The organism is Rhizobium sp. Leaf306, assembly GCF_001423425.1.
In the GTDB taxonomy this organism is placed as follows: domain Bacteria; phylum Pseudomonadota; class Alphaproteobacteria; order Rhizobiales; family Rhizobiaceae; genus Neorhizobium; species Neorhizobium soli.
The window spans coordinates 913,153-1,027,316 of record NZ_LMNX01000002.1 but is presented as its reverse complement, the minus strand read 5'-3'; the positions used below and the strand labels follow the sequence as shown (position 1 = coordinate 1,027,316).

The following is a 114,164-nucleotide window of genomic DNA, read 5'->3' as shown; positions in this document are numbered from 1 at the left end:
CCCGCTTTACGTGGGCGATCCGGGCGTTGGCAAAACTGCGATCGCCGAGGGACTGGCAAAGCGCATCGTCGAGGGCAAGGTGCCCGAAGCGCTGGCCGATGCGACGATCTTCTCGCTCGATATGGGCACCCTGCTTGCAGGCACCCGCTATCGCGGCGACTTCGAGGAACGTCTGAAGCAGGTCGTCAAGGAACTGGAAGATTTTCCAGGTGCTGTCCTGTTCATCGACGAAATCCACACCGTCATCGGTGCGGGTGCAACGTCGGGCGGTGCCATGGATGCGTCCAACCTGCTGAAGCCGGCTCTGTCCTCTGGCCAGATCCGCTGCATCGGTTCGACGACCTACAAGGAATACCGCCAGTTCTTCGAAAAGGACCGGGCTCTGGTTCGACGCTTCCAGAAAATCGACGTCAATGAGCCGTCGATCGATGATGCGATCGAAATCATGAAGGGCTTGAAGCCGTATTTCGAAGAGTATCACAAGCTGCGCTACACCAACGACGCGATCAAGTCGGCGGTGGAACTGTCAGCACGGTATATCTCCGACCGCAAGCTGCCGGACAAGGCGATCGACGTGATCGACGAGACCGGTGCAGCCCAGATGCTGCTGCCCGCTTCCAAGCGTCGCAAGCTGATCACGGAAAAGGAAATCGAGGCGACAATCGCCACGATGGCCCGCATCCCGGCGAAAACGGTTTCCAAGGATGACGAGATGGTTCTCGCCAACCTCGAGAAGGAACTGCGTTCCGTCGTATACGGCCAGGACGTCGCGATCGACGCGCTGTCGACGGCGATCAAGCTGGCACGTGCAGGTCTGCGCGAGCCGAACAAGCCGATCGGCTCCTATGTCTTCTCCGGTCCAACCGGCGTCGGCAAGACCGAAGTCGCAAAGCAGCTTGCCGCCTCGCTCGGCGTCGAGATGCTGCGTTTCGACATGTCGGAATATATGGAACGCCACACGGTCTCGCGACTGCTTGGCGCACCTCCCGGCTATGTCGGCTTCGACCAGGGCGGTCTCCTGACCGATGGTGTTGATCAGCACCCGCACAGCGTGGTTCTGCTCGACGAAATCGAGAAGGCGCATCCGGATATCTACAACATCCTGTTGCAGGTGATGGACCATGGATCGCTGACCGATCACAACGGCAAGAAAATCGACTTCCGCAACGTCATCTTGATCATGACGACGAATGCGGGTGCATCCGAGATGGCCAAGTCTGCGATCGGCTTTGGATCATCAAGACGCACCGGCGAAGATGAGGAGGCGATCAATCGCCTGTTCACACCGGAATTCCGCAACCGTCTCGATGCGATCATTCCGTTCGCACCGCTGCCGACCACGGTTATCCACCAGGTCGTCCAGAAGTTCGTGATGCAGCTGGAAAGCCAGCTGTCGGAGCGTAACGTGACGTTCGATCTGCATGAGGACGCGATCGCCTGGCTGGCGGAAAAGGGTTATGACGAGAAGATGGGCGCAAGACCTCTGTCTCGCGTGATCCAGGAATACATCAAGAAGCCGCTCGCCAACGAGATCCTCTTTGGCAAGCTTCGCAAGGGTGGCATCGTCCGCGTCACGGCCGGCAAAAAGGAAGATGGCACCGACGGTCTTCTTCTGGAGTCCATTTCGGAAACGGCCCGGGTAAAGCCGAAGCCTGAAGCGGAAGTGGAAGAGGCTGCCGACGAGATCAAGGCCAAGACGACAAAGTCAAAGCCTTCGAAAAAGTCTGCGCCGAAGGCCAAGGACAAGGACGGCGGTTCCGCGAAGGCAAATGTCGTCGAAGATGGCGACGTGATTGCCGAGGAAGCCCCGGCAAAGTCCGCGCCCCGCAAGGGTAGCACCGTGCCACGCGTCCCAAAGAGCAAGTAGCGCTCTTTTCCATCCGAGAAATCGATGCCGGGCTTGTCCCGGCATCGTCGTTTTTGTAGGTCCCGTAACGTCAATCATTTACGGGCATGCCAATGACCACCGAAAGCTCCGAGCGCAGCGGCCTTGCGTGGTTCCTCAAGGGCATGCGCGGCATCTTCTCCTTGCCGGCTTTGATCCTGATGACGTCCTATGTCGGTTTCAGCGCTTTTGCGGTAGAAGCCGGCCTGACACGAGGGCAGGCTGTCGCGATGACGCTCGGTATCTGGGCCCTGCCGGCCCAGATGATCCTGGTGGGTTCGATGTTGGGCGGCGCCAACATCGCCGCGTCCTTCCTCGCCGTGACGCTGTCGTCGATCCGGATGATGCCGATGGTGGCGTCGATCATGCCGGAGATGCGCACGAAGAAGACACCGCTGCCGGTTCTCCTGTTTCTCTCTCATTTCATCGCCATCACGTCCTGGGTCTTTGCGAGCCACAATCTCCGGCATGTGCCGAGAGAGCGCCGGGTTGCCTTCTTTGCAGGTTTTGGCATCACGCTGACCTGCACCAATGCGCTGATCGTCGGCGTCAGCTTTGGTGTCGTGTCTCAGTTTCCGCCGGTTGTGGCGGGTGCCTTGTTCATGCTGACCCCGGTCTATTTCATATCCTCGATCTGGGCGAGTGCAGCGCAGCCGGTCGTCCGGATCGCCTTCGTGATCGGCATCGTTCTGGGACCGGCCCTAGCGCTGGTAGCGCCGCAGTTCGACGTGCTTCTGGCTGGGATCGGCGGCGGCACGGTGGCCTATCTGATCGACCGCTATCGCCGCAAGCGCGGATCTGATCGTGGGGCCGCATGATGTTCGACGGGTACTGGACCTATATCGTCATCGCTGTCGCGGGATTTCTCGCAACCGATATCTGGCGCTGGCTCGGTGTGATCGCAGGCCACCGGCTGAAGGAGGATTCCGAAACGCTCTACTGGGTGAGGGCGGTTGCCACGGCATTGGTCATGGCGGTGACGGCAAAGCTGATCGTATTCCCGACGGGAACGCTGGCGCTCTCGCCACTCTGGCTGCGGCTTGCAGCGGCTGGTATCGGCTTTGCCGTGTTTCTCCTGACCGGCAAGCGGGTCGCGATCGGCGTGCTGACACCGATCGCCATTCTCGTCGCAGGACTGCTCCTGCTTCAACCCTGATCAGAAGCCAAGTTCGCCGATGATCTTCTCGGCATTGGCAGCGAGGACTTCCTTGTCCTCCATCTTGCCCGTATGCGGCTTCAACGGCTGGTTCTCGTAGCGCGGGATGACATGAAAGTGAAGGTGAAAGACGGTCTGTCCGGCCGGCGCTTCGTTAAACTGCGTGATGGTAATTCCATCAGCATCAAACGCATCCTTGACGGCGCGCGCGAGCTTCTGAACCACCGGAATGACCTTCGAAAGCACCGCCGCATCCGCATCGAGCAAATTGCGTGAGGGCGCTTTCGGAACCACCAGAACGTGACCCGGCGTCTGCGGCATCACATCCATGAAGGCGAGCGTGTCGTCGTCCTCGTAGACGCGGTGGCAGGGAATTCCGCCTTTGAGGATCTGGGCGAAGATGTTGTTCGGATCGTAGTCGTGACCGGTCATCGGTGGCGTCTCCCTTTCTGCTGCTCAGTCTTGTTCTTGCCGTTCACCCTTGCGGAAAGGGCTGTGCTCGGAGAGGTACTCATTCATGTATTCCACATCCTCCCGCTCTCGCTTCAGGTAGTCAGCAATCGCGCTGCGAAGGCCGGGATGGGCGATGTAATGCATCGAATGGGTGGTGACGGGCAGGTAACCGCGCGCAAGCTTGTGCTCGCCCTGTGCGCCCGCCTCGACCCGCTTCAGCCCATGGGCAAGCGCATAGTCGATCGCCTGATGGTAGCACACCTCGAAATGCAGGAAGGGATGGTCTTCGATACAGCCCCAGTGGCGACCGTAAAGCGCGTCGCCGCCAATGAAGTTGATCGCACCGGCGACGTACCGCCCCTCGCGCTTGGCCATGACCAGAAGAATGTCGTCTGCCATGCGTTCGCCGATCAGCGAATAGAAGGCCCGGGTAAGATACGGCCGGCCCCATTTGCGCCCGCCCGTATCCATGTAGAACGTGTAGAACTGGTTCCAGATGTCCTCGGTCAGGTCCTTGCCTGTCAGCCAGTCGATCGTGATGCCGTTCTCGAGCGCGGCTCGCCGTTCCTTCTTCAACGCCTTGCGCTTGCGCGAGGCGAGCGTTTCCAGAAACGCATCGTGATCGGCATAACCGTCGTTGATGAAGTGGAACTGCTTGTCGGTTCGGTGCAGATATTCAGCCTCTTCGAAAGCGATGACTTCATCATCCGGCACGAAGGTGACATGCGCGGACGATATGCCGAGCTGCCGTGTCACTTCCTGGAGACCTTCCGCGAGCGTGGTCTGCACCATCTCGCGATCAAAGCCCGAGGCAACGAGAAGGCGCGGACCGGTTGCGGGTGTAAATGGGACCGCACACTGCAGTTTGGGGTAGTAACGGCCGCCGGCGCGCTCGAAGGCGTCGGCCCAGCCATGGTCGAACACGTATTCGCCCTGGCTGTGGCTCTTGAGATAGCCGGGCACGGCGCCGATCAGTTTACCCTTGTCATCTTCCAGCAGGAGATGCTGGCCGTGCCAGCCTGTTTTTGCCGTTGCCGAACCGGATTCCTCCAGTGCGGACAGGAAGGCATGTGACAGGAACGGATTGTAGGGAACGGAAGACGTCCCTAAGGGATCGGCCTCCTTAGAGGCGCCGGAAAGCCGCGACCAGCTTTGTGGGCTGATCGCGGCAATGGATTTTTCGATGCGGATTGTCAGGTTGCCGGTCATTGGATCCAATTATGCGGCAGGGTTCTCCCGTGGGTCGAACCCTTCGAAGGTCATCTGCTCTGCATATTTATAGGTATGTTCGACGGCCTTTGCATCCCTCACCGTCCAGGTAATGATCGGAATTCCGGCATCAGCCTGCGCAGTGACGAATGAGTTGGGCAGATGCGCCCAGTGATAGGAGATGAAATCGAGGCCGAGCTGCATCGCTTCGTCGTGATTGAAGAACTCCTCCGGCTTTGAGCCTTCCGCGGTGAGGCCAAGCGGGTAGGGCGCCTCGGCCTGCTTCAGTGCACGCAGGATGTGGTAGTCGAAGCTCATCAGGGCAACCTTGCCCTCATACCCTTCCAATACGTCGAGAACGTCGTCAACGAAGCCGTCGTCCTCATCCGCTTGGCGACCCTTGATCTCGATGACAAGAGGAACGCGACCGGCGACGAGCGTGAGCATCTGCTTGAGCGTCGGTATCTTGTCCGCGGTGCCACCAATCGAAAGCATTCCGAGTTCGGCCGCGGTCCGTTCGCGAACGTCGCCCTTGATGCCGCAAAGGCGCTCCAGCTTGTTGTCGTGGAACACGACCGGGACGCTGTCTGCGGACAGCTGTATGTCGCATTCGATCGCGAAACCCGCATCAATGGCCCGGGAAAACGCTGACAGCGTATTTTCCCAGACCGTCTTGTTCATGTCGTGATAGCCGCGATGCGCCACCGGTACGTCCTTGATCCAGTCTGCAGATGTCATGCGGAGATCTCGATGATAGCCTCGATCTCGACCGCGGCGTTGAGTGGAAGTGCTGCCATGCCGACGGCAGCGCGGGCGTGCTTGCCAGCTTCCCCGAGCACGTTCGCAATGAGGTTCGAAGCGCCATTGGTGACGATGTGCTGTTCCGTGAAGCCCGGTGCAGACGCAACGAAGCTCGACAGCTTGACGACGCGCTTGATCCTGGTGAGATCTCCGCCAAGAGCAGCCTTCGCCTGCGACAGAATGTTGATGGCGCAGAGTTCTGCGGCGCGCTGCGCTGCCGGGACGTCGACATCGGCACCGACCAGGCCACTGACCGCAATCTTGCCGTTTTCGGTCGGCAACTGACCGGAGATATAGAGCATGTTGCCGCTGATCACGTAGGACACATAGTTGGCGGCAGGCGCTGCTGCCTCAGGCAGAACGATGTCCAGTTCCTGCAGGCGCGTCTCGATCGGGTTCGACATTTCGGTCTCCGGTTTTATTGTAAATTGCCCAAAAATCCTGCATCAAGGTCATAACCTCGGCTGATGGCGTTCTTACAACATCATGCATTGAGTCCAATAGGAGAATGTGAATGCTGCGCACGAGCCTTGGGATGTTCCTTGCCGGCGTGATGAGCGTGCCAGCGGCCTCCGCTGCCCCGATGAGCGCCGATACGGCGGCCCGCCTGCTCATTCCGCATCGCGCCGTCTACGACCTGAAGCTCAAGGATGCGTCCGAGCGGTCCGGAATCGAAGGGATGGTCGGACGAATGGTCTACGAGTTTACCGGCTCGGCCTGCACGGGGTTCACGACCAACTTCCGTCTCGTCACAAAGATAGATACCGGCGAGCAAACCCGCGTCAGCGACCAACAGACCAACACGTTCGAGGATGTATCGGCGCAGCAGTTTCACTTCGAGACCAAGTCGTTTACCGACGAACAGTTGGACAAGGAGGTCGCCGGTGACGCGACGACCGGCGAAACCGGCGTCAAAGTGGACCTGACCGGTCCCGAGGGGCGCGAAGTCGACCTTCCAGCCAGCGCGTTCCCTACCAATCACATGCTTGAAGTGATCAAGAATGCGAAGAATGGCAACCGGTTTTTCGAGGCACGCGTGTTCGACGGTTCTGAGGATGGCGACAAGTCGCTTCTGACCACGACAGTCATCGGAAAGCAGCAGGACCCGCAGAAGGAAGATCTTGATGCAGCCAAAGCCGGCGAGTTCTCCAAGGCCGCGTATTGGCCTGTGACCATTGCCTATTTCAACGAGGCAGCCGCGGGCGATCCGACGCCCGTCTACAACATGTCGTTCAAGCTCTATGAGAACGGCATCACGCGCGACCTGACCATGGACTACGGCGACTTCGTGCTTAGCGGAAGCCTGAGCAAGCTTGAGCTTTTGCAAAAGAGCGACTGCCAGGCAGATCAACGACCCGTTACCAGGTGACGACGGGATGAATTTGCTGCCGTCCTTCTCTATATAAGCGGTAGTTGAGTATGCACGTCCACCGAGGCGTGGAGAGGAGCGGTGTCTATGAGTTCGATTGGTACCATTCTTTCTGTCGCGATCCTGACAGGAGCCGCCGCGCTGACACTCGCGCCGACGACGGTCTCGGCGCAGGAGTGCCGTACCGATCCCTATCCGGGGATCAACTGGTCGAGTTGCGCCAAGCGCAATCTGATGCTGAGCGGATCCGATTTCTCCAAGGGTAGTCTTGCGGAGGCGGACTTAAGCTTTACCGATCTGCGCGATTCGAATTTTGCCGGTACCAATCTCACCAAGGCGAAGCTCATCCGCACCTGGATGGCAGGCAGCAACGCCGAGGGGGCGAATTTTTCAAAGGTCGAAGCGTATCGGTCCGACTTCCAGAAAGTACGCGCCAACGACGCGAATTTCACGAGCGCGGAGTTGGAGAGGTCCAATTTCTCGAAAGCGGAGTTGAACAACGCACGCTTCGAGAAAGCCGAACTCGGCAGGTCGAACTTCGACGGGGCCGTCCTGACCGGCGCAAGTTTCGCCTTCGCAAACCTGGCACGCGCCGACCTGACGAAGGCCGAATTCAAAGGTCCCCTCAATTTCCAGAGCGCCTTCTTCTTTCTGACGCGCATCGAAGGAGTGGACCTGTCGTCTTCGATCGGGCTCGATCAGCACCAGCTGAACGTGGCCTGCGGCGACCGGCGCACGAAACTGCCGGCCGGCCTGACACTGCCGGAAAGCTGGCCCTGCGGCGACCGCGAAATGGACTAGGGCTTCGGCCAGTCCCGCTCTTCCCAAAGACGGGCAGAGTCGAAAAACGCTTGCCTTTGTGGCCGATGCCTAGTATGGGCACCGGCATTCCACACGCAAGGCATGGGATGGTCCGGGAGAAATCCGGTCCGTTCCGCCCGGTGGCAGCCTCGACGAGGTTGCTGTTCGTCTTGCGGAGGTTCAACCGGAAAAGGATAACTAGGCATGGCATTGCCCGATTTCTCTATGCGCCAGCTTCTCGAAGCAGGCACCCACTTCGGCCACCAGACACACCGCTGGAACCCGAAGATGAAGCCGTACATCTTCGGCGATCGTAACAACATCCACATCATCGATCTGGCTCAGACCGTTCCGATGCTGTCGCGCGCCCTTCAGGTCGTGTCCGACACCGTCGCTCGTGGCGGCCGCGTTCTGTTCGTTGGCACCAAGCGTCAGGCTTCCGAGCTTATCGCTGACTCCGCCAAGCGTTCGGCCCAGTACTACGTCAACTCCCGCTGGCTCGGCGGCATGATGACCAACTGGAAGACCATTTCGAACTCGATCGCCCGTCTGCGCAAGCTCGACGAGATCCTGAACTCGGAAGCTTCCGGCTACTCCAAGAAAGAGCGTCTGAACCTCGAGCGCGAACGCGAAAAGCTGGACAAGGCTCTTGGCGGTATCCGTGACATGGGCGGCGTTCCGGACCTGATGTTCATCATCGACACCAACAAGGAAAAGATCGCAATCGACGAAGCGAAGCGCCTGGGCATCCCGGTCGTCGCCATCATCGACTCGAACTGCGATCCGGACCTGATCGACTTCCCGATCCCCGGCAACGACGACGCTTCGCGCGCCATCGCTCTCTACTGCGACCTGATGGCACGCGCTGCCATCGACGGCATTGCCCGTCAGCAGGGCGCTTCGGGCCGTGACCTCGGCGCGATGATGGAGGCTCCTGAAGAGCCTGCTCTCGAAGCTGAAGGCGCAGCCGAAACGGAAGCTCAGGCTTAATTGTCTGAGTCTGGAACGTTCTGAGACGCTCCGTCTTTTCGAATTCGACCAAGGCCAGAGATATGAATCCCTGGCCTTGGTCGTTTAAGACGATACGTCGCCGTCTACCGTTAGGTGGACGTGGAGACGGTCGCAACCGTGATGGCTTCATCACGATGTCATATTTCCGGGTACATTCGTCCCAATCTTTGGTATCGCCGACGGTTTTCCGGCGACACGCAACTTGAACCGACAAGAGGCACGAAAATGGCTGAAATCACCGCTGCACTGGTGAAGGAACTGCGCGAAAAGTCCGGCGCGGGCATGATGGATTGCAAGCGCGCGCTTGCCGAAAACAACGGCGACATCGAAGCTGCGATCGACTGGCTGCGCGCCAAGGGTATCGCCAAGGCTGACAAGAAGTCCGGCCGCACCGCAGCCGAAGGCCTGATCGGCGTCGCCTCCAACGGCACGTCCGCTGTCGTTGTCGAAGTGAACTCCGAAACCGACTTCGTAGCGCGCAACGATGCGTTCCAGACCATGGTTCGCGGCATTGCCGATGTTGCCCTGACCACCGACGGTACCGTCGACGGCGTCAGCGCAGCAATCTATCCGGCTACCGGCAAGACGGTCTCCGACACGATCAAGGATACGATTGCCACGATCGGCGAGAACATGAACCTGCGCCGCTCCGCGCTTCTGTCCGTCGAGGACGGCGTTGTTGCGACTTACATCCACAACGCAGCGGCTGACCGTCTCGGCAAGCTCGGCGTTCTCGTTGCCCTGAAGTCGACCGGCAACAAGGAAGCGCTGAACGCCATTGGCCGCCAGGTTGCCATGCACATCGCAGCCACCAACCCGCTCGCCATCCGTTCGGAAGAAGTCGATGCCGCTGTCGCCGAGCGCGAGCGCAACGTCTTCATCGAACAGGCCCGCGAATCCGGCAAGCCGGAAGCCATCATCGAAAAGATGGTCGACGGCCGCATGCGCAAGTTCTTCGAGGAAGTTGCTCTTCTGTCGCAGGCTTTCGTCATCAACCCTGACCTCACCGTCGGTGACGCCGTCAAGGCTGCCGAAAAGGAAGTCGGCGCGCCGATCGAAGTCACCGGCATGGCACGTCTTCTCCTCGGTGAAGGCGTCGAAAAGGATGAAAGCGATTTCGCAGCAGAAGTTGCAGCAGTCGCGAAGGGCTGATTGCTGCCTTCACGCGCATCGCAAGGCGCTGTAGTCGTTGAAAACCTGAAGGGCACCGGTGACAAGCCGGTGCCCTTCGTGTATCCGCATCCCGTTTGATCACTCCGTCCGTTTCGCTTTCAAGGAGCCACCATGTCGCAACCGATCTACAAGCGTGTTCTGCTCAAGGCCTCCGGTGAAGCACTGATGGGAAGTCAGGGCTTCGGTATCGACGTCGAAGTTGCAGACCGGATCGCATCGGATATTGCGGATGCCTGCGCCATGGGCGTCGAAGTCGGTGTCGTCGTCGGCGGCGGCAACATTTTTCGTGGCGTGGCCGTAGCTTCCAAGGGTGGCGACCGGGTGACCGGCGACCACATGGGCATGCTCGGCACCGTCATCAACGCACTGGCGCTCGCAACCTCGCTGCGCAAGCTCGACATCGAGACGGTCGTCCTGTCGGCTGTCGCCATGCCGGAGATCTGCGAAAGCTTCTCGCAGCGTCGCACGCTGCATCATATGGCGCAGGGTCGTGTGGTGATCTTTGCCGGCGGTACCGGCAACCCGTTCTTCACCACCGATTCTGCTGCGGCGCTGCGTGCTGCCGAGATCGGCGCAGAAGCGATATTCAAGGGCACGCAGGTCGACGGCATCTATTCCGCAGACCCGAAGAAGGACCCGACCGCGACCCGTTTCGAAACGCTCACCCACAGTGAAGTGCTCGACAAGGGTCTTGCCGTCATGGACGTCGCAGCCGTTGCGCTGGCGCGTGAAAATTCCATTCCGATCGTCGTCTTCTCGATCCACGAGAAGGGCGGTTTCGCACAAATCTTGACCGGCCGCGGTCGCAAGACCATCGTATCCGACAACTGACACGCGGTTCGTTGCCAAGAACCGACCGCCAAGAACAATAGGGAGTTCCTGCTGATGAGTGGAGTAGATCTCAACGACATCAAGCGCCGTATGGACGGCGCGATCACGGCCTTCAAGAGCGACATCTCATCGCTGCGCACGGGCCGTGCTTCCGCAAACATCCTCGACCCTGTCACGGTCGAAGCCTATGGTTCGCGCGTGCCGCTCAACCAGGTTGCAAACGTGACGGTTCCCGAGCCGCGCATGCTGGGCGTCTCGATCTGGGACAAGTCAATGGTGGGTGCTGTCGATCGTGCAATCCGCGAATCGAATCTCGGCCTCAACCCGATCGTCGATGGCCAGAACCTGCGTATTCCTCTGCCGGAGCTCAACGAAGAGCGCCGCAAGTCGCTGGTGAAGCTTGCCCACGAATACGGCGAAAAAGCCAAGGTTGCGGCTCGCCATGTCCGTCGTGACGGCATGGACGGGCTCAAGAAGGCCGAGAAGGACGGTTCCATCGGCCAGGACGAAAGTCGCGCCCAGTCGGAAAAAGTGCAGAAGATGACGGATGACACGATTTCCGAAGTCGACCGCTTGCTTGCCGACAAGGAAAAGGAAATCATGCAGGTATAACCTGCTCCGCGACGCCGCAACGTTGCGGCTGCGAAAGGAACGGCATCGATTATGGCGACCCCCGAACTTGCGATCATCCCTCGGCATGTCGCCATCATCATGGATGGCAACGGACGGTGGGCCAACAAGCGTGGGCTTCCCCGTACCGTTGGCCACAGCAAAGGGATGGAAGCCGTTCGCGAAACGGTGAAGGCGGCAGGCGAGGCGGGTGTGGAGTATCTCACCCTGTTCGCCTTTTCGTCGGAGAACTGGAGCCGTCCGGAAGCCGAGGTGAACGACCTGATGGGGCTTCTGCGCCGCTTCATCCGTCGCGACCTCGCCGAACTGCATCATTCCAATGTTCGCATCCGCATCATCGGCGACCGCGTCAAGCTGCGCGGCGATCTTCTTCCTCTGCTTCTGGAGGCCGAGGAGACGACGCGCAACAACACCGCGCTGACACTTGTGATCGCGTTCAATTATGGCTCGCGTGACGAGATCGTCCGTGCGACGGTGAGCCTGGCAAAGGACGTGCGCGCAGGCCTTCTCGATCCAGAGGCGATCGATGCGGCGATGATTTGCGGGCGTCTGGACACCGCCGATATTCCAGACCCGGACCTGATCATCCGCACCAGCGGCGAAGAAAGGCTTTCGAACTTCCTGCTTTGGCAGGCAGCCTATTCGGAGTTCCTGTTCATTCCCGAATACTGGCCGGATTTCGACAAGCAGCTCTTCTTCCAGGCCCTCAAGGTCTACGCCTCTCGCGACCGCCGGTTCGGCGCCGTGTCGGCCACTCCCACCGCGGTCGTCGGCTGATGTCGGGAGAATTGAAGAAGCGTCTTCTGTCGGCAATCGTGCTTGCCATCGTGGTCCTGGCCGCGACCTGGGCAGGTGGTCTCCCATTCCGGGCCGTCGCAGCCGTGATCGGCGTACTCGTCTATTACGAATGGTCCACGATCACTCGATTGAAGGACGTGGATTTCCAGGGCAACGCCTTCGGTTGGCTGATCGTCGTCCTTGTCGCTTTGAATGTTCTCGGCGGTGACGACCAGATGTCGATGCCGCTCCTTGGCGGCGGCGTGATAACAGCCATGCTGTTTGTCGTTCTGCGAAAGCGTAGCTGGTGGCTGCCATCAGGCATCCTCTACGCAGGCTTGAGTACGATCGCCATTGCCGCGATCCGGGGTGAGAACCAGATCGGCCTGATGGCGATGCTGTTTCTGTTCGCCGTCGTCTGGTCCACGGACATTCTCGCCTATTTCATCGGCCGCAAACTGAAGGGGCCGAAACTCGCGCCACGAATCTCGCCCGGCAAGACATGGTCCGGCGCGATTGGCGGTACTGTTTCCGCCGTCATCGCCGGATCTGCGCTGAGTGGTGTTGTGTTTTCGGACTTCTCGCTGTGGACGGCGTTCATGGCGCTCATTCTGTCTGTCGCGAGCCAGATCGGTGACCTCTTCGAATCCTTCATCAAGCGCCGATTCGGCGTGAAGGATTCCAGCCATCTCATCCCCGGCCACGGTGGTGTGATGGATCGCGTCGACGGTCTCGTTTTTGCCTGTTTCGCGGCGTTTCTTCTCACACTTGCGCACGCCGCCTGGACAAGCCATGTTGACGCAAGCGTCGCGGCCTATCTTTTCGGCCTCTGATAAATGTCGGTCCTTGCGACCGCTGGAAACCGGAAACTGAAATGGCCATCCTGACCTTCGTTACGGGTTACATCATCCCCTTCATCCTCGTCCTGTCGCTGCTCGTCTTCGTGCACGAAATGGGCCACTACCTTGTCGGCCGCTGGTGCGGCATCCGCTCGACTGCATTTTCCGTCGGCTTCGGACCGGAACTGATCGGGTTTACGGACAAACGCGGCACACGCTGGAAGATCTCTGCGATTCCGCTTGGTGGGTATGTGAAATTCTTTGGCGACGACGATGTCGCGAGCATGCCCGATGCCAAAAGCGTCTCGCATATGACCGAGGCGGACAAGGCTCACACGCTGGCCGGGGCCAAGCTGTGGAAACGCGCGGCGACCGTGGCTGCCGGACCGATTGCCAATTTCATTCTGGCGATCGCGATCTTCGCCGTCCTGTTCAGCGTTTACGGAAAGGTCATCGCCGATCCCGTCGTCGCCGAAGTGAGGCCTGACAGCGCCGCTGCAGAAGCCGGTGTGCAGACGGGGGACCGTCTGGTCGCGCTCGATGGCAGTCGCATCAAGACGTTCGACGACGTCCGCCGCTATGTCAGCGTGCGTCCGGAAACCCCGATCACCGTCACCGTTGAACGCAACGGGCAGGACATCGACCTGCCTATGGTGCCAAAGCGCAGTGAGATCACCGACCAGTTCGGCAACAAGGTCGAGCTCGGCCTGATCGGCATCGTCACCAACGAACAGCTGGGCAATTTCAGGACCGAAACCTTCTCGCCCCTCGAGGCAGTGGCGGAAGGGGTCAAGGAAACCGGAAATATCGTCACCGGCACATTCCGCTACATCGGCAACCTCGTGACGGGTCGCATGAAGGCTGATCAGCTGGGCGGTCCTGTCAGGGTCGCGCAGGCATCTGGCCAGATGGCGAGCCTCGGCTTTGCCGCCGTTGTTCAGCTGGCAGCCGTACTGTCAGTTTCCATTGGATTGTTGAACCTGATGCCGGTTCCTGTTCTGGACGGAGGGCATCTGGTATTTTATGCAATCGAGGCCATCAGAGGCAAGCCGCTGGGGTCTGGTGCTCAGGAGATCGCATTCCGGATCGGACTGGCCATGGTGCTCAGCCTGATGGTGTTTGCGACATTCAACGACATCAGTAATCTCATCGGTTAACCCCGTGAGATCGTTGAAATAACCCTTTATTTACCATGTTTGCATGTGGTGCGTGGCGATATGGCCACGCATCGAAAGGAAGTAAATAGAAATTAACGCGATATCTTGCTTGTAGGGCAAAAGCAGGTAAAACGACACACGTGGCCGGAGTCGGGTTCACCCGCCAAGGGACAACGGGAAAAGGTAAGAAGTGAAAATGAAGGCTGGTTCAAAGTTCTTGAACGCAGTGTCGGCGGTTGCGCTGTCTGCTAGTGTTGTTGCGTCGGGCGCCGGTGTGCTGGTGCTTGCCTCTGCTCCCGCTGCCGAGGCAGCTACCATTCGTAGCGTACAGGTCCGCGGCGCTCAGCGCGCCGGCGAAGAAGCTGTCCGTTCGAACCTTACAATCCGTCCCGGCGTTGCATTCGCCGCGAGCGACATCGACGAGTCTGTGAAGCGTCTCTATGCGACCGGATTTTTCTCCGATGTCCGCATCAGCGTTTCCGGTAGCGCGCTTGTCGTTACCGTCAGCGAAAACAAGCTGATCAACCAGGTCGTCTTCAACGGCAACCGCAAGATCAAGGACGACAAGCTCGCTGGCGCCGTTCAGACGCAGCCACTTGGCCCTTACAACCAGTCCATGATCAACGCCGACATCGAGCGCATCCGCGAATCGTATCGCGCGATTGGTCGTAGCGACGTTGAAGTCACGACGCAGACCGCCGATGTCGGCCAGGGCCGCGTCAACCTTGCCTTCGTCATCAACGAAGGTGACCGCACCAAGATTGCCAACATCACCTTTGTTGGAAACCAGGCCTATGGCGACGGTCGTCTGAAGTCGACGATCATCACCAAAGAATCCGGTCCTCTGTCTTTCCTGACCCGCAAGGATGTCTACAGCGAAGATAAGCTGCGTGCTGACGAAGACACGCTCCGCCAGTTCTACTACAACCACGGCTATCCGGATTTCCGGGTCGTGTCGTCGCAGGCGGTTCTTGATGAGTCGACTAACCAGTACAACATCACCTTCACGGTTGAGGAAGGTGCTCGCTACCAGTACGGCAACATTGCCGTTGAATCGACGGTAGAAGGCATCTCCGGTCAGGACCTGGAGGGTCTCGTCGAGACCAATTCCGGCAGCACCTACGATGCCCGTGAAATCCAGAAGACGATGGATGCGATTTCGAAGCGCGTCTCGTCTGCCGGCTATCCGTTTGCGCGTGTCACGCCACGCGGCGATCGCAACTTTGAAAACCACACGATCGGCGTCTCCTACATGGTCGACCAGGGCGAGCGCGCCTATGTCGAGCGTATCGAGGTTCGCGGCAACACCCGCACCCGCGACTATGTTATTCGCCGCGAGTTCGACTTCTCCGAAGGCGATGCGTTCAATCAGGGGATGATTGCCCGCGCTAAGAAGCGTCTTGAGGCGCTTGGCTACTTCACCACCGTCAACGTGACGACGCAGCAGGGCAGCTCTGCCGACCGTGTCGTCGTGATCGTGGACGTCGAAGATCAGCCAACCGGTTCGTTCGGTATCGGTGCAGGTTACGCTGCTGGCGGTGACGGCTTCCTTCTCGAAGCATCCATCGAAGAAAAGAACTTCCTCGGTCGTGGCCAGTACATCCGCGTTGCGGCAGGTGCCGGTACGGACGACGCTCGTAGCTACAACATCTCGTTCACCGAGCCTTATTTCCTCGGTTACCGTCTTGCTGCCGGCTTCGACATCTTCAAGAGCACGACCTCTTCGAACGATTACTACGACTATAGCGAACAGGGCATCACCCTGCGTGTGACGGCGCCGATCACCGAAGAGCTGGCGACGACGTTCCGCTACACCTACAAGACGATCGACTACGAAGAAGACGGCGCCTTTGGTGACGACGGCATACCTTACAATGCTGACGACGAAGTCTCCAAGACTTACGCCCACCTGATTGACAAGGGTGAATACACCCAGTCCTCGGTCTCGCAGTCGCTGGTCTACAACTCGCTGGACAGCCAGACGCTTCCACGTGAAGGTCTGTTTGCATCCTTCACGCATGAATATGCCGGCCTCGGTGGCGACTCCGACTTCTACAAGGTCACAGCCCGCGCCCGTTACTTCCACCTTCTTTCGACCGAAGCCGATCTGGTTGGTTCGATTGCCGTCGGTGGTGGTCATGTGTTCAAGACCGGCGACGATCTGAACGTCTTCGATCAGTTCACGATCGGCGGTCGTCAGATCCGTGGCTTCAAGAACGACGGTATCGGTCCGCGCACGGACGCCCATGGCGATGCTCTTGGTGGCACGAGCTACTTCAATGCGTCGGCTGAAATGACGATGCCGATGCCGCTTGTCCCGGAAGATGTCGGTTTCCGTGCCGCTGTCTTTGCTGACGCCGGTTCGCTGTTCGGCAATGACGCCAAGACTTTCGGTGACAAGGTCAACGGCACCGACATGTCGATCCGCGCCTCGGTTGGCGTCGGTGTCATGTGGGCTTCGCCTTTCGGCAACCTGCGCGTCGATTACGCCGAGCCGGTCGTCAAGGAAGACTTCGACGAGAAGCAGCAGTTCCGCTTCAGCATGGCGAACCAGTTCTGATCGTCTCCGGCCGCGAAAGCGGCCGGAAACCTGTTCTGGAGCTCAGGGTTCATGGACCATAACGAATTTTTCCCGCCTCATGATGGCGTGAGCCTGCGCGAGCTGGCCGCCCATCTTGGGGTTGAACTGCTTGACGAGCGTGCCGGTGACGAACTGGTACGGTCTGTCTCGCCCGTCGCGCGTGCGCGCAAAGGCGATATCTGCTACATCCTCTCCAGGAAAAGCCGCGCCGATCTCGAGACCTGCGAAGCGTCGGCTATCCTTTGCGATCCAAGCCTGAAATCCATCATTCCAGATCACATTCCGGTGCTTGCGACGAAGAAGCCGCATACGGCTTTCGCAGAGGCCGGCGCGCTTCTGCATCCCATAGCGCTTCGTCCATCTCCGGTAACATCGCAGTCCGGCATTTCTCCCGCGGCCTTTGTCGATCCGACGGCGAGACTCGAGCCTGGTGTCGAGATCGAGCCCATGGCGGTGATCGGTGCGCGTGTCGAAATCGGCAGCGGCACACGGATTGCTGCCGGCGCCGTGATCGGTGCTGACGTGAAGATCGGCCGCGACTGCACGATCGCCTCTGGCGCCAGCGTGCTGTCGGCACTGATCGGCAACAACGTCATCATCCACAATGGCGCCCGCATCGGTCAGGACGGCTTCGGTTATGCGCCCGGTCCGAAAGGCATGCTAAAGATCGTGCAGGTTGGGCGCGTCATCATCCAGGATCATGTCGAGATCGGCGCCAATACGACGATCGACCGCGGCACGATGGATGACACTGTGATCGGCGAGGGCACCAAGATCGACAATCAGGTTCAGGTCGGCCATAACGTCCGCATCGGTCGCCATTGCGGTATCGTGTCGGGCGTCGGCATTGCCGGATCGACCCGTATCGGCAATGGCGTGATGATCGGTGGTGCGAGCGGCGTTAACGGTCACATCTCGATCGGTGATGGCGTGCAGATCGCAGCAATGAGCGGCGTGGTCGCCGATATCCCGGCCGGGCAGACCTATGGCGGAATTCCGGCGCGGCCGATAAAAGACTTTTTGAGAGACATGGCGGAGATCATGTCGCGTTCCGATGACCGGGCGAAACGCCGAGGAGATAAGAAAAATGACGGATGAGACCAAGCCGGAGCTCGGCGCGGCCGACATTCAGGAAATCATGCGCCTTCTGCCGCATCGCTACCCGTTTCTCCTGGTCGACAAGATCATCGAGATCGATGGCGACAGCTCGGCTGTTGGCATCAAGAACGTGACGGCAAACGAGCCGCATTTCACCGGTCATTTTCCCGAGCAGCCGATTATGCCGGGCGTTCTTCTCGTCGAGGGTATGGCACAGACTGCCGGCGCGATCTGTGCGCGCAAGCAGGGTGGGGCTGGCAATCTCGTCTACTTCATGACGATCGACAACGCGCGTTTCCGCAAGCCGGTCGTGCCGGGTGACCGCGTGGAATTTCATGTCGTGAAGCAGAAGCAGCGCGGCAATATCTGGAAGTTTCATTGTGACGCCAAGGTCGATGGTCAGCTGGTTGCGGAAGCCGATATCGGCGCCATGATGCGCAAGGAAAGCGAATGAGCATGATCTCGGCCAGCGCGCGCATCCACCCTTCGGCCGTGGTCGAGGATGGCGCCGTGATTGGCGAGAACGTCGTCGTTGGACCGTTCTCCCATGTCGGCCCGCGCGTGGTGCTGAAGGACAATGTCGAGCTCATCTCGCATGCGGTCGTCAGTGGCAAAACCGAGATCGGCAAGGGATGTCGGATCTTCCCGATGGCGGTCATCGGTGGTGTGTCGCAGAGCCTTCACGAAGCCGGTGAGGATTCGAGCCTGACCATTGGCGATAACTGCACGATGCGCGAAGGCGTGACGATGAACACCGGTACGACGGGCGGTGGTGGCAAGACGGTCGTTGGTGACAATTGCCTTTTCCTTGCAAATTCGCACGTCGCGCATGATTGCCAGCTCGGCAGCCATATCATCATGTCCAACAACGTGATGCTGGCTGGTCACGTGCAGGTCGCCGATCGTGCGATCCTGGGCGGTGGCTGCGCCGTTCACCAGTTTACCCGCATCGGTCGGCAAGCCTTCATCGGTGGACTTTCCGCCGTCAACTACGACGTCATTCCGTTCGGCATGCTGAACGGCAATCCCGGTCTTCTGGGTGGCCTGAACGTCGTCGGCATGACCCGCGCCGGCATTGATCGCGCAACGATCCATATCGTTCGTCGCGCATTCAAGAAGATCTTCGAAGGCGAGGCAAATGTTCGCGCCAATGCCGCAGCGATCCGCGACGAGTTTGCAGATTGCCCGGAGGCCATGGAAATCATCGATTTCATCACAGCCGATAGTGACCGCGCGATCTCATCGCCTTTCCGCAGGAAGGGCTGATGGTCGCGGCCGGCGCCCCTGGCCAAGCGCGAGAGGGCCGGCTGGCGATTATCGCCGGTAAAGGCTTTTTGCCGGTCTACCTAGCGGATGCCGCACGTGGTGCAGGCGAAGATCCGTTCATTATCCAGCTGAAGGATGAGGCGGATCATCGCTTTGACGGGTTCGACCATGTGTCGCTGGGCGTCGGCGATCTCTCAGGGATCGAGAAGAGTTTTCGCGAAAGAAGCATCCGTCGCGTCGTGATGTCGGGCGGCGTCGCAAGGCGCCCCGAATGGCGCGACATTCATCCGACCTTCAAGACCCTGATCAAATTGCCCTCCGTCGTACGCACGCTGCTATCAGCCGGCGATGACGCAGTGCTGCAGATGGTGATCAAGTTGATCGAGGCCATGGGTTGCGAAGTTCTGGGTGCCCACGACATCGCGCCGGGCCTGCTGGCGAAGGTCGGTCCGCTTGGCCAAGTGTCTCCAAGCGGTGACGATCTGCGCGATATCGAACGCGGTGTCGAGGCTGCGAGTGCGCTCGGCAATCTCGATATTGGCCAGGGCGCTGTCAGCGTCGGCGGCCGCGTTGTGGCACTCGAAGGTGTCGAGGGAACTGACCGGATGATGCAGCGCGTTGCCGAACTGCGCGCCGAGGGACGTATTTCCACGCGCCGCAAGGGCGTGCTCGTGAAGCTCTGCAAGCTCCACCAGGATATGCGCGCGGACCTGCCTACCATCGGGCCATCCACCGTCGAACATGCCGTCGCGGCCGGGCTGGCGGGGATCGCCGTGGAAGCGGGCAGGGCGCTGGTGCTGGAAGAAGCAAAGCTGATCAAAGCTGCTGACGCCCACGGCATTTTCGTCTGCGGCATCGATCAGGCCCTTCCGTCGAGAGGATTGTGATGAACCAAGGTTTGAAGGTTGCGATCATCGCCGGCGAAGTGTCGGGCGATCTCTTAGGGGCAGACCTCATCGCAGCACTGAAGGCGTCCTACGCCGGTCCCGTCGAACTGATCGGGGTGGGCGGTGATGCACTGTCGGCCCAAGGCCTTCAGTCGCTGTTCGATTTCTCCGAATTGTCGATCATGGGCATCACCCAGGTGCTCGCGCGTCTTCCCAACCTGATCCGTCGCATCAACCAGACGGCGGCTGCGATCGTCGCCGCAAAGCCCGATGTGCTTGTCATCGTTGATAGCCCTGACTTTACCCACCGAGTGGCAAGAAAGGTGAGGGCGGCCCTGCCGGATCTGCCGATCGTTGATTATGTCTGTCCGAGTGTCTGGGCCTGGAAGGAATATCGTGCCAAGGCGATGCTCTCCTATGTCGACCTCGTTCTTGCCGTCCTTCCGTTCGAGCCGGAAGCGATGCGGAGGCTGGAGGGTCCGCAGACAGTGTTCGTCGGCCACCGGCTGACCAATGATGCGGATCTCCTGAGGGTCCGTGCTGCGCGCGCCGAGAGGCCGGTCAAGACCTCCGCCGACAAGAAGACGATCCTCTTGCTTCCGGGCTCCCGTTCAGCCGAAATCAAGGCACTCCTACCCGTGTTCGGCGAGGCTGCGCGCGAGTTTGCGGATCGCAATGGTGAGACCCGGTTCCTGCTTCCGACGGTACCGCGCCGGGAAGAACTGGTGCGTAAGATGGCCGCAGATCTGCCGGTTCATGTCGAGATTACCACTGATACAGCCGGAAAATGGGCTGCCTTCGCAGAGGCGGACGTGGCGCTGGCCGCTTCCGGCACGGTTATCCTGGAACTGGGGCTTGCGACGGTTCCCGTTGTCTCAGCCTACAAGACAGACTGGCTGATCAAGCTTCTGGCCGGCCGCATCAAGATCTGGACCGGCGCACTTCCGAACCTGATCGCCGACTACCCGGTCGTTCCCGAATATGTCAACGAGGTCGTGCGACCCGGAAGCCTCAGCCGCTGGGCGGAACGTCTGTCCGCCGACACGCCGGAGCGCCGTGCGATGCTCGACGGTTTCGCACTTGCCTGGCAGAGACTGGACGTCCCTGTTCCGCCTGGAGAGGCCGCAGCAGGTGCGGTACTCGAACTGTTAGACAACAAAAAACCCGTTCATCGCTGAACGGGTTTTTCTTTTCGCAAAGCCTAATTCAGCGCCTAGCGCTTCGAAACGGGCGTGTAGTCACGCTGCGCTTCGCCGGTATAGAGCTGGCGCGGACGACCGATACGCTGCTGCGGATCCTCGATCATTTCGGCCCACTGGGCGATCCAGCCGACGGTACGCGCAAGCGCGAACAGAACGGTGAACATCGTCGTGGGGAAGCCCATCGCCTTCAAGGTGATGCCCGAATAGAAGTCGATGTTCGGGTACAGCTTCTTTTCGATGAAGTAGGGGTCCGTCAGAGCAATCTTCTCGAGTTCCATGGCGACCTGCAGAAGCGGATCGTCCTTGTGACCGAGTTCCGCCAGCACTTCATGCGTGGTCTTCTGCATGATCTTGGCGCGCGGATCGTAGTTCTTGTAGACGCGGTGACCAAAGCCCATCAGACGGAACGGATCGTTCTTGTCCTTGGCACGGGCGATGTATTCCGGGATCTTGTCGACGGTCCCGATCTCGGTCAGCATGTTGAGCGCTGCTTCGTTGGCGCCGCCGTGAGCGGGGCCCCAGAGGCAGGCAATGCCGGCAGCGATACAGGCGAACGGGTTTGCACCCGAGGAACCTGCAAGGCGAACCGTCGAGGTCGACGCGTTCTGTTCGTGATCCGCATGCAGGATGAAGATGCGATCCATGGCGCGCGACAGGACCGGGTTGACCTTGTATTCTTCGCACGGCACGGCAAAGCACATGCGCAGGAAGTTGGAGGCGTAATCCAGGTCGTTCTGCGGATACACGAAGGGCTGGCCGATATGGTACTTGTAGGCCATGGCGGCGAGCGTCGGCATCTTGGCGATCATGCGCAGCGACGCAACCATCCGCTGGTGCGGATCGGTGATGTCGGTGGAATCGTGATAGAAGGCCGAGAGAGCGCCCACGCAACCGCACATGACGGCCATAGGATGCGCATCGCGGCGGAAGCCGGTGAAGAAGCGGCTCATCTGCTCGTGGACCATGGTGTGCATGGTTACGCGATGATCGAAGTCCTTCTTCTGGGCAGCCGTCGGCAGTTCTCCATAGAGAAGCAGATAGCAGGTTTCCAGAAAGTCACCCTGTTCAGCAAGCTGCTCGATCGGGTAGCCGCGGTGCAGGAGAACACCCTTGTCGCCGTCGATATAGGTGATCTTGGATTCACAGGATGCAGTCGACGTGAAGCCGGGGTCGTAGGTGAAGGCACCGGTTTGCTTGTACAGGGCTGCGATATCGATAACATCCGGCCCAATCGTGCCCGATCGCACCGAGAGGTCGACTGTCTTATCACCAAGTACGAGATTTGCGCTTTGTTCCGTCATTCTGATCCTCCAACCTGTTGGCGGCATGGCGCCCAGAAAGCGCCATAAGAGTTAAGCGTCGCAAGTTAGCTATATGATCCTAAAGGTGATGCCAAGCGCTCCTGCGACATTTTGTGCAGCGCGAAAATAATTTAGGCAGGCCACGTTTAAAAGATGCCCAACCTCATGGTGTAAGAGGCCGTAACGTGAAGGAAAACCGCAGCTTGGCGAATGTGTTGACGAGGAGAATATAAACGCGCAGGTTGCGTTTATCAATCACCGTCTCTGCAGCGGAGCCGGCGGGATAAACCATCATGGCGAATGGCGGAGCGATTTTTAAGGCAGCCATCAGCAAGCCGGTGATGCTTGCTTCGACACCGCACGCGATCGCACTCTGGATGCCCGAATCGGCATCGCAGACAATGCCCGCGGAAGTCCGGAATGATGGTCGAAACGACCATCATTCCGAGGATGTTTTCAGGGTATACGTGGTCAGAGACCGGCCCGTTTCCAAATGGCTGTGCACGTCGTTGAGCGAGGAGGTTTCCCACGGTCATGGGTTCCTCTTCCTGCCTGTCTTGCTGGGTGCCGGCGCTGCGATCTGGTTCGCACTTCCTTGGACGCCATCGCCATTCATTCTCGCAACCATGCTTGCGATCTCGATGGTGACCGCAGGGCTGACACGGTATCGCGCGCATCCACTGTCTCGTGCCAACCTTGTACTCTGCATGCTTCTCTCCGGTTCTGCGCTGGCAGCGCTCGAAACGTGGCGGTGTTCGACGGTCGTGCTCGATTCGCCCGCCACGACGACTATCAGCGGGATAGTCGAACGACGCGAAGCCGATGCACAGCGCCGCTGGCGCTATATCCTCAGGATCGAGCAGACATCTGAGCCCTCGCTTTCACGACCGCCACAGCGCGTCTCGGTTCTTGCCAGAAGCCAACACGAACCTGCAGACATCGGAGAGCGCGTTTCCGGCCGTGCCCGTCTGTCGCCACCCTCTGGCCCGGCGCTTCCCGGATTGAACGATTTCGCCTTCTCCTCCTACTTCGATCAAATCGGGGCCGTTGGCTTCTTTTACGGCGCGCCTAGCGTACAACCGGCGATCGATGACCAACCCGGGTTATGGTCGGACATGCAGCGAGGGCTTTTTGCGCTTCGCAGCGCAATCGGCAATCGCATCCGCGATACGGTCAAGGGGGATGCGGGCGCTTTTGCTGCCGCAATCGTGACCGACGAGCGCCGTGCAATTTCCCGTGAGACGACCGAGGCGCTTCGTCTGTCCGGACTGGCCCATATCGTCGCGATCTCAGGCCTCAACATGGCGCTGGCAGCCGGTATCTTCTTCGTCGGCGTTCGCTCCGTCCTGTCGCTGTTTCCAGGCTTTGCGCAGGCCTATCCGATCAAGAAGTTTGCCGCGTTCGGTGCGCTTGTCATGGCGACCGCCTATTACCTGATTTCCGGGTTCGGGGTTTCCGCCGAGCGGGCCTATATCATGATGGCGGTGATGCTGGTCGCCGTGCTCGTCGATCGACCCTCCATCAGCCTTCGCAACGTCGCCCTTTCGGCAATCATCATCCTCGCCATCTCGCCGTCGGAGATTCTGGGTCCGAGTTTCCAGATGTCGTTTGCGGCAACCGCGGCACTGGTGGCAGGGTTCGCCCTCTGGACGCGATATTTCGCGAAAGGAAAGGAGGAGACAAAAGGTAGCAACCGTTGGATAACGGGTATTGCGGCGACGTTGCATTTCATTGCCGGGATCGTGGTGACGTCGCTGATCGGCAGTACGTCGACGTCGATCTATTCGATCGAGCATTTCCACCATCTGACCACCTACGGCCTCGCGGCCAATCTCGCGGCCATGCCGATCATTTCCTTCGTGGTGATGCCGGCAGGTCTCGTGGCCATGCTGCTGATGCCGTTCGGGCTGGATGCTCCCGTTCTGTTCATCATGGGCGAGGGGCTGCGGATCGTCATTCGCATTGCCGAGATCGTCGCCGCATGGGGCGGCGATATTGCCATCGGCCGGCAGAACCCGCTTTTCCTGCCTCTGGCGACGGCAGGCTTTCTGCTTCTGACGCTGCTGCGCACGCCGCTGAGGTTGACAGGCGCGCTGTTCATGGCGGTGGCTTTGCTCTTTGCGGTCCGCTCAGGCTCGGCGCCGAGGCCTGATATCGTCATATCCGAAGACGGCGCATCGGTCGGCGTGATCCAGGATGACAAGATCACCCTCAATCGAACCCGACCGCCGGGATTTATCTACGATCAATGGCGGCGAGCGCTGGTGCTTGAGACCGGAGAACAACCGCTCGCCTTGCCGGTTCTTGCCTCTTCGGAACCAGCGCGAGGTGCCAGCCTTGCGAAAAGCGATGACAGACCACCTGGACCACATTCGCGACCGGATTTGACGCGCCGGGAAATCGAATATGTCAGGGGTTTTCTTCAAGCATTGAAGCCCGGACGATTCGCCTGTCTGCCGAAAATCCTGTGCGCGGCGCAGACTGCTCAGGACATCCGGATCGTCACCGTCGAAGACAACCGATACACCGGTCTTGCCTGCGATGTCGGTCGGATCATCGTCTCGCCCGGCGCACGCTTCGATACTTGCCGCTCCGGCGCCTTGCTTCTCAGCGGGCGGACGTTGCGCCGGACTGGCGCACTGGAAATCACCATTATTCCGAACGCGACAGCGCCAGACATCAAGATTACGGCGGCGATGCGAGACAGCGCACAGACCTCAAGCCGTCCGTGGACCGTCCACCGGTTCTATGACTGGCGAACGCGACAATTCGACTTTGGCATCCCGGAGGCTGTTGCTGCGCATCTCCGGGATGACAGCGTTCTCAATGGTAGCGGCGAATAAGGCCGACAAGCTTGCCCTGGACCTTCACCCGGTCGGGCGGGAAGATGCGGGTCTCGTAAGCCGGGTTTGCCGCTTCCAGTGCGATCGAGGCACCCTTGCGGCGGAACCGCTTCAGGGTCGCTTCTTCCTCATCGACCAGGGCAACGATGATATCGCCTGGACTTGCGGTGCTGGTATTCTTGATGATGACGGTATCGCCATCGAGGATGCCGGCATCGATCATCGAATCGCCCTTCACTTCGAGCGCGTAATGATCGCCGGAACCCAGCATCTCGATCGGAACGGCGATGTCATGGGTGTTGTTCTGGATCGCGGAGATCGGCACGCCGGCAGCGATTCGACCCATGACCGGAATGTTTGTCGAGAACGGATTGTCCGCCATGACCGGCGCCGGCTTCTGAGCGACGACCGGTTGCGTTTTGCCGAGGCTTCCCTCGATGACACTGGGAGAAAATCCCCGTCGCGGATGAAGGTTCGCCACATAGGCGTCAGGCAGCTTGATCACTTCGAGCGCGCGTGCTCTGTTCGGCAGACGGCGAATAAAGCCACGCTCCTCGAGCGCGGTGATCAGCCTATGGATGCCGGACTTCGATGCAAGGTCGAGAGCGTCCTTCATTTCGTCAAACGACGGCGGCACGCCTGATTCTTTCATCCGCTCGTGGATGAACAGAAGTAACTCCTGTTGCTTGCGTGTCAGCATGGACGGGACCCTCAGAATTGGAAACAAATGCAGAACGGACGCTATATGTTCTATCTGTGTTCCGCAAGCCCCAAATTTCTGCTCAAGAATAGTCTCATTTCAGCGTTCGATCACGTATTCAGTTCGTGCGCAGCACTTGCCGAGTTTCCCGCGATAGCCAATGTTCTGCGGAATAAGACTTTGGGGGTGTAAGTGGGTAACAAGTCAGTCGATCATTTGGTTCTGCCCGTTGCAGATCTGGCGTCAGCGCGGGGGAGGTTGACCGCTCTCGGCTTTACTGTGGCACCTGAAGGTGTTCACCCTTTCGGCACAGCCAATGCCTGCATATTCTTCGCGGATGGCTCGTACCTCGAGCCACTGGCCATTGTTAACCGTCGGCAAGCCTCGCTTGCGGCAAAACGAGGCAACGTGTTCACCGATCGCGACATCCGCTTTCGCGGCCAGCGGAAAAGGGAAGGTCTATCGGCGGTGGTCGTCGGGACGCAGGATGCAGCGGCCGATCATATCCGTTTTGTGGACGGGCACATGTCTGTAGGCGAGATGCTTCAATTCTCCCGCCCGATGCAGTTGCCCGATGGTAGGGAGGGCGAAGTCTCATTCCGTCTGGCGTTCGCGGCAGTTCCCGAGGTCGATGACATCTTGCTGTTTTCCTGCCAGCGAATGGCCGCATTACCGGCAGATCGCGGTGGTCTTGATGAGCACGCAAACGCCGTTACAGGCCTTCGAGAGATCGTATTTTCTGCAGATGACCCGCTGAAGTTTCTGCCGCTTTTCGAAACCGTGTTCGAGACGCAACCCGAGCAAGGGAAAGACGGTCTGCGGCTCGAAGCTGCCAATGCCAGCATCCGCATTCAATCCAACGACACGTTCAGCGACGAGTTCCGGTCTTCGATGAAGCCCTTGTTATCGTCGCGCCTCGCTGCGCGCGGGATCATCTTCAAGACCACCGATCTCGCCGTGACAGAGATCACCCTTGCTGCTAATGACGTCGCATTCATCCGCAGGGATGGCCGCGTGATCGTGTCGGCAGCCCCGGGGCAAGGTGTGGTTTTCGGTTTCGAGGAATAGTGAAATGACAGTCTCCGCCAATTCTGAAGTGTCCGTGGGCGAGGGGAGTTCGAAAGTCGTTTTTTCCAACACGGCAAAGCTCTCGCTGATTGCCGGTCCCTGTCAGATGGAAAGCCGTGATCACGCCTTCATGATCGCGGGTACGCTTGTCGAACTCTGCAAGAAGCTCGGCATCGGCCTCGTCTACAAATCCTCCTTCGACAAGGCCAACCGCACGTCGATCTCCGGCAAGCGCGGCATCGGCTTGGACAACGCGATGGCAATCTTTGCCGATCTCAAGAAGGAATACGGCTTTCCGGTTCTGACCGACATCCACACGGAAGAGCAGTGCGGCCTCGTGGCCAATACGATCGATATCCTGCAGATCCCCGCCTTCCTGTCGCGCCAGACCGACTTGCTCGTCGCGGCCGCAAAGACGGGTTGCGCCATCAACGTGAAGAAGGGCCAGTTCCTGGCGCCCTGGGACATGAAGAACGTTCAGGCGAAGTTCCTCGAAAGCGGCAATCCGAATGTGATGCTGTGCGAGCGCGGCGCCTCGTTCGGCTATAATACGCTTGTCTCCGACATGCGTTCGCTGCCGATCATGGCGTCTCTCGGAAGCCCTGTCATCTTCGATGCGACCCATTCCGTTCAGCAGCCGGGCGGCCAGGGCGGTTCTTCCGGCGGCCAGCGCGAATTTGTCGAAACGCTGGCGCGGGCAGCCGTCGCCGTCGGCGTTGCCGGCGTCTTCATCGAAACCCACGAAGATCCTGACAACGCACCGTCCGACGGTCCGAACATGGTCCACCTGAAGGACATGCCGCGCCTTCTGGAAAAGCTGCTGGCCTTCGATGCCATTGCAAAAGGCTGACGGCGTCGAAAAACCGCCGAATTGACTGGATTGTAATCCGCGTGTCATCGACGATCGCACAATGTCGATGACACGCCTGTTCGCTGAGCCTGCGAATTCAGGCTCGCACACCAACCGAGGAGAGACCCTTGACCGCCATTACCGACATCATCGCTCGCGAAATTCTGGACAGCCGTGGCAATCCGACCGTCGAGGTGGATGTTTATCTGGAAGACGGCTCGATGGGCCGCGCCGCGGTTCCGTCCGGTGCCTCCACGGGTGCGCATGAAGCCGTCGAACTTCGCGATGGCGGCAAGCGCTACGGTGGCAAGGGCGTCGAAAAGGCCGTTGAAGCCGTCAACACCGAGATCTTCGATGCGATCGGCGGCTTCGATGCCGAAAGCCAGATCCACATTGACAAGACCCTGATCGCGCTTGACGGCACCCCGAACAAGTCGCGTCTCGGCGCCAACGCCATTCTTGGCGTCTCGCTTGCTGTTGCCAAGGCCGCCGCCGAATCGTCCGGCCTGCCGCTCTATCGCTATATCGGCGGCGCCTCCGCCCATCTTCTGCCGGTCCCGATGATGAACATCATCAACGGTGGCGCTCACGCCGACAACCCGATCGATTTCCAGGAATTCATGATCATGCCTGTCGGCGCTGAGACGCTGAAGGATGCCGTGCGCATGGGTGCAGAAATCTTCCACGTCCTCAAGAAGGAACTGGCAGCGCAGGGCCACAACACCAATGTCGGCGACGAAGGCGGTTTCGCACCGGGCCTGAAGAGCGCGCCGGAAGCCCTCGACTTCATCATGAAGTCGGTCGAAAAGGCGGGCTACCGGCCGGGCGATGACGTCCACCTGGCGCTTGATTGCGCAGCCACCGAGTTCTTCAAGAACGGCAAGTATGAGCTGGAAGGCGAAGGCCGCTCGCTCGAGCCCGAAGCAATGGCGGATTACCTGGCAGAACTTGCCGGCAAGTACCCGATCATCTCGATCGAAGACGGCATGTCGGAAGACGACTGGGCCGGCTGGAAGTATCTCACCGACAAGATCGGTTCCAAGGTCCAGCTCGTCGGCGACGACCTGTTCGTGACCAACTCGGCCCGACTGCGCGACGGTATCCGCCAGGGCACAGCCAACTCGATCCTCGTCAAGGTCAACCAGATTGGCTCGCTCACCGAAACGCTCGATGCTGTCGAGACGGCACACAAGGCGAGTTACACGGCCGTCATGTCGCACCGTTCGGGCGAAACCGAAGACTCGACGATCGCCGATCTCGCAGTTGCCACGAACTGCGGACAGATCAAGACCGGTTCGCTGTCGCGCTCCGATCGTCTGGCCAAGTACAACCAGCTGATCCGTATCGAGGAAATGCTGGGTCCTCAGGCCGCCTACGCGGGCCGCTCGATCCTCAAGGCCTGATCATTCCGGTCGACTGAGGCAGACTGTCCGAGAGCCCGCGCCACCAGCGCGGGCTTTTGCGTTTTACAATTCGTGATCACACCGTACCGAAAACCGATAGGTCAGCATTGTTGACCTGTCGGAACTTATGTAAACCGAAGCCAAGAATATTGAAATAAAAGGAAACGCCCGTGCTTGATTGGGACCATATTTTCTCGACGCGCTCCAGCCGCATGAAAGCCTCCGAAATCCGCGAATTGCTGAAGCTGCTGGAGCAGCCGGACATCATTTCGTTCGCCGGCGGCATTCCGGATCCGGCATTGTTTCCGGCCGAGGAATTCCAGAAGGCCTATGCGGATATCTTCTCAGGCGCTCAAGTGAACTCGGCGCTGCAGTATTCGGTCAGCGAAGGCTACAAGCCGCTACGCGACTGGATCGTCGCCGATGTCGCCAAGATCGGCATCGACTGTACCGCCGACAACGTCTTCATCACGTCAGGCTCCCAGCAGGCGCTCGATTACCTCGGCAAACTGTTTCTGTCGCCGAATGATACGGCGCTCGTCACGTGGCCGACCTATCTCGGTGCGCTCTCCGCGTTCAATGCCTATGAGCCGACCTACGATCAGCTCTCGGTCAACGGCAACCGCACGCCGGAAGCCTATCGCGAGACGGCGTCGAAAGCCGGTGGCTCGGTGAAGTTTGCCTATCTGTCCGCCGACTTCTCCAATCCGACCGGCGAGACGATCGATCTCGCAGGCCGCGAAAAGCTTCTGGCACTGGCAGACGAACTCGATATCGCGATTCTCGAAGATGCCGCATACCAGAACCTGCGCTTCGATGGCGAACCGGTTTCGCCGATCCTTGCGCTCGACATTGCCCGCAGCGGCGGTATCGAAAAGACCCGCACGATTTACAGCGGCAGCTTTTCCAAGACGCTCGCACCCGGTCTGCGCGTCGGCTTCGTCATCGGAGCGATGCCGGTCATCCGCAAACTGGTGTTGTTGAAACAGGCGGCCGACCTGCACTCGTCGACGATCAACCAGATCGCCATCGAGCATGTCGCTTCGCGCGGTTTCGATGAACAGGTTGCCAAGATCAAGCGGGTCTATAGCAGCCGCCGCGATTCCATGCTGGCGGCACTTGCGAAATACATGCCGAAGGGAACGACCTGGACAAAGCCCGAAGGCGGCATGTTCGTGTGGCTGACGCTGCCTGAGGGCATGGACGGTGCCGAATTACTGGCAAAGTCGCTGGCAACCGAAAAGGTCGCCTTCGTGCCCGGCAAGGCGTTCTACGCCGACGGCAGCAACGCCAACACGCTGCGCATCAGCTTCTCCTGCGCCAACGACGAGATGATCGACGAAGGCATCAAGCGGCTCGGAAGACTGATCGGCAATGCCGAGACCCGCGAGCACGAAGCGCTCCCGATCATCTGAGTAGCGATGCTCTGAGAGAGGCGAGCCGGGGATGGTTCGCTTTTCTCGCATGCTGTTGGTAGCCAGATCACCAGCCGGTGACGTTGATCAGGGGTTGCGCCATCGGACGCCCTCGGGCAGTTTTGCGCCCGGTATATGAGGAGGAGTTTGCATTGGCGCGTCCCTACAGCATCTACGACGTCTTCACCGACACCAAACTTTCCGGCAATCCGCTTGCGGTCATCTTCGATGCAGACGGGCTCGACGATGGCGCCATGCAGGCGATCGCGAAGGAGATGAACCTCTCGGAGACGGTGTTCGTCCAGACGTCGACAAACACCACCCATTCGGCAAAGCTGCGAATCTTCACACCGGGCCGGGAACTTCCTTTCGCCGGCCATCCGACGGTCGGAACGGCCATTGCCCTTGCCGAGCGCACCCATGGCCGCGACAGCGATCTCGATCTGGTCTGCGTTCTCGAGGAAGCGGTCGGTCCGGTTCGGTGCGCCGTGCGTCTGCGCCAGGGGGAGGTGGGCTTCGCCGAATTCGATCTGCCGAAGAAGTCGCAGCGGATCGACCTTGCCTTGAACCGTCAGGGCATCGCGGACGCGCTCGGCGTCGAGTTGACGGATATCGGGTTCGAAAACCACGTTGCGTCGATCTGGAGCGCCGGTGTGCCTTTCCTGATGATCCCGCTGCACAATCTTGCAGCTGTCCAGGACATGGAATTCGATGCCCCGCTTTGGGAGAAGGTCGCTCCTTTCGTCGAGGGTGCGCTCGCTTCAGCCTATGTCTATTGCCGCGGCGGCGTCCATCATCAGGCGAAATTTCATGCCCGGATGTTCTCGCCGGATATGGGCATCGCTGAAGACCCAGCCACGGGTGGGGCGGTAGCGGCATTGTCCGGCGCGATCCATCATTTCGACGGCCCGCCGGATGGGCATCACCCTCTTCTCATCGAGCAAGGCGTCGAGATGGGACGGCCGTCCTTTATCCATCTCCATATCGATGTGCAGGAAGGGGCCATTGCAAAAGCCCGGATCGGCGGACAAGCGATCCGACTTGCCGAAGGCGTTATCGAAATCTAGTCGAAATTCTCAAACCTCTGATTTTGTTACTATAAGTCCGGATATCCTTGCAAAGGCAGTTCGCTCGCGCAAAAAAGAAGCTGCTGATCCAACAAATTTCGCCGGAGGTGCTGGACAAGCCCAAACTTCCCATTTATACGGCCCACACACCGGCGGAAACGACGCTTCGCCAAACCGGTTACGGGTGATTAGCTCAGTTGGTAGAGCAGCTGACTCTTAATCAGCGGGTCGTAGGTTCGAGCCCTACATCACCCACCATTCGAACCGTTGCAGACCAGCTCTTCCCAAGAATTTTAAACAAAACATTAGACATTTACGACTGCGTTACGCGTCGTATAGCATTGCGCTGGATGCCATCGTGTAACCGGCGGAAAAGCGCGTGCAGCAGCTGTTCATGGTGCCTCTGTCCAGCACTTCGCAGTGCTGACCCTTTCCACCCTGGCGGTTCCATGCGTAGATGTAGGGTAAGGTCATTTTGCACCCCCGTTCCTTGTTTCAATGGGGGTAGGGAGTTCGCCAGTTTTTGCGAAATGCTGTAGCATTGGAGGCAGTGAATGAACGTGATCTGATGTGAGGTGCATCCGTTGGCTGCCTACGATGTCCTGTCCCGGCAATGGTACATCATACCATCCGGTATAGTTGCCGGGGAACCGCTTACCTCAGCTTTGCTACACCAAGCCAGATAGCCGCCTCAATAGAGAGACTGATTCCTCCTTGGTGCCTTCGATTCCGTTTGTGTCGGTGAACGTAAGAAACCCGAAGCCTCTTGTGGTAGTCGACGCCCTAAGGAAGTGCGGATTGGGAATGGCTGGCCCTTCTCGTTGCCGCGCAAAAGTGGGTCGTAGCGATAGAAGAAGATTGTCAACTCGGTCGTCAAGAACGAGCAGACCGCTTCAAGTTAAAGTTTGAAGCTGAGTTTTGAAGCGCTTAAATAGGTGCCTCGTAAGCCTCGCGCCTAAGTTCAGCTAGCCTATGATCCAAGATGGCGGCAATAACCGCTTTTATCTCGCTGATCGTCTCAGCCAGCTCAAGCTTCTTTTTGAAGCCCTGAAGATCAGCTTCATCTTTCATGAGTGAATGAGCATCAGCCATCTTTCGTTTCTCCTTAGTAGCAAACAGGTGTGGTTAGTGCAGACCAGGCTTGCAATGAGTTCCCTATTCCGCAAGTTATCGCTTAGATGGAAGTGGGAACTTTGATGCAACCGAGTGACTTTGTCGACCGAATTTGGCGCTACTCTCACACCTTTGACCATGCGGGGAAGCTAATAAAGCTTGCCTCCAATGGTCGTATAGTTGGGTATGATCATCCGAACGAGCGTAGATGGGAGATAAGGGGCGACGTTCTATTGTTCCTTGCGGAGAGTGGTCGCGATACAGCCGCATTCAAATGGGTTCCGCATCCACTAAATCGGGTAGTGCTAGGTGGGAATTTAGTTGGAGATCCAGCGGCTGGCATCAAGACGATGTTGCAGAGCTTGCCCGAAGACAAAGAGTTCGTACGGAAGTCGGCTTACGACATGGCTGAAGCCGTCCATTCCTTCGCGGCGGAGACGCGGGTCGAAGCCCTTCCCCATATATTTGGCACCCATCACGAGAACGCTTACACCGCCAAGCAGATTGACCTCATCGAGCTGTCTGACGTCACTCTGCGCACACCTTATGCAGTCATAGAGAAAGATGGCAGGATCGCAGGTGAAAGCCTGTTCCATTTCCCATTCTATCGGGAAACATCTATGGCGGATGGCGGCGACGGACATGCTTACTGGATGCGAGACGTTGAGCCGACTCTTGAGATAGACACCGCCCTTCATGCGTTCGGCGGTGTCTCCGAAAATATCTATCACTGGCTGCACTTCTTCGTTGCGAAAATGAACAGCGGATTGCTGGATCTGTGGAAGGGCGATCGACCGGTCGTTTTACTGCCTGCATTTACAGCGCCCTATCATGCAGCCAGTGCTGAAGTGGTAGCTGAAGCGCTCGGGCTGAAAGTGGTTCGGATCTCGGGAAACGGATCTGTGAAAGTGCGGAAGCTTCTGTTCCCACATCAGCGAGGTTCGGAAGGGCTGGATATTCACCCAGTCACAGTCGAAGCATTCCGCACGCTGAAGCAGCGCTATCAGGGCCCCGGTGCGTACGCCAGCCGCGTTTACATAAGCCGATCGGACACGCAGAATCGGAGACTGGTCAATGAAGAAGGTATCGAAAGCTACCTGAAACAGCGAGGATTTGAGATTGTTTCCTTCACCGGAAAGGATCTTGCATTTCAGATCAACACAATGGCGAGCGCAGATTACATCGTTGGACCGCACGGCGCTGGCCTGACGAACGTAATCTTCTGCAAGCCGGGTGCGCGGATCCTCGAGTTCCAGAGCCCGAACCACTTCAATTGGTGCATGGGCAGAAGCGCATCATTAGCAAAGGCGTACTATGGCGCTGTTGTCGGAGAAATGCGTCCTGAAGTCTCTAGCGATGCCTATTATGTGCAGTGGGACAAGATCACTAAAGCTGTTGACGATTTGCTCAAGCCTGCGTCTTAACTCTGAGTCCACGCCGTTCTCAAAGAACTTACTATCTTTGCACCTGAAGCCTCGGCTTCTCGCGAAATCGGCAAAGGCGCCATGGCGTCTGGGGTAGCGCTTACGGTGCTTCCTTAATCTCGGATAAGGGTGCAGTTTAACCTATTAACAACGGCAACAAACAATATAACTCTTAATCAGCGGGTCGTAGGTTCGAGCCCTACATCACCCACCAAATCAATTCTTTACATTGAAATGTTCAAACGCCGGTTTCACCGGCAAATGGCGTTTCCGTTGCCGTCGACGACGCAGTTTCGCTGCGTCGCGCCGACGCTTCCGGGGCGTCGTGAGGGCCGTTCTTCGACGACATCGGGTCTGCGTCCACCCATATGTCCCGAGACGCCATCGCCTTGTGGCCTTACCTCGAAATTCTCGTTTCCATAGGTGCCGTAATATCCACCCGTCCCATCTGGCTGGATTTCGGTATTGCGAAACTGCTGTGCTTCAGCCGGCAAGGCGGCGAGCGTGACCGCCAAGGCAGCGATCAGGGTTCTCATCGGAATCTCCTCCCGTATGATAGTCTATCACAATCTGAATGGCGCAACTCTGGGGCTTCCTGCCGAGCAAATGTCGGCTTTTTTGTACCACCTTGCATTTGTCTCGGGCGAGGTTGCAATTCGTTCGGAACCCTCTGCGCGCGCATGCATTTTGTCCGCATGTTGAAAATCTGCGGAGCATCCTCGTCGTGAAAGCGATCCTTCTACTTCTGAGCGGGCTTGTCTTGGCCGTCACGGTCTTCTTGAGTGGCGTTGCCGCCACGGCTTATCTCATTGCCGAGCCGGCGCCCCATCGCTTTTCCAACGTTGACCATCCTGATCTTTGGACCTCGACACCCGTGGTCGTGAGCAGCGGCGATCAGCGTTACGAGCGGATTGCTGCTGTGACCGCAAAGATCGATCTGCCAGCGTCGGATGCGCAGGGGCAGCCCGTAGCTGCCCAGGACCAGGCGACGGATGCGGTGGACGGCGTCCAGACGGCTTCCTTGGATGAGGCGGACCAGGCGTCGGTAGATCCTGTGTCCGATGCATCGGTTAACCAGGCGCATGCCGACTGGTGCTTCGCGCGCTACCGTTCCTACAGGCTCGAGGACAACACCTACCAGCCTGACAGGGGTGGCCAGCGTCGGGCTTGCCAGTCACCGGTCGCCATGTCGCATGGTCAGGACAACATTGTTTCTGGCAACGGAGACACCGGCATCGAAGAGCAGGGGCTGGTTCAGCAGGTCAGCGCCACGAGCACGATGATCGGGCGTGGTCAAGACGGCCGTCTTGTGCGTGAAACTGACCGCTCGTCTTCGCCGCAAAACGCCTCATACGACGCAACATCCATGGGGAATTCGGCGCACGAGGAGTGGTGCCTGTCGCGATATCGTTCATACCGCGCCAACGACAACAGCTACACGTCCTACGGCGGCATGCGCCGCACGTGTCAGTCCCCCTACGGCTGAGACCTAACTCAGCCCGTTTTCAGCAATGTGACCGTCGGCTGTTCGTCTTCCTTCAAGCCTTGAACCAGTTTGGCGAGCCAATCCACGAAGACCCGGACCTTGTTGGAAAGGTGCCGGGTTTGCGGGTAGACGATGTAGAGCGGCAGCGGTTCGCACTCCCATTCGGCGAAGATCTCGATGAGTTCGCCCCTCTTCACGTGCTCCTGGACCATGAACCGCGCTGCCTGTGCGATCCCGAGACCCGCGACCGCCGCGTTGACGTAGGAGCGCGCATCATTCACCGAGACAGCGTAACGCGGCATGATCTCCAGCGTCTCATCCTCTTTGCAAAAGTCGAAGGTCATGATCCGGCCGGCCGTCGCGTTGAGGTAACCGACAGAGAAATGGTCGGTCTCCAGATCTCGCGGATGGGTCGGCATACCGAATCGCTCAAGATAGTTCGGGGATAGGTAATTGCGCATGCGGAGCTCGCCGACTTTGCGCGCGATCAGCGACTGGTCCTTGGGCGTGCCGCCTCGAAGAGCGCAGTCGACATTTTCAGCAATGTAATCGACCAGCCGGTCGCCGACCCCGATATCCAGCTGGATCTGCGGGTAGCGCTGGTAGAATTCGCACAGGTTAGGGATCACCACGAGGTCGGCGAACGCCCCTGCCATCTCGACACGCAGTCGGCCCGTGGGCTGGTTCTGCGATTTCGACATCGTGCCGTCGAGTTCTTCAAGCTCCGACAGGATCTGTACGGCGCGCTCGTAGTAGAGTGCTCCATCGGTCGTGACCATCACCCGACGTGTCGTGCGGTTGAGGAGCTTCGTGCGCAGATGCGCCTCCAGACCCTGGACCATGTTGGTGGCCGTGGTCTTGGGAATATTGAGGGTCGCGGCAGCACGCGTGAAGTTGCCCGTTTCGACGACGCGCACGAAGACGCGCATAGAGGAAAGCTGGTCCATCGTTGATTCCGTTCGAAAAGTTGTATTATTCGCCTATCCGGAACAGTGTTGCCGATTTCAGCGACTTGTGAGTTCTGTCAGGAACAATAATATCAGGGCCAAGTTATTCGGCAAGATGCCTTTCGCCAATCCGGCCTTTGGGCTGTGGCAGGAGGATTGAATGACGAAATGGAACCAAAACGCGGAGATCGAGTGGGCAGGCCTGCCTGTTTCGATCCACCGTTACGAGAGCCAGCCGACAGCCAAGGTCGCGCCGATTATACTCTACCTGCGCGGCACCGCATTCCAGCAGAATGGTGTGCGGGACCGTGAAGTGCCGATTGGCCAAGTGTTTTCGCATGCGGGGTCAATCGTTGTCGAGGCGGATTATGGTGCCGCCTCCGGCAATCTGTTTCCGCAGGCAATGGAATGCGCCTTCGCGGCGTTGGCCTATCTCAGCAGCAACCGCAAGCGCTTCGGGTCCGCCCGTTCCCCGCTTTTCGTTGCGGGCGACGAGGCCGGCGGCAACGTCGCGGCGGGCGTGGCTTTGAAGGCGCGAGATCAATTGCCGGGCGAGCTTCGGGGACAGATCCTTCTGTCGCCGATGATCGATCCGATGATGGCCTCGAAATCGTTTCGTCGAGCCGACGAGATCGGCATGCGCGAGAAATGGTCCGACGGTTGGAGCCATTATCTGCGTTCGGCCTGCGGGTTTCAGCATCCCTATGCTGCGCCCTGTCTCTGTTCGCGGCTATCCGGTCTTGCGCCGGCTCTGGTCGTCACGTCAGAAGACGATCCGCTGCATGACGAGGTTGTCAACTATGCGGACCGGCTCGAAGCCTCGGGCGTCTCGGTCAGGCAGAAAATATTCCCGAAAGGCGCAGGCTGGACGGGTGTTTACAAGGGCGGGCAGGGGAACTGGATGGCGGGTCTTTCCGCCGAGTTCAAAGGCTTCGTCGAAACGTTGAGTGAATAAGCAGACGTCGATTTCTAGCGTTTGACAACGGTTTTCTCCTCCTCCCTGGGGCAGGACCGTCAGGAGATTATGATTATGTTGAAGATCAAAAACTGGGCCCCGTGGGGCGCCGGAATAAGTGTTGCTGCGCTCATTGCAGGCGCTTCGCTCTCTATCGATACGCCGACAGGCGCCCATGCGGCCCCCGCGGAAGCGGCGGCTCAGCCGGCGGTGCCGGTCACGGTTGCCGCCGTGCAGCCGAAGAACGTCACCACCTGGCAAGAGTTTTCCGGCCGTCTGGAAGCTGTTGATCGCGTCGAGGTTCGCCCAAGGGTGGCCGGCGCAATTCTGTCCGTGCATTTCCGTGAAGGCGGTCTCGTAAAGGAAGGCGATCTTCTGGTCTCGATCGATCCCGAGCCCTACAAGGCAGCCGTCGCTCAGGCGGAGGGACAGATGGCATCCGCCCAGGCAAGGCTCGATTATGCCGAGACCGAGCTGGAACGGGGCAAGACGCTCGCCTCGCGCAACACCATTTCGCAGAGCGATCTTTCGCAGCGTCAGAGCGCCCGCGCCGAAGCGATTGCCAATGTCCAAGCAGCAAGGGCAACGCTGAAATCGGCGCAGATCAATCTGGATTATACCCAGATTCGTGCCCCGATCTCCGGGCGTGCAGGTCGCATTGAAGTCACCGTCGGCAATCTCGTGGCGGCAGGCTCTGCCTCGGCGGTGCTGACGACGCTCGTGTCGAGCAGCCCGATCTACGCAAGCTTTGATGCAGCCGAAGAACTGGTGGCCCGCACACTGGCCCAGGTCGACGTCAAGGACGGCGTGCCGGCGATTGGCGACGTTCCGGTTGAGGCCAGCACGCTCGCGTCAACGACGCCTGTCCGCGGCAAGCTGCAGCTGATCGACAACGAGGTCAACGCGGCAAGCGGCACGATCCGCGTCCGCGCCGTCTTCGACAATCCGGGCGGGCGCTTGATCCCCGGTCAGTTCGTGCGGGTCCGCATGGGTGAACCCAAGGCCGAAGATCGCCTTCTGGTCAGCGAAAAGGCGATCGGCACCGATCAGGACAAGAAGTTCGTGCTGGTTGTCGAGGCGGGCGACAAGGTCGGCTACCGGCAGGTTCAGCTCGGATCGGTGATCGATGGTCAGCGGATCGTCGAAAAGGGCCTTTCTGCCGGCGATCGTGTCGTCGTCAGCGGGCTACAGCGCATCCGCCCGGGCGCGATCGTGGCGCCGCAGGACGAAGTCGCCACCAAGTGACTTGATGCGGTCTGCTTCTCCCTAACTGGAGGGGCGGGCCGCAACCACAACTACAATTGCGAGACACGGTAAGCACTCGCGGCCTGCACAGGCCGCGAGAGGGGAGCCTGTTGTTTCTGTTCGACCCTGGAGAGAGGGCTTAGACAATGAATATTTCAAGATTTTTCATCGACAGACCGGTTTTTGCTGGCGTCCTGTCGATCCTGATCGTGGTCGCCGGCCTGCTTGGCATGCGCGCACTTCCGATTTCCGAATATCCGAACGTGGTTCCGCCTTCGGTCGTGGTGAAAGCGACCTATCCCGGCGCCAATCCGGTCGTGATTGCCGAGACAGTCGCGACGCCGCTCGAAGAGCAGATCAACGGCGTCGAAGACATGCTCTACATGTCGAGCCAGGCGACGTCGGACGGCGTGATGACGCTGACGGTCACCTTCAAGCTCGGCACCGATCCGGACAAGGCGCAGCAGCTGGTGCAGAACCGCGTCAGCCAGGCTGAACCGCGCTTGCCATCCGAGGTGAGGGCGCTTGGCATCACGACGATCAAAAGCTCGCCCGACTTCATCATGGTCGTCAATCTGGTCTCGGATAGCGATCGCTATGACCTGACCTACCTTCGCAACTACGCGACGCTGAACGTCAAGGATCGGCTGGCACGGATCGAAGGCGTCGGCCAGGTGCAGGTCTTTGGCGCCGGCGACTATTCCATGCGTGTCTGGATCGATCCGCAAAAGGCTGCCGAGCACAATCTCGCGGCAAGCGACGTGACGGACGCAATCCGCGCGCAGAACGTCCAGGCCGCAGCCGGCATAATCGGTGCCTCGCCGAACGTGCCGGGCACGGATCTGCAGCTCAACGTCAACGCGCAGGGACGTCTGCAGTCGCCGGAAGAGTTCGCCAACATCATCGTCAAGAGCGGCGCCAACGGCGAAATCACCAGGCTTCGCGACGTCGCAAGGGTCGAGATGGGCGCCGCCGACTATACGCTGCGGTCGCTTCTCGACGGACGCCCGGCAGTCGCCATCCCCGTCCTGCAGGCGCCGGGCTCGAATGCGATCGAGATCGCCGATACGGTCCGCGCCACCATGGACCAACTGCAGCTGGCCATGCCGGAGGGCGTGAAATACGAGATCGTCTACGACACCACGCAGTTCGTCCGCTCGTCGATCGAAAAGGTCGTCGATACGCTGCTCGAAGCCATTGCGCTGGTCGTCATCGTCGTCATCGTCTTCCTGCAGACCTGGCGTGCATCGATCATTCCGCTGATCGCGGTTCCGGTCTCGATCATCGGCACGTTCGCCGTGATGTATGCACTCGGCTTCTCGATCAACGCGCTGACGCTGTTCGGCCTGGTGCTGGCGATCGGTATTGTCGTGGATGACGCGATCGTCGTCGTCGAGAATGTCGAGCGCAATATCGAAAACGGTCTCAATCCGCGCGACGCCACCTACAAGGCAATGCGCGAAGTCTCCGGACCGATCATCGCGATCGCGCTCGTTCTCGTCGCCGTGTTCGTGCCGCTCGCCTTCATCTCGGGCTTGTCCGGCCAGTTCTACCGCCAGTTCGCGCTCACCATCGCCATCTCGACGGTGATCTCGGCGATCAACTCGCTGACCCTGTCGCCGGCACTGGCAGCTCTTCTGCTCAAGGGGCATCATGCCCCGAAGGACCGGCTGACGCGTGGCATGGACTGGCTGTTCGGCTGGTTCTTCCGCGGCTTCAACCGGGTCTTCGGTTCCGCTTCGAACGGTTATGGCCGCACGGTGGGCGGGCTTTTGTCGCGCAAGAGTATCGTCATGGTGATCTATCTCGCCCTGATCGGTGCAACCTACAGCGTGTTCAACGCGGTGCCGGGCGGCTTCGTACCGGCGCAGGACAAGCAGTATCTGATCGGCTTTGCACAGCTGCCGGATGGGGCAACGCTCGACCGTACCGAAGATGTGGTGAAGCGCATGAGCGACATCGCCCTGAAGCAGCCGGGCGTCGAGCATGCGATTGCATTCCCGGGCCTGTCGATCAATGGTTTCACGATCGGATCGAATTCCGGCATCGTCTTCGCGGTGCTTGACGACTTCGAGAACCGCACGACGCCGGAGCTTTCGGGCGGCGCCATCGCCATGGCACTGAACCAGAAGTTTGCCGGTATCCAGGATGCCTTCATCGCCATGTTCCCGCCGCCGCCGGTCAACGGCCTCGGCACCACGGGCGGCTTCAAGCTGCAACTCGAAGACCGTGCCGGTTACGGTTACCAGGCACTGGACGATGCAACCAAGGCCGTGATTGCCAAGGCCATGCAGGCTCCGGAACTGGCGGGCATCTTCTCCAGCTTCCAGATCAACGTCCCGCAGCTGTTTGCCGATCTCGACCGTGCCAAGGCCGAACAGCTGGGCGTATCCGTCACCGACGTGTTCGAGACGCTGCAGATCTATCTCGGCTCACTCTACGTCAATGACTTCAACGCCTTCGGCCGTACCTACAGCGTAAGGGTGCAGGCGGATGCGCAGTTCCGTGCAAAGCCCGAGGATATCGGTGCATTGAAAGTCCGCTCGCAATCGGGCCAGATGATCCCTCTATCGGCGCTCCTCAAGGTGGACGCCCAGACGGGACCGGAACGCACCACGCGCTACAACGGCTTCCTCGCCGCCGATATCAACGGAGCGCCGGCACCTGGCTTTTCCTCCGGGCAGGCGGAAGCGGCGATCACCAAGATCCTCGACGAAACACTGCCGTCAGGCGTTGCCTTCGAGTGGACCGATCTCACCTACCAGCAGATCCTGGCCGGCAATTCGAGCATCATCGTGTTTCCGCTCGCCCTGCTGCTGGTCTATCTTGTGCTGGCGGCGCAGTACGAAAGCCTGACGCTGCCGATTGCGATCATCATGATCGTGCCGATGGGCGTGCTGGCGGCACTGACGGGTGTCTGGCTGACGGGAGGCGACAACAACATCTTCACCCAGATCGGGTTGGTGGTGCTGGTCGGACTGTCGGCGAAGAACGCGATCCTGATCGTGGAATTCGCCCGCGAGCTGGAGTTCGAAGGCCGAACGCCGTTCGAGGCTGCAGTCGAATCCAGCCGCCTTCGCCTTCGCCCGATCCTGATGACGTCGATGGCCTTTATCATGGGCGTGGTGCCGCTGGTCGTGTCCACCGGTGCCGGTGCGGAAATGCGCGTCGCCATGGGTATCGCGGTATTTTCCGGCATGATCGGGGTGACCTTCTTCGGCATCTTCATGACGCCGGTCTTCTATATGCTGGCGCGCCTGATGACCGGAATGCGGCCCCTGCGGCAGCACGGTTTGGAGGCGCCGCCCGCTCTCTCTCCAGCGGAGTAGCTGGCCTCCAGGCCCTGCGGGTTCTTCCTCTGGAAGGATCCGCAGGGCATTTTCAATTGTGCCAAGCCATAATGGGCCAGGGTTAACCTTACCCCGTAACCATTGGTAAAGGCTGTGATTGCGCTGCTTACCAATCGGTGGCAATCAGTTCGCACGCCCCTCGTAGCTCAAAGCCAGAGCAGCTGCTTCGTTTGCAGCCGATCCAGGTTCAATTCCTCGGCAGGGGCACCATCTTCCTTTCCCGCTAGATCGCGCCACCATCGATCACCAAGGTCTGCGCGGTCATGGCAGCCGCGGCGCTCGACGCGAGAAACAGACACGGGCCCACGACATCCTGCGCCACCAGGCTGCGTTTGAGGCACTGGCGCCCAATCATCGCGGCGATGTCCTCATCCTTCAGCCACAGGTCCTTTTGCCGCTCGGTGACGATCATGCCGGGCAGGATGGCATTGACCCGGATATTTTCCGGCCCAAGCCTGCCGGCGAGGCTTTTGGTCAGACCGACGATACCGGCCTTGGCGGTTGTGTAGGATGGCATGCCACCCATGTTGAGCATCCAGGCGATCGATGAGAAATTGACGATCGCACCACCGCCCGCCAACCGCATATGCGGCACGGCGGCTTGCGATGTGAAGAACACCTGCTTCAAATTGATCGCCTGGCTGAGGTCCCAGTAATCTTCGGTGATATCATCGAGATCCCGGCGATCGTCCCAGGCGGCATTGTTCACGAGCACCGAGAGTGACCCGAGGCTTGCTGCCGCATCATCGACCGCATGTTTGATGGCGTCGGTATCGCGCAAGTCCGCCCTTATATATTGGACTGGATGATCGTTGATCGCGGAAAGCCGGTCCGCCAGTGCTGTGCTGGGTTCGTCGGCAATGTCGATAAACGAGACCTTCGCGCCATGGGCCGCGAATCCCTCGACAAGCGCCGCTCCAATGCCGGATCCGCCGCCCGTGATCAGCACGCCGCGGCCGCGCAGATCCGCGTGCCCCATCAAATCCTCATTCATAGGGTTTTCTCCATTCCCATTCTCAGTTCTAACGCTTCGAACCTCGCCGTCAATTGCGCCGGCTCCCTCCTATCTGTAGTCCGGATGCGTATCCGGTCCTGCAAATCCCGTCAGTCTCTCCAAAAGGAATTCCGCATTGTCAGTCTCCCAAAACGTCATCGTCCTGCCGACCAGAGGTTATCGCGGCTTTCTCTTCGACATGGACGGAACGATCCTCAATTCGATTGCTTCTGCCGAACGTGTCTGGGGACGCTGGGCGGCAGAGCAGGGGCTCGACGTGGAGAAATTCCTGCCCTTCATGCACGGCAAGCGCGGCATCGATACGATCACCAGCCTCAACCTGCCGGGTCTTGATCCGGCAGTGGAAGCGGAGAAGGTTCTGCGCGGCGAGATCGACGATGTCGAGGGTATCGTTCAGATTCCGGGCGCTGCTGAATTCTTGGCAAGCCTGCCCGCGGGGCAATGGGGTGTCGTGACGTCGTCGCCGCTGGAACTCGCAAAGGCAAGACTTGCCGCAGCTGGCCTTGCGATACCGTCCATGCTGGTCACTGCCGAGGACGTCACGATCGGCAAACCGGACCCGCAGGGCTACAGGCTCGGCGCGAAACGGCTTGGCGCAGACCCTTCCAACGTGATGGTGTTCGAGGACGTCCCTGCCGGCATCAAGGCAGGCGAGGCGGCGGGTGCCGATGTCATGGTGATCACCGCCACCCATACCCACGACGTCGAAGGCGGGCACTTCCGGATCCCGGATTACACCGGGATTTCCGTAAGCGTCGCCAACGACGGCGTCATCACCTTTCAGTCCAGAGCGTGAGAGGCTGACGCCGGTCGTCTGGTACCGGTCAGGCAGAACTGCTGGATGTTTTCATGAACTGGACGGTGGCGATCCACAGTATGACGCCGAGGCCAAGCAGGGCGGCGGCAATGGCATACTGGACCGGATCGCGACCGGCCCATGGGCCTGCAAGAAACACGCAGGAGATCACACCAAGAACCGGCAATATCGTTGGTGTCCGGAAGTGCTTGTGGTCGACCTTGTCCTTGCGCAGGACCAGCACGGCGACATTGACGATCGCAAAGACGCAAAGCAACAGTAGTGCAGTCGTCCCGCCAAGAGCGGGCACGCCGCCGGCAAAGAGAATCAGACAGACGGCGAGAAGCGATGTGAAAACGATTGCGATATACGGCGTGCGGCGCGTTGCGTGCACCTTGCCGAGCATGGCGGGCAGCACATTTTCGCGAGCCATGCCGTAGATAAGCCGGCTTGCCATCATCATATTGATCAGCGCCGAATTGGCGACGGCAAACATCGTGATGATCGCAAAGATGCTGATCGGGAACGCGGGCGCGCCGGCCTGGATGACTTTTAGAAGCGGTGTCTCGCCCTCGCCAAGCTCGTTTGCCGGCACGAGCGTGATCGCAGAGATTGCCACGAGAATGTAGATCACGCCGGTGATCGCGAGACCGGTCAGCAGCACTTTCGGGAAGAGACGGCTTGGCTCCTTGCACTCTTCGGCCATGTTGACCGAGTCCTCGAACCCGACCATCGCGAAGAAGGCAAGACCGGTTGCGGCGACTACTGGCCAGAACGTTCCGCTACCTTCCGGTGTGGCGAACGTCCAGGCACGCGACACATCGCCCTCGCCACCAGCAATTGCCCAGAGGCCGATGCCGATGATGATGAGAAGGCCGGTCAGTTCCACAACGGTCAGTACGACGTTGAGCTTTACGCTTTCACCAACACCGCGGAAATTGACTGCGGCCACCAGCGCTATGAAGCCGACAGCGATCAGTGGTACGCCCCAGACCCCAAGATCGAGCCCGAGCGACGTCGAGAAGTTGGCAGCAAACGCCCGCGATGCCGTCGCTGCAGACGTGATGCCTGATGACATCACGGCGAAGGCGACAAGGAACGTGACGAAATGGACGCCGAAGGCTTTATGCGTGTAGAGTGCGGCACCGGCTGCCTGCGGATATTTGGTGACGAGTTCGAGATAGGAGCAGGCGGTCAGCAAGGCGACGAGGAAGGCGACCAGGAATGGAAGCCAGACAACGCCTCCAACTTCAGCGGCCACTTGTCCGGTCAGCGCGTAGATCCCCGTTCCGAGAATATCGCCAACGATGAACAAAAGCAGCAGGCCGGGGCCCATCACGCGCTTAAGTTCAGGTGTTTCTTCTTTCGCGCCGAACGCCTCTGCCATGACTGCCTCCCAACATGGTCCTACATGGCAACACTAATGGGAACATCACACGATTGTTCCATGTTTGGTATGGTTTAACCGATCACGCCGAGCGTTACAGCCGCGACGACGCCATAGCGAAGCGTCTTGCCGATGAAGACCAAAACAAGAAACGTTGGCAGCGGTTCTTTCAGAACACCCGCGACCACGGTGATGGCATCGCCGCCGATCGGTAGCCAGCTCAGGAGAAGCGACCACTTTCCGTATTTGCGATACCAGGTCTTTGCCTTCTCAAGCTTGTCAGGCTTGACGGGGAACCAGCGTCGGTCGCGGAACCGCTCCACGCCCAATCCCATCAGCCAGTTGACCACCGAGCCGAGCGTGTTGCCGACGGAGGCCGTGAGGACGAGGGCCGCAAGCGCATAGCGATCCGACAGGATGAGGCCGACAAGGACCGCTTCCGACTGCATCGGAAAGATCGTGGCAGCGATGAATGCAGCAAAGAACAGGCCCGCATAGGCGGCAAGATCGACCATGGAAAACCGGGTTTAAAACGTGGAAATGAAAAAGGGCGGGAAACGACCCGCCCTTTTGTTCGGATGGTGAAACGCCTCAGACGTTGCTGATCTGCTTGGAATCGACGGCTGTGTCGTCTGCAACAGGCTTCTGAGCCTGGTGGCGGGTACGCCAGTCGCCAAGGAACAGCAGGATCGGCGCCGCGATGAACACCGACGAGAGGGCAGCGACGAGAATGCCGAACACCATCGGGATCGCGAAGCTGGAAACCGCGCTACCACCCCAGATCGCCATCGGCAGAAGCGAAAGGAACGCTGTCGCCGAGGTGTAGAGGCTTCGCGCCAGCGTCTCGTTGATCGACAGGTCGATCACGTCGCGCAACGGCATCTTCTTGTAGAGGCGCATGTTCTCGCGCATGCGGTCATAGACCACGACCTTGTCGTTGACAGAGTAACCGACCAGCGTCAGCAGCGCGGCAATCGCTGTCAGGTTGAAGTCGAGACCGGTGATCGCGAAGAAGCCGATCGTCTTTGTCACATCGAGCACGAGGGTCGCGATGGCACCGACGGCGAATGGCCATTCGAACCGCACCCAGATGTAGATCATCATGGCAATCGAGGCGAGCAGGACCGACAGGAAGCCGGCCGTTGCAAGTTCGCCCGATACCTTCGGACCGACGACTTCAGTACGCTCGACCTTGGCAGTCTGGTCGATCTTCAGGACTTCGGCCTTGAGCTTCTCGACAGCCTCCGTCTGGGCAATCTCGCCGCCCGGCTGGCGTTCGACACGGACCAGGAGCCTGTTGTGGGCACCGAATTCCTGCAGTGCCACTTCGCCGAGACCGAGCTCGTTGAGGCCCGAACGGAAGGACGCGAGATCCGCTTCGTTGGCGGTTACGACTTCCATCTGGATACCGCCGCGGAAGTCGACGCCGTAGTTGAGGCCCGGCGTTACGAACAGCACGAGCGAGGCGATCGACAGGAGAACCGACACGCCGATACCGATGAAGCGACCCTTCATGAACGGGATACGCGTACCATCTGGAACGAGATTGATCGGTAGAAGCGGCTTGATCTCGATCTTCTTCAGCTTGCGCTGAGCGGCAATGTAGATCATCGCGACGCGAACGACCGACACGGCGGTGAACATCGAGATCATGATGCCGAGGCCCATGGTGACCGCGAAGCCGCGGACAGGCCCAGAGCCGAACCAGAACAGAAGGACGGTCGCGATCAGCGCCGTGACGTTACTGTCGACGATGGTCGAGTATGCGCGGGCAAAGCCCGAGTCGATTGCCGCAAACGCGCTCTTGCCCTTGCGGGTTTCTTCCTTGATGCGCTCGTTGATCAGAACGTTCGCATCGACTGCAAGACCAATGCCGAGCACCACGCCGGCGATGCCAGGCAGGGTGAGTGTCGACCCGATCAAGGTGAGGCCCGCAAAGGTCAGAACGACGTTGATAAGAAGCGCAGCGTTGGCAAGAATGCCCCAGCTCCCGTAGAGGAAGAAGATAAAGCAGACGACGAGGACGAAGCCGATGAGGCCGGTGAAGATGCCCATCTCGATCGCATCGGAGCCAAGGTCGGCGCCGACGGTGCGTTCTTCGATGACAGTGAGCTTGGCGGGCAGGGAGCCGGCGCGCAGCAGCGCGGAAAGGGTGGTCGCGTCCTCAGGCGTGAAGCTGCCCGAAATCTGACCGGAACCGCCGGTGATCGGCGTCTGGATAACGGGTGCACTGAGCACCTTGTTGTCGAGCACGATCGCAAACGGACGGCCCACATTGGCCTGTGTGATCTGGGCAAAGCGGGCTGCACCGGCACTGTCGAAACGGAAGGTGACGATCGGCTGGCGGCTCTGCTGGTCGAACGCCGCGCGGGCATCGGTCAGGCGGTCACCGGAGAGTTCGACGCGGTCGAGCACCGGATACTGCTGACCGCTCTCGTCTGCGATCATGGTTACGCCCGGCTGGCCCTGGTCACCGAGAAGGTGGAAGCTCATCTTGGCGGTCGAGCCGAGAAGCTGGCGCAGGCGCGAAGGGTCCTGTTCGCCTGGAAGCTGGACGAGAACGCGGTCCGAACCCACACGCTGGATCGTCGGCTCGGCGACGCCGACCTGGTCAACGCGCTGGCGGATGATCTCAAGGCTTTGCTCAACGGCAGCGTTGATATGGGAGGTGATCCCCGCATCCGTCTGGGCGATGGAAATCGTGTTGTCGCCCTGGCTGGTGATGGAAAGGTCGCTGCCACCAACCGTCGTGCCAAGCCCGATCGGGTTCGCGAGCGTCTGCAACTCGGTGACGGCCTGATCGCGCTGCGCTGGATCGCGAAGCGTAACAAGCACAGCCTCGCCCGAGCGACGGATAGCCGATGTTGCGAGGTTCTTTTCGCGCAGAACGCGGCGTGCATCCTGGATCAGGCCCTGGACACGCTCGTTGATGAGATCAGCGCGGTCCACTTCCAGCACCAGATGCGAACCGCCGCGAAGGTCGAGACCGAGCGATACGCGGCTGTGAGGCAGGAAGGACGGCACGCGGTCGAGGACCGATTGCGGCAAAATGTTCGGCATCGCCACCAGGAAGCCGAACACGATGACGAGGATGTAACTCGCCACCAGCCAGGGTGAATTTCTCATGTTTTAAGATCCTGCTTCGCCCCGGTTGCGCGTTTCGCAGCAAGGGGCCGTATGCGTGTGAGGTTCGACTATCGCGCTCAGGAGACGACGGGCGGTGCGCGCGGCAGCGGAGCCGGCCAATGCGTGCCGATAGGGTTGGCATCGGTGAGTGCGGATGCAATCGCCTGAGCAAATTCCGGAATCGTCAGTGTCGAGGCGGTGAAAGCCAAAGCGCCGTCTGCGCCGCTCCACTGGCTGGGACCAGCCTCCCTGCGGTCGGCAGTTGCCAGCGTGCGAATAGGATCGCGTTTGCTGGCTTGTGGTGTCTCCGAGCTCTTCTCGCTGGAATGCGCAATGCGCAGAATTGCCTGGCTGTCGCGAAGGCCACCGGACAGAAGGGCGACGAAGGCGATCAGCAGTGCCGCGACAAAGACTGCCCATTGCGACGGGAGCTTGTCCTGCGCGCACCGGGCCGTCTCTCGTGTTCCTGCCGGAAACACCGCCATCCGTTCCAACTCCGGAATATTCGTCAGACCGAAGAGCCTGCTTCGGAAGAATGCCGCTTCTAAAGGAGAGTGCTGGTACGGTCAATCGCATCACGGCGGGGGATAACCGAAGTTTGACCCGCCTCGCGTCGGGCGCGAACCGGCCTTGACCTCAGTCAACGATTGGACGGGGCTCACCAGCACTTTCGAGCTGGGGGTCCGCGAGCCCCTGACCGGTTATTGCCGGCTGCGACCACCTAACGTTGCTAGCCAGCCTGCTTCAATGGCAGCGCTCTGATTCGACGGTCAATCTCGATTGTATGATAATGAGCGTTTAAACCGCTGTTTCAAAACGAGCCGAAACGACTAGGCAGACTGGATCAGCGGCAAGACTTCGATCATGCCGTGATAGATCATGGTGATTGCGACATAGACGATTACGGCGAGGCCGAGATAGGCGATCCAGCGGTAGCGGTTGAGCAGGTTCGCCACGAAATTGGCAGCGATACCCATCATCGCAATCGACACGACGAGACCGATGATCAGGACTGCGGAATGCTCCTGAGCAGCTCCGGCAACGGCAAGGACGTTGTCCAGTGACATGGACACATCAGCGACGACGATCTGCATTGCCGCTTGAAAAAACGTCTTTTGCGGTTGGTTGGCGGCCGCAGCGTTCAGCGCGTTGGCGTCTGCCGTATCGTGGGCACGCAGTTCGCTCCACATTTTCCAGCACACCCAGGCGAGCAACAGGCCGCCGACCAGCTGCAGCCCGACGATGCCGAGAAGGTATGAGGTGACCGCTGCAAAGATCAGACGAAGCACGGTTGCGGCCGCGATGCCGAACAGGATTGCCTTCTTGCGCATGTCCGCCGGAAGGCCGGCAGCGGCAAGACCGATAACGATCGCGTTGTCGCCGGACAGCACGAGATTGATGGCAATGACCTCGACGAGGGCAGCCAAGCCAGCAGCGGTAAATAGATCCATGATAGGGAGGCCTGAATGGGAAGGATTGGAGGTAATTTCCTCTATCCGCTTCTTCGCGGTTGCGCACAAGCAATTTACAATTGTCTTTCCGCAAACCGTGGAACGGATGGTCTGCCGGAAGATCAGCAACGGCGCTGGCGGGCAGGATATTTACATTCCCCAATTCCACCGTCATCAATGAGGCTACAAACGGGGAAATACCATGACGCTTGAACAGGATATCGCCAGGATCGCCGAGCAGGAAGCGGCCCTGATTTTCGACCGCTTTGGTCCGGACGAAGCTTGGCGACTCGGTTCTTTGCTGCGCGACATGGCGATCGAGAAGGCACTGCCAGTCGCGATCGGTATCCGGCTTCACTCGATGCCACTCTTTTACACGGCGTTGCCGGGCTCGATGCCTGACAACGAAGACTGGGTTCGGCGCAAGAGCAATGTTGTCATGCGCTTCTTTCAGTCGAGCTATGGAATGGGTCTGAAGATGACCAGGCAGGAGACAACACTCGAGGCAAAGTTCTCGCTTCCTATTGCCGACTATGCACCGCATGGCGGCAGTTTTCCGATAAAGGTGAACGGCGCGGGCTGTATCGGCGCAGTCACCGTATCGGGTCTCCCGCAGCGAGACGATCACAGGCTTGTCGTGGAGGCTCTGCTGGTGATGATGGGCAAGGCGTCCGACGGTGTTCAACTGGAGGAAGCTTGATGAGTTCTGAAGCGGTTCGTCCCCCTGAAGACGTGCTGAATTTCTGGTTCGTCGAACTGGGACCGGAGAAATGGTTCGAAAAGAACCCTGCGCTGGACGTCGCAATCTCGAAGCATTTCGCGGCGACTCACCTGTTTCTGGCGCATGGAGATCTGGATACGTGGCGAGGTTCACGCGAGGGGCATCTCGCGGCCATCATCGTGCTCGACCAGTTTTCTCGCAATATCTATCGGGGCACACCGCTGGCGTTCGCAACAGATTGGATCGCGTTGCGGGAGGCGAGGCTGGCAGTTGACGAAGGTGTCGATACGGGCGCCGGTCTTCATGAGCGGTGCTTCCTGTATCTGCCCTTCGAGCATTCGGAAGCGCTTGAAGACCAGGATCGCGCAGTCGAGCTTTTTGCTCTCCTCGGCGACGAACGATATCACGACTACGCGGTCAAGCACCGGGAGGTGATCCGTCAGTTCGGCCGCTTCCCGCATCGAAATGCTTTGCTCGGACGCAATTCGACCCCGGAAGAGCTCGAGTATCTTGCTCTGCCGGGGTCGGGTTTTTGATCAGACCTGATCTAATCAGCGCTTAGCGTCTAAAGGCGCGCGCAACTGCAATAAGTATGCAGGCGCCGATAAAGCCGGCGATGAGGTAGCCAATCCAGCCGCCCAGCACAACGCCGAAGAAGCCGAGAATGGCGTTGGCGATGATCGCGCCGACGATGCCGAGAAGGATGTTCATGAAGACGCCCATATTGCTCTTCATGAACTGTTCTGCCAGCCAGCCTGCAATGCCGCCGATGATGATGGCTGCGATCCAGCCGATGCCTGCTTCTTCCATGTCTTACCCTCACTTTTTGAATTTGCGATTGGTAACGCAGCAGAATGTTCCAAAGTTCCCAAGGAATTTTCAAGCTGTGCAGGACGTCCTTTTCTTCGCCTTGAAGTGCCTCTATTCGTGCCTGCGATTCCGATTGTCCTGAGAAGAGTAGAGACCGGTGCGCGTGAACTCCTTCGATCCCTTGTCGCTGATGACGCGAACGATCCGCGCATCCATGATCGTCCTGCTTGTGACCGCAGCAGCGTTTACGGCCAATGCGCAGGCTCCGCAAAACGGTACGACGTCAACCCAGGCTGCACCGACCCCGGCTGCGCCAACCCCGGCTGCACCGACCCAAGCGGCACCAGCCCAGACCGCGCCGGGCCAGGCAGCCCCCGGGCAGGCCGGGCAACCGCAGGCATCTGCTCAGCAAAACCCACAGTCGATGGTGACGGTCGACTCGATCAATCATGAAATGAAGGAGACATTGGACAGCCTTCGCGGCCGGCTGACCACGTTCAACGATCAGGTCAGGCAGGATACGACCGACGATGGCCGACTGGCCGAGCTTCGCCTGCAGGCGGAAGAGATCGTCGAACAGATGCGCAGCGCGTCTGACACGCTGAAGGCACGTGTCACGCAGATCCAGTCCAGGTTGACGAGCCTCGGAGAACCACCGGCCGAAGGGCAGCCGCAGGAAGCGCCGGCCGTCGCCGAGGAGCGCGGCAAGCTGGTCAATGAGCGTTCCGAGCTGAACCTCATCGTCGATGATGCCAACAACCTGGCCAACAGCGCGACAAATCTCGCGAACACGATCACCAACCTGCGCCGTGCCCTGTTCGCGCAGACGCTGTTTCGTCATACGGAATTGAACGCCGATCTATTCATCGAGGCGGGCAATGCCTTCGTAACCGAAGTGCACAACTTCAACGCGACGCTTGGCAGTTGGATCGGCTTTGTCATCCGCTTCAAGCTGCTTCAGCTTCTGAGCGCCATCGCGCTGTCCATCGGTGCTGCGGCCCTATTCCTCTGGGGCGGCTACCGCATTTTCGGCCGCTTCATTCGTCGCAACGGTCAGGAAGATCCATCCTATATCAAGCGTCTTTCGGTCGCCTTCTGGTCGACCGTGATCCAGACGGTCTCGATCGCGGCCTTTCTGGTGACCTCCTATCTCTTCCTCGATGGGTTCAATGTTCTCAGACCCGATGTGGCGCCGATTATTGCTTCGCTGTTCGGCTTCATCTGGTTCGTCTCGTTTGTCTGGAAGCTCACCTATGGCGTAATGGCGCCGGGAGAACCGGCATGGCGACTGGTGCGCATCACCGATAAGGGCGCGCGGCTGCTGACATTGGCCGTGCTCGTTATGGCGGTGGTCAACGGACTGGATTACCTTCTCGGCGCGATCAGCGAGGCATTGAACTCGCCACTGGTTCTGACGATCGTCAAGAGCCTGTTCGCCGCTGTCATCGTTGGTCTCATCTTGATCGCCATTTCCTTTGTTCGGCCGCGCGTTGCCGAGGGCGAGGATCGTGGCGGCAGTACCGGCCATCCCTGGCCGCGGTTTTTCTCCGGTCTGTTGAAGATCATGGGCGGGCTGCTTCTGCTTGCTGTCCTGACGGGCTACATTGGTCTTGCCCGTTTTGTCGCGACACAGATCGTGCTGACCGGCGCGGTTGTCGTCCTGGTCTATCTGGGCTTCCTGTCGGGCAAGGCGATCTCCAAGCAGGGTGCGTTCAAGAACACCGGCGCCGGTCGGCAGCTGGCGGAGCGCCGCAATTTTGGCGAGGTCGCGCTCGACCAGACAGGGCTTGTTGCCGGCCTCGGCATCTATGCGTTCGCCCTGTTTCTCGGCATCCCGCTCATCCTTCTGACCTGGGGCTTCCAGACCACCGATATCGAGGCATGGATCTACAATTTCTTCACCGAAATTCGGATCGGTAACGTCTCCATCTCGATCGTCGGCATTTTCGGCGGCATCCTTCTGTTCGGATTGGGCTTTGTCGTCACCCACTGGGTTCAGAAGTGGATCGACAACAACGTTCTTGCCCGAAGCCAGGTGGATCTCGGTGTCCGAAACTCGGTAAAGACGGGCATCGGCTATCTCGGCGTCGGACTTGCCGTCATCGTCGGCGTGTCGGCTGCGGGCATTGACCTCTCAAGCTTTGCTCTTGTCGCGTCTGCACTGTCGGTCGGTATCGGTTTCGGCCTGCAGAACATCGTATCGAACTTCGTTTCGGGACTGATTCTGCTTGTGGAACGTCCGTTCAAGGTGGGTGACCACGTGGTGACGGGTGCAAACGAAGGTATCGTCAAGCGGATTTCTGTACGTGCGACCGAGATCGAGACCTTCCGCAAACAATCTATCATCGTGCCGAACTCCGACCTGATCAACGCCGCGGTCGGCAACTGGACGCATCGCAACAAGATCGGCCGTTCGGAAATTCCGATCGCTGTCAGCTACAACGCTGACCCGCAACGGGTGATGGACATTCTGCTGGAACTCGTCGACCAGATCCCCGAAGTGCTGCGGAATCCGGAGCCTCACGTCGAGTTCCTGACATTCGGGCCGTCGTCGCTGAATTTCGAGCTTCGTTTCCATCTCGCTGACATGGGCGATGGTCTTCGCATCCGGAACAACCTCAGGATCGCCATTCTGCAGCGCTTCCGCGCGGAGGGCATCGAGATTCCGTTCCCGCAGCAGGAGATCGTCTTCCACCGCGGAAAGCCGGTCCTGCCGGACGAGGGAGATACGGCGGGTGGCGCGTAAGGCCACGCGCCGAGAATGGTAAGGTACCGGAATAATACATCATTCACTTTAGGCAGCGGTAACTCGATGACCGCTGCGCTCAAGATGTGAAAGTACTGCCTAATTAACGCTTCTGAAAATTGCTTCGCATAGAGTTAAACAAATGGGGCAAGGATCGGGGTTAAAAGGGTACCATGACATTTCTCGGCATTTCCGGCATGCAATATTCCGGCGAATCTTTGGCGAATGCGCGCATATTGCTTGCGGAAGATTCCAACGTATTTACGTCGATGGTCGGGACCCGACTGAAAGAACTGTTCGGCATCGAGATTGAGATCTGCCGTAACTTCGAAGATCTGCAGCTTGCTTACGATCGCTCCACCGAGCCTGTCACGCTTGCGATCTCCAACATCAACCTCCCGGGTGCTGAAAACGGAGAGGCGCTGGAATACTTGATCGATCTGTCGATCCCGACCATCGTCTTTACCGGCACCTTCCAGCAGGAAACACGCGATAGGCTTCTGGCCAAGGATATCGTGGATTATATCCTGAAGGACAACGTCTTTGCGGTCGACATGCTGGCGGAATCGGTCTGCAGGTTCCTGACCAACCACCGCCATCACGTCCTGATCGTCGATGATAGCATGACCGCCCGCGCATTGCTTTCGAGCCGCCTTAAGCGCTATAATTTTAGGGTCAGTGTCGCCGAAAGCGGCGCCAAAGCCCTCGAGATCCTGAAGAAGAGCCCCGATATCGGTCTCGTCGTCACCGACTACAACATGCCCGATATCGATGGTTTCGAACTGACGCGCCGCATCCGCTCGGTTCGCGGTTCCCACGAACTGCGCGTCATCGGCGTGTCTTCGTCGTCGGACCGGCTGCTTTCCGCCCGATTCTTGAAGGCCGGCGGCAATGACTTCATGTTGCGGCCCTTCATCGATGAGGAGTTCTACTGCCGCGTCAACCAGAACCTGGATACGCTGATCCAGATCCGCACGATGCGCTCGAAGGCTCCAGCATCCGACGTCAGGAACGTTGCCTGATTTCTTGAGAGCTGCTGAGTGTGCAAAGCGAGCGGCACCCATATCGATGGCGTGCCGCTTTCCAAAAAACTTACACCACGACCCCGGTGCGTGCGGTGTTGAGCGAAAGCTTGCGCTCTGCGCGTTCCTGCTGGGGTGAGCGGTTGTAGACCTCGCGGTAACACTTGGAAAAATGAGACGCCGACACGAACCCACAGGCGACCGCAACCTCGACGACCGGCATCGAGGACTGCACCAGCAGATGCCGGGCGCGGTCAAGGCGGATCTCGAGATAGTAGCGGGCAGGGGATCGTCCCATTTCCTGCCGGAACAGCCGCTCTATCTGGCGGCGGGACAGGCCGACATCGTCGGCGATTTCGACCAGTGACAGCGGCTCGGCCAAATTGTTTTCCATCAGCTCGATGATCTGCAGAACCTTGGAGTTCTGGACCCCGAGCCTGGCACGCAAGGGAAGACGCTGGCGGTCATGCGGGTTGCGGACGCGATCTGTCAGCTGCTGTTCGCAGACACGGTTGACGAGATTGTCGCCGAAATCCTGGCCGATCAGGTTCAGCATCATGTCGAGTGATGCGGTGCCGCCAGCGCAGGTATAGAGGTTGGAGTCGACCTCGTAGAGATCCGCATAGACTTCCGCCTGTGGAAACGCTTCGGCAAAACCCGGGAGGTTCTCCCAGTGGATCGCGCAGCGCTTGCCATTCAGGAGCCCCGCCTGCGCCAGAATATGCGCGCCGGTGCAAAGACTTCCGACAGCCGTGCCGCGGTTATAGGTCTCGCGCAGCCAGGCGTTGACAGACTTGTTGTTGAACTCCTCCACATAGATGCCGGAACACATCAGCACCATGCTGGGGCGATGCTCACCGCTCAGGTGACGGCGTTCGTCTGCAAGAGAGGAATTGACTTCGAGACCGATCCCACTGGACGAGTAGACCTTCTCGCCATCGACGGAACAGAGGCGCCAGGTATAAGCGGCGTAGCCAAGCATGCGGTTTGCGATCCGCAGGGTTTCGACGGCGGCTGCAAAGGGCAGCATCGTAAAATGCGGCACAAGAAAGAAAACGAGCGCGCGTTTCTTCGCGTGCCCACGGTTTGTTATATCCATGTCGCTGTTCCCTTCGCTGGCCGCCGTTGATCCGGTCGTTTCTTTAAAAGCGACATTGACACGGAAGGCGGTGACGGAGAAGGACATTTGACGACGGCGAAATGTCAAATTTGCGACGTCCAAAGGTCGCACACACTATAATCTGGTTAACAGGCGATCAAAAAAGACGCAGCCTCAAGACCTGCCTGCATGTCGCATGCAGGCCATGAGTATTGCGCATCAATGGCGCTTGAGGTCGTTGTCGGTGGATGGCCAACCGATATCCTTGCGGATTTCTGGTGGCAGGCCCTCAAGGACCTGTTCATTTTGACGGCGGCGCCATGCGTCTCGCAGGTTTGAAACTGTGCTCAGGGCAAGCCCGAAGTATGTCGCAAACGACGACTGCGATGTTCGTGGCTGTACGCTCTCACGATAGGTCATGATGCTCATCGATTTTCTCCTTGGGGCTCTCGTTCGAGCACTGGACGCCGATTCAAAGTGAACTGCGGTCAGTCATCAAAAAAGAGAATTAAAATGATCCATCCCATCAAGATTCGTTTTGTTTTGAGATGGCGTGTCGTGTTTCCAAGGGTGCGACCTGTTTGACTTTCAATCAAACGAAATGATATGGTGCTTAGGTTCAATTTAATTGATGGTGATGACGATGACCGTTCCGTTTCGACCGCCTCTTCCATTGCTCGATATCGACATCCTCAGAACCTTTGTTGCCATTGCCGAGACGGGCAACTTTTCGACTGCCGCAGAAGCGGTTCTGCGAACACCGTCGGCCGTGTCCATGCAGATCAAGAAGCTCGAAGAACAGTTGAAGACGACGCTGTTCCTGCGGGACGCGCGATCGGTGTCGTTGACGCAGAATGGCGAAATGCTTCTGTCCTATGCGCGCCGGATGCTCGCTCTATCGAACGAGGCGGTCTCGCGGTTCGTCATGCCCGATCTCGCGGGCGTCGTGAGGCTGGGCGCTCCCGATGATATCGCCGAGCGGTTACTCCCAAAGCTCCTGAAGGATTTCGGAGAGAGCTTTCCGGGGATCATGGTCGATGTCACCGTCGACCAGAGCCTGCAATTACGCCGGCGGATGGATGAGCAGCGGCTGGATCTCACCCTGATCAACTGCGCGACAAGGCCGTTCCCGACCACCGGTGAAGTGATCCATTCCGAACGGCTCGTCTGGGCCGGTGCTAAATGCGGCAATGCCTACTTGCGTGATCCGCTACCGATCTCCGTCTGGGAGGATGGGTGCGTGTGGCGGCAGGATGCGATCTCTCAGCTCGATCGCCACAAGCGCTCCTATCGTATCGCCTATGCGAGCTCTCATACGATGGCGCAGCGCGCAGCAGTCGTGTCCGACCTTGCGATCGCACCATTCCCGCTTTCCTATGTCACGAGCGACATGCAGGTTCTGGGCGCCAAGGAAGGGCTGCCCGAACTCATCAGCTTCGACATTCGGCTTCTAACCGCGCCCCATCTCTCGGCCCCGGCCAAGGCTGTCGCGGAAAGCATGAGGGAAGCGTTCGGCGCGCTGGCAACGGCGGCCTGAACTCGGGCATTTCCGTGAGCATCACCAGATCTTCTTGGTGATGCCGTGATAAAGCCATGTCCAGATCGGCGGCGGAAAGCGCAGGGCTGATGGCCCGGCTGGTTCATACGGCTTCAGATTGCCCGTGATCGCATCCTGGATTGCTTTGATTGCGATATCCGTCGCGGATGCCGTCATCAGGAGCGGATAGGTTGCCATCGTGTCGGAACGGGCCGGAGATATCCGTTTCTCGTAAAGCGTTCCGCCGGTATCAACCCCGTTGTCAACGAGATGGACGGTTGCCCCGAAATTCTGCGCATCGCCTTCCACAAGAGCCCAGTACCCGCCCATCTGGCCACGATACATCGGGTTGATGCCAGCGTGGAAGTTGATCACGGGGCAGGGGATCGCGGCAAGCGTTCGGGGTGACAGGATACGGCAGGATATCGTGAAGACGACTGCCGGTCGGATTGCACTTACCGCAGCGTGACACGAAGCGTCATTCAGGGACGATACGGATGTCACAGGCACTGCCGGGTTGGGATCCGCTATCAACCCGTGCTCGTGAATGATCTCTTCAGACCGTCGCGCAGCGATGCCTTTGCCGAGCCGTGACGAAATCATCGTAGCCAGCTGACCAAGCGCATGCATCCATCCAAACCGCTTCGCGCGCCGCTTCAGAAGCACCGATTTCGGTTCTGCTTCCTCCTGGATAACGTGGAGATCAGAAAACTCCCGATGGATGGCATTGATCATCACCTGCGGGTTTATGCCGCCAGCAGTCATGAGCAAAACCCGAGAAGATGAATGTTCCGTCATGGGCCTGCCCCGTAATTGACCGCGTAGCGTGCGCGCTCATAGTAACGGGGAAAGATTGGCAAATTCACACCGACCTCTCGGTTCGCGCGCTGCGACAACCGATTTGTCCTGTATCATTGTGCTGGAACCGGCGGTGAAGTCATCGGGCGCGATTGGGCTGTTGCCAAAAAGCATCACAGCGGTCGCTAACAGACACATCACATTTGATCACGTGAACTTTTTCCGAGCTGGAACGTTCCTGTGCCGGAAATTGATTTTCCGAACGATTTGATCTTCATCCAGGGAGTTTTCTAACATGACGGCAAAGACAGTCACGGTTATCGCCGCACTTTTCGTAACGGCAGCTTCGCTCAGCTCGTGTGGCAACACGATCCGCGGCGTAGGCCAGGACACGGCGAACACCGTGAACGCCACCCAGGACGCCGGCCACCGCGTTGGCAAGGCTGCACAGTAATTAGTTACTCCCCAGCTCCGCTGTCGGCCATCACGTGCCGGCAGCGAGGCTGCTGAGGTGCCCCGCAGCGAGGGGCAGGGAGGTCTTGGCGTACAAGCTACGGCCAGTTTCGATGCGCTTTGCTCGACTTGATCAGACTCGAGCCTTTGGATAGGCGCGCTCGAAGCCGCCTGACTGATCAAGACCCTTTTTGAACGCCTGATAGGCTGGGTGCTGGCTGGATTTCGCCGCTTCCGCAATGCGGATTTGAAGCCGCGCTGGCGCTGCATTGCCGAGCCATCCACCAGATTTTTCCAGTTTCAAAGAGTTGAGAAACCGTCCTTCACTCGCCTGATCCAGGTAGAGATGCAGACCCGACAGGAGAAGGTCATCGCTCGACGGGTTCTCCATCAACAGAACAAGCCAGGACTGCTGTTCGGCCGACCGGTTCTCGAAACTCTCGGCAACGGTCTCGCGGCTGCCAATTGGCGAAATGTTGCTCACGTCTTCATCCTTTACCGTGATCGTTTCACGCCAGATCCACGCCTCCACACCGTGGGGAGCGCCGTCCTGACCTTTGTCGATCTTATCGCCCAACATGTCGACCTTGTCGATAAGGACGTCGGCATATGGCCGGTTGGCGTCAGAACGGTCCGACGCCGAGCCCTGTCATTCCGCAGCGATCCGTGCCTCCTCGGATGATGCAGGGCTTACCATGGCAGAAATGATGGTGTGCAGGTCGAGCGTCCCGACAGGCGCTCCAGTCGGATCTGTAACCGTTGCCCGTGTCAGGCTCGCCTCGCAGATCGCTCTCGCAGCGGCTTCGATCGTCGTGTTGCCCGCAAGCCTGACGCCGTCAGTCAGACCGTCGAACGGTTTCATGACGGTTTTTGCCTGCAACACACGCCCTCGGTTCACCTCCTTGACGAAGGCGGTGATGTAGTCATCAGCAGGTGACAGGACGATATCTTGGCCGGTTCCCTGCTGCACCACTTCGCCATCGCGCAGAATGGCGATCTTGTCGCCCAGCCTCAGGGCCTCGTCGAGATCATGGGTGATGAATACGACGGTCTTCTTGAGCTCCGCCTGGAGATCGAGAAGCACGGTCTGCATGTCGACGCGGATCAGCGGATCGAGCGCGGAATAGGCCTCGTCCATCAAAAGGATGTCGGCATCGTTGGTCAGCGCCCGTGCGAGGCCGACGCGTTGCTGCATGCCGCCGGAAAGCTGGTTCGGGTAGTGGTTCTCGAAGCCGGAGAGGCCGACCCGCTCGATCCAGTACTGACCTTTCTTGAAGCTTTCCGCGCGAGGCACGCCCTGGATATCCAGTCCATAGACCGTGTTCTCGATCACGGTCCGATGCGGCAAAAGCGCGAATTTCTGAAACACCATCGCCGTCTTGTGCCGACGGAATTCCCGAAGATCGTTTTCGCTCATCGTGCACACGTCGACGCCGTCATAGACGACTTCGCCGTAGGTCGGGTCGATCAGCCGGTTGATATGGCGGATCAGGGTCGATTTGCCGGAACCAGACAGACCCATGACGACCGTGATGCCGCCCGCCGGCATGGATATGTTGATGTCTTTGAGGCCGAGCACACGACCGTGGTTCTTGTTGAGCTCGGTCTTCGTCATGCCCGCCTTGATGGCGTCGATATACTGGCGACCGTTCGCGCCGAAGATTTTGTAGAGACCTTTGATCTCGATGCCGTGACTAGCCATGGACCACCTCCGAATGTTTTTGCAGGCGCTTGCCGAATGCCTGGCTTGTTCGGTCGAAAATGATGGCGATCGCAACAAGCGCGAAACCGTTCATGATGCCGAACGTAAAGAACTGGTTGTTGATCGCCTGGAGCGTGTTGCGGCCAAGCCCGCCGACGCCGACCATGGATGCGACCACGACCATCGCCAGCGACATCATGATCGTCTGGTTGATCCCGGCCATGATTGTCGGCAGGGCCAGCGGCATCTGCACGTTCTTCAGCTTCTGGCTTGGCGACGAACCGAACGCATCCGCGGCTTCGAGCACTTCCTTGTCGACAAGCCGGATGCCGAGATTGGTCAGGCGGATCATTGGCGGCACCGCATAGATGACCACCGCAATCAGTCCCGGAACTTTGCCGATACCGAAAATCATCACGACGGGAATGAGGTAGACGAAGCTCGGCAGGGTCTGCATCACGTCGAGAACCGGGTTGACGCTTGCCTGCGCCCGGTCGGACCGCGCCATCAGGATGCCGATAGGGATGCCGACGATGATGGAGATGAGAGTTGCGACCGTGGTGATCGCGAGCGTGATCATCGCATCGTTCCAGAGGCCGATAAAGCCGATGAACGACATTCCGAGCGCGGTACCGATGGTGATGCGGATGCTGCGGCTGCCGAGATAGACGATGGTGAGGATGACGGCGAGAACGATGATCCACGGCGAGTTGGTGAACAGCCTTTCCAGGAAGTTCAGGAACCATTGCAGGGGCTGGACGATCGTATCGATAAAGCCGGTATATTCGCGAACGAGGCTCTTGAACCCCTCATCGATGACCTTGCGCGCTTCACGGATGGAAGCGTCGCTGATCGCCGGAAAGCTACACAGAGCGTTCGGCAGAAAGTTGCAGGTTGCCATGATGTTCCCCTTTATAGGTTGGATTTTTGGCGTAACCCGGCATGGCTGCCCGAGCGCCTTCCTGACCAAATCAGCTTCATGCACGTCTGCTATGGATAAGGCGTCGGGTTCGCGCGACCGTCAGCGGTGGACGGCTTGTCGCGACTTCTCACGCGCCTTGAGCGGGAAGCCGCAGATCGGCTTCCCTAATTGGCAAGGTTACGCTCAGAGAGCGGCCTTTACCTTTTCAGCGACGTCGGCACTGACCCACTTGCTCCAGATTTCCGGGCTGGTTGTAAGGAAGTGCTTGGCTGCGTCTTCATTGGTGCCCTGGTTGTCGGTCTGCCAGGCGAGAACGCTGTTGATCGTGGCGTTGCCCCATTTGCGGGCCTTGATGTAATCCATCGCGACGCCGGCCTTGTCGGCGAACTTCTTCGTTACGACCGTGAAGGCTTCCGAACTCGGATAGGAGTTGACCTTTGGGTTCGGGCAATCCGGAACCGCCGTGCAGGCATCCCAGTTGGCCTTGTCATGCGGCGTATCGAAGGACAGCTTCACCATCTCGTACTTGCCGAGAATCGCGGTCGGAGCCCAGTAATAGCCGAGCCAGCCGGTCTTCTTCTCGAATGCGCCGGCAATCGAGCCGTCGAGCCCGGCAGCCGAGCCCGTATCGACCAGTTCAAAGCCTTTTTCGCTTGCGCCGAGAGCCTTGTAGAGGTTGGCGGTCGATGTCTGGCAGTTCCAGCCGGACGGGCAGTTGGTGACCGCGCCCTTGGATTTGTCTTCCGGTGCCGGGAAGAGTTCGGGATGAGCAAGCGCCTGCTGCACGGTCTTGATATCCGGGTGCGCGTCCGCAAGGAATTTGGGGATCCACCATCCTTCAACAGCGCCGTCTGCAAGGATTTCCGCTGCAATGACGAGGCGTCCTTCCTTGACAGCCGCGTCGAGCGGGGTGCGCACCGCGTTGACCCAGAATTCGGGTGCCAGATCAGGCTGACCTTTTTCATTCATCGATGTAAAGGTCGGCATCGTGTCGCCGGTCACCATTTCCACCGAGCAGCCATACCCGGTTTCGAGAATGATCTTGTCGATATGAGCGGCAACCCCTGCGGACGCCCAGTTCATCTCTGCGATGGATACCGAACCGCAGTCGGCATGGGCAGTGCCGGCAAAAGCGTAAAGACCGGCGGCGAAGGCTGCGGAAGTGAGGAGTTTCTTCATGTGTAAGACCTCCCAGTCTTATTCGTGACAGTGTTCAACTCTGGAGGCGCCGATAGCCGGCACCCGATGACTGCGGCTTTGTGCGATCAACCGGTAGATGTGATTGCACCGGCCAGCTGGCCTCATGCGTCTTTTATACGCCAGCGAATGATGTCACAGGCGTTGCGCAATAATGTGTCAGCAGTATCAGCCTACGTTTTCCGAAGCAGAAATCAACTGTCCGCGAGTAACCGCACAATAACGGGCATATCACCAAGCCCTTGTAAGATATCGTGTTCGCGTCTTTTGTGACGACAAAAGCGCCATCGCCGGCAATAACTAAGCAAACTCTGCAACCAGCAGCAGCCCGTTCATGCAGTCGGCACTTTGTCACGTCCGATATTTGACGTTTAGTGGCTGATTAGCGCCCTCGCTGTCGCAAAGAAAAATTCACGCAGTGTGGGGAAGAAATTGAAACTGCAGGCATTGGTAACGCGCTAATAACCATACGGTAAGAATGTACGCGTAGATGTTGCCGCCATGGTCGTCCTCGAACGACTTGGCGCCGGATCAGGTAGTGCGTACCGGACGCCATAACCATTTTGCAGTGACGCAAGCGATCTCGAAATGAAAGATCGCGCTATGGTTGCGTCAATGTCGACTTTTGGGTTCTGATTTCACATCAGCCAGCGCTGAACGTACGGATGAAACCGAGCAGCGAAAAGCGCGTGTCGAGTTCCATGGCGCGGGTCTGACGATCACGACGCGGAAGGCTCGAATTCCAGGCAATCTGAACGCCATCATTGTTCTTGAAGATGTAAAGCATCGTTGTTTCCTCAGAGGCTTCGTAGACCGAAGCCATGTCGTTTTCATATCCGCTCAGATACGCGGCGAACCAGCGCGTTTCAACGCAACAAGTCGGCAGCGCATGTCGCAAACAGAATGCCCATTGAGAAAGTTGTGAGATCGCGCCCCGAAATGTCTAACCCGCATGGGATTGACGGGCGACCTTCAACGAGTCAACATGGCGCTGCAATGCAAATCCAGAGCAAACACCAGCAGGGCCGGACGCCTTCCTCATCTACGAATCGTCCGGTCCCTTTCTCTGCGATCGGCCTGCTGCCATGACCCGCTCCGGGCGCGTCGTCCTTGTCCTTGGCGGCGCCAGATCCGGCAAGTCATCCTTCGCTGAAAAACTTAGCGGCGAAACCGGTCTCAACAGGCACTACATTGCCACAGGCCGCGCCTATGACGCCGAGATGGAAGAACGCATTCTGCGCCATCAAGCCGACCGTGGCACGGGCTGGATCACCCACGAAACACCGTTGAACCTCGCAGCCAACCTTCGCAGCATAGACTCTGATGATGTCGTCATCCTCGTCGACTGCCTCACGCTGTGGGTGACGAACCTGATGATGGCGGAGGCAGACATTGCCTTAGCCTCTGAAGGACTTCTGTCTTATCTGAGGGATACTGCTTCGACCGTCATCCTCGTGTCGAATGAAGTCGGTCTCGGTATCGTGCCGGACAATCGCATGGCGCGAGACTTCCGCGATCATGCCGGCCGCCTGCATCAGGCAATCGCAGCCGTGGCAGACGATGTATTTCTCGTGGCCGCCGGCTTACCGCTGAAGATGAAGGGGTGACGGGCTATACTGGTTTCGGTCGGGAGATAATCTAGAACCCCAGCCAGATACGAACCGGATGAGCCGGATTGGCGATCAGTTTGGTCGCAAGCGCAATGCATGAGATCACCAGCAGCGGCTTGATGATCTTCGCACCGTTCCGCATCGCCAGTCGCGACCCAATCTGCGCACCGATGAATTGGCCAACGCCCATCATCAGGCCGATCTTCCAGAGCACCGATCCCGACGCTGCAAACACCAGAAACGACCCGAAGTTGGAGCCGAGATTGATGAGCTTCGTGTGGGCGGTCGCCTTGAGCAGTCCGAAGCCGGCGAGCAGAACGAAGCCCAGCATGTAGAATGATCCGGCGCCTGGCCCGAAGACGCCATCGTAGAGCCCGACGATCGGCACGGCGGTCAGCCCGAAAACGAACGGCGTCACCCGTCGGTGACTTTCCAGATCGCCGAGATTGGGTTTGATCGCAAAGAAGATTGCGATTGCCACGAGCAGAAAGGGGATCGCGGTCGTCAGGAATTCGGCTGGAACGATGGAGGCAAGCAGCGCACCGATGGCGCCGCCGAGCGCCGCCATGGCTGCCATCGGCAGCTGCTCTTTCAGCTTCACATGGCCCTTGCGCGCATAGGCGATTGTTGCCGATGCCGAGCCGAACTGGGATTGCAGCTTGTTCGTCGCGATCGATTCCAGCGGCGGAATGCCGGCAATGAGCAAGACGGGGATGGTGATCAGCCCGCCGCCACCCGCAATCGAATCAACGAACCCCGCGAAGATGGCTGCGAGGAAAAGAAGAAAAAGCAGCTGAAATGCAATGTCGCTCAAGGCTGGCGCTCTGCGTGAAGGAGAGGAGGGGAAATGGCGAAGGGATGCGCGCCGGCTTGTGGCACCGAATCGGTGATCCGGCAATAGGAGGGGCGCTGGCAGCGGTTGCAGGTTGCGGCTGCATTGCAGTAAACCGTTGCGGCGCTATGTTGCGCGATGAACGGCCGCTGGCAGGCGGCGAGCATTTCAAGGTATTCGCATGCAAAAAGTCATATTCGATACTGACCCCGGCGTAGACGACGCCATGGCGCTGCTGTTTCTGCATCGCCATCCGGATATCGATCTTCTCGGCGTGACGACGGTGTTCGGAAATGCCTCGATCGAACTGACCACGCGCAATGCGCAGTTCCTGCACAAGGAGTGGGGCATCGACGCGCCCATCGCCAAAGGGGCGGGCAAGACGCTTGATCCGTCGCGGGTCGAGCAGCACTCGCCGACGATCGTGCATGGCGAGGACGGCCTCGGCAATATCGGCGTGCCTCTCGAAATCGATTGGCCGCTCGATCCGCGCGAGGCATCGCAATTCATCATCGATACGATCAGGGCCAATCCCGGCGAAATCACCATTGTCGCGGTCGGTCGCATGACCAACCTGGCTTTGGCGCTGCAGGCTGATCCGGAGATCGCAGGCCTGACCAAGCAGGTGGTGATCATGGGCGGCGCTTTCGACGTCAATGGCAATGTGACACCAGCAGCCGAAGCAAATATTCACGGCGATCCGGATGCCGCCGATATCGTCTTTACCGCGCCGTGGAACGTCATTGCTTTCGGCCTCGACGTCACCATGAAGACGATGATGTCGTCAGATGATATGGCTGAGTTGGCCAAGGGTGGCGATAAGGCGCTAACACTCCTGTCCGACCTTTCGCAGTTCTATATCGATTTCTACCGCCAGGGCGCGGGTCTCGATGGAATGGCAATCCACGACAGCTGTGCCTGCGTCTATCTGGTGGCGCCCGATCTGTTCAAACTCCGCAGCGGCCCTGTCCGCGTGGTCTGCGGCGGCATTGCCGATGGCGAGACGATCCAGGCGCCTGACACAGGCCGACGGTTCGTCGATAGTCCTTGGGATGGTCAGCCAAGCCAGAAGGTCGCGGTCGGTGTCCAACCCGAAAAGGTCCTGGACGTTATCCGTGTCGCGCTGACGGCAGGTCGGCCGGCCTAGCCCTCTTCAAATTTGAGGGTGGTTTGGCATTCTGACCGATCGGCAATCGATGTTTAGGCAACAATGTAGCGGCAAATTGGCGCCGTCTTGTTGGAACCCATTGGCATTTTCGATTGGTTTCCTTATGTGGAACACCGAATACAGACTTTTTAAAAGGACATGGGCGTGACTGCTACATTCGACAAAGTTGCCGACATCATCGCTGAAACCAGCGAGATCGACCGCGAGACGATCACGCCGGAGAGCCACACGATCGACGATCTTGGCATCGACAGCCTGGACTTCCTCGACATCGTTTTCGCGATCGACAAGGAATTCGGGATCAAGATTCCGCTCGAGCAGTGGACCCAGGAAGTGAACGAGGGCAAGGTCTCGACGGAGGAATACTTCGTTCTGAAGAACCTCTGCGCCAAGATCGACGAACTGAAGGCGGCAAAGGGCTAAAGCCCAAAGCCGACGCAAGTTCATGCTGCTTGAATATTTCCAGATGATTGATCGGGTGGAAACGCTTGATCTCGCGGGAAAGACGCTGACTGCACGCTCGGTCGTTCCTGAAAAGAGCCCTGTTTTCGAAGGGCACTTTCCGGGAATGCCGCTCGTGCCGGGCGTGCTTTTGATCGAAACCATGGCGCAGGCATCCGGAATGCTGGTACTTGCGGCGACCGATTTCGCCGCGATGCCATTTCTGATGTCGGTGGACAGTGCCAAGATGCGTGCGTTTGTCGAGCCGAACGCCGTGCTCGACATCGAGGCGTTTCTGGAGCATGAGGGTTCCGGCTACATGGTGACAAAGGCAAAGATTACGTCGGGCGGCAAGAAGGTGTGCGATGCGCAGCTCAAGCTGCGGACCATGCCTTTCAGTGAAGTTCCGCTGGCGCCGATCGTGCGCAAGCGCGCCGAAGAGATCGGCCTCATTGCGGCGATGCAAGCAGGCACCTGACGCAAAGCCTTCGGGAATAATGCGGCCCGGACGGACCGGTTCTAAAGTGTCCCGTCGTGCCTGATGTCGTCGCTGGTCAATGGCCGCGCAAAGAGGACAGTTATGAAGTCTGACAATGATGTGGTGATTACCGGGGTCGGCATCGTGACCTCGCTCGGCGTCGGCATTGAGCCGCATGTCGCGTTTCTGACGGGATCGTCCATCGACGAGCCCAAGGTCGAAACGGAGCGTTTCAAACCCTATCCTGTCCATCCCATGCCTGAGATCGACTGGTCGGCCCAGATCGCCAAGCGCGGCGATCAGCGCCAGATGGAGAACTGGCAGCGTCTCGGCGTTTTCGCCGCAGGGCTCGCTCTCGACGACGCCGGCCTGAAGACGGATGCGGATGCCTGCGCCTCGATGGACATGATCGTTGCAGCCGGCGGCGGTGAGCGCGACATCAAGGTCGACTCGCTGATTGTCGACGAAGCCCTGAAGCGCAACGATCGCGACATGGTCTTGAACGAGAAGCTGACGACGGAGCTCCGTCCGACATTGTTCCTTGCCCAGCTTTCGAACCTGATGGCGGGCAATATCTCGATCGTCCACAAGGTCACCGGCTCGTCCCGCACCTTCATGGGCGAAGAATCGGCCGGCATCTCGGCCATCGAAACCGCCTTCCACCGCATCAAGGCGGGCCAGTCGAGCCACAGTCTCGTCGGTGGCGCCTTCGTGGCGGAACGGGCTGATATTCTTCTGCTGGTCGAGGGCATCCGTGCCCACGCGACAGGCGACTGGCAGCCATTGTGGTCTCGCTCGCCGGACAGTGGCGGCGGAATGATCACCGGTTCGGTCGGCGCCTTTCTCGTTCTCGAATCCCGCGGCTACGCGCAGGCGCGTGGTGCACGGATCTATGCAACGATCGATGCCGTCGAAGGCGATCGCGGCAACCGCGACGATGGCGGGCTCGAGAAGCGCATGTCGCGGCTCACCGCCCACGGCACGCAGGGGGCGGAAACTGTCGTGTTCTCCGGCGCGAGCGGCATGGTCGATCTCGCGAAGCGCGAAAAGACAGCGCTCGAGCAGGCTTTCCCGGGTTCCGCGATCCGCGGCTTTGGCGGCGTTACGGGCCACGCTATGGAAGCGCAGTTCCCGCTCGGCATCGCCCTTGCAGCGCTGACGCTCGAATCGACTGCCAAGGTCCCGGCCTTCGACGCCGCAAACGAGACGCCGATGGCGTCCCCGGCAAAGCAGGCGATTGTCACTACAGTTGGATATACACGCGGCGAGGGGATTGCTGTCCTCTCTGCTGAAGCGTGAAGGAGACAGTCATGAGTGACAACCGCTTCACGGATCATCTCGGCCGGCCCATCGTCGCGGTCACCGGCATGGGCGTCATCACCTCGCTCGGACAGGGTCTTGATGACAACTGGTCAGCGCTGACCTCTGGCACGTCGGGCATCCACAAGATCACCCGTTTTCCGACCGAAGGCCTTTCGACCCGCATCAGCGGCACGGTGGACTTCATCAAGGTTCCAGCCGAAAACTCGGTCGAGCGCTCGTTTGCCTTCGCCCGCGAGACAACGGCGGAAGCGTTGGCCCAAGCCGGCTTGTCCGGTGATTTCGACGGACCGCTGTTTCTGGCCGCTCCGCCAGTCGAGCCGGAATGGTCCGACCGTTTCGCGCTTGCAGACCGTGCACCGCCATCGACGCAGCAGGGCGATGCCTACGATCGCTTTCTGACGGCCATGCGCGAGCGTCCTGATCCTGTCTTTCTCGAAGCCGTCCAGTTCGGTTCGATTTCGGAGCGCCTGGCCGACAAGTTTGGTACCCGTGGCCTGCCCGTAACGCTTTCCACCGCCTGCGCCTCTGGTGCAACCGCGATCCAGCTCGGCGTCGAAGCGATCCGTCAGGGTCGTACCGACAAGGCTCTGGTCGCAGCGACCGACGGTTCTGTCAGCGTCGAGGCACTCGTGCGGTTCTCGCTTCTGTCTGCGCTTTCGACGCAAAACGACCCGCCGGAAAAGGCGTCCAAGCCGTTCAGCAAGGATCGTGACGGCTTCGTCATCGCTGAAGGCGCGGCAACGCTCGTTCTGGAATCCCTGCAGTCGGCTATCGCGCGCGGCGCCAAGGTGCTCGGCATCGTCAAGGGTCTCGGCGAAAAGGCCGATCACTTCCACCGCACCCGCTCGTCCCCGGACGGCGGCCCGGCGATCGCCACGATCCGGGCGGCGCTTGAAGATGCGGGCATGGACGAAAGCGGCATCGGCTATATCAACGCCCACGGCACATCGACGCCGGAAAACGACAAGATGGAATATAGCTCCATGCTGGCGGTGTTCGGCGAGGGGTTGAAGGGTATTCCGGTGTCGTCGAACAAGTCGATGATCGGTCACACGCTGACGGCAGCCGGCGCTGTCGAAGCCGTATTCTCGATCCAGACGATGCTGACCGGCACTCTGCCGCCGACCATCAACTACACCAATCCCGATCCGACGATCGAGCTGGATGTGGTGCCGAATGTGAAGCGGGACGGTGCGCCGAGGGCGGTTCTGTCCAATTCCTTCGGCTTCGGCGGCCAGAACGCCAGCCTTGTCATGACGCTTGAACCGGCGTAAGGCGAGCCCCCAAGAGATTTTATAGACTTTTGAACGCCCAAACGGGCGGAGGATGACCTGTTATGCGCGCGCTGCAACTGATTGATGACCGCAAGCTCGAAGCCGTCGACATTCCCGAGCCGGAGGCGCCGGGTCCTGGCGAAGTCACGTTGCGTGTCAAGGCCGTAGCACTCAATCACATCGACGTCTGGGGCTGGCGCGGTATGGCATTCGCCAAGCGCAAGATGCCGCTGACGATCGGCGCCGAGGCCTCCGGCGTCGTGGAAGCCATCGGTCCCGGTGTTTCGAATGTTCTGCCCGGCCAGCTTGTGTCGATTTACGGCGCCCGTACCTGTGGTCTCTGCAAGGCGTGCCGCGAAAAGCGCGACAACCTTTGCGAAAATGTCTCGGGTGTTCATGGCTTCCATCTCGATGGCTTCGCGCAGGAAAAGGCCAATCTTCCGGCCCGTCTTCTCGTTCCGGCACCTCCGGGCGTCGATGCCGTTGCAGCAGCACTCGCGCCTGTCACGTTCGGCACGGTCGAGCATATGCTGTTCGATAACGCCAAGCTCCAGCCCGGCGAGACGATCCTTATTCACGCCGGCGGCTCGGGCATCGGATCTGCCGCCATCCAGCTGGCAAAGAAAATGGGCTGCACGGTCATCACCACGGTCGGTTCGGACGACAAGATCGAGAAGGCCAAGGCCCTCGGCGCCGATCATGTCATCAACTACCGCGTCGATCGGTTTGAAGGCGTCGTGCGCAAGCTGACCAAGAAGAAGGGCGTTGATGTCGTCTTCGAACATGTCGGCAAGGATACCTGGGCGGGTTCCATGCTGTGCATGAAGCGCGGCGGACGCCTCGTCACTTGCGGCTCCACCTCGGGTGTTTCCACCGACCTCAATCTGATGATGCTGTTCCAGCAGCAGTTGAAGCTCATCGGCTCGTTTGGCTGCCGCATGGAGAACATGGCCGATGCCATGCAGAAGATGGCCCAGGGCATCGTTCATCCGGTGATCGACACAGAAGTCACGTTTGATGAAATCCACAAGGCACTTGCCCGCATGGAGAGCCGCCAGATCTTCGGCAAGATCGTCCTGAGGATGGACTGACCACTGATGAAGATGGTCATTACCCGGATTGTTCTGAAGCTTATCCACTTCCGCCAATGGCTGGTGGCGCAGCTCACGTTCGGGCTGCTGAATTTCCTGAAGATCTTTCCGGCGGATCCGGCGATCCGGTTTGCCGATCGCTTCGCACGCTACATCGGGCCGAAATTCTGGCGTCATAAACTGATGATGACCAATCTGCGCAACGCCTTTCCGGAAAAGGGTGAGGCGGAGCTGCAGGAGATCGCTGTCGCGAGTTGGGGACACATGGGCAGGCTCGCCGCCGAATATGTCTTCCTCGACCGGCTGTTCGATTTCGACCCCGAACAGGCAGAGCCGGGCAGGGTGGAAGTCTCGGGCACCCCGATCTTCCTGGACCTGCGCGACAACCCACGTCCGTTTATCGTCTTTACCGCCCACACCGGCAATTTCGAGCTCCTGCCTGTCGCCGGCAAGGCCTTTGGTCTCGAGGTCATGGTGTTGTTCCGTCCGCCGAACAACCCTTACATCGCCGATAAGGTCTTCTCGTTCCGCAGTGCCCGCATGGGGCAGCTCGTGCCGTCGCATGCGGGGTCATCGTTCTCGCTGGCAAGGCGCCTGGACGCGGGCGGGGGGGTGGGTGTCCTCGTCGACCAGAAGTTCAGAAAAGGCTTGTCGACCAATTTCTTCGGACGCCCTGTTAAGACGAACCCGCTTCTTGCCAAGCTCGTGCGTCAGTTTGATGCGGATGTCTATCCGGCCCGCTGCATCCGTCTCCCGAACAACCGTTTTCGCCTTGAGATAGAGCCTCGCATCGAACTTCCGCGCGACGAACGCGGCAATCTCGACATTCAGGGCACGTCTCAGGTCCTGAACGACAAGGTCGAATCCTGGGTGCGGGAATACCCTGAACAGTGGCTGTGGTATCACGACCGCTGGCACATCAAGAAAACGGTCACAGATTGATTTCCTGAGGCCACAATTCTCGTGGGTTGCAAGCGTCTACGGGTATTTACCGGCCATTTTTAGGGGCCGTTTTTGAGACTACATTTAACGTGTGATGTATTATACGAGATTGGACGCAGTCGTCTCAGAGGGCCACGGCTGACGTGAGGCTCGTGTGGAGAGGGCATTGTCTTGCAAGCATTGATCGATCTTTTCTGGTCGAAATATGGAGAGCTACAGCAGGCGATCGACCGCGAAGACGAGGCTTTGACAGCCAGTCTCGACCGCGAACTTGATCCTTTGCTCCTGGCGATCTTTGGCAGCGCCGAATCCGATGCCGGCAGCATTCAGGCCCAGTTCCGTTTTGCGCTCGACCTCCTGAATGAGGAAGCGGACGATCGCAGCTGCGTTCGGCGCAATGCTCACCTCCTGCAGACCCTGGTCGAGCGGTATCTTGCACCGCAGACGACCTGTGCGGAAGCGCCGGGAGCTCCCGGTGAGGGGCAGGACCAATCGTCGCCGATCGACCAAGCCGTCTCCAGCGGCATTCTCGACGATTCCCTCCTGAACCAGCTTTCGGACCGCATTCTTGTCGTCGCTCCCGGTTACCGCATTCTCTATTCCAACGAGACGAACGCGCAGCGGCTGAACATTCCGCGTGAGGAACTCGTCGGCCGGCACATCGGGGAATTTGTCGGTCTCCATCGATTTCGAAACGAGTTCAAGCCGAACCTGGACCGCTGCTTCGAAGGCGAAAGCACGTCGGTCACCTATGCAGATCAAGTCGGAGGCGAGACGCTTGTGCTTCGCTGCCGCATGTCGCCGTTCCAGCGGTCTTCAACGATGATCGGTGTTCTCCTGGTCATTCAAGAGACCGCCGATCGGCGGAAGCGGCCTGCGGCCTGACGCTGAGCGTTCCATGATTGCCCTCAGCGACTGCAGATCCTTGAGGACATGCGCGGCATCCGCTTCGTGCGCCGCATCGTCGGTACCGGGTTGGCGCAAAAGAGTGAACAGAACTTCAGCTCCATCACCGTTCGGTATGATACGCAGCGCGTTGTCCATCGACATCCCGTTTTCCAACGTGACCCTGTGATCGATCACGCCGAAGTCGTTGTCGGGAGCGAAGCGAACACGGATTGTTCCAACCGGACCGCCATCGCCGATCCAGTCTTCACCTTCGGCGCGCAGGTCTGCTGCAAGGCCTGAAGCCCAGCTTGCCATGTTTTCCGGACGCCTTGCAAATGCGTAGACATCCCTCCAGTTCCGCTCGATCGAGAGGTGGATTACGCGTGCGGGCATGACCGTCATGAAGGCCTCCTTGGTTTCTACGCCGAGTGGCATGCCACTCGGAAATCCTCTTGATCGCACGAGCCGGCGCATCCGCGAATAAACGGGCTCGCTTTCGTCTTAGCCTTGCCGTTTGGAAACGAGGATGCCAAAACAGCGTCAAATTAAAACTGGAGGCATATCCGTGGAACAGGCAGAAATCGGTCTTATCGGTCTTGGCGTTATGGGTGCAAACCTCGCGCTCAACATCGCGGAAAAAGGCAACAAGATCGCCGTCTTCAACCGGACAGCGGAAGTTACCAAGAAATTCTACGCCGAGGCGGGCGCGTTGCAAGGCCAGATCGTTCCTTGCGAGACCTTGGAAGAATTCATCGCTGCAATCCGGCCCCCACGCCCGATCATCATCATGATCAAGGCCGGCGATCCGGTCGATCAGCAGATGGAGCTCCTGAAGCCCTATCTTTCGCAGGGCGACATCATGATCGATGCCGGCAACGCCAACTTCCGCGATACGATGCGCCGTTTCGAAAACCTCGAAGGTTCCGGCCTGACCTTTATCGGCATGGGCGTATCCGGTGGGGAAGAAGGCGCACGCCATGGACCGTCGATCATGGTCGGCGGTGCTGAGGAAAGCTGGAAGCGCGTCGAGAAGGTGCTGACCTCGATCTCCGCAAAATTCCATGATGAACCCTGCGTCGCCTGGCTCGGCGAAAACGGCGCCGGCCATTTCGTGAAAACGATCCATAACGGCATCGAATATGCTGACATGCAGATGATTGCCGAAATCTACGGCATCCTGCGCGATGGTCTCGGCATGGGCGCCACAGAAATCGGCGACGTCTTCGGCAAGTGGAATACCGGCCGCCTGAATTCGTACCTGATCGAGATTTCGGAAAAGGTCCTGAAGGCAAAGGACCCGATCTCCGGCAAGCCGATGGTCGACGTGATCGTTGATTCCGCCGGCCAGAAGGGCACCGGCAAGTGGTCGGTCATCGAAGCCCAGAACATGGGTGTCGCGGCAACCGCGATCGAGGCCGCCGTCGCCGGGCGTGTTCTGTCGTCTCAGCGCACCGAGCGCCTCGCCGCAGAAAAGCAGTTTGGCCTGCCGAAAGCGATCGATGCGCCGGCAGACAGCGCGGCGTTCCTCGCCGATCTCGAAAACGCGCTGCTTGCGGCCAAGATCGGCGCCTATGCGCAGGGCTTTGCCGTCATGGCTGCCGCCTCCAAGGAGTATGGCTGGAACCTGCCGATGCCGACGATCGCCAAGATCTGGCGCGATGGCTGCATCATCCGTTCGGCCTTCCTCGATGAGATCACCTCGGCCTTCTCGAAGGACCCGGATGTTGCAAACCTGATCGTGACACCGGCATTTGCCCAGATGGTCGCAGACACCGATGGCGCACTGCGCCGCGTTGTCTCCTATGCCGTCATGTCCGGCCTGCCGGTTCCGGCACTCTCCTCCGCGCTGTCCTACTTCGATGCCTACCGCCGTGGTCGCGGGACAGCGAACCTCATCCAGGCGCAGCGCGACTTCTTTGGTGCCCACGGTTTCGATCGTCTCGATGGCGTCGACAAGCACCATGGCCCGTGGGGCAGCGGGCTCGCCGACTTCGCCTAAGGCTATCTTGCAAACACGGAAAGCCCGGCCAAGCGCCGGGCTTTTTGCATTCGATCAGTCCTGTGGTGACTTGATCGACCATTCCGGTTGGCTGACGCTTTGCAAAAGCTCTGGGGCCGCCCCATCGATTCGGGCCAGCAAGGCCTTTGCAAGTTCCCGTCCCGCCCAACGGATGTCCTCGTTTACGGCAAGGATTTCCGGCCTGATCCAGTTGAGAAATTCGGCCGACTGCTTTGAGACGATATCGACATTGCGGCCGAGTTTTCGACCGGAAGCTTCAAGGCCTGAGGCGATCGCGATCGTTGCAGAGCCGCTCATCGAAATGATTCCATCAGGCGGTTGCGGAAGCCGCGACAGCTTCTCCGAATAGGCTCTGATATCCTCCAGCGACGTCTCCGTCGTGATCCGTCCCATCGGCACCTCGCTCACGCCGAAATCGGCAAGCGCCCGTTCAAAGCCGATGCGGCTATGGGTATAGTAGGCAAACCTGCTCTGTGGGGCGAGCAGACAGATATGCCGCCTGCCTCGCTTGGCGAGCCGCTCGACCGCCTGATAGGCAAACGCCGTGTTGTCGAAGTCGTGGTAGGGGTGCTCGATCCCCATACTGGTTCGGCCGTGGGTGACGAAAGGCAGGTTGCGCTCCGTCATCAACCGCACACGCGGATCGTCCGGCTCGATCCTCGAGATGATCACGCCATCTGCCGATCCCGTATCAAGGATATAGCGCACCGGCACCATGGGGTCTTTCTCGAAAGAGTGGGGCGTCAACACGAGGTGGTATTGCGTGCCCCCGAGAACCTCGGAAATGCCCTGAACCATCTGGCTGGAAAAGCCCATCAGTTCCTGTTCGATGCTGAGCACGAGCGCGATCACATTGGTCTTGCCTGTGCGCAACCGGACGCCCGCCCGGTTCGGGTGATAGCCGAGCTGGCCGGCCACAAGTCGAACGCGTTCCTTCGTGTCGGCCCCGATGTCGGGTGCATCCTTGAGGGCCCGCGACACCGTCGTGATACCCAGCCCCGTCATGTAGGCAATTGTCTTAAGGGTCGGGCGTTGATTGCCGATCGTCCCGAAGGATCTACGTTTGTCTTCATCCATGGCTGCAGCTTTCTCGGAGATTACCGGCGACTGCGACCTTCTCCACAAGCACCGTTCATACGGTAAAAATCTGCAACGATACAGTCCTATTTTCGCTGAAAACCAACGACTTGCCGTCGATATACCCGTTACAACGCAGACGCACAATTCTTTTGCGTCTGCGAAGAAGGATCAATTTGATAATTCTATAAAGCATTGTTATGTAACGAGATAAGTGCATCAACACGAAGTACGCGGGCTGCTGTCGGACATTGCTGCGAACCTGCTCCAAATCTTTCACGCGATTTTCGGTTGCCCTCCATCGATGTTTGTCCTAGCCTTTTACTGCAACGTTTCAGTGAGGGAGGAGACTCATGCGCATCCGTGCTTTTGCAGCCGTTATGGCTGCCACCGTGGCATTGCCGTGCTTTGTTCAGGCAGCCGATCTTGAGGTCACCCATTGGTGGACGTCGGGGGGAGAGGCTGCAGCTGTCAAGGAACTGGCAGGCGCTTTCAATGCTACCGGCAACAAATGGGTTGATGGAGCCATCGCAGGTTCGGGAGGAACCGCGCGGCCGATCATGATCAGCCGGATCACCGGTGGTGACCCGATGGGCGCCACGCAGTTCAACCACGGCCGACAGGCGGAAGAACTGGTCCAGTCAGGTCTCATGCGGGACCTGAGCGATGTGGCTGAGAAGGGTAAGTGGAAAGAGGTTATCAAGCCTGCCAACCTGCTCGACAGCTGCACGTTCGAAGGCAAGATCTATTGTGCCCCGATCAACATCCACTCGTGGCAATGGCTGTGGCTCTCGAACGCAGCCTTCAAGACGGCAGGCGTTGCCGTTCCGAAGGACTGGAACGAGTTCGTCGCTGCAGCGCCCGCGCTCAAGAAGGCCGGTATCCAGCCTTTGGCACTGGGTGGTCAGCCGTGGCAGGCCAATGGCCTGTTCGATACCTTGCTGATCTCGTTGGGCGGCAAAGACCTCTACGAGAAGGTCTACAAGGACAAGGACGCAAAGGTTGCTGCAGGGCCTGAAATGGCCAAGATCTTTGCAGCAGCCGACAAGGCACGCGAACTCGCCAAGGGTTCGAACGTACAGGACTGGAACCAGGCAACCAACATGGTGCTGACCGGCAAGGCCGGTGGCCAGGTCATGGGTGACTGGGCACAGGGCGAGTTCTCGTTGGCAGGAAAGACTGCCGGCACCGACTACACCTGCCTGCCAGGGCTCGGCATCAACGACGTGCTCACCACCAACGGCGATGCGATCTATTTCCCATTACTGAAGGACGAGGCAAAATCGGAGGCGCAGAACGTTCTCGCCGAAACGATCGTCGATCCCAAGCTACAGGTCGCGTTCAACCTGAAAAAGGGATCGGTTCCGATCCGTGGCGATATCGACATGGCAGCCGCCAACGACTGCATGAAGAAGGGTATCGCGATCATCGCCAAGGGTAACACCGCCACCAGCACCGACCAGCTTGTCTCTGCCGATACGCAGAAACAGAAGGAAGATCTGATGTCGGAGTTCTTCAGCAGCTCCATCTCCGTGAAGGATGCTCAGGCGCGCTTCGTCGATATCATCAGCTCTGCGGACTGACACCGCTTTCAATCGCTGACCTTGACCGGCCCCGCATCAGCGCGGGGCCGGCCCGGAAACCTGCGGCCTTCACGCTGCAGCCGATCGAGGACAACACATGGCGAAAACCCATCAATCTGCCAGACCAAATCAGCTTTTTCGCAACCTGAACTCGAAAATTGCCTCCATCCCGATGATCTTCGTCGCGCTGGTAATTTTCCTCGGCGGTTCCGTCTGGACCGTCATCTACTCCTTTACCAATTCGAGACTGCTGCCGCGCGCAACATTCGTCGGGTTTGATCAGTACGAGCGCTTGTGGGGCTCGGCACGTTGGCTGATCTCCATCCAGAATCTCGCGATCTACGGCATCCTGTCGCTGATCTTCAGCCTCGTTGTCGGCTTTGTGCTCGCCGCGCTGATGGACCAGAAGATCCGCTTCGAAAACGTTTTCCGGACGATCTTTCTCTATCCGTTCGCGCTGTCCTTCATCGTCACCGGCCTCGTCTGGCAATGGATCTTGAACCCCGAATTCGGCATCCAGCACATCGTCCGGTCGCTCGGTTGGGAGACCTTCGAATTCAATCCGGTCTATGACCCCGACATCGTCATCTACGGCATCCTGATTGCCGGGCTGTGGCAGGGCACGGGGCTCGTCATGTGCCTCATGCTCGCAGGTCTTCGCGGCATCGACGAGGATATCTGGAAAGCGTCGCGCGTCGACGGCATTCCGATGTGGCGGACCTACCTCTTCATCGTCATCCCTATGATGCGTCCGGTCTTCATCACCACGCTGGTCATCATCGCGAGCGGCATCGTCAAGCTCTACGATCTCGTCGTGGCGCAGACCTCAGGCGGACCCGGCAACGCGTCCGAAGTGCCCGCGAAATACGTCTACGACTACATGTTTCAGGCGCAGAACCTTGGCCAGGGCTTTGCCGCATCGACCATGATGCTGCTGACCGTCGCCATCATCATTGTCCCATGGGCTTATCTCGAATTCGGAGGGCGCAAGCGTGGCTAACGTTTCCACTTTCGACACCACATCGACCGTCGTCACAGATGCCGCAGTGCTGGCGACAACACCGTCACGCGCACTGGAGGGCCCGAGTGGTCGCAAACCAAAGCGCAGGCTCTCACGCCGCAACATCATCCTCTACGGCACGCTCGGCCTTGCGGCGCTTTACTACCTTCTGCCGCTTTACGTGATGGTCGTGACATCGCTGAAGGGCATGCCGGAGATACGGATGGGCAACGTCTTCTCGCCGCCCATGGAGATCACGTTCGAGCCCTGGGTAAAGGCATGGGCAGAAGCCTGCACCGGCCTCAATTGCGACGGCTTGTCACGCGGCTTCTGGAACTCCGTCCGCATCCTTTTGCCATCTGTGGTGGTCTCGATCTTCATCGCCTCGGTCAGCGGCTACTCGCTCGCCAACTGGCGCTTCAAAGGGTCGGAGCTGTTCTTCTCCATCCTGATCATCGGAGCCTTCATCCCGTATCAGGTCATGATCTATCCGATCGTCATCATCCTGCGTGAGATCGGGATCTACGGAACCCTGACCGGGCTCATCATCGTCCATACCATCTTCGGCATGCCGATCCTGACGCTGCTGTTCCGCAACTATTTCACCTCGCTGCCCGAGGAACTGTTCAAGGCGGCGCGCATCGACGGTGCCGGGTTCTGGCAGATCTACGGGCGCATCATGTTGCCCATGGCACTCCCGATTTTCGTGGTGGCGATGATCCTGCAGGTTACCGGCATCTGGAACGACTTCCTGTTCGGCGTCGTCTTCACGAGGCCCGACAGCTACCCGATGACGGTGCAGCTCAACAACATCGTCAACTCCGTGCAGGGGGTGAAGGAATACAACGTCAACATGGCGGCGACGCTTCTGACGGGTGCTGTCCCTCTCATCGTCTATTTCGTATCCGGCCGCCTTTTCGTCCGCGGCATCGCCGCTGGCGCAGTGAAGGGATGACCCCATGACCACTCTTTCCGTCCAGACACCACACACCAACGCATTTCCCCCAGGGGCAACCTCGTTGCCCGAAGCCTCTGCCGTATCGGGCGAGCACAGCGTCTCGATCCGCGACCTGTCGCTGTCCTTCGGGGCGGTCACGGTTCTGGAAGACCTGAACCTCGACATTCACGATGGTGAATTCCTTGTTCTGCTCGGTTCCTCCGGCTGCGGGAAATCGACGCTCCTCAACTGCATCGCCGGCTTGCTGGAGCCGACCGATGGCCAGATCTTCATCAAGGGCCGCAACGTCACCTGGGAGGAACCCAAGGATCGCGGCATCGGCATGGTGTTCCAGTCCTATGCGCTTTACCCGCAGATGACGGTGGAAAAGAACCTGTCCTTCGGCCTGCGGGTCGCCGGACTGCCGAAGGAAGACATCGCCAAACGCGTCGCGCGTGCTTCGGCGATCCTGCAGATCGAACCGCTTCTGCAGCGAAAGCCGGCAGCTCTTTCCGGCGGCCAGCGGCAGCGTGTCGCCATCGGCCGTGCGCTGGTGCGCGATGTCGACGTCTTCCTGTTCGATGAGCCGCTTTCCAACCTGGACGCAAAGCTCAGATCCGAGCTGCGCGTCGAGATCAAGCGGCTGCATCAGCAGCTCAAGAACACGATGATCTACGTGACCCACGACCAGATCGAGGCGCTGACGCTGGCAGACCGCATCGCCATCATGAAGAGCGGCGTCATCCAGCAGCTCGCCGATCCGGTCACAATCTACAACCGACCGAAGAACAAGTTCGTCGCGGGCTTCATCGGTTCACCCTCGATGAATTTCCTGGATGGCGAGCTGGCGGAAGAGGGCGGCCGTCCCGTGTTCAAGACGAACGGCGTCAGCTTCCTGCTCGACGGTTACAGCGCATCTGAACCATTAACGCCCGGGCGCAAGGTCGTCCTCGGCGTCCGTCCAGAACATATCAAGGTCGATGCCGATATCGCCGGAGAGGAAATCCATGAGGCGATCGTCGACATCGAGGAGCCGATGGGTGCAGACAATCTCATCTGGCTGAAACTCGCCGCTCACACTCTGTCCGTTCGCGTCGGCGGGGCCCGTCGTTACGCTGTCGGATCGAAGGTCCGGCTGGGCTTCGACATGACCATGGCGTCGCTGTTCGATGCGGCGACCGAGGAGCGGATCTGATCCGCAGCTTTTCAATAGTTCACCTCTCCCCAGGAGGGTGACGAGCCGTGGGAGCGAAATTCTCGCTTTCCGCGGACCAAAGTTTCATTTCAAGGAGAATGACATGACGACGCTCGGTTTCCAGCTTTACAGCGCCCGCAATTTCCCGCCGCTATCCGATGTTCTGAAACTCGTGGCCAGTCACGGCTACCGTGAGGTCGAGGGCTATGGCGGTCTCTACGGAACGCTCGACGAGGCCGGTCTTCAGAAGTTTCGTGCAGAGCTCGATGCCAACGAACTCACGATGCCCACAGGCCATTTCGGTCTCGATCTCCTCGAACAGGAGCCTGACCAGGCACTGCTGATCGCAAAGACGCTCGGCATCAGTGCCATCTATTGCCCGCACCTCGCAGCCGATCAGAGACCCACGGATGCGGAAGGCTGGTTCGCCTTCGGTCAGCGCCTGCAGGAAGCCGGAAAACGCTATCAGGACGCCGGCTATACATTCGGCTGGCACAACCACGATTTCGAGTTTAAGCAGCTGCCGGATGGCTCCACGCCACAGGAACAGATCTTTGCCGGCGGCCCTGACCTGAGCTGGGAAGCGGATATCGCCTGGGTCGTCCGTGGCGGTGCCGATCCGTTCACCTGGATCGAAAGCTACGGCAAGAAGATCTCGGCGGTTCACGTCAAGGACATCGCGCCAGCGGGCGAGAACACGGATGAAGACGGATGGGCCGACGTCGGCCATGGCACCGTTCCGTGGAAGGAACTGATCGCGGCACTGAAGAAGACACCCGCCAAGCACTTCGTGCTGGAGCACGACAACCCGAAGGATATCGAGCGGCTCGCGTCCCGTTCGATGGCCGCCTTCAAGACCTACTGAATTCAGATATTGGATCGGAGTTTCCCATGACCAAGGAACTTGGCGTCGGCATCATCGGATGCGGCAACATTTCCATGACCTATTTCGCGCTGTCTCCGCTGTTTAAGGGGATCAAGGTTCTGGCCTGCGCCGACCTCAATCCGGAGGCGGCGCGGCAGCGGGCAACAGAATACGGCGTCAAGGCGCAGACCATTCCGGAGCTGCTCGCCAATGACGAGCTGGACGTGATCGTCAACCTGACGATCCCGGCCGCGCATTTCGAGGTCTCGAAAGCCATTCTCGATGCCGGCAAGCACGTCTATTCCGAAAAGCCGCTGACCATCACGCTGGAAGAGGGAAAGCAGCTGCAGGCGCTTGGACGCGAAAAGGGGCTGGCGATCGGTTGCGCGCCGGACACGTTTTTAGGCGGCGCGCACCAGCTCGCCCGCAAATACATCGATGATGGCGGCGTCGGTCGCATCACGTCGGGCACATGCCATGTCATGAGCCCGGGCATGGAAATGTGGCACCCGAACCCAGGCTTTTTCTTCCTCAATGGCGGCGGGCCGATCCTCGACCTCGGGCCGTACTATATCGCCAACCTCGTCAACTTCCTTGGCCCCGTCAAACGGGTCGCGGCATTGACGTCGATGGCCAATCCGACGCGCACAATCACCAGCGAACCGCTGAAGGGCCAGAGCATCCCGGTCGAGACCCCGACCAACATCCACGCGCTGCTCGAGTTTGCGGCAGGCGCAACGATCACGCTTTCGGCCAGCTGGGATGTCTGGTCGCATCGCCATGCGAATATGGAACTCTACGGCACGGAAGGCTCGATCTACGTGCCCGACCCGAACTTCTTCGGTGGCGTGGTGGAAGCAAGCGGCCGCGACAAGGATATCCAGCCGCTCAAGGACTGGGATCATCCCTTCAGCAAAAACAACCAGGAGCATCCGACGAACGGCCCGCGCGCCAATTATCGCACCGCAGGTCTGGCAGACATGGCAATGGCACTGATCGAGGGGCGAGACATCCGCTGCTCGATCGACCGGGCGCTGCATGGCGTCGACGTCATGACCTCGATCCTGAAATCCGGAGAGGAGGGCAATTTCGTTGCGACCACAACGACCTGCACTCAACCGGCCGCGCTCGGCATCGATGAAGCGCTGGCGCTTCTTGTCTGATACTCTATGACGTGCACGGCGCCGAAGAAGAGGTCGGCGCCGTTTTTCATTCGGAGGATTTTTCAGAGATGGCTTGGCACCCGGCGGACAACCGCTACGACACCATGAAATACAATCGCTGCGGCCGGTCCGGCCTCAAACTTCCGGCAATCTCGCTGGGCCTGTGGCACAATTTCGGTGACGACACGCCGCATCAGCGCAAGGTCGATATCTGCCGAAAAGCCTTCGATCTCGGCATCACCCATTTCGACCTTGCCAACAATTACGGCCCGAAGCCCGGAAGCGCCGAAACGGCCTTCGGCCAGATCCTGCGCGATGAGTTTCACGGGCTGCGGGATGAGCTGATCATCTCGTCGAAAGCCGGCTACAACATGTGGCCCGGCCCTTATGGCGAATGGGGCAGCCGCAAGTACCTGATCGCGTCCTGCGACCAGAGCCTAAAGCGCATGGGTCTCGACTATGTCGATATCTTCTATTCGCACCGCTTCGATCCGGATACGCCGCTGGAAGAGACCTGCGGCGCGCTGGATCACATCGTTCGCTCGGGCAGGGCGCTTTATGTCGGCCTGTCGTCCTATAATTCGCAGCGCACGCGGGAGGCGACGTCGATTCTGAAAGCGCTCGGAACGCCGGTCCTTATCCACCAGCCGAGCTATTCGATGATCAATCGCTGGGTCGAGGAAGACGGTTTGCTCGACACGCTGGATGATCTCGGCGTCGGCTCGATCGTGTTTTCGCCGCTCGCCCAGGGCATGCTTACCTCGAAATATCTGGGCGGCATTCCCGAAGACAGCCGTGCCGCTCAGGGCAAGTCCCTGCGCCCGGCGTTTCTCAACGACAAGAATATCGAGAACCTCAAGGGTCTGAACGCGATTGCCGAAAGGCGTGGCCAGACGTTGGCGCAGATGGCGCTGGCCTGGGTGCTGCGCGGCGGCCGCGTGACCACGGCGCTGATCGGCGCCAGCCGTCCGGAACAGGTCGAGGATTGCGTCAAGGCGCTGGAGAACCCGGAGTTTACGGCAGACGAACTGTCCGAGATCGACGGTTTCGCCAAGGAAGCCGATATCAACCTCTGGGCAGCATCGGCCGAACGCGAGGGTCCCTCCCGCAAGTGAACCTCCCCACAGCGGGAAACAACGGGATGCAGACTGAGGAGAGCAGTCTGCATCTTAGAGACCTAGTGCATACCGGAGGAAATTCATGATCCGCAATCCCATCCTGCCGGGTTTCAATCCCGATCCATCGATCTGCCGTGTCGGCGAGGACTATTACATCGCGACCTCCACATTCGAGTGGTATCCGGGCGTTCAGATCCACCACTCCCGCGATCTCGTGAACTGGACGCTCGTGCGGCGACCTCTGGAGCGGAAAAGCCAGCTCGACATGCGCGGCAATCCCGACAGCTGCGGCGTCTGGGCACCGTGCCTTTCCTATGCGGACGGATTGTTCTGGTTGGTCTACACCGACGTGAAACGGTTCGACGGCAGCTTCAAGGACGCTCACAATTACATCGTCACATCGCCGACGATTGAAGGTGAATGGTCGGACCCGATCTATGTCAATTCCTCCGGCTTCGATCCGTCGCTGTTTCACGACGACGACGGGCGCAAGTGGTTCCTGAACATGCAGTGGAACCACCGGACCGAGAGCTTTGGCGGCGCACCGAAATCACCGGCGTTCGATGGCATCCTCATGCAGGAATGGGACGCCGAGACGAAGACGTTGAAGGGTCCCATCAGCAACATCTTCCCGGGCAGTCCGCTCGGGCTCGTCGAGGGCCCGCATCTCTTCAAACGCAATGGCTGGTACTATCTGACGACGGCAGAAGGCGGCACAGGCTATAATCACGCTGTGACGATGGCCCGGTCGAAGACGATCGGCGGCCCTTACGAGCTACATCCCGATAACCATCTCATCACGTCCAAGGATGCACCGGAGGCGGAGCTGCAGCGGTCCGGCCATGGGCAGTATGTGGAGACGCCGGAAGGAGAGGTCTATCACACCCACCTCTGCAGCAGACCGATCGAACCGCATCGCCGCTCACCGCTCGGGCGCGAGACGGCGCTGCAGAAATGCGTCTGGAAGGACGACTGGCTCTATCTCGAACATGGCGGTGTGGTTCCCGCCGTCGACGTCCCCGTGACGAACGGCACCGAGGTGGCTCAGGATGCTGGTCGGGTGGCGCAGGGGTTCGACAAGGCAGTGCTGCCGAGCGAGTTCCAGTGGTTGCGCACACCGGAGCCGGAGCGGATCTTCAGCCTGACGGAACGCCCCGGACATCTCCGGCTCACCGGTCGCGAAAGCATCGGGTCCTGGTTCGAGCAGGCGCTGGTCGCCCGGCGGCAAGAGCACCATCGCTACCGCGCCGAGACGGTGGTCGATTTCTTACCCGATACGTACCAGCAGGTGTCAGGCCTTACCCACTACTACAATCGCCACAAGCTGCATGCGGTTGCCGTCACGCTGCACGAGAAGCTTGGCCGCGTCGTAACGGTACTGTCATGCCCCGGCGACTTCCCTCATGCAAAGCTCGTCTGGCCAGCCGGAAGCGGCGTGCCGGTGCCGGACGGACCGGTGCATCTGGCAATTGAGGTCGATGACAATGATCTCCAGTTCTTCTGGCGCGCCGGTGGAGCGAACGACTGGGAGCCGATCGGACCGATGCTGGACGCCTCTGTCATCTCAGACGAAGGTGGACGCGGCGAGCATGGCTCATTCACCGGCGCGTTCGTGGGCGTGTTCGCCTTCGATACCTCAGGTCGTGCGAAAGCCGCTGATTTCGACGACTTCGTATACGAGCCAATCGTATGAGAAGCTCCCGTAGCGCTTAACTTCCTGCGATAAGATATGACGCCAAGGCACTAGGATCATTACATAAGTTTAATCTTCCATTCATATGGCGTTCATCGGTTGGGCTCTAATTCTCTCGTGTGTTCAATACGAGGAAACAACCATGAAGAAGTTCATCATTGCCATGCTCGCCGCTACCGTTCTGGTCGCGCCGATCGCCTCCACAGCGCAGGCGCAGGATTGGCGCAAGGGTCCGGAGCATCACCGCCCGGCCGGCAAGCATGTCGTCATTGAAAAGAAGAAAGTCGTCGTCACCAAGAAGCGCTGGGTGCGGGGTCATCGCATGTCGGCCGCTGAGCGCCGCCATATGGCGGAAGTCCGCGATTATCGCCGCTACCGCCTGTCGGCCCCGCCGCGCGGTCAGCGTTGGGTGAAGGTGGATAACGACTTCCTGCTCGTCGGCATCACCAGTGGCGTGATCGCAAGCATCATCTCCGGCCGATAAATTGAGTTGGGGGACGTCGAGTGTTCGACGTCCCCCACCTGTTTGTCTCAACACGCGGCACTGCAGGTCGCAGCACCGCGAATGTCCTGGAGATCAGGAAGCCTGCGAGAGGCAGGTCTTCAATGAGGTCGCGAGACCGCGCATCAACTCGAAGTAGAGATCATGCCCCTCGGTCAGTGCTCCGGCTTCCGGATCGAGAACGCCGGAACGGGCCTTGCTTCCTTCCGTCACCACCTTCACCAGCTTTGGCTCGAACTGCGGCTCCGCAAACACGCAGGTGGCGCCAAGCTCCTCCACCTTCTGGTGGATTTCCTTCACGCGCTCTGCGCCGGGAATGGATTCGGGGCTCACCGTGATCGAGCCCGCAACCTTCACGCCGTAACGGTTCTCGAAATACTGATAGGCATCGTGGAAGACGATAAACGGCTTGTTCTTGACCGGCTCGAGCGTGGTCTTCAGTTCCGTATCGAGTGCATCGAGCCTCTTCATCAGGTCTGCGCCATTCGCCTGATATGTCGTCGCGTTTTCCGGGTCGGCCTGAACCAGCGCCTTCTCGATCTCCTGCGCCATCGCCTTGGCATTCATCGGGTCGAGCCATAGATGCACGTCATTGCCGTCATGGTCGTGGTCGCCGTCGTCCTCCGCGCCGGCTGCGTGATCCTCGCTGCCGTGGCTATGACCGTGATCATGGCCTTCCTCTTCGGCTTCCGGCTCGAACACACCGCCCTCGCGGAACTTCAGTTTGGTCAGGCCCGGCGCGTCTTCCAGGCTTACCACGGCAGCCTTGGTGCCGAGTGCTTCCAGCGGCTTTTCCAGAAACGCTTCCATTCCATGGCCGACCCAGAAGATCAGGTCGGCTTTCTGCAGGGCCGACGCGTTGGATGGGCGCATGTTGTAGGTATGCGGGGAGGCCGCGCCCTCGACGATCAGCTTCGGCTCCGCCACGCCCTTCATGACGGAGGCGACCAGTGAATGGATCGGCTTGATCGAGACAACGACGCTGGGTGCATCGGCAAATGCATTCGATGCGGTCATCAGGGCCGAGCATGAGAGGAGGAGGGTTGCGGCAAATTTCATCGGATAGCTCCTTGTGAAATGACGTAATGTTATTACATCAATTGCGTTATGCTATAACGTGTGCCATGAGGGTCTGCAAGAGGCCTGACAACAGGATTTTTAGACGACCATGCTGATGAGAAACCGGGCCGACCTGCCGCTTGGAGATCATGCAAAGGACGCAGCGAAACTCGTATCGCTGTCGAATGCCGGCATTTTCCGCGATAATCGCTGGCTGGTGCGCGGCGTCGATCTGTCGATTGCCCGCGGCGAAGTGGTGACGCTGATCGGACCCAATGGCGCCGGCAAGTCGACGACCGCCAAGATGGCGATCGGCGTCCTGAAGGCGGACGAGGGCACCGTTACCCGCAGCAGCGACCTGCGCATCGGTTATGTGCCGCAAAAGCTCTCGATCGACTGGACGATGCCGCTTTCGGTGCGGCGCCTCATGCGGCTGACAAGCTCGATTTCCGATCAGGATACGATGGCAGCGCTCGAAGCGACCGGCATCGCGCATCTGGCCGATGCCGAAGTCCGTCACCTGTCGGGCGGTGAATTTCAGCGCGCTTTGCTGGCCCGCGCCTTGGCGCGAAAGCCGGATCTGCTCGTCCTGGACGAGCCGGTGCAGGGCGTCGATTTCGCCGGCGAGGCAGCGCTCTACGATCTGATCCGCAAGATCCGCACCACGACCGGTTGCGGCATCCTGATGATTTCGCATGATCTGCACATGGTGATGGCGGGAACCGACACGGTGATCTGCCTCAACGGTCATATCTGCTGCCGTGGCACGCCGGAAGTTGTCAGTCAGAGTTCGGACTATGCCAAGCTGTTTGGCGCAAACGGCCGTGCGCTGGCGGTCTATAGCCATAATCACGACCATACCCATCTGCCGGATGGTCGGGTCCAGCATCGCGACGGCTCGATCACCGATCATTGCCATCCCGAGGACGGCCATCATCACGAGCCTGCTGCCGGGCACGACCACCACCATCACCACGATGGCGACCACGGCCACCACCATCACGGCGAGGGCAAGCCTCATGCTTGACGACTTCTTCACTCGCGCAATGATCGCCGGCGTCGGCGTGGCGCTGACAGCCGGACCGCTCGGCTGTTTCGTCGTCTGGCGCCGCATGGCCTATTTCGGCGACACGATGGCCCATTCGGCGCTGCTCGGCGTTGCCTTGTCGCTGTTTTTCGAGGTCAATCTTCTTCTGTCGGTGTTCGGCGTCGCCGTCCTCGTCTCCGGCCTGCTGCTCCTCCTTCAGCGTCGCCAGTCGCTTTCCGCGGATGCGCTGCTCGGGATTCTCTCCCATTCGGCTCTGGCGATCGGCCTTGTGCTGGTTGCCTTCATGACCTGGGTTCGGATCGATCTGATCGCCTTCCTGTTCGGCGATATCTTGGCGGTCACGCCATCCGATATTGCACTGATCTGGGGTGGCGGGATCGTCGTCGTCGCAGCGCTCGCATTCCTCTGGCGCCCGCTGATCGCATCGACAGTGAGCGAAGACGTGGCGGAAGCTGAGGGCATGCGGCCGGCGCAGGCAAAACTGTTCTTCATGCTTCTGATGGCATTGGTCATCGCGATTGCCATGAAGATCGTCGGCATCATGCTGATCACCTCGCTGCTGATCATTCCAGCCGCGACGGCCAGACGATTTTCGGCAAGCCCCGAATGGATGGCGGTCTTCGCCTCGCTGATCGGCGCTGCAGCTGTTGTCGGCGGTCTTTTCGGCTCTTTGACCTATGATACGCCGTCCGGCCCTTCCATCGTGGTGGCCGCACTCCTACTTTTCATCATGAGTTTGCTTCCCGCCTTCGGCCGCAAAACGAATGAGCGGGCAACCAATCAAGGAGTGCGCGGATGAACGCCCCGATCGTCAATCCGGCCCTGACCAAGAACCAGTCGCTGGTGTTTGAGGCACTGGACCGTGCCGATGGGCCGCTCAGCGCCTACACGATCCTTGACAAACTGCGCGACCACGGCTTCCGTGCACCGCTTCAGGTTTACCGCGCGCTCGACAAGCTGACCGAGTTCGGCATGGTCCACCGGTTGGAAAGCCTCAACGCCTTCGTCGCCTGTGCGCACCGGGAAAGCGCGTGCTGCGGAAAAGGTCATGGCCACGGTACGGTTGCCTTCGCGATCTGCGAAAGCTGCAGCCAGGTGCTGGAATTCCACGATCACGAGGTCGATCACCACCTCAGCGACTGGGCATCCAGCAAGGGCTTCAAGCCGTCAAAGACGACGATCGAGATCCGCGGCATCTGCCAGAAATGCGCGGCATAGTCCGTTTGATCACAGCGCCCTGAGGTCCCGGGAAAACCGCTTCCAGTTCTCCACATAGCGCGCCGCAGATTGCCGCAGCCGTTCGACGGCGTCATCGTCAAGCGTGCGAATCGCCTTGGCAGGCGAGCCGACGATCAGTGAATTGTCCGGGAATTCCTTCCCCTCGGTGACAAGCGCATTGGCGCCCACAAGGCAATTGCGGCCGATCCTTGCGCCGTTCAGGATGGTCGCACCCATGCCAACAAGCGAATTGTCGCCAATGATGCAGCCATGCACGATCGCATGGTGGCCGATCGTGCAGTCCGAACCGATTACGACTGGGTAGGCGGGATCGGTATGCACCATCACGCCCTCCTGAATGTTCGACCGCGCACCGACGGTTATCGGCTCGTTGTCGCCGCGAAGCGTCACGCCGAACCAGATGCCGACATCCTCGCCCAGTTCCACCTTGCCAATCACGTTCGCATCCGGCGCGATCCAGAAGCGGTCGGCGGAGGGGAGTTTAGGCTGGAATTCACCAAGCGCGTAGATCGGCATCTGTTGACCTCCGGTTCGTGCTTCAAACCACCGTGAGAGAGAGTTTGCCGACACCCTCGGCGCTGCAGGTGATCGTGTCGCCCTTGACGATCGGGCCGACGCCCGCCGGCGTCCCGGTCATGATCACGTCACCCGGTGCCAGCACGAAGAGCTTCGACAGTTCGGCGATGATTTCCGGCAGCTTCCAGATCATCTGGTTGAGGTTGCCGGACTGCTTGCGTTCGCCGTTGACCTCAAGCCAGATCGCACCTTCCTGCGGATGCCCGATCCTGGCGGCCGGGACGAGTGCGGAGACGGGCGCCGAATGTTCGAACGCCTTTGCCGATTCCCAAGGCCGGCTCATCTTCTTCGCCTTGTCCTGCACATCGCGCCGCGTGAAGTCGATGCCGATCCCGTAGCCATAGACCTTGGACAGGGCCTCTTCGACCGGAATGTCGGCGCCGCCACCGGAAAGCGCCATCACCAGCTCGACTTCGAAATGCACATCGGAAGAGACTGGCGGGTATGGAAACGTGTCGCCATGATAGAGATTGTCGGCATTCTTCTGAAAGAAGAAGGGCGGCTCGCGTGACGGATCATGGCCCATTTCGATGGCGTGGTCCGCATAGTTGCGGCCGACGCAATAGACCCGGCGCACCGGAAACTGTTCGGTCTCGCCCTCGACATCAAGAAGCACGGGCTGCGGGGCAGGGATCACGGTAGCGCGCATCGAAAAATTCCTCCGGTCATCGATAGGCGTCCTTTGTCCACCAATTCGGCCGACAATCCTAGCCCGATTTCTGCGCAGCCGTACGGCTGGCGCGAATTTTCGCTTTGCTATAAGGGAAAGCGCATTCGGCAAATATGCCGGCCATGCAACCGAACTAGGGCCGGCGTGTTGAGCTGGCGTCTCTCTAAAGACAGCACGAAAACGAAGGTTCTTCACCGATGACGAAACAGCCCAAACTCGAACATTCAGAATTCGCCGGTGAGTTCGAAGACGATGGCGTCACCGTGCTCGTCGATATCTATCGCCCGGCCGATACCAATGGCGACTGGACGCTCGAGGTCATCAGCCAGACGGAAGTCGTGACCAGCTGGGAAGAGACATTCGCGACCGACAAGGACGCCTGGGAAGAATTCCTCGCCACCGCCGAGCGCGACGGCATCAAGAGCTTCCTTGAAGAAGACGACGGCCAGTCGGTCCACTGAACGGGCTGTCATGCCGGCAACCTGCAGGTTGAGGTCATTGACCGCAGTGGGAGCAGGGAACGTCGTTTCAGAGCGGATGAATGACGAGAGCGCGAGCACTTTCGTCAGCCACCTTCGACAGTCGCTTTCGTCAGCACCTGTTGCACGGCGCGCGCCAGATGATCACGCTCATAGGGCTTCTGGATGACGACCTCACTTTCCTTTCTGCGCGCGATTGCCAATTCGTTGCCGTAGCCGGTCGCGAAGATAAACGGCGTTCCGGCTTGTCCGAGCTTGGTCGCAAGATCGAAACTTGTGCCGCGACCGACATTGATGTCCAGCATAGCGAACTGGAAACTCTGCTTGGCAAGCAACTGTTCGGCTTCGGCAATAGTGGAGGCGAGGTGAACCTGAACCGCGCCCAGCTCGTACAGCATGTCCTCGGCCTCCAGTGCGATGAGCATGTTGTCCTCGACCAGCAGAACCTGCGCATCGTGGAGTAGTTGCTTTGGGGGGAGGCTGGTTGCTTTCAGGGTATCGGGCTCAATCATCGTCTGCGTCGGTGCCGGGTCTTCAGGCGCAATGATCACATAATTCAGCGGGATGAAGAAATCCGCTTCCAACCCGGCCAGCAGGAAGCGGACCTCTGCCGTTCCCTTCAGATCGAACGGAATCGTTTTCTCGACGATGACAGACCCAAACCCTCGCCGTGTCGGCGCAACCACGGCCGGGCCGCCGATTTCCTTCCATTTGATGTAAACGCCTTCGCCGTCGACCGAGTCGACGGTCACCTCTATGCGGCCGTTTGCCGAAAGCGCGCCATGCTTGCAGCTGTTGGTGACGAGTTCATGGACGACCAGCGCAATGGTCGACATCGCCTGTGGCTGGAGCAGTACGTTCGGCCCCTTCAAGGTAAATCGACCGCGTACGCCGTCATGTGCCGCGATCTCATCCTGAAAGATGCCGGCGAGCGGCGCCGGGCCCCAGCTCTGGCGCGTGACGCGGTCATGGGCTCGTGCGAGCGCCTGCACCCGTCCGCCGAGCGATTCGACATAGCTCGCGACATCAACGGCCGTGTGGCTTGTCTTCGTCATGAGACTGCGGATCAGGGCAAGGATGTTGCGGACGCGGTGATTGAGTTCGGCAATCAGCACTTCCTGACGTTCGGAAGCACGTCGTCTCTCGTCGCTGGCGCCGTCCGAATAGCGCAGGATGACTTCGATCAGTGCCTGTCTGATCGCTTCGCCGATGCGCTGATCGCGATCGGAAAAGGGGTTGGATTTGCCGCGGACGAGTTCGGCGAATGCTGCGAAGCTTTTGCGGGGCGATATGCGTTCGCTCTCGGTGCCTGCTTCCGCTGGCTTTGCAGGATTGCCACCCCACCTGATCTCGCTCAGCCGCTCGCGGCGGAACAGCAAGATATAGTCGCGCGGAACACGCGAGATGGGGATCGACAGCATGCCGGCGGCGCGGTCCGCTGTCTCGCTGCACGGCGCATGGACCGAAGCCAAGTTGTCGGTCGTGAAGACCCGGCTCGGCGAGGCGGCGTTCAGATGATGGGCCAGAGAGATTACATTATGTTCCGACGGCGTGGCGCCGTGAAGATGAGCTTTGCCGCGACGGTAAATTGCGACACCATCGCAATCCAACATGTCGCGCGTCATGTCCTGCAGCCACTGAGCATCTTCCATCAACGATTCGTCACCAGCAATCATCGTAATGACGCGATCAGCCAAAGCACGTGCGCGATGCTCGTGCTCCTCGCTGCCGCGCCGCAGACGGCTCTCCAGCATCATGGAATACATCGCGCCGAACAGTTCCGATGCCGTCCGCATGATGAAGCTCGGCAGGCGCGGTCCATTGGCATGGCATGCGATAAGCCCCCACAGCTTTTCCTCGACGACGATCGAAATGGATAGGGAGGCACCAACCTCCATGTTGCGCAGATATTCGATATGGACGGGAGACACGGCGCGGCTGATCGACATCGACAGGTCGAGCGGTGGCGTGACCGCGTCCGCGGGAGGCAATAACGCCACGGTCGGTGCCGCGACGTCGGCTATGATGCGGAAAGGGTTGCGCAAGTACAATTCGCGCGCCTGGCGTGGGATATCCGACGCGGGATAATGAAGCCCGAGGAAGCTATCCACCCCGGCGCGTGTTGATTCCGCGATGACTTCGCCATGACCGTCTGTGTCGAACCGATAGATCATCACTCGATCAAAGCCGGTGATCGCCAGGACCTGTCGGACCGCATCTCTGTGGAATTTCTCGATTGAAGGAACTTTGGTCAGACGCGCAGCCATTGCGCGAACCATCGAAGCCGCCTCCACCCGTTCGGTCTTTTGTGTCCGTTCGCCTTCGACAATCAGAAGATCGCCCTGAAAATGGATCGACAGATCGACGTTGGGCAATCCCTGCACCAGCTTCACGTCGAAGATTCTCTCTCCTGTCGTTGACGCCAAAATCGCCATCCGGTTCCGGATGTCGTGGAGCGCCGTCTCACTGATCCACGTGTCGAAGCGCGTGCCCAGGAGTTTCTCCGGTTTGACGGTGAAGAATGTTTCGCAGTTCTCGGATACGCGAACGATCGTCCAGTCGTTCGACATCGCAACGAGGAACGCGAAGTTCTGGATCTCTTCGAGCCGCGTGATCGGCTCCCTATCGCAGACGATCAGACTGGCATCTGTGTACTCATAGCCCATTGGTGGCCCCCGCCATTTTGCCTAACGTTGCAGACGATATTTCAGCGGAGAGGTCCCCATCACGTCATGAAACGCCCTTCGAAACTGTGGTGTGCCCTTGTACCCGACTGCCCCGGCAATCGCGTCGATGGGCAGGTCAACCTGAGCAAGGAGCGTGACAGCTCGCGAGATGCGCCGCCGTTGAACAAACGAGTGTGGATTTTCCCCGGTCGTTGCCTTGAAGGCGCGGGAAAAGTGGAAACGGCTGAGCCCGGCAACAGCGGCCAGCTCGGCCAGGCCGACTGTTGCCTGCAGATGCCCCTCCACGAAATCCGTGACCGCGGCGATCTGTCGGTCCGACAGACGCCCCTGCCTGTCTGCCATGACCCCGAAAACCTCAAGCGATGCCAGCAGGCAGACGCTCTCCGCGTGGAGCTCGTCCACATGAGGCGCCCTGAGAACCGCTTCAAGCTTCTTAAGTGTGGCGCGTAACTGTGGATCGCGCGAGTAAGCGAACGGCGCAGGATCCCACTCGGAATATCTACCAGCCAGATCGTCGCGGATCGCCTTTGGATCGAAATACATAGCGACAAATCGGTTGGTTCGTGGCTGAGGCTGGCACCAGCCCTCGATGCCGCAGCCTTTGGGCACGAAGGTGATCGTGTCGCGCAAGTCCTTTTTATGGAGCGTCGGAAGACCGTCCACGCGCAGCTCACCATCAGTGAGAGTGATATCGTGCAACGCGAGATAGTGGTTCTCGCCACGGCTTCTGAAGTCATACGGTTCAGCACCGCTCAGCTCGACATACTCGGCCGAAAATCCGTTCAAGTCGAACGCCGCCCGTGCGACATGCGCCATGGCCGGCTCTGCAAAATCTATCTCAAGACCGCGAGAAGAACTCATATGCCTGACTAGCACGCATTTTGCTCGGATTAAACAAAATTTGCTACTGAAGGGTAGGGTTTGCACCTTGGTTGGCGACCGCTCACCTTCGATGGCATCTCGTCCGTCCAAAGTCGAATTCCCTGTAGAAGAGGCTTTCACCTCGAGACACAGCCCATCTACGCTCCAGCCGGTTCCAATCCGCACCAACCTGGCGACAACGCATTTTTGCCGTTTGTCTTTCGCCAGGCTCAAAATCTTGTTATCCGTGCCGCCACGCACCGGAATAGTCGCTCGGAACCAATGCCAACGCATCCTCATAAAAAAGTCTTCGCTGTCGCCCCGATGATCGACTGGACCGATCGTCACTGCCGTTTCCTGCACCGGCAGCTGTCGTCGCGCGCGCTTCTTTATACGGAGATGGTCGTCGCCGATGCGATCATCCATGGGCCGCGGGAGCGGCTCTTGTCCTATTCGCCGGCAGAACATCCTGTCGCCTTGCAGCTCGGCGGCTCGAATGCGGAAAAGCTGTCCGAGGCGATCCGGATCGCCGGTGATTACGGTTACGACGAGATCAACCTCAATGTCGGATGCCCCTCGGACCGGGTGCAGTCGGGGACATTCGGTGCCTGCCTGATGCGCGACCCTGCGCATGTTGCAGATCTCGTCACAGCCATGAAAAAGGTTTCACAGGCGCCTGTGACCGTCAAATGCCGCATCGGCGTTGATGATCAGGTGCCGGCCGACGTCCTGCCGGACTTTCTCGCGCGAATGATTGGTGCCGGTGCCGACGCGATCTGGATCCATGCCCGCAAGGCCTGGCTGCAAGGACTGTCGCCAAAACAAAATCGCGAGGTTCCTCCACTGGTTTACGATCTGGTCCATCGGATGAAGCGTGAGAACCCGGATGTGTTTCTCGGGATCAACGGCGGTATTGCCGATCTTAAGCAAGCTTCTGATCACCTGGAGGTGATGGATGGCGTCATGCTCGGCCGCACTGCCTATCACAACACCGGCTTGCTGGCGGGCGTCGATGCGCTTCTGGATGGAAGACTTGAGTATCCAGACCCTGACTGGCTGGCGCTGCGCGACGCGATGATTGCCTATGCGGATCAGGTTATCGCCTCCGGTGGCAGATTGCATCACGTGACGCGTCACATGGTTGGTCTGTTTCAGGGCTATCCCGGTGCGCGTCGGTTCCGCCAAATCCTGTCGTCAGAGGCGACGAAGCCTGGCGCTGGGACCGAAATCCTAACCGCTGCGTTCGCGGCGGTGGATTTGAGCTCCGGGCTTGAAAAGGCGGCCGGATAAGCCTTTTGGGATCGATATCCCGTACCCAAGGCGCGTTCTTGGACACGTGCATGCCGCCACTGTATATTATTATTTCCTTAAATATTAACACCTAATGTTTTGCTGACAAGTCGATGAAATTGTTCGTCGTGCGTTCTTGTGGTGGCATCCATGTTTCGAGTTCTCGAATGCGTCGTGGTTCAGCATGATCGAAGCACTGTTCTTCTCGCGGCCGGCATCTGCGTCGTCGGCATGCTCGCATTTTTTCTGATCCATAGACGGGCGATCGAGTGCAACGAACGTCGGCGGCGGATCTGGCTCCTTGTCGCCAGCGCCACGGGCGGGCTTTCCATCTGGTCGACGCATTTCGTGGCAATGCTCGCCTACCAGGGCACGATAGCGATCGAATTCGAGCGCGTCCTCACCCTTGTATCGGCTCTGACTGCCGTCGCCGGCTTCTGGTTGGCGCTGCAGATTGCCGATCGATCGAAGACGGTTTCTTCGCTCGCAGCCGGCATGGTCGCCACCGTCACGGTCGCCGCCATGCACTTGATCGGCACCGAAGCGATCCGTGCCGCGGCAACGACCCGCTACGAAATGACGCCCATCTTGATCGGCTCTGTTGTCTCTTTCTCTCTCTTCACCGCGGCGTTCGCCTCCACGACGCTTCGAAGAAGCACCCTGCGCCTGATCTGTGCAGTCGCTGCCAGTGTTGCTGCCATTTGCATCCTGCATTTTACTGCGATGTCGGCGACCGAGCTGATCCCCGATCCGACGCTTCCAGAGGCCTCGCTCGACGGTGGCGGGCGGATCTGGCTCATTGGCGCGGTTTCGATCGTCATGAGTGTGATCGTGCTGACGACTGTTGCTGCGAGCTTCATCGACCGGTACCTGACGGATTTGCGTGGCTTTGCCAACGCGACGCTCGAAGGCCTCGCGGTGGTTCGCGATGGCCGCGTCATCGAGACCAATGCTCGCTTTGCCGACTTGCTGTTGCTGCGCGACCGCGACATCCTCGGCCGAGATCCCGACGATCTGCTGGCTGCAGCCGACGGTCTTCCGCTGACGGCTCAAAGGAATTCCGCAGTCGCTGCCACGCCGAAAGTGACGGACCGTGAGGTCTTTCTGGAGGTTGCCGTCCATACGATCGAGTATCGCGGTCGCTCCTGCCAGGTTCTGGCTGTCCGCGATCTGACCGAGAAGCGCATTGCGGAGCGCCGCATCGAACACATGGCTCGCCACGACGCTTTGACTGACCTTCCCAACCGTACGCTCTTCAACGATCGGCTCGACGGTGCCTTGAGGACGGCTGCACTTTCCGGCGATGTGCTGGCGGTGCTTGCCCTTGATCTCGACCGCTTCAAGGCCGTCAACGATGTGTTCGGCCATGCAGAAGGCGATCGTGTCCTGATCCGGGTCGCCGATATCCTGCGGCGCTGTGTCGGTCCGGCCGATACGCCGTCCCGCATCGGCGGCGACGAGTTCATCATTCTCCAGACAGGCGTCGAACAGCCGGCGGGCGCAAACCTGCTCGCCGAGCGTATCCTCGAAACCTTCCGCACCGAAATGAATGTTGCACTCGATCCCACCGCCGTGGGCGTCAGCATCGGCTGCGCGGTTTATCCGGACGACGGAGAAACGCCTGATGACTTGCGCAATGCGGCCGACATGGCCCTCTACAATGCGAAGTTCTCGGGACGTGGTACGGCAGCATTCTATTCCGCGGCAATGGACGCAGAGCTGCGCGAGCGGCGCGAGATCGAGAGCGAGTTGCGCTACGCCGTACTGCGCTCGCAACTCAGCATGGTATTCCAGCCACTCTTTGATGCCACAAGCGGCCTCTGCTCGGGCTATGAGGCCCTGATGCGGTGGAAGCATCCGCAATGGGGCAATGTCTCACCGAGCGTCTTCATTCCGGTTGCCGAGGAAACCGGCATCATCGTGCCGATCGGTGAATGGGCGATGCGCGAAGCCTGCAGGGTCGCCAGTACCTGGGATGACGGCCTGGCGGTAGCGGTCAACGTTTCGGCCATCCAGTTTCGCTTCCCGAACCTTGTCGACATGATTGCGTCGGCACTGGATGAGAGCGGCCTGGAGCCCCACCGGCTTGAACTCGAGATCACAGAGACCTCGCTGCTCAAGGATCGCGACACGACGCTCGCGACCTTGCTCCGGTTGAAGGCGCTGGGAGTCCATGTGGTGATGGATGACTTCGGCACCGGCTATTCGTCGCTCAGCAACCTGCACAGCTTCCCCTTTGACAAGATCAAGATCGACCGCAGTTTTATCAGCGAGATGGAGGAAAGCGACAGCGCCCGTGCCATCGTCAAAGCCATCATCGGTCTCGGCAAGAGCCTGGACTTGCCCGTCGTCGCGGAAGGCATCGAGACCTTCGGGCAGCACCGGATGGTGGTCGAAGACGGCTGCGAACAGCTGCAGGGTTTTCTCCTCGGCAAGCCGAAGAGCGAGGGCGAAGTGGAGATCCTCTCAGGAATTCGCAATCTTCCGACTTATCGCCGTCGAGGTTGAGGTGGGCGATCATACGGGCTGTTTCGTCAGCAACCCGCTGGCAAGGTGACGGAACGCTTCGACGGCTTTTTCCAACACGGCCGGCGGATCGTCGGCCGCAGCGATCCACAGTGCAGCGTTGAGTGCCGCACCGTTGATGAGACGTGCGGCGGCCTCCGCATCCATACTCTTGACCGTCCCTTCGGCGATGAGAGCGCTGATCGTATCCGCCGTGGTGCGCAGACAGGCGTTCTGATTGGGCCAACGCGATGGGTCGCCGAGGACAGCAGGACCATCCAGCAACATGATGCGCTGAATTTCCGGCTCCAGCGACATCTCGATATAGGCGACCGCCTCGGCAAGAAAGCCGTCCCAAAGTGTCCCGCCGGCGTGGTTTGCGGCAGCACGCATCCGCCCCAGCATCTCGGAATCGATCTGATCGATCACCGCTTGTAAAAGACCCTTCTTGTCTCCGAAATTATGGTAGAGCGCACCCCGCGTCAGGCCGGCGGACGCCGTGAAGTCGTCCATGGACGAGCTGGCATAGCCTTTCTCGGCGAAGGACTTGCGCGCCGCGCTGATCAGCTTGCCGCGCGTTTCTTCCATCATCGTGGTACGCTTGCTCGGCGCCATCGCTCACCCCCGGCTCGGATTCTTACATCAGTTGACATACGCAGCGTATCTGAGATACGCAGTTGCATACGGAGCGTATATCAAGATTGACGGGGTCAGGGAAGGCTCCTGCAACGCCGTGGACGCAACAACCGATTGGAGACGAGCTATGATCGAACGAGAAGCAATTTTCCCCGCAGGCCGACAGGCCCTTTACGACATCAACAAATACTCAGCCGCGATAAGGTCGAAGGATCTTCTGTTCGTGTCCGGACAAGTTGGCAGCCGTGATGACGGAACGCCGGAACCGAATTTTGAAAAACAGGTTCAACTCGCGTTCGACAATCTGCGTGCGGTTCTCACAGCGGCAGGCTGCGGGTTCGACGACATCATCGACGTCACCACGTTTCACACCGACCCTGAAAATCAGTTCGGGACGATTCAGGCAGTTCGCTTGGGCATAATGGGGGAAAAGCCGTACCCGAATTGGACAGCGGTTGGGGTGAACTGGCTCGCGGGGTTCGATTTCGAGATCAAAGTGATCGCTCGTATCCCGTAATCCCGAGCGGGCCGCGATTGCAGCACGGTCAGCGCCCGATATTAGGCTACGGCAAGTTGCCGTAGCAATCGCTTCAGTTCGACCGATTCCGGCAGAGGCTCGGGCGGTTCGGATTTGAGGTTGTTGCGATCATTCAGTTCAAACTGGTACCAGTTGAAAAGACCCGATGCGACAGTCTGAGCCTCCTCGCTCGACACGTCCACATGTCTCTCCTCGCACCAGGCTTCCAGGAATCTCTGAAGAAGTTCGAGATCATCCGAACCTAGCACGATCGCCGATGAGGCGTTGTCCTGACACATTCTACCCTCGCATCCTTGACAGGCACTCTCCTGATATCGGCATAGCCGGATGATCAGAAAAGACTGCGGGGCGTCTTTGAAAAGGCGACACCTGAGCGCTGCATCCCGGAGTATGCATGCGTCCCGCAGTGCAAGTTAACGCAGAACCAACGAATTGGTTCAATTCGGGAAAAGCAGTCGGGAGTAAAACGAAAGATTAGGAAGTCTTGACCGCGCGCTTGGTCTTCGTCGCCGCTTTTTTTACAGGGGCGGGGGCATCAGCGGTCTGCTGGAGCCGCAGAGCACGTAGTTTTTCTGTCTTCTTTTCACGAGCAATAACTTCGGCGTCCAGGATGTCACGCACCACGGAGTTGGTCTGCTCCGATTTGGCTTGTGCCGACATTTTCGCGGGCTTGAAGAACTGGTCCTTGGTCGCTGTCATGCTTTCCTCCTGGAAACGGCCGATGTCTGCCGTGGACCGCGAGAATGGCATAGACTGCCATCCTGCGATTGGTTGCGTGGCTCTGGCTTGTGCTCAAAACCACGCTCATGTCGGAGCCTAGCGGGCGCGAGCTACGATGACTTTTTTCTTCGGAGCCGGAAGCAGGCCTTCGCGCTGCATCTGCTTGCGAGCAAGCTTGCGCGCGCGACGGATCGCATCTGCTTTTTCACGGGCACGCTTCTCGGAAGGCTTTTCGTAAGCGCTACGAGCCTTCATTTCGCGGAAGATACCTTCGCGCTGCATCTTCTTCTTCAGGACGCGGAGAGCCTGATCAACGTTGTTATCTCTGACGAGTACCTGCAAAATATCTCCTTACGCGGCGAACCGCTATCTCTTGAAATTTGTCGGACGCGGGTTGATCGGGAAGCGATCTCACATCCGCTCTCTTTTCACCCATTCGAAGTTAAACCGTCTAGCACAGTAAAACCTCAGAATGGACGAAAAAACAAAAGGCCGGGAGATGAACCCCGACCTTCCACCATCATCGCCGCCTTCGTGCCAGTACATCCGTGGTCACGCGGGGCAATGACAAAACCTTAAGCAGCGCGCAGGTTGTCTGCGGAGCTCTTGCCAGAACGCTTGTCCTGGACGATTTCGTAGCTGATCTTCTGACCTTCGTTCAGGCCATTCATGCCAGCGCGCTCAACAGCGGAGATGTGAACGAACACATCCTGGCTGCCGTTGTCAGGCTGAATGAAACCAAAACCCTTGGTGCTGTTAAACCACTTTACAGTGCCGGTATCCATAACGATTTCCTTTCAATCGTAGTAAGTTGCCAACCCTGAAATACGGGGTCGGGGGTAGATCGACGTTGAGAGGAAATCAGAAAGAGCTCCAAGTTTTCCGGGAGCTGCGGACGAGTCGCTAGCAAAGTTCGATGAAACTCAAAATAGAGAATAATTGCACTTAAACAAGGGCTGCGCGAAAATATATCCCGGAGAGGCCCAAAGCCCGGGCCTCTCCGGTATTCGTGTTACTCCGCGGCCTCCGCGTAGTCCTCAAGCGGCGGGCAGGTGCAGAGCAGATTGCGGTCGCCATAGACATTGTCGACGCGGTTGACCGGCGACCAGTATTTGTCGACACGGAAAGCGCCCGGCGGGTAGCAGGCCTGTTCGCGGCTATAAGGACGATCCCATTCGCCGACCAGGTCTTCCACCGTGTGCGGGGCGTTCCTCAGCGGGTTGTTGACCCTGTCCATGCGACCGTCTTCGATCGCACGAGCCTCTTCGCGGACTGCCAGCATCGCATCGCAGAACCGGTCGATCTCGGCCTTCGTTTCCGATTCCGTCGGTTCGATCATCAGCGTACCGGCAACCGGCCAGCTCATGGTCGGGGCGTGGAAGCCGCAGTCGATCAGGCGTTTTGCAACGTCGTCGACAGAGACGCCGGCCGAGGCGTTGAGCGGGCGGGTGTCGATGATGCACTCATGCGCGACGCGTCCGCTTGCGGACTTGTAGAGCACATCGTAGGCGCCCTTGAGCCGGGCTGCGATATAGTTGGCGTTGAGGATCGCAACCTTCGTCGCCTGCGTGAGCCCTTCGCCGCCCATCATCAGGCAGTAGGACCAGGAGATCGGCAGGATCGAGGGAGAGCCGAACGGCGCCGCCGAAACCGCACCTTCGCTGCCAAGTTCTCCGGCCCATTGCGGGTGACCGGGCAGGTGGCTTGCCAGGTGCGCCTTGACGCCGATCGGACCCATGCCGGGACCGCCGCCGCCATGCGGAATGCAGAACGTCTTGTGCAGATTGAGATGCGAAACGTCGGAGCCAATGTCACCCGGGCGTGACAATCCGACCATGGCGTTCATATTGGCACCGTCGAGATAGACCTGGCCGCCATTGGCATGGGTGATCTCGCAGATCTCCTTCACCGTCTCCTCGAACACGCCGTGTGTCGAAGGATAGGTGATCATGCAGCAGGACAGATTTGCCGCATGCTGCTGCGCCTTGGTGCGGAAGTCTTCCAGATCGATATCGCCGTTCTCGAGCACTTTCACGACCACGACCTTCATGCCGACCATCTGCGCCGAGGCAGGGTTGGTGCCGTGGGCCGAAGTGGGGATGAGGCAGACGTCGCGATGCGTATCGCCATTGGCGATATGGTAGTTGCGGATCGTCAGCAGGCCCGCATACTCGCCCTGCGCACCGGAATTCGGCTGCATCGAGAAAGCATCGTAACCGGTGATCTGGCAGAGCTTTGCCGAGAGATCGTCGATCATCTCCTTGTAGCCGAGCGCCTGGTCGACGGGCACGAACGGATGGATGTCGGAAAACTCCGGCCAGGTGATCGGCAGCATTTCAGCCGTCGCGTTCAGCTTCATCGTGCAGGAGCCGAGCGGGATCATCGCGCGATCGAGCGCCAGGTCGCGGTCCGACAGGCGGCGGATGTAGCGGGTCATCTCGCTTTCGGCGCGGTTCATGTGGAAGATCGGATGGGTCATGTAATCCGATTTTCTGAGAAGCGCGTTGGGCAGGCGGTATTCGACCGGGAAGTCCGACACCTTGAAGTCACCGCCGAATGCGCGCCAGACGGCCTCGAGCGTGACCGGGCGGGTGCGTTCGTCGAGCGACATGCCAATCTTGGTTTCACCAACCTTGCGCAGGTTGACGCCTTCAGCAACGGCCGCCCGCATGATCACACCCTGCATGTGGCCGACCTCGACGGTGAACGTGTCGAAGAACGAATCGGGTTCGATCGTGTAGCCGAGCTTTTCCAAGCCCTTTGCCATCAGCACGGCCTTCTTGTGCACGGCCTGAGCAATCGCCTTCAGGCCTTCCGGACCGTGGAAGACGCCGTACATCGAGGCCATCACAGCGAGCAGGACCTGCGCGGTGCAGATGTTCGATGTCGCCTTCTCGCGGCGGATATGCTGTTCGCGGGTCTGCAGCGACAGGCGGTAGGCACGATTGCCGCGGGCATCGACGGAGACGCCGACGAGGCGGCCGGGCATGGCGCGCTTGTGCGCATCCTTGACCGACATGTAGGCCGCGTGCGGACCGCCGTAACCGACCGGAACGCCAAACCGCTGCGACGAGCCGATCGCGATATCCGCACCCATCTCACCTGGAGATTTCAGCAACGTCAGCGCCAGAAGATCGGCCGCCATAGCAGCGACCGCACCGGTCTGGTGCAGGCGGGAAATCAGGCCGGAGAAATCACGGACTTCACCATTGGTGCCGGGATACTGGAAGATCGCGCCGAACACGTCGACCGGGTCGAGATCGGTCATCGGATCACCGACGATCACGCTCCAGCCGAGCGGCGCTGCACGTGTCTCGATCAACGCGATCGTCTGCGGATGACAGGCGTGATCGACGAAGAAGGCGGTTGCCTTCGATTTCGCCTGGCGCTGGCATAGCGCCATGGCTTCGGCAGCCGCCGTCGCTTCATCGAGCAGCGAGGCATTGGCGACGTCGAGGCCGGTCAGGTCGCAGATCATCGTCTGGAAGTTCAGGAGCGCTTCGAGGCGGCCTTGGGAGATTTCCGGCTGGTAGGGCGTGTATGCCGTGTACCAGGCAGGGTTTTCCAGAATGTTGCGCTGGATCACAGGCGGCGTCACGGTGCCGTAATAGCCCTGTCCGATCAGCGTGGTCAGCACCTGGTTCTTATTTGCGGTCTCGCGCAGCTTGTCGAGCGCTTCTCGTTCGGTCAGCGCCGCACCCCAGGTCAGCGGGTTCTGCTGACGGATGGAGGCGGGGACCGTGGCATCGATCAGCGCGTCGAGCGACTTGTAGCCGATCACGGCTAGCATATCGCTCATCTCCGTCGGGGAGGGACCGATATGGCGACGATTGGCAAAGTCGTACGGGTCGTAGTCGGTGAAGTGGAAGTCGGTCGAGTCGCTCATCCGATCAGTTCCTTGTAGGCAGCTTCGTCCATCAGCGCGTCGGCGTCGGCTACATTCTTGAGCTTCAGCTTGAAGAACCAGCCGGCAGCCTGCGGATCGGAATTGACCAGCGACGGGTCGTCAACGATCGCCTGATTGACTTCGGTGACTTCGCCGTCGAGCGGCGAATAGACGTCGGAGGCTGCCTTGACGCTTTCGACGGTTGCGGCATTGCCGTCCTTCACCAGCTCGGCACCGACTTCCGGCAGTTCGACAAACACGAGATCACCGAGCTGCTCGGCAGCATGGGTGGTGATGCCGACGGTGGCAAGGCCGTCTTCGAGTTTCAGCCATTCGTGTTCGGCGGTGAATTTCAGCATGGGAATGTCCTCTTAAGGAAAGCGTGAATGGGGATGACGTGGGGGAGGCCGGGGGTGGGGCCAGGCCGCCCGCGCATGTTTATCGCTTGTAGGTCGGCGTGATGAATGGCAGCGCGGCCACCGTCATCGGCAGGTATTTTCCACGGACCTCGGCAAAGACCTGCGTACCCGCTGCTGCATGACTGACGGGGACGTAACCCATGGCAACCGGACCTTCGACCGTCGGGCCGAACGTACCAGAGGTGACTTCGCCAAGTTCCTGCAGCCCGTCCGCATCGGCAAACAGTTTCGCATGCGAACGCACCGGCGCCTTGCCTTCCGGCTTCAGGCCGACGCGGCGGCGGCTGGTACCGTCTGCCAGTTCGCCAAGGATGCGGTCCGCACCCGGGAACCCGCCTTCGCGGTCGCCGCCGGCCTTGCGAGCCTTTTGCAGCGCCCATTCGAGCGATGCTTCGATCGGTGATGTCGTGGTGTCGATGTCGTTTCCATAAAGACACAGACCGGCTTCAAGGCGCAGGCTATCACGGGCGCCGAGGCCGATGGCTTCGCAGTCTGGGTGCTCGAGCAATGCCTTGGCAACTGACACGGCATGGTCTTGCGGGATCGAGATCTCGAAACCGTCCTCGCCGGAATAACCGGAGCGCGAGATGATGCAAGCAACGTCGTGCAGCGGCACTTCGCGGACATCCATGAACTTCATTGAGGAGACGCCAGCCCAAAGCTCAGTCAGAACAGCTTCGGCGCGTGGCCCCTGGAGGGCGATCAGCGCACGGTCGTCGAGCAGGGTGACCTCGCAGTCCGGAAGGTGCGCCTTCATGTGCGCAAGGTCGGCATCCTTGCAGGCGGCATTGACGACAACGAGAAGATGGTCGCCGCGATTGGTGATCATGAGGTCGTCGAGAATGCAGCCATTGTCGTCGGTAAAGAACCCATACCGCTGACGGCCTTCCTTCAGCGACAGGATATCGACCGGAACGAGCTTTTCCAGCGCAAGTGCTGCATCTGCATAGTCGCCGGACTTCGCTCTGACGATGACCTGGCCCATGTGGGAGACATCGAACAGGCCTGCGGCAGCACGCGTATGGAGGTGCTCCTTCATCACGCCGAGCGGATATTGCACCGGCATGTCGTAGCCCGCGAACGGCACCATCTTCGCACCAAGCGAAAGATGCAGCGCGTTGAGCGTTGTGGTCTTGAGAACTGAGTGATCGTCCAAAAAGGCGCCTCCAGGTTTTGGCGCTCGCTGAGTAAAATCAGCTCACACGCCGGCTCTGATCAGGGCGCGGTTACGCGCCTGTTTCGAGCCCCCTCTGTCCTTTTCGCCTGAGATTGTTATCCCTTCGGCGAGCCCCCGATCACGGTTGCTACTCTCCAGAGTTCCGGTTGGTCGCCCGTGGTCCTTTTGCCTGAGAGTTTCCGGGGCGGTTGCTCCTTCGGCACCGCATCGAAGCGGCTTCTCCCAACGGGTATGAGGTTCATTATCGAGGAGGCGACAGGTTTGACAAGGGGAGAATGTCGTCGTGACAAAGATTTTTGTCGTACACCATAGGTTTAGGCATCGCGACTGAGTGCCAAGGTTCAAGCTTTCCGCACGTTCAGGAATCTGCTCTACCCGTCGTCTTGAAAGACGATGGGAGGCGTTGTCATGAAATTTCTTGCGACTCTGGCGCTGTTTGCAGCGACACTTGGTGCGGCGGCAGATCAATCCTATGCCCAGGCGGGAGATGCCGGTTCCGGGAATGGTGGCATGCACATGCACGGATTGTCCGATCCGGCGGCCACATCGGGCGCCACAGTCAAAGTCGGTACGCTCGAGATTTCCGGCGGCTATGTTCGCGCCATGCTTCCCGGCCAGCCGGTCGGCGGTGGCTATCTCGTGATCCGCAACACGGGCAGCGAAGACGATAGACTCGTCTCTGCCTCATCGCCTCTGTCGCCTGCCGTGGAGATCCACGAAATGTCGATGCAGGGCCAGATCATGAAGATGCGCCGGCTCGAAGGTGGTATTGCGGTCCCAGCCGGCCAGACCGTCGAGTTGAAGCCCAGTGGACTGCATCTGATGTTCACCAAAGTCGCGACTCCTTTCAAGCAGGGCGACAGCGTGCCCCTGAAGCTGACCTTCGAGAAGTCCGGCAGTTTCGATCTCACGCTCCCGGTCCAGGGTTTCCGTCCCGGCAACCAGCATAACTGATCACGCGGGATGTGATCTCAGGCGTAATATCTCGTTTAGCTCCGCCATCTATTCTACCGATGGGTTGGCTTTGTGGGGACGAAGATCGTGGATATTTCCAGTGCACCGGAGCCGGACGCCGGCATTTACCGACGCCTCAGCACGCTTGCAGAAATCGACACGGTTGCCGACGCCTGGCGGGCCCTTGAAAGCCGGTGCGAAGACCGGCTGACCTATTTTCAGAGTTTCGATTGGTGCCGCGGCTGGGTCGCAGCCTTTGCCGGCAATGGCTCCGCGTTCGAATTCCGGATCGAGACTGTGTGGCGCAACGGCAGTCTCGTCGCAGTCTGGCCTTTGATGGTTCAGACCGTCAGCGGCATAAGGGTGTTGGAAAACCTCGGCGCACCCCACTCGCAATACTGCAATCTCCTGTGCGACGACGCCCATCTTGCCGGATTGCTGATGGGCAAGTTGCTCACCCGTATCGAGATGATGCCCGATTGTGATGTCGCGGTCTTTCACCCCGTTCCGCATCAATCCTCGCTGGGACTTCTGCTTCGCTCACAGCCGAAGATCCGCGGCTACGGCGGAAGCAGCGCCGTGCTCGATCTCACGCAGTTTGCGGGCTCGGACGCATACCGCTCGCACGGCGGCAAATTGAAGAAGCGCAATCGCAACCGTCGGCGCAACCACCTGGCGCGGCTCGGCGAACTCACCTTCGAGATGATCTGGCCCTCCGATCAAAGGTTTGCCGAATACGTTCGCGAATGTGCGGCGATGAAGCGGGTCTGGCTGCGCGAGACCGGGAGAAGCAGCAGCGGTTTTTCCTTCGATGGCCTGGACGATTTCCTGGCGAGCCTGACGGGTGATGCCGCGTTGCTAGAGGGTGCGTGCCTTTCGATCCTGCGGGCCGGCGATGCAACGGTGGCGATCGAGCTCGGCTTCGTGCGGGCAGGGCACTACTATGCCTATCTCGGAAGCTTCGACTGGAGCCTGCGGCATCTCTCCGCCGGCAAGGTGCAGATGGAAATGACAGTCTGCTGGCTGATCGACAACAGGATCAAGACCTACGATCTTCTCGGCGGCGATGGCGCCTACAAACAATCCTGGGCAAACCAGAAACTGGTGCTGAACGGCTATAGCCTGCCCTTCTCGTGGAAAGGGCGCCTCTACGCGCAGGCTTGGCTTCCGGTCATCCGTCCATTCGCCAAGCGGATGTATTTCACGATACCCGAAAGCTGGCGCCGCTTCCTCAGCGGCATTCAGGGTGTCGGACTTCTTGTACTCGGGGTCTGAAGGTCACTCTTCCGTGTCACGATAGGCGGCTTCGGCCATCTGAAGCGATGCCTGCTGCTGCGGAGGCTGCTGGCCGGCATCGAGGAAATCGAGAGACAGGCTGGTCGCAAGCGTCATCGCCCCGGTGACCGTCGGATCGGTCGCACTCTGATCACGCGCAGAAGCGCGTTCGGCGACACGTTTGGCCTCACCAATTCTCGCTTTGACGGACAGTTGCGGCGGCGTTCTTAACGTCTCTATGGCGAGCGCTGCCATGCTTGCCGAAATTGTCGTCACCTGAACCATAGCAACCGCCTTCAACCCATTCGGCACATATGTAATATGCGCCGAGTTTGCCGCGATTTAACCGAAATCCCGGCATTTTAACGGTAGGCACGATTTAGGACTTTTCTGGATATCTCGATGATCAATATCATACTTGTCGCACTCGGCGGCGCATTCGGTTCCGTCGCCCGCTACCTCGTGGGCGTCTGGACGCTGCGCCGGTTCGGGCCGAACTTCCCCTGGGGAACGCTGACCGTCAACATCGTCGGCTGTTTCGCAATCGGTTTGCTAAGCGAGGTGATTGCCCGGCGCCTCAACGCCTCGCCTGAGATGCGTCTCCTGCTGGTGACTGGATTTCTCGGCGGCTTCACGACGTTTTCGGCCTTTTCGCTGGATGTCATCTCGCTGTTCGAGCGCGGCGCGACCGTAGCGGGGGCAAGTTATGTGATCGCAAGCGTTGGTGTGTCGCTGTGTGCGGTCTTTGCTGGGCTGGCGCTCGGGCGGGCAATGCTCTAAAGGGCAGGACTGATCACAGATAAGATGAAAGAGCTTTGATGGCAGGCATCGAGCATATCCGCGTCGAGGCGGACGAGGCAGGCATGCGCCTCGACCGTTGGTTCAAGATCCATTTCCCGGGTCTCGGCTTCGGCCCTCTACAGAAACTACTGCGCTCCGGACAGGTGCGCATCGACGGTGGACGTGTAAAAAGCGACACCCGTGTTGAGCCCGGCCAGATGGTCCGCATTCCCCCGATGGATACCGACGCGAAGAACAGCGGGCCGATCGCGGGAAAGGATCTGAAACACGCCGGCGACTACGAACTTCTGCAGCGAATGATGCTGCATGAAGACGATAAAGTCTTCGTCCTCAACAAGCCGGCGGGTCTGGCTGTGCAGGGCGGCTCCGGCGTGACCCGCCATATTGACCAGATGATGGATGCCTTCACCAACAAGAGAGGCGAAAAACCGCGTCTCGTCCACCGGATCGACCGCGACACGTCAGGTGTCCTAGTGGTTGCCCGCACACGCGGTGCGGCCCAGAAACTGACCGCGGCATTCCGCGAGCGCGATACCAAGAAGACCTACTGGGCGCTGGTCAAGGGCGTTCCGCGCAAGCGCGAGGACAAGATCTCCAACTGGCTGGTCAAGGAACAGACGCCCGACGGCGACCGCATGCGGATCGCCAGACACGGTGAGGAGGGCGCTGATCACGCGGTCTCCTACTACCGCGTTCTGGAAACCGCCGCGCAGACGATGGCGTGGCTGGAGATGGAGCCCTATACCGGCCGTACGCACCAGCTGCGTGTCCATGCGCTGCATCTCGGTCACCAGATCATCGGCGATCCGAAATATTTCGACGACGACCACAACTGGCCGTTCCCGGGCGGCATCCAGAAAAAGCTGCATCTGCACGCGCGCCACATCGACATCCCGCATCCGGATGGCGGTCGTCTGCGGGTCACGGCTCCGCTGCCGCCGCACATGGTGCAGTCCTGGAACCTTCTGGGCTTCGACATGGAGAATGGTCGGCGGGAGGACCAGGAATGAAGCTTGTCTTGTTCGACTGCGACGGCACGCTGGTCGACAGCGCCGAACTGATCCACGAGACGATGCTGCGCACCTTCCGTCACTTCGGCAAGGCGGAACCCACATTGGCGCAGACGAAGTCGATCATCGGACTGACGCTCGACATCGCGATCGCCCGCATCGACGGCAAGCCGCATGCCGATGAAGAAGCCGTCGAGATGATGGCCTATTACAAGTCGCTCTTTTCCGTGGTGCGCCAGGATCTCGATTTCCGCGAGCCTTTGTTCGATGGCATAAAGGACCTGATCGAGACGATCGGACCGCGAGACGACCTGTTGATCGGCGCTGTCACCGGCAAATCCCGTCGCGGCCTCGACATGATCATGAACACGCACGGCTATGCAGACCATTTCGTCGTCAGCCGCACGGCAGATGATTGCCCGTCCAAACCCCATCCGGCGATGGTCACCGAATGCTGCGACGCGACGGGCGTGTCGCCCGAAGACACTCTTGTCATTGGCGATGCGATCTACGACATGCAGATGGCAAAGGCGGCCGGTGCAACGGCAATCGGTGTTTCCTGGGGATACGCCTCGGTTGGCGAGCTTCAGAAGGCCGGAGCCGACCACATCGTCCATCATCCAAGCGAATTGCTGCCGTTGATCGGCTGAGGGTTTTCCATGCGCGACATACTATCCGACCCGAACGCCGGTTTGAGCCACGAAGACCCGACCCGGCGGGCACAGATTCAGATGCACAAGCCTCTGCCGAAGCGCTTCTACAAGGAAGTCTCGGTTGAGGCGGGCGAGGGTGACTTTGCTATCCTTCTCGACGGGCGGCCGGTGAAGACACCCGCCAAGAACGCCTTGAGAATGCCGACCACACGGGTTGCCGAACTCGTCCGTGACGAATGGGCATCGCAGGTGGATGTGATCGATCCGCGCACGATGCCGGTGACACGGCTCGTCAACACCGCGATCGACGGCATTGCCGCCGACCCGCAGGCCGTGTTCGAGGACATCCTTCGCTTCTCGTCGAGCGACATGCTGTGCTACCGCGCAGAAACACCTGCAAACCTTACGCTTCGTCAGGCCGAGCAGTGGGATCCGGTCCTGGACTGGGCCGCCAACGCGATCGGCGCTCGCTTCGAGGTGATCGAGGGTATCATGCCCAAGGAGCAGCCTAAGGAAGCGATCGCCGCCCTTTCCGGGGTGTTGCGCAAATATGCGTCCCCGATCGAGCTTGCGTCTCTCCACACGGTGACATCGCTGACGGGCTCCGCAATCCTTGCGATTGCTTTCGCCGAAGGCGAACTCTCCGTCGATGACACATGGCGGCTTGCGCATCTGGAGGAAGACTGGGCAATCGAGCATTGGGGATCCGATGCCGAGGCCGAACATCGCCGCGCAAAGCGGTTCGAAGAGATGCAGGCCGCTGCTGCGGTTTTTGACGCAACCACAGGGCGGATTTAATCCTTCTCTAACCCTGTTGGGGGAAGATCGGTACAGTCTGCGTATCGAGTTTCCCCATGCGTTCCGGTGTCCTGCGCCTAGCCCTGATCTTGACCCTGACGCCATCGCTGATGGCGTTTCGCATGCCGTTGGAAGATGGTGTGCGCGACAAGCTTCTCTACGACGTCAGGGGAGCTTTCGTGACGGCACGGCCCGACGTGCCACAGGGCCTCGTCATTGCCACCGACATGCTGATCGATGAGGCTGTCCGCTCGACGATGCGGCCGAGCATGCTGCCGCGAACCATCATCTCCGTTCGCATCGACCGCGCAGCGCCCGTTCCCGTCGTCTTCGGCCGGCGGCTGGAGGCGAGGGTCACGGTTCAGGCCGTCTCAGTCTCGACAGGTGAACCGGTCGCGACGGGCTCCTTCGAAACGTCGGTCTTCCTCTTCGGCAACAAGGATGCCGATGCAGCTCTTGCCAGAAAGATCGCCGACCGGGTGGCAAGCGAGTTCCGTCTGCGCAGCGGACATTCCGCAACCATCACATCTGCCCTGTTCGAGCCCTGATTCTCGACGAAATGCATTTGATTTCCGCAGGCAAACCGAGCTTAACTCGTTTGCTGCCGCGCAGCCGCGGCAATGCTACGAGAGGGATTTGACATGCAGTTTTTCAATAGTCTGGGACAATACCGTCCGCAGGCGCTCGCCGTGCTGCGGATCATTGCAGCCCTGCTCTTCATCGAGCACGGCACTATGAAGTTGTTCGGTTTTCCGGCACCGATGGGCGACGGTGCTTTGCCGCCGCTTCTGCTGATTGCAGCACTGCTTGAAGTGGTCGGCGGCGCCTTGCTGGTTGTCGGCTTCATGACCCGCCCGGTCGCGTTTCTCCTGTCCGGCCAGATGGCCGTCGCCTATTTCATGGCGCATGCCAGCAAGGGCTTCTGGCCGGCGCTGAACGGCGGCGAAGGCGCCATCCTGTTCTGCTTCATTTTCCTGTATCTCGTCTTCTCCGGCCCCGGTGCCTGGGCAGTCGACAAGAATTGAGATTTTACGCCCGCGAGCGATTGCGCGCGGGCGTCCTGATTCTCGAACGGGAGACTAGGCCAGACGCTCGGCGTGCCAGCGCAGATGGTCGTCCATGAATGTCGAGATGAAGAAGTAGGAATGGTCGTAGCGCTCATGCATCCTGAGCGTCAGAGCAATGTCCTTGCCCTCGATTGCCTGTTCGAACAGCCATGGCCGCAGGCCGCTATCGAGGAAGTTGTCGGCGTTGCCTTGATCGATCAGGAATTCCGGAAAATGCGCCCCGTCCTTCACCAGCGCGCAGGCGTCGTATGGCCGCCACGTTGACCGATCGGCACCGAGATATTTTTCGAGTGCCGGCGCAGACCAGTCGGCGGTTGTCGGCTCGACTATGGGCGCAAAGGCCGAGCAGCTCTTGAACCGGTCGGGGTTTTTGAGAGCAATCGTCATGGCGCCGTGACCCCCCATGGAGTGGCCGAAAATTCCCTGACGGCTCATGTCGACGCGGAATTGTTCGCCGATGAGGGCGGGCAGTTCCTGCGTGATGTAGGTGTACATCTGGTAGTTCTCGGCCCAGGGCTGCTGAGTCGCATCGAGATAAAATCCGGCACCCTTGCCCATCTGCCAGTTGGTCGCCTCATCCGCGACGTCGTCTCCGCGCGGGCTTGTGTCGGGGCAGACGATGACGAGACCGAGCTCTGCAGCCAGCCGGCGATACTCGCCCTTGTCCATCACGTTCTGATGGGTGCAGGTGAGACCCGACAGATACCAGAGAACCGGGCACGGCTGCGACACCGCCTGCGGCGGCACGAACACGGCAAAGGTCATATCGCATTTGCAGGCATCCGACGGATGCGAATAGACGCCCTGCATGCCGCCAAATGCGGTGTTCTGTGAGATGATCTTCATCGGTCATGTTCCTCGATGTTGGGACTTCAGCCGGCCAGCGAAACGACGGCATTGACCGCAGCGGCTACCAGCACCGTGTTGAAAAAGAAAGACACGACCGAGTGGAGGAGATTGATCCTGCGCATGTCGGTCGCCGTGATCGCGACATCGGACGTCTGGGCGGTCATGCCGATGATATAGCCGAAATAGAGAAACTCCCAGCCGCCCGGACGATCGGTTCCGGGAAAGTCGAGGCCGCCAACCGGGCCCTCGACCTTGTCGTCGCCGGGGCGCCAGTAAAGGTGGGCGTAGTGTAGGGCAAACATCATGTGCAGCGAAAACCAGCCGAGAATGACGGCGGTAAAGCCGACCATCACATCCAACGCACCTGACGTCTGCTTGTCGTTCATCGCTTCAAACAGCGTCACCAACGAAATCGCCGCCGCTGCAAGCGTGACGGCCAGGATAAGCGGTGCCGGTTCGTCGGTGTTCTGGCCGCTTTTCTCGAAGCGGTCGGCGTCCAGATGCGGGATTCGGAATGCCATGAATCCAAGATAGACGACGAAAAAGACGATCGCCGTCAGCGCTGCGGCAAGCTCCGGCAGCTGCCAGATCAGCACAGGCAACGCGACGACTGCGACGATCGCCGACACGAAGAAGGGCCCATGCCGGCGGCGGCGCCAGTGCCACAGCGATGCCTTGCTCTGTTGTGTCGA

General features: G+C 59.4%; 112 protein-coding genes, 2 tRNA genes, 1 pseudogene and 2 riboswitches (2 of these 117 only partly in view). Of the genes and pseudogenes, 72 read left to right on the top strand and 43 right to left on the bottom strand.

Translation table 11 applies throughout. From position 1 onward, the window contains the following. The 3 genes from clpA to ASG19_RS12680 form a co-directional block, all read left to right on the top strand. Positions 1-1,867, top strand: the 3' portion of a protein-coding gene (gene clpA / locus ASG19_RS12690) for an ATP-dependent Clp protease ATP-binding subunit ClpA (protein ID WP_062457347.1). 671 nt of this gene lie to the left of the window's left edge; only the last 1,867 of its 2,538 coding nucleotides appear in the window; its start codon lies beyond the left edge, outside the window; the stop codon is at positions 1,865-1,867. A 92-nt stretch (positions 1,868-1,959) separates the two neighbouring features. Next, a complete protein-coding gene (locus ASG19_RS12685) occupies positions 1,960-2,703 on the top strand; it encodes an AzlC family ABC transporter permease (RefSeq protein WP_062457344.1) in 744 nt (247 codons plus the stop codon). Then, on the top strand, positions 2,700-3,041 hold the full coding sequence (locus ASG19_RS12680; RefSeq protein ID WP_062457341.1) for an AzlD domain-containing protein: 342 nt from the start codon (positions 2,700-2,702) through the stop codon (positions 3,039-3,041). The genes ASG19_RS12685 and ASG19_RS12680 overlap by 4 nt, the downstream gene beginning before the upstream one ends. On the opposite strand, the gene ASG19_RS12675 is transcribed toward ASG19_RS12680, so the two are convergent. From ASG19_RS12675 to ASG19_RS12660, 4 genes are read right to left on the bottom strand one after another with little or no spacing between them, the layout of a single operon-like run. Continuing rightward, positions 3,042-3,473: an HIT family protein gene (locus ASG19_RS12675; RefSeq protein ID WP_062457338.1), complete on the bottom strand. Its 432-nt coding sequence runs from the start codon at positions 3,471-3,473 to the stop codon at positions 3,042-3,044. Between the two features lie 24 nt (positions 3,474-3,497). Beyond that, a complete protein-coding gene (locus tag ASG19_RS12670; protein WP_062457332.1) occupies positions 3,498-4,703 on the bottom strand; it encodes a GNAT family N-acetyltransferase in 1,206 nt (401 codons plus the stop codon). Between the two features lie 9 nt (positions 4,704-4,712). After that, positions 4,713-5,441 (bottom strand): glycerophosphodiester phosphodiesterase, encoded by a 729-nt coding sequence (locus ASG19_RS12665; RefSeq protein ID WP_062457329.1) that lies wholly within the window; start codon positions 5,439-5,441, stop codon positions 4,713-4,715. After that, positions 5,438-5,908 carry a RidA family protein gene (locus ASG19_RS12660; protein ID WP_062457326.1) on the bottom strand — a complete coding sequence of 157 codons (471 nt, stop codon included), beginning with the start codon at positions 5,906-5,908 and terminating at the stop codon, positions 5,438-5,440. The genes ASG19_RS12665 and ASG19_RS12660 overlap by 4 nt, the downstream gene beginning before the upstream one ends. A 110-nt stretch (positions 5,909-6,018) precedes the next feature. On the opposite strand from ASG19_RS12660, the gene ASG19_RS12655 reads away from it, so the two are divergent. The 15 genes from ASG19_RS12655 (at position 6,019) to lpxB (ending at position 21,102) form a co-directional block, all read left to right on the top strand. Beyond that, the gene (locus ASG19_RS12655) at positions 6,019-6,873 is read left to right on the top strand and encodes a cell envelope integrity EipB family protein (protein WP_062457323.1); all 855 of its coding nucleotides are present in this window, start codon (positions 6,019-6,021) and stop codon (positions 6,871-6,873) included. Between the two features lie 87 nt (positions 6,874-6,960). Next, positions 6,961-7,674 (top strand): pentapeptide repeat-containing protein, encoded by a 714-nt coding sequence (locus ASG19_RS12650; protein WP_082476302.1) that lies wholly within the window; start codon positions 6,961-6,963, stop codon positions 7,672-7,674. 204 nt (positions 7,675-7,878) lie between these two features. Beyond that, entirely contained in the window at positions 7,879-8,664 is a 786-nt protein-coding gene (gene rpsB / locus ASG19_RS12645; protein ID WP_062457320.1) for a 30S ribosomal protein S2, read from the top strand. A gap of 246 nt (positions 8,665-8,910) precedes the next feature. Further along, the gene (tsf, locus tag ASG19_RS12640) at positions 8,911-9,837 is read left to right on the top strand and encodes a translation elongation factor Ts (protein ID WP_062457317.1); all 927 of its coding nucleotides are present in this window, start codon (positions 8,911-8,913) and stop codon (positions 9,835-9,837) included. A gap of 132 nt (positions 9,838-9,969) precedes the next feature. Next, positions 9,970-10,689, top strand: coding sequence for a UMP kinase (gene pyrH / locus ASG19_RS12635; protein WP_062457314.1), 720 nt, complete (start codon positions 9,970-9,972; stop codon positions 10,687-10,689). A gap of 54 nt (positions 10,690-10,743) precedes the next feature. After that, positions 10,744-11,301, top strand: a complete 558-nt coding sequence (frr, locus tag ASG19_RS12630) for a ribosome recycling factor (protein WP_062457309.1) — start codon at positions 10,744-10,746, stop codon at positions 11,299-11,301. 51 nt (positions 11,302-11,352) lie between these two features. After that, a complete protein-coding gene (locus ASG19_RS12625) occupies positions 11,353-12,096 on the top strand; it encodes an isoprenyl transferase (protein WP_062457306.1) in 744 nt (247 codons plus the stop codon). Beyond that, positions 12,096-12,929, top strand: coding sequence for a phosphatidate cytidylyltransferase (locus tag ASG19_RS12620; protein ID WP_062457303.1), 834 nt, complete (start codon positions 12,096-12,098; stop codon positions 12,927-12,929). The genes ASG19_RS12625 and ASG19_RS12620 overlap by 1 nt, the downstream gene beginning before the upstream one ends. Positions 12,930-12,970: 41 nt before the next feature. Beyond that, entirely contained in the window at positions 12,971-14,092 is a 1,122-nt protein-coding gene (rseP, locus tag ASG19_RS12615; protein ID WP_062457300.1) for an RIP metalloprotease RseP, read from the top strand. A 196-nt stretch (positions 14,093-14,288) separates the two neighbouring features. Continuing rightward, entirely contained in the window at positions 14,289-16,652 is a 2,364-nt protein-coding gene (gene bamA / locus ASG19_RS12610) for an outer membrane protein assembly factor BamA (RefSeq protein ID WP_062457297.1), read from the top strand. A gap of 51 nt (positions 16,653-16,703) precedes the next feature. Continuing rightward, positions 16,704-17,771 (top strand): UDP-3-O-(3-hydroxymyristoyl)glucosamine N-acyltransferase, encoded by a 1,068-nt coding sequence (gene lpxD / locus ASG19_RS12605; protein WP_062457294.1) that lies wholly within the window; start codon positions 16,704-16,706, stop codon positions 17,769-17,771. Then, positions 17,761-18,225: a 3-hydroxyacyl-ACP dehydratase FabZ gene (fabZ, locus tag ASG19_RS12600; RefSeq protein ID WP_062457291.1), complete on the top strand. Its 465-nt coding sequence runs from the start codon at positions 17,761-17,763 to the stop codon at positions 18,223-18,225. Before lpxD ends, fabZ begins: the two co-directional genes overlap by 11 nt. After that, the gene (lpxA, locus tag ASG19_RS12595) at positions 18,222-19,037 is read left to right on the top strand and encodes an acyl-ACP--UDP-N-acetylglucosamine O-acyltransferase (RefSeq protein ID WP_062457287.1); all 816 of its coding nucleotides are present in this window, start codon (positions 18,222-18,224) and stop codon (positions 19,035-19,037) included. The genes fabZ and lpxA overlap by 4 nt, the downstream gene beginning before the upstream one ends. After that, positions 19,037-19,924, top strand: coding sequence for an LpxI family protein (locus tag ASG19_RS12590; protein ID WP_062457284.1), 888 nt, complete (start codon positions 19,037-19,039; stop codon positions 19,922-19,924). Before lpxA ends, ASG19_RS12590 begins: the two co-directional genes overlap by 1 nt. Next, positions 19,924-21,102 (top strand): lipid-A-disaccharide synthase, encoded by a 1,179-nt coding sequence (gene lpxB / locus ASG19_RS12585; protein ID WP_062457281.1) that lies wholly within the window; start codon positions 19,924-19,926, stop codon positions 21,100-21,102. The genes ASG19_RS12590 and lpxB overlap by 1 nt, the downstream gene beginning before the upstream one ends. Positions 21,103-21,137: 35 nt before the next feature. On the opposite strand, the gene gltA is transcribed toward lpxB, so the two are convergent. Further along, complete coding sequence (gene gltA / locus ASG19_RS12580; RefSeq protein WP_062457278.1) at positions 21,138-22,427, bottom strand: citrate synthase; 1,290 nt, start codon at positions 22,425-22,427, stop codon at positions 21,138-21,140. 293 nt (positions 22,428-22,720) lie between these two features. Here gltA and ASG19_RS12575 point away from each other — a divergent pair, with 293 nt between their 5' ends. Next, positions 22,721-25,270 (top strand): ComEC/Rec2 family competence protein, encoded by a 2,550-nt coding sequence (locus tag ASG19_RS12575; RefSeq protein WP_082476301.1) that lies wholly within the window; start codon positions 22,721-22,723, stop codon positions 25,268-25,270. Here ASG19_RS12575 and lexA read toward each other — a convergent pair. Then, the gene (gene lexA, locus ASG19_RS12570) at positions 25,251-25,970 is read right to left on the bottom strand and encodes a transcriptional repressor LexA (RefSeq protein WP_062457274.1); all 720 of its coding nucleotides are present in this window, start codon (positions 25,968-25,970) and stop codon (positions 25,251-25,253) included. The two genes, ASG19_RS12575 and lexA, sit on opposite strands and share 20 nt — an antisense overlap. A 192-nt stretch (positions 25,971-26,162) precedes the next feature. Here lexA and ASG19_RS12565 point away from each other — a divergent pair, with 192 nt between their 5' ends. From ASG19_RS12565 to ASG19_RS12540, 6 genes are all read left to right on the top strand, one after another. After that, the gene (locus tag ASG19_RS12565) at positions 26,163-27,038 is read left to right on the top strand and encodes a VOC family protein (protein WP_062457271.1); all 876 of its coding nucleotides are present in this window, start codon (positions 26,163-26,165) and stop codon (positions 27,036-27,038) included. Between the two features lie 4 nt (positions 27,039-27,042). After that, a complete protein-coding gene (gene kdsA / locus ASG19_RS12560; RefSeq protein ID WP_062457268.1) occupies positions 27,043-27,888 on the top strand; it encodes a 3-deoxy-8-phosphooctulonate synthase in 846 nt (281 codons plus the stop codon). Positions 27,889-28,016: 128 nt separating this feature from the next. Continuing rightward, positions 28,017-29,291, top strand: a complete 1,275-nt coding sequence (gene eno / locus ASG19_RS12555; RefSeq protein ID WP_062457265.1) for a phosphopyruvate hydratase — start codon at positions 28,017-28,019, stop codon at positions 29,289-29,291. Positions 29,292-29,461: 170 nt separating this feature from the next. Next, complete coding sequence (locus ASG19_RS12550; protein ID WP_062457262.1) at positions 29,462-30,706, top strand: PLP-dependent aminotransferase family protein; 1,245 nt, start codon at positions 29,462-29,464, stop codon at positions 30,704-30,706. A gap of 152 nt (positions 30,707-30,858) precedes the next feature. Next, positions 30,859-31,773: a PhzF family phenazine biosynthesis protein gene (locus ASG19_RS12545; protein ID WP_062457259.1), complete on the top strand. Its 915-nt coding sequence runs from the start codon at positions 30,859-30,861 to the stop codon at positions 31,771-31,773. Between the two features lie 182 nt (positions 31,774-31,955). Then, positions 31,956-32,031: transfer RNA gene (locus ASG19_RS12540), tRNA-Lys, on the top strand. A gap of 669 nt (positions 32,032-32,700) precedes the next feature. Here ASG19_RS12540 and ASG19_RS23900 read toward each other — a convergent pair. Next, positions 32,701-32,865, bottom strand: a complete 165-nt coding sequence (locus tag ASG19_RS23900; protein WP_156466487.1) for a hypothetical protein — start codon at positions 32,863-32,865, stop codon at positions 32,701-32,703. Between the two features lie 425 nt (positions 32,866-33,290). Between ASG19_RS23900 and ASG19_RS12535 the strand changes: the two genes are divergently transcribed. Then, positions 33,291-34,310 carry a glycosyltransferase family 61 protein gene (locus ASG19_RS12535; RefSeq protein ID WP_162238147.1) on the top strand — a complete coding sequence of 340 codons (1,020 nt, stop codon included), beginning with the start codon at positions 33,291-33,293 and terminating at the stop codon, positions 34,308-34,310. A gap of 251 nt (positions 34,311-34,561) precedes the next feature. Here ASG19_RS12535 and ASG19_RS12530 read toward each other — a convergent pair whose 3' ends face one another. Continuing rightward, complete coding sequence (locus ASG19_RS12530) at positions 34,562-34,846, bottom strand: hypothetical protein (RefSeq protein WP_062457253.1); 285 nt, start codon at positions 34,844-34,846, stop codon at positions 34,562-34,564. A gap of 188 nt (positions 34,847-35,034) precedes the next feature. Here ASG19_RS12530 and ASG19_RS12525 point away from each other — a divergent pair, with 188 nt between their 5' ends. Beyond that, entirely contained in the window at positions 35,035-35,796 is a 762-nt protein-coding gene (locus tag ASG19_RS12525; protein ID WP_062457250.1) for a BA14K family protein, read from the top strand. Positions 35,797-35,804: 8 nt separating this feature from the next. Here ASG19_RS12525 and ASG19_RS12520 read toward each other — a convergent pair whose 3' ends face one another. Then, a complete protein-coding gene (locus ASG19_RS12520; RefSeq protein WP_062457248.1) occupies positions 35,805-36,743 on the bottom strand; it encodes a LysR family transcriptional regulator in 939 nt (312 codons plus the stop codon). Positions 36,744-36,903: 160 nt separating this feature from the next. Between ASG19_RS12520 and ASG19_RS12515 the strand changes: the two genes are divergently transcribed. The 4 genes from ASG19_RS12515 (at position 36,904) to ASG19_RS12500 (ending at position 42,503) form a co-directional block, all read left to right on the top strand. Continuing rightward, positions 36,904-37,698, top strand: coding sequence for an alpha/beta hydrolase fold domain-containing protein (locus tag ASG19_RS12515; protein ID WP_062457245.1), 795 nt, complete (start codon positions 36,904-36,906; stop codon positions 37,696-37,698). A 72-nt stretch (positions 37,699-37,770) separates the two neighbouring features. Then, positions 37,771-38,943 (top strand): efflux RND transporter periplasmic adaptor subunit, encoded by a 1,173-nt coding sequence (locus tag ASG19_RS12510; RefSeq protein WP_174196843.1) that lies wholly within the window; start codon positions 37,771-37,773, stop codon positions 38,941-38,943. A 146-nt stretch (positions 38,944-39,089) separates the two neighbouring features. Continuing rightward, complete coding sequence (locus ASG19_RS12505) at positions 39,090-42,272, top strand: multidrug efflux RND transporter permease subunit (protein WP_062457238.1); 3,183 nt, start codon at positions 39,090-39,092, stop codon at positions 42,270-42,272. Between the two features lie 155 nt (positions 42,273-42,427). Beyond that, a tRNA-Thr gene (locus tag ASG19_RS12500) sits at positions 42,428-42,503 on the top strand. A 13-nt stretch (positions 42,504-42,516) separates the two neighbouring features. Here the strand turns inward: ASG19_RS12500 and ASG19_RS12495 are convergent. Next, a complete protein-coding gene (locus ASG19_RS12495; RefSeq protein ID WP_062457236.1) occupies positions 42,517-43,287 on the bottom strand; it encodes an SDR family oxidoreductase in 771 nt (256 codons plus the stop codon). Positions 43,288-43,423: 136 nt separating this feature from the next. Here ASG19_RS12495 and ASG19_RS12490 point away from each other — a divergent pair, with 136 nt between their 5' ends. Further along, positions 43,424-44,104 carry an HAD-IA family hydrolase gene (locus ASG19_RS12490; protein ID WP_062457233.1) on the top strand — a complete coding sequence of 227 codons (681 nt, stop codon included), beginning with the start codon at positions 43,424-43,426 and terminating at the stop codon, positions 44,102-44,104. Between the two features lie 28 nt (positions 44,105-44,132). On the opposite strand, the gene ASG19_RS12485 is transcribed toward ASG19_RS12490, so the two are convergent. The 5 genes from ASG19_RS12485 to ASG19_RS12465 form a co-directional block, all read right to left on the bottom strand. After that, on the bottom strand, positions 44,133-45,491 hold the full coding sequence (locus ASG19_RS12485; protein WP_062457230.1) for an APC family permease: 1,359 nt from the start codon (positions 45,489-45,491) through the stop codon (positions 44,133-44,135). Positions 45,492-45,565: 74 nt separating this feature from the next. Further along, positions 45,566-46,006 (bottom strand): YqaA family protein, encoded by a 441-nt coding sequence (locus tag ASG19_RS12480; protein WP_062457227.1) that lies wholly within the window; start codon positions 46,004-46,006, stop codon positions 45,566-45,568. A gap of 76 nt (positions 46,007-46,082) precedes the next feature. After that, positions 46,083-48,617 carry a protein translocase subunit SecD gene (secD, locus tag ASG19_RS12475; protein WP_062457224.1) on the bottom strand — a complete coding sequence of 845 codons (2,535 nt, stop codon included), beginning with the start codon at positions 48,615-48,617 and terminating at the stop codon, positions 46,083-46,085. Positions 48,618-48,694: 77 nt separating this feature from the next. Then, entirely contained in the window at positions 48,695-49,102 is a 408-nt protein-coding gene (locus tag ASG19_RS12470) for a hypothetical protein (RefSeq protein WP_062457221.1), read from the bottom strand. 345 nt (positions 49,103-49,447) lie between these two features. After that, entirely contained in the window at positions 49,448-50,068 is a 621-nt protein-coding gene (locus tag ASG19_RS12465; protein WP_062457218.1) for a TerC family protein, read from the bottom strand. Between the two features lie 202 nt (positions 50,069-50,270). Between ASG19_RS12465 and ASG19_RS12455 the strand changes: the two genes are divergently transcribed. Further along, complete coding sequence (locus tag ASG19_RS12455; RefSeq protein ID WP_062457212.1) at positions 50,271-50,768, top strand: heme-degrading domain-containing protein; 498 nt, start codon at positions 50,271-50,273, stop codon at positions 50,766-50,768. After that, entirely contained in the window at positions 50,768-51,325 is a 558-nt protein-coding gene (locus tag ASG19_RS12450; RefSeq protein WP_062457209.1) for a DUF924 family protein, read from the top strand. The genes ASG19_RS12455 and ASG19_RS12450 overlap by 1 nt, the downstream gene beginning before the upstream one ends. 22 nt (positions 51,326-51,347) lie before the next feature. On the opposite strand, the gene ASG19_RS12445 is transcribed toward ASG19_RS12450, so the two are convergent. Then, a complete protein-coding gene (locus tag ASG19_RS12445) occupies positions 51,348-51,599 on the bottom strand; it encodes a GlsB/YeaQ/YmgE family stress response membrane protein (protein WP_062457205.1) in 252 nt (83 codons plus the stop codon). 157 nt (positions 51,600-51,756) lie between these two features. On the opposite strand from ASG19_RS12445, the gene ASG19_RS12440 reads away from it, so the two are divergent. Both ASG19_RS12440 and ASG19_RS12435 read left to right on the top strand, forming a co-directional pair. Continuing rightward, entirely contained in the window at positions 51,757-54,345 is a 2,589-nt protein-coding gene (locus ASG19_RS12440) for a mechanosensitive ion channel family protein (RefSeq protein ID WP_062457201.1), read from the top strand. A gap of 173 nt (positions 54,346-54,518) precedes the next feature. Next, entirely contained in the window at positions 54,519-55,367 is an 849-nt protein-coding gene (locus ASG19_RS12435) for a response regulator (RefSeq protein WP_062457198.1), read from the top strand. 70 nt (positions 55,368-55,437) lie between these two features. On the opposite strand, the gene ASG19_RS12430 is transcribed toward ASG19_RS12435, so the two are convergent. Both ASG19_RS12430 and ASG19_RS23535 read right to left on the bottom strand, forming a co-directional pair. Beyond that, entirely contained in the window at positions 55,438-56,466 is a 1,029-nt protein-coding gene (locus tag ASG19_RS12430; RefSeq protein ID WP_062458093.1) for a GlxA family transcriptional regulator, read from the bottom strand. Positions 56,467-56,685: 219 nt separating this feature from the next. Continuing rightward, the gene (locus ASG19_RS23535) at positions 56,686-56,895 is read right to left on the bottom strand and encodes a hypothetical protein (RefSeq protein WP_082476298.1); all 210 of its coding nucleotides are present in this window, start codon (positions 56,893-56,895) and stop codon (positions 56,686-56,688) included. A 214-nt stretch (positions 56,896-57,109) separates the two neighbouring features. Between ASG19_RS23535 and ASG19_RS12425 the strand changes: the two genes are divergently transcribed. Beyond that, positions 57,110-58,003: a LysR family transcriptional regulator gene (locus ASG19_RS12425; protein ID WP_062458089.1), complete on the top strand. Its 894-nt coding sequence runs from the start codon at positions 57,110-57,112 to the stop codon at positions 58,001-58,003. A 21-nt stretch (positions 58,004-58,024) separates the two neighbouring features. Here ASG19_RS12425 and ASG19_RS12420 read toward each other — a convergent pair whose 3' ends face one another. Then, positions 58,025-58,801, bottom strand: a complete 777-nt coding sequence (locus ASG19_RS12420; protein WP_062457195.1) for a formyl transferase — start codon at positions 58,799-58,801, stop codon at positions 58,025-58,027. A 295-nt stretch (positions 58,802-59,096) separates the two neighbouring features. Between ASG19_RS12420 and ASG19_RS12415 the strand changes: the two genes are divergently transcribed. After that, positions 59,097-59,255 (top strand): entericidin, encoded by a 159-nt coding sequence (locus ASG19_RS12415; protein WP_062457192.1) that lies wholly within the window; start codon positions 59,097-59,099, stop codon positions 59,253-59,255. A 132-nt stretch (positions 59,256-59,387) separates the two neighbouring features. On the opposite strand, the gene ASG19_RS12410 is transcribed toward ASG19_RS12415, so the two are convergent. From ASG19_RS12410 to ASG19_RS24220, 5 genes are all read right to left on the bottom strand, one after another. Further along, positions 59,388-59,720 carry a hypothetical protein gene (locus ASG19_RS12410; protein ID WP_244476163.1) on the bottom strand — a complete coding sequence of 111 codons (333 nt, stop codon included), beginning with the start codon at positions 59,718-59,720 and terminating at the stop codon, positions 59,388-59,390. Positions 59,721-59,903: 183 nt separating this feature from the next. Further along, a complete protein-coding gene (locus ASG19_RS12405) occupies positions 59,904-60,956 on the bottom strand; it encodes a glycine betaine/L-proline ABC transporter ATP-binding protein (protein ID WP_062457189.1) in 1,053 nt (350 codons plus the stop codon). Next, the gene (locus ASG19_RS12400; protein WP_062457186.1) at positions 60,949-61,857 is read right to left on the bottom strand and encodes a proline/glycine betaine ABC transporter permease; all 909 of its coding nucleotides are present in this window, start codon (positions 61,855-61,857) and stop codon (positions 60,949-60,951) included. Before ASG19_RS12400 ends, ASG19_RS12405 begins: the two co-directional genes overlap by 8 nt. Positions 61,858-62,061: 204 nt before the next feature. Beyond that, positions 62,062-63,057, bottom strand: coding sequence for an ABC transporter substrate-binding protein (locus tag ASG19_RS12395; RefSeq protein WP_062457183.1), 996 nt, complete (start codon positions 63,055-63,057; stop codon positions 62,062-62,064). Between the two features lie 661 nt (positions 63,058-63,718). After that, the gene (locus ASG19_RS24220; protein ID WP_200933893.1) at positions 63,719-63,862 is read right to left on the bottom strand and encodes a hypothetical protein; all 144 of its coding nucleotides are present in this window, start codon (positions 63,860-63,862) and stop codon (positions 63,719-63,721) included. Positions 63,863-64,160: 298 nt separating this feature from the next. On the opposite strand from ASG19_RS24220, the gene cobU reads away from it, so the two are divergent. Next, positions 64,161-64,682, top strand: coding sequence for a bifunctional adenosylcobinamide kinase/adenosylcobinamide-phosphate guanylyltransferase (gene cobU, locus ASG19_RS12385; protein WP_062457177.1), 522 nt, complete (start codon positions 64,161-64,163; stop codon positions 64,680-64,682). A 31-nt stretch (positions 64,683-64,713) separates the two neighbouring features. Here the strand turns inward: cobU and ASG19_RS12380 are convergent, their stop codons facing one another. Beyond that, a complete protein-coding gene (locus ASG19_RS12380) occupies positions 64,714-65,499 on the bottom strand; it encodes a TSUP family transporter (protein ID WP_062457174.1) in 786 nt (261 codons plus the stop codon). A gap of 199 nt (positions 65,500-65,698) precedes the next feature. On the opposite strand from ASG19_RS12380, the gene ASG19_RS12375 reads away from it, so the two are divergent. From ASG19_RS12375 to ASG19_RS12340, 8 genes are all read left to right on the top strand, one after another. Next, a complete protein-coding gene (locus ASG19_RS12375; protein ID WP_062457172.1) occupies positions 65,699-66,664 on the top strand; it encodes a nucleoside hydrolase in 966 nt (321 codons plus the stop codon). 159 nt (positions 66,665-66,823) lie between these two features. After that, the gene (locus tag ASG19_RS12370) at positions 66,824-67,108 is read left to right on the top strand and encodes an acyl carrier protein (protein ID WP_092662234.1); all 285 of its coding nucleotides are present in this window, start codon (positions 66,824-66,826) and stop codon (positions 67,106-67,108) included. A 22-nt stretch (positions 67,109-67,130) separates the two neighbouring features. Further along, positions 67,131-67,604 (top strand): 3-hydroxyacyl-ACP dehydratase FabZ family protein, encoded by a 474-nt coding sequence (locus ASG19_RS12365; RefSeq protein WP_062457169.1) that lies wholly within the window; start codon positions 67,131-67,133, stop codon positions 67,602-67,604. A gap of 102 nt (positions 67,605-67,706) precedes the next feature. Further along, positions 67,707-68,903 (top strand): beta-ketoacyl-ACP synthase, encoded by a 1,197-nt coding sequence (locus ASG19_RS12360; RefSeq protein WP_062457166.1) that lies wholly within the window; start codon positions 67,707-67,709, stop codon positions 68,901-68,903. Positions 68,904-68,914: 11 nt separating this feature from the next. Beyond that, positions 68,915-70,201, top strand: coding sequence for a beta-ketoacyl-ACP synthase (locus ASG19_RS12355; protein WP_062457163.1), 1,287 nt, complete (start codon positions 68,915-68,917; stop codon positions 70,199-70,201). A 62-nt stretch (positions 70,202-70,263) separates the two neighbouring features. Then, positions 70,264-71,292, top strand: a complete 1,029-nt coding sequence (locus ASG19_RS12350) for a zinc-binding dehydrogenase (RefSeq protein WP_062457160.1) — start codon at positions 70,264-70,266, stop codon at positions 71,290-71,292. Between the two features lie 6 nt (positions 71,293-71,298). Continuing rightward, on the top strand, positions 71,299-72,234 hold the full coding sequence (locus ASG19_RS12345; RefSeq protein ID WP_062457157.1) for a lipid A biosynthesis lauroyl acyltransferase: 936 nt from the start codon (positions 71,299-71,301) through the stop codon (positions 72,232-72,234). A gap of 171 nt (positions 72,235-72,405) precedes the next feature. Next, entirely contained in the window at positions 72,406-73,119 is a 714-nt protein-coding gene (locus tag ASG19_RS12340; protein WP_162237989.1) for a PAS domain-containing protein, read from the top strand. Between the two features lie 6 nt (positions 73,120-73,125). Here ASG19_RS12340 and ASG19_RS23530 read toward each other — a convergent pair. Further along, a pseudogene (locus tag ASG19_RS23530) lies at positions 73,126-73,524 on the bottom strand (SRPBCC family protein); the annotation flags it as partial. A 163-nt stretch (positions 73,525-73,687) separates the two neighbouring features. Here ASG19_RS23530 and gndA point away from each other — a divergent pair. Continuing rightward, positions 73,688-75,121, top strand: coding sequence for an NADP-dependent phosphogluconate dehydrogenase (gndA, locus tag ASG19_RS12330; protein ID WP_062457148.1), 1,434 nt, complete (start codon positions 73,688-73,690; stop codon positions 75,119-75,121). Between the two features lie 54 nt (positions 75,122-75,175). On the opposite strand, the gene ASG19_RS12325 is transcribed toward gndA, so the two are convergent. After that, positions 75,176-76,219, bottom strand: a complete 1,044-nt coding sequence (locus ASG19_RS12325; RefSeq protein WP_062457145.1) for a LacI family transcriptional regulator — start codon at positions 76,217-76,219, stop codon at positions 75,176-75,178. A 353-nt stretch (positions 76,220-76,572) separates the two neighbouring features. Here ASG19_RS12325 and ASG19_RS12315 point away from each other — a divergent pair, with 353 nt between their 5' ends. The 9 genes from ASG19_RS12315 (at position 76,573) to ASG19_RS12275 (ending at position 86,257) form a co-directional block, all read left to right on the top strand. After that, a complete protein-coding gene (locus tag ASG19_RS12315; RefSeq protein ID WP_062457138.1) occupies positions 76,573-77,802 on the top strand; it encodes an ABC transporter substrate-binding protein in 1,230 nt (409 codons plus the stop codon). A 97-nt stretch (positions 77,803-77,899) separates the two neighbouring features. Then, positions 77,900-78,802: a sugar ABC transporter permease gene (locus tag ASG19_RS12310; RefSeq protein WP_062457134.1), complete on the top strand. Its 903-nt coding sequence runs from the start codon at positions 77,900-77,902 to the stop codon at positions 78,800-78,802. 46 nt (positions 78,803-78,848) lie between these two features. Continuing rightward, complete coding sequence (locus ASG19_RS12305) at positions 78,849-79,757, top strand: carbohydrate ABC transporter permease (RefSeq protein WP_244476162.1); 909 nt, start codon at positions 78,849-78,851, stop codon at positions 79,755-79,757. Between the two features lie 4 nt (positions 79,758-79,761). Continuing rightward, positions 79,762-80,934 (top strand): ABC transporter ATP-binding protein, encoded by a 1,173-nt coding sequence (locus ASG19_RS12300; protein ID WP_082476297.1) that lies wholly within the window; start codon positions 79,762-79,764, stop codon positions 80,932-80,934. A gap of 103 nt (positions 80,935-81,037) precedes the next feature. Continuing rightward, positions 81,038-81,799 carry a sugar phosphate isomerase/epimerase gene (locus tag ASG19_RS12295; protein WP_062457126.1) on the top strand — a complete coding sequence of 254 codons (762 nt, stop codon included), beginning with the start codon at positions 81,038-81,040 and terminating at the stop codon, positions 81,797-81,799. Between the two features lie 26 nt (positions 81,800-81,825). Continuing rightward, on the top strand, positions 81,826-82,962 hold the full coding sequence (locus ASG19_RS12290) for a Gfo/Idh/MocA family oxidoreductase (RefSeq protein WP_062457123.1): 1,137 nt from the start codon (positions 81,826-81,828) through the stop codon (positions 82,960-82,962). Positions 82,963-83,030: 68 nt separating this feature from the next. Beyond that, positions 83,031-84,077 (top strand): L-glyceraldehyde 3-phosphate reductase, encoded by a 1,047-nt coding sequence (gene mgrA / locus ASG19_RS12285; RefSeq protein ID WP_062458083.1) that lies wholly within the window; start codon positions 83,031-83,033, stop codon positions 84,075-84,077. An 85-nt stretch (positions 84,078-84,162) separates the two neighbouring features. Continuing rightward, a complete protein-coding gene (locus ASG19_RS12280; protein ID WP_062457120.1) occupies positions 84,163-85,773 on the top strand; it encodes a glycoside hydrolase family 43 protein in 1,611 nt (536 codons plus the stop codon). A 142-nt stretch (positions 85,774-85,915) separates the two neighbouring features. Beyond that, complete coding sequence (locus ASG19_RS12275; protein ID WP_062457117.1) at positions 85,916-86,257, top strand: RcnB family protein; 342 nt, start codon at positions 85,916-85,918, stop codon at positions 86,255-86,257. Between the two features lie 93 nt (positions 86,258-86,350). On the opposite strand, the gene znuA is transcribed toward ASG19_RS12275, so the two are convergent. Next, positions 86,351-87,334 (bottom strand): zinc ABC transporter substrate-binding protein ZnuA, encoded by a 984-nt coding sequence (gene znuA, locus ASG19_RS12270; protein ID WP_062457114.1) that lies wholly within the window; start codon positions 87,332-87,334, stop codon positions 86,351-86,353. A gap of 109 nt (positions 87,335-87,443) precedes the next feature. On the opposite strand from znuA, the gene ASG19_RS12265 reads away from it, so the two are divergent. Genes ASG19_RS12265 through ASG19_RS12255 form a run of 3 tightly spaced genes read left to right on the top strand, consistent with a single transcriptional unit; the run spans position 87,444 to position 89,600 of the window. Beyond that, the gene (locus ASG19_RS12265) at positions 87,444-88,361 is read left to right on the top strand and encodes a metal ABC transporter ATP-binding protein (protein WP_156466486.1); all 918 of its coding nucleotides are present in this window, start codon (positions 87,444-87,446) and stop codon (positions 88,359-88,361) included. Continuing rightward, positions 88,354-89,181, top strand: a complete 828-nt coding sequence (znuB, locus tag ASG19_RS12260) for a zinc ABC transporter permease subunit ZnuB (protein ID WP_062457111.1) — start codon at positions 88,354-88,356, stop codon at positions 89,179-89,181. The genes ASG19_RS12265 and znuB overlap by 8 nt, the downstream gene beginning before the upstream one ends. Continuing rightward, the gene (locus ASG19_RS12255; RefSeq protein WP_062457108.1) at positions 89,178-89,600 is read left to right on the top strand and encodes a Fur family transcriptional regulator; all 423 of its coding nucleotides are present in this window, start codon (positions 89,178-89,180) and stop codon (positions 89,598-89,600) included. Before znuB ends, ASG19_RS12255 begins: the two co-directional genes overlap by 4 nt. A gap of 9 nt (positions 89,601-89,609) precedes the next feature. On the opposite strand, the gene ASG19_RS12250 is transcribed toward ASG19_RS12255, so the two are convergent. After that, on the bottom strand, positions 89,610-90,137 hold the full coding sequence (locus ASG19_RS12250) for a gamma carbonic anhydrase family protein (protein ID WP_062457105.1): 528 nt from the start codon (positions 90,135-90,137) through the stop codon (positions 89,610-89,612). A gap of 22 nt (positions 90,138-90,159) precedes the next feature. Beyond that, a complete protein-coding gene (locus ASG19_RS12245) occupies positions 90,160-90,846 on the bottom strand; it encodes a fumarylacetoacetate hydrolase family protein (RefSeq protein ID WP_062457102.1) in 687 nt (228 codons plus the stop codon). 218 nt (positions 90,847-91,064) lie between these two features. Here ASG19_RS12245 and ASG19_RS12240 point away from each other — a divergent pair, with 218 nt between their 5' ends. Next, positions 91,065-91,328: a hypothetical protein gene (locus tag ASG19_RS12240; RefSeq protein WP_062457099.1), complete on the top strand. Its 264-nt coding sequence runs from the start codon at positions 91,065-91,067 to the stop codon at positions 91,326-91,328. Positions 91,329-91,432: 104 nt separating this feature from the next. Here ASG19_RS12240 and ASG19_RS12235 read toward each other — a convergent pair whose 3' ends face one another. Together ASG19_RS12235 and ASG19_RS12230 are read right to left on the bottom strand one after the other, a co-directional pair. Next, positions 91,433-94,012, bottom strand: a complete 2,580-nt coding sequence (locus ASG19_RS12235; RefSeq protein WP_062457095.1) for an HWE histidine kinase domain-containing protein — start codon at positions 94,010-94,012, stop codon at positions 91,433-91,435. 21 nt (positions 94,013-94,033) lie between these two features. Continuing rightward, the gene (locus tag ASG19_RS12230; protein WP_244476150.1) at positions 94,034-95,242 is read right to left on the bottom strand and encodes an AraC family transcriptional regulator; all 1,209 of its coding nucleotides are present in this window, start codon (positions 95,240-95,242) and stop codon (positions 94,034-94,036) included. Here ASG19_RS12230 and dusA point away from each other — a divergent pair. Together dusA and ASG19_RS12220 are read left to right on the top strand one after the other, a co-directional pair. Continuing rightward, complete coding sequence (gene dusA / locus ASG19_RS12225) at positions 95,219-96,184, top strand: tRNA dihydrouridine(20/20a) synthase DusA (protein ID WP_062458072.1); 966 nt, start codon at positions 95,219-95,221, stop codon at positions 96,182-96,184. The genes ASG19_RS12230 and dusA overlap by 24 nt on opposite strands. Positions 96,185-96,334: 150 nt before the next feature. After that, on the top strand, positions 96,335-98,692 hold the full coding sequence (locus tag ASG19_RS12220) for an EAL domain-containing protein (protein WP_082476295.1): 2,358 nt from the start codon (positions 96,335-96,337) through the stop codon (positions 98,690-98,692). Between the two features lie 9 nt (positions 98,693-98,701). Here ASG19_RS12220 and ASG19_RS12215 read toward each other — a convergent pair whose 3' ends face one another. Next, on the bottom strand, positions 98,702-99,304 hold the full coding sequence (locus ASG19_RS12215) for a TetR/AcrR family transcriptional regulator (RefSeq protein ID WP_062457092.1): 603 nt from the start codon (positions 99,302-99,304) through the stop codon (positions 98,702-98,704). 148 nt (positions 99,305-99,452) lie between these two features. Between ASG19_RS12215 and ASG19_RS12210 the strand changes: the two genes are divergently transcribed. Beyond that, positions 99,453-99,842, top strand: a complete 390-nt coding sequence (locus ASG19_RS12210; RefSeq protein WP_062457089.1) for a RidA family protein — start codon at positions 99,453-99,455, stop codon at positions 99,840-99,842. 41 nt (positions 99,843-99,883) lie between these two features. Here ASG19_RS12210 and ASG19_RS24315 read toward each other — a convergent pair whose 3' ends face one another. The 7 genes from ASG19_RS24315 to gcvT form a co-directional block, all read right to left on the bottom strand. Then, positions 99,884-100,045, bottom strand: coding sequence for a hypothetical protein (locus tag ASG19_RS24315; protein WP_162734933.1), 162 nt, complete (start codon positions 100,043-100,045; stop codon positions 99,884-99,886). Positions 100,046-100,337: 292 nt separating this feature from the next. Further along, complete coding sequence (locus ASG19_RS12200; RefSeq protein ID WP_062458069.1) at positions 100,338-100,562, bottom strand: hypothetical protein; 225 nt, start codon at positions 100,560-100,562, stop codon at positions 100,338-100,340. Between the two features lie 117 nt (positions 100,563-100,679). Next, positions 100,680-100,925, bottom strand: coding sequence for a 30S ribosomal protein S21 (rpsU, locus tag ASG19_RS12195; RefSeq protein ID WP_062457083.1), 246 nt, complete (start codon positions 100,923-100,925; stop codon positions 100,680-100,682). A 233-nt stretch (positions 100,926-101,158) separates the two neighbouring features. After that, positions 101,159-101,368, bottom strand: a complete 210-nt coding sequence (locus ASG19_RS12190; protein WP_062457081.1) for a cold-shock protein — start codon at positions 101,366-101,368, stop codon at positions 101,159-101,161. Between the two features lie 227 nt (positions 101,369-101,595). Next, complete coding sequence (gcvP, locus tag ASG19_RS12185; RefSeq protein WP_062457078.1) at positions 101,596-104,469, bottom strand: aminomethyl-transferring glycine dehydrogenase; 2,874 nt, start codon at positions 104,467-104,469, stop codon at positions 101,596-101,598. Next, positions 104,466-104,828, bottom strand: a complete 363-nt coding sequence (gene gcvH / locus ASG19_RS12180) for a glycine cleavage system protein GcvH (RefSeq protein ID WP_062457075.1) — start codon at positions 104,826-104,828, stop codon at positions 104,466-104,468. Before gcvH ends, gcvP begins: the two co-directional genes overlap by 4 nt. Before the next feature lie 79 nt (positions 104,829-104,907). Then, positions 104,908-106,044, bottom strand: a complete 1,137-nt coding sequence (gcvT, locus tag ASG19_RS12175) for a glycine cleavage system aminomethyltransferase GcvT (protein ID WP_062457073.1) — start codon at positions 106,042-106,044, stop codon at positions 104,908-104,910. 84 nt (positions 106,045-106,128) lie between these two features. Next, positions 106,129-106,213: riboswitch (glycine riboswitch) on the bottom strand. Further along, a riboswitch (glycine riboswitch) is annotated at positions 106,214-106,300 on the bottom strand. A gap of 173 nt (positions 106,301-106,473) precedes the next feature. On the opposite strand from gcvT, the gene ASG19_RS12170 reads away from it, so the two are divergent. Continuing rightward, positions 106,474-107,019, top strand: coding sequence for a copper chaperone PCu(A)C (locus ASG19_RS12170; RefSeq protein WP_062458066.1), 546 nt, complete (start codon positions 106,474-106,476; stop codon positions 107,017-107,019). An 87-nt stretch (positions 107,020-107,106) separates the two neighbouring features. Continuing rightward, the gene (locus ASG19_RS12165) at positions 107,107-108,294 is read left to right on the top strand and encodes a GNAT family N-acetyltransferase (protein ID WP_156466485.1); all 1,188 of its coding nucleotides are present in this window, start codon (positions 107,107-107,109) and stop codon (positions 108,292-108,294) included. A 3-nt stretch (positions 108,295-108,297) separates the two neighbouring features. On the opposite strand, the gene ASG19_RS12160 is transcribed toward ASG19_RS12165, so the two are convergent. Beyond that, the gene (locus ASG19_RS12160; protein WP_062457067.1) at positions 108,298-108,579 is read right to left on the bottom strand and encodes a hypothetical protein; all 282 of its coding nucleotides are present in this window, start codon (positions 108,577-108,579) and stop codon (positions 108,298-108,300) included. Between the two features lie 117 nt (positions 108,580-108,696). Between ASG19_RS12160 and crcB the strand changes: the two genes are divergently transcribed. The 6 genes from crcB (at position 108,697) to ASG19_RS12130 (ending at position 112,581) form a co-directional block, all read left to right on the top strand. Then, positions 108,697-109,074 (top strand): fluoride efflux transporter CrcB, encoded by a 378-nt coding sequence (gene crcB / locus ASG19_RS12155; RefSeq protein WP_062457064.1) that lies wholly within the window; start codon positions 108,697-108,699, stop codon positions 109,072-109,074. 38 nt (positions 109,075-109,112) lie between these two features. Then, positions 109,113-110,105: an RluA family pseudouridine synthase gene (locus ASG19_RS12150; RefSeq protein WP_062457061.1), complete on the top strand. Its 993-nt coding sequence runs from the start codon at positions 109,113-109,115 to the stop codon at positions 110,103-110,105. Beyond that, positions 110,102-110,755 (top strand): HAD-IA family hydrolase, encoded by a 654-nt coding sequence (locus ASG19_RS12145; protein ID WP_062457059.1) that lies wholly within the window; start codon positions 110,102-110,104, stop codon positions 110,753-110,755. Before ASG19_RS12150 ends, ASG19_RS12145 begins: the two co-directional genes overlap by 4 nt. A gap of 9 nt (positions 110,756-110,764) precedes the next feature. Next, positions 110,765-111,556 (top strand): ATP12 family chaperone protein, encoded by a 792-nt coding sequence (locus tag ASG19_RS12140; RefSeq protein ID WP_062457056.1) that lies wholly within the window; start codon positions 110,765-110,767, stop codon positions 111,554-111,556. A gap of 56 nt (positions 111,557-111,612) precedes the next feature. Beyond that, positions 111,613-112,104, top strand: coding sequence for a hypothetical protein (locus ASG19_RS12135; RefSeq protein ID WP_062457054.1), 492 nt, complete (start codon positions 111,613-111,615; stop codon positions 112,102-112,104). A gap of 93 nt (positions 112,105-112,197) precedes the next feature. Beyond that, entirely contained in the window at positions 112,198-112,581 is a 384-nt protein-coding gene (locus tag ASG19_RS12130) for a DoxX family protein (protein ID WP_062457045.1), read from the top strand. 54 nt (positions 112,582-112,635) lie between these two features. Here ASG19_RS12130 and fghA read toward each other — a convergent pair whose 3' ends face one another. Together fghA and ASG19_RS12120 are read right to left on the bottom strand one after the other, a co-directional pair. Further along, the gene (gene fghA, locus ASG19_RS12125) at positions 112,636-113,469 is read right to left on the bottom strand and encodes an S-formylglutathione hydrolase (RefSeq protein WP_062457042.1); all 834 of its coding nucleotides are present in this window, start codon (positions 113,467-113,469) and stop codon (positions 112,636-112,638) included. Between the two features lie 26 nt (positions 113,470-113,495). Then, on the bottom strand, positions 113,496-114,164 hold the 3' portion of the coding sequence (locus ASG19_RS12120; RefSeq protein WP_062457039.1) for a DUF1345 domain-containing protein. 3 nt of this gene lie beyond the right edge of the window; 669 of the gene's 672 nt are visible here — the last part of the coding sequence; its start codon lies beyond the right edge, outside the window — the gene reads right to left on this strand; it ends in the stop codon at positions 113,496-113,498.

Coding starts and splice junctions, on each gene's coding strand:
- ASG19_RS12685 (WP_062457344.1), top strand. CDS start 1,960: ATGACCACCGAAAGCTCCGAGCGCAGCGGCCTTGCGTGGTTCCTCAAG.
- ASG19_RS12680 (WP_062457341.1), top strand. CDS start 2,700: ATGATGTTCGACGGGTACTGGACCTATATCGTCATCGCTGTCGCGGGA.
- ASG19_RS12675 (WP_062457338.1), bottom strand. CDS start 3,473: ATGACCGGTCACGACTACGATCCGAACAACATCTTCGCCCAGATCCTC.
- ASG19_RS12670 (WP_062457332.1), bottom strand. CDS start 4,703: ATGACCGGCAACCTGACAATCCGCATCGAAAAATCCATTGCCGCGATC.
- ASG19_RS12665 (WP_062457329.1), bottom strand. CDS start 5,441: ATGACATCTGCAGACTGGATCAAGGACGTACCGGTGGCGCATCGCGGC.
- ASG19_RS12660 (WP_062457326.1), bottom strand. CDS start 5,908: ATGTCGAACCCGATCGAGACGCGCCTGCAGGAACTGGACATCGTTCTG.
- ASG19_RS12655 (WP_062457323.1), top strand. CDS start 6,019: ATGCTGCGCACGAGCCTTGGGATGTTCCTTGCCGGCGTGATGAGCGTG.
- ASG19_RS12650 (WP_082476302.1), top strand. CDS start 6,961: ATGAGTTCGATTGGTACCATTCTTTCTGTCGCGATCCTGACAGGAGCC.
- rpsB (WP_062457320.1), top strand. CDS start 7,879: ATGGCATTGCCCGATTTCTCTATGCGCCAGCTTCTCGAAGCAGGCACC.
- tsf (WP_062457317.1), top strand. CDS start 8,911: ATGGCTGAAATCACCGCTGCACTGGTGAAGGAACTGCGCGAAAAGTCC.
- pyrH (WP_062457314.1), top strand. CDS start 9,970: ATGTCGCAACCGATCTACAAGCGTGTTCTGCTCAAGGCCTCCGGTGAA.
- frr (WP_062457309.1), top strand. CDS start 10,744: ATGAGTGGAGTAGATCTCAACGACATCAAGCGCCGTATGGACGGCGCG.
- ASG19_RS12625 (WP_062457306.1), top strand. CDS start 11,353: ATGGCGACCCCCGAACTTGCGATCATCCCTCGGCATGTCGCCATCATC.
- ASG19_RS12620 (WP_062457303.1), top strand. CDS start 12,096: ATGTCGGGAGAATTGAAGAAGCGTCTTCTGTCGGCAATCGTGCTTGCC.
- rseP (WP_062457300.1), top strand. CDS start 12,971: ATGGCCATCCTGACCTTCGTTACGGGTTACATCATCCCCTTCATCCTC.
- bamA (WP_062457297.1), top strand. CDS start 14,289: ATGAAGGCTGGTTCAAAGTTCTTGAACGCAGTGTCGGCGGTTGCGCTG.
- lpxD (WP_062457294.1), top strand. CDS start 16,704: ATGGACCATAACGAATTTTTCCCGCCTCATGATGGCGTGAGCCTGCGC.
- fabZ (WP_062457291.1), top strand. CDS start 17,761: ATGACGGATGAGACCAAGCCGGAGCTCGGCGCGGCCGACATTCAGGAA.
- lpxA (WP_062457287.1), top strand. CDS start 18,222: ATGAGCATGATCTCGGCCAGCGCGCGCATCCACCCTTCGGCCGTGGTC.
- ASG19_RS12590 (WP_062457284.1), top strand. CDS start 19,037: ATGGTCGCGGCCGGCGCCCCTGGCCAAGCGCGAGAGGGCCGGCTGGCG.
- lpxB (WP_062457281.1), top strand. CDS start 19,924: ATGAACCAAGGTTTGAAGGTTGCGATCATCGCCGGCGAAGTGTCGGGC.
- gltA (WP_062457278.1), bottom strand. CDS start 22,427: ATGACGGAACAAAGCGCAAATCTCGTACTTGGTGATAAGACAGTCGAC.
- ASG19_RS12575 (WP_082476301.1), top strand. CDS start 22,721: ATGGCGAATGGCGGAGCGATTTTTAAGGCAGCCATCAGCAAGCCGGTG.
- lexA (WP_062457274.1), bottom strand. CDS start 25,970: ATGCTGACACGCAAGCAACAGGAGTTACTTCTGTTCATCCACGAGCGG.
- kdsA (WP_062457268.1), top strand. CDS start 27,043: ATGACAGTCTCCGCCAATTCTGAAGTGTCCGTGGGCGAGGGGAGTTCG.
- ASG19_RS23900 (WP_156466487.1), bottom strand. CDS start 32,865: ATGGCTGATGCTCATTCACTCATGAAAGATGAAGCTGATCTTCAGGGC.
- ASG19_RS12535 (WP_162238147.1), top strand. CDS start 33,291: ATGGCTGAAGCCGTCCATTCCTTCGCGGCGGAGACGCGGGTCGAAGCC.
- ASG19_RS12530 (WP_062457253.1), bottom strand. CDS start 34,846: ATGAGAACCCTGATCGCTGCCTTGGCGGTCACGCTCGCCGCCTTGCCG.
- ASG19_RS12520 (WP_062457248.1), bottom strand. CDS start 36,743: ATGGACCAGCTTTCCTCTATGCGCGTCTTCGTGCGCGTCGTCGAAACG.
- ASG19_RS12515 (WP_062457245.1), top strand. CDS start 36,904: ATGACGAAATGGAACCAAAACGCGGAGATCGAGTGGGCAGGCCTGCCT.
- ASG19_RS12505 (WP_062457238.1), top strand. CDS start 39,090: ATGAATATTTCAAGATTTTTCATCGACAGACCGGTTTTTGCTGGCGTC.
- ASG19_RS12495 (WP_062457236.1), bottom strand. CDS start 43,287: ATGAATGAGGATTTGATGGGGCACGCGGATCTGCGCGGCCGCGGCGTG.
- ASG19_RS12485 (WP_062457230.1), bottom strand. CDS start 45,491: ATGGCAGAGGCGTTCGGCGCGAAAGAAGAAACACCTGAACTTAAGCGC.
- ASG19_RS12480 (WP_062457227.1), bottom strand. CDS start 46,006: ATGGTCGATCTTGCCGCCTATGCGGGCCTGTTCTTTGCTGCATTCATC.
- secD (WP_062457224.1), bottom strand. CDS start 48,617: ATGAGAAATTCACCCTGGCTGGTGGCGAGTTACATCCTCGTCATCGTG.
- ASG19_RS12470 (WP_062457221.1), bottom strand. CDS start 49,102: ATGGCGGTGTTTCCGGCAGGAACACGAGAGACGGCCCGGTGCGCGCAG.
- ASG19_RS12465 (WP_062457218.1), bottom strand. CDS start 50,068: ATGGATCTATTTACCGCTGCTGGCTTGGCTGCCCTCGTCGAGGTCATT.
- ASG19_RS12455 (WP_062457212.1), top strand. CDS start 50,271: ATGACGCTTGAACAGGATATCGCCAGGATCGCCGAGCAGGAAGCGGCC.
- ASG19_RS12450 (WP_062457209.1), top strand. CDS start 50,768: ATGAGTTCTGAAGCGGTTCGTCCCCCTGAAGACGTGCTGAATTTCTGG.
- ASG19_RS12445 (WP_062457205.1), bottom strand. CDS start 51,599: ATGGAAGAAGCAGGCATCGGCTGGATCGCAGCCATCATCATCGGCGGC.
- ASG19_RS12435 (WP_062457198.1), top strand. CDS start 54,519: ATGACATTTCTCGGCATTTCCGGCATGCAATATTCCGGCGAATCTTTG.
- ASG19_RS12430 (WP_062458093.1), bottom strand. CDS start 56,466: ATGGATATAACAAACCGTGGGCACGCGAAGAAACGCGCGCTCGTTTTC.
- ASG19_RS23535 (WP_082476298.1), bottom strand. CDS start 56,895: ATGAGCATCATGACCTATCGTGAGAGCGTACAGCCACGAACATCGCAG.
- ASG19_RS12425 (WP_062458089.1), top strand. CDS start 57,110: ATGACCGTTCCGTTTCGACCGCCTCTTCCATTGCTCGATATCGACATC.
- ASG19_RS12420 (WP_062457195.1), bottom strand. CDS start 58,801: ATGACGGAACATTCATCTTCTCGGGTTTTGCTCATGACTGCTGGCGGC.
- ASG19_RS12415 (WP_062457192.1), top strand. CDS start 59,097: ATGACGGCAAAGACAGTCACGGTTATCGCCGCACTTTTCGTAACGGCA.
- ASG19_RS12405 (WP_062457189.1), bottom strand. CDS start 60,956: ATGGCTAGTCACGGCATCGAGATCAAAGGTCTCTACAAAATCTTCGGC.
- ASG19_RS12400 (WP_062457186.1), bottom strand. CDS start 61,857: ATGGCAACCTGCAACTTTCTGCCGAACGCTCTGTGTAGCTTTCCGGCG.
- ASG19_RS12395 (WP_062457183.1), bottom strand. CDS start 63,057: ATGAAGAAACTCCTCACTTCCGCAGCCTTCGCCGCCGGTCTTTACGCT.
- ASG19_RS24220 (WP_200933893.1), bottom strand. CDS start 63,862: ATGCTTTACATCTTCAAGAACAATGATGGCGTTCAGATTGCCTGGAAT.
- cobU (WP_062457177.1), top strand. CDS start 64,161: ATGACCCGCTCCGGGCGCGTCGTCCTTGTCCTTGGCGGCGCCAGATCC.
- ASG19_RS12375 (WP_062457172.1), top strand. CDS start 65,699: ATGCAAAAAGTCATATTCGATACTGACCCCGGCGTAGACGACGCCATG.
- ASG19_RS12370 (WP_092662234.1), top strand. CDS start 66,824: ATGGGCGTGACTGCTACATTCGACAAAGTTGCCGACATCATCGCTGAA.
- ASG19_RS12365 (WP_062457169.1), top strand. CDS start 67,131: ATGCTGCTTGAATATTTCCAGATGATTGATCGGGTGGAAACGCTTGAT.
- ASG19_RS12360 (WP_062457166.1), top strand. CDS start 67,707: ATGAAGTCTGACAATGATGTGGTGATTACCGGGGTCGGCATCGTGACC.
- ASG19_RS12355 (WP_062457163.1), top strand. CDS start 68,915: ATGAGTGACAACCGCTTCACGGATCATCTCGGCCGGCCCATCGTCGCG.
- ASG19_RS12350 (WP_062457160.1), top strand. CDS start 70,264: ATGCGCGCGCTGCAACTGATTGATGACCGCAAGCTCGAAGCCGTCGAC.
- ASG19_RS12345 (WP_062457157.1), top strand. CDS start 71,299: ATGAAGATGGTCATTACCCGGATTGTTCTGAAGCTTATCCACTTCCGC.
- ASG19_RS12325 (WP_062457145.1), bottom strand. CDS start 76,219: ATGGATGAAGACAAACGTAGATCCTTCGGGACGATCGGCAATCAACGC.
- ASG19_RS12315 (WP_062457138.1), top strand. CDS start 76,573: ATGCGCATCCGTGCTTTTGCAGCCGTTATGGCTGCCACCGTGGCATTG.
- ASG19_RS12310 (WP_062457134.1), top strand. CDS start 77,900: ATGGCGAAAACCCATCAATCTGCCAGACCAAATCAGCTTTTTCGCAAC.
- ASG19_RS12300 (WP_082476297.1), top strand. CDS start 79,762: ATGACCACTCTTTCCGTCCAGACACCACACACCAACGCATTTCCCCCA.
- ASG19_RS12295 (WP_062457126.1), top strand. CDS start 81,038: ATGACGACGCTCGGTTTCCAGCTTTACAGCGCCCGCAATTTCCCGCCG.
- ASG19_RS12290 (WP_062457123.1), top strand. CDS start 81,826: ATGACCAAGGAACTTGGCGTCGGCATCATCGGATGCGGCAACATTTCC.
- mgrA (WP_062458083.1), top strand. CDS start 83,031: ATGGCTTGGCACCCGGCGGACAACCGCTACGACACCATGAAATACAAT.
- ASG19_RS12280 (WP_062457120.1), top strand. CDS start 84,163: ATGATCCGCAATCCCATCCTGCCGGGTTTCAATCCCGATCCATCGATC.
- ASG19_RS12275 (WP_062457117.1), top strand. CDS start 85,916: ATGAAGAAGTTCATCATTGCCATGCTCGCCGCTACCGTTCTGGTCGCG.
- znuA (WP_062457114.1), bottom strand. CDS start 87,334: ATGAAATTTGCCGCAACCCTCCTCCTCTCATGCTCGGCCCTGATGACC.
- ASG19_RS12265 (WP_156466486.1), top strand. CDS start 87,444: ATGCTGATGAGAAACCGGGCCGACCTGCCGCTTGGAGATCATGCAAAG.
- znuB (WP_062457111.1), top strand. CDS start 88,354: ATGCTTGACGACTTCTTCACTCGCGCAATGATCGCCGGCGTCGGCGTG.
- ASG19_RS12255 (WP_062457108.1), top strand. CDS start 89,178: ATGAACGCCCCGATCGTCAATCCGGCCCTGACCAAGAACCAGTCGCTG.
- ASG19_RS12250 (WP_062457105.1), bottom strand. CDS start 90,137: ATGCCGATCTACGCGCTTGGTGAATTCCAGCCTAAACTCCCCTCCGCC.
- ASG19_RS12245 (WP_062457102.1), bottom strand. CDS start 90,846: ATGCGCGCTACCGTGATCCCTGCCCCGCAGCCCGTGCTTCTTGATGTC.
- ASG19_RS12240 (WP_062457099.1), top strand. CDS start 91,065: ATGACGAAACAGCCCAAACTCGAACATTCAGAATTCGCCGGTGAGTTC.
- ASG19_RS12235 (WP_062457095.1), bottom strand. CDS start 94,012: ATGGGCTATGAGTACACAGATGCCAGTCTGATCGTCTGCGATAGGGAG.
- dusA (WP_062458072.1), top strand. CDS start 95,219: ATGATCGACTGGACCGATCGTCACTGCCGTTTCCTGCACCGGCAGCTG.
- ASG19_RS12220 (WP_082476295.1), top strand. CDS start 96,335: ATGTTTCGAGTTCTCGAATGCGTCGTGGTTCAGCATGATCGAAGCACT.
- ASG19_RS12215 (WP_062457092.1), bottom strand. CDS start 99,304: ATGGCGCCGAGCAAGCGTACCACGATGATGGAAGAAACGCGCGGCAAG.
- ASG19_RS12210 (WP_062457089.1), top strand. CDS start 99,453: ATGATCGAACGAGAAGCAATTTTCCCCGCAGGCCGACAGGCCCTTTAC.
- ASG19_RS12200 (WP_062458069.1), bottom strand. CDS start 100,562: ATGACAGCGACCAAGGACCAGTTCTTCAAGCCCGCGAAAATGTCGGCA.
- ASG19_RS12190 (WP_062457081.1), bottom strand. CDS start 101,368: ATGGATACCGGCACTGTAAAGTGGTTTAACAGCACCAAGGGTTTTGGT.
- gcvP (WP_062457078.1), bottom strand. CDS start 104,469: ATGAGCGACTCGACCGACTTCCACTTCACCGACTACGACCCGTACGAC.
- gcvH (WP_062457075.1), bottom strand. CDS start 104,828: ATGCTGAAATTCACCGCCGAACACGAATGGCTGAAACTCGAAGACGGC.
- ASG19_RS12170 (WP_062458066.1), top strand. CDS start 106,474: ATGAAATTTCTTGCGACTCTGGCGCTGTTTGCAGCGACACTTGGTGCG.
- ASG19_RS12160 (WP_062457067.1), bottom strand. CDS start 108,579: ATGGTTCAGGTGACGACAATTTCGGCAAGCATGGCAGCGCTCGCCATA.
- crcB (WP_062457064.1), top strand. CDS start 108,697: ATGATCAATATCATACTTGTCGCACTCGGCGGCGCATTCGGTTCCGTC.
- ASG19_RS12150 (WP_062457061.1), top strand. CDS start 109,113: ATGGCAGGCATCGAGCATATCCGCGTCGAGGCGGACGAGGCAGGCATG.
- ASG19_RS12145 (WP_062457059.1), top strand. CDS start 110,102: ATGAAGCTTGTCTTGTTCGACTGCGACGGCACGCTGGTCGACAGCGCC.
- ASG19_RS12140 (WP_062457056.1), top strand. CDS start 110,765: ATGCGCGACATACTATCCGACCCGAACGCCGGTTTGAGCCACGAAGAC.
- ASG19_RS12135 (WP_062457054.1), top strand. CDS start 111,613: ATGCGTTCCGGTGTCCTGCGCCTAGCCCTGATCTTGACCCTGACGCCA.
- ASG19_RS12130 (WP_062457045.1), top strand. CDS start 112,198: ATGCAGTTTTTCAATAGTCTGGGACAATACCGTCCGCAGGCGCTCGCC.
- fghA (WP_062457042.1), bottom strand. CDS start 113,469: ATGAAGATCATCTCACAGAACACCGCATTTGGCGGCATGCAGGGCGTC.